Here is a 110993-nt window from a genome sequence, read left to right as displayed (position 1 = left end):
GGGCAGGCGGGCGGGCTTTCGGTCGCCGCCACGGCGCCGAAGACGGCAAGCATCAGCAGCGCGGCGGCCTGGATCAAGGTAATGGTTTTCATCTGCTCTCCTTTGCATCCGATCTTGGCGCCGGATGGGTCGGAGATAAGGGGGAAAGGCCTGAATTGAACCTCACGGGGTCGTCATAGGCTGGAAATCGCGCAGCGATCCGGAGAGATGCCCGGAAAATCGGCAAGCCATGTCCTGAAAACGGCTCCGGCCCCGCGCGGGATCCACCGCGCGGGGCCGGGTTCACCGCGTCAGGCGGCGTATCAGGCGGCCTTGGCCAGGTTGCGCAGCACGTAGTGCAGCACGCCACCATGTTCGATGTATTCGATCTCGATCGCGGTATCGATCCGGCATTTGAGCGTGATCGTCTTTTCGGTGCCGTCGGCATAGGTGATCGTGCAAGGCACTTCCTGCAGCGGCTGGATCGTGTCGAGCCCGTGGATCGCCACGGTTTCGTCGCCGGTCAGGCCCAGGGTCTTGCGGGTATCGCCGCCGGTGAATTCGAACGGGATCACGCCCATGCCCACGAGGTTCGAGCGGTGGATGCGTTCGAAGCTTTCGGCGATCACCGCCTTGACGCCGAGCAGCGCGGTGCCCTTGGCCGCCCAGTCGCGGGACGATCCGGCGCCGTATTGTTCGCCGCCGAAGATCACCAGCGGCGTGCCCTGTTCCTGGTAGGCCATCGCGGCGTCGTAGATCGAGGTCTGCTGGCCGTCCGGACCCTTGGTGTAGCCGCCTTCGACGCCGTCCAGCATCTCGTTCTTGATGCGGATATTGGCGAAGGTGCCGCGCATCATGACTTCGTGGTTGCCGCGGCGCGAGCCGTAGGAATTGAATTCGCGCGGGGCGACCTGGCGTTCGGTCAGGTATTTGCCGGCCGGCGTGGTTTCCTTGAACGACCCGGCGGGCGAGATGTGGTCGGTGGTGATCATGTCGCCGAGCAGCGCCAGCACGCGCGCGCCGTCGATATTGGTGATCTTGCCGGGTTCGGCGCCCATGCCCTGGAAATAGGGCGGGTTCTGCACATAGGTCGAGGTGGCCGGCCAGTCATAGGTTTCCTGCTGGGGAACCTCGACGCCCTGCCATTTTTCGTCGCCCTTGAAGACGTCGGCGTATTTCGACTGGAACGCCTCGCGGGTGACGGTCTTTTCGACCAGTTCGGCCACTTCCTGCGCGGTCGGCCAGATGTCCTTGAGATAGACGTCCTTGCCGTCCGGGGTCTGGGCGATGGGATCGCGGGTGATGTCGATGTTCATGTCGCCGGCCAGCGCATAGGCCACAACCAGCGGCGGGCTGGCCAGGTAGTTGGCGCGCACATCGGGGCTGATGCGGCCCTCGAAGTTGCGGTTGCCCGACAGCACCGAGGTGGCGATCAGGTCGTTGTCGTTGATCGCCTTGCTGATTTCGGGCTGCAGCGGACCGGAATTGCCGATGCAGGTAGTGCAGCCGTAGCCCACGAGGTTGAAGCCGATCTTGTCGAGATCGTCCTGCAGGCCGGCGGCCTCCAGATATGCCGACACGACCTGCGAACCCGGCGCCAGCGAGGTCTTGACCCAGGGTTTGCGGGTCAGGCCGAGCGCCGCGGCCTTGCGTGCCACCAGCCCTGCGCCGATCATCACGTAGGGGTTCGAGGTGTTGGTGCAGGACGTGATCGAGGCGATCACCACCGAGCCGTCGCGCAGGGTGTAGTCCTGGCCTTCGACCGCGGCGGATTTCCGGGGGTCGGGGGCTTCGGTGGGCGCGGGGCCCTCGGCGGCCATGTCTTCGGCGGCGGCGCTGCTGTCGGTGCCGCGGTATTCGTTGACAACGTCCAGGAAGGCCGATGCGGCGCGGTCCAGCGGCGTGTAATCCTGCGGACGCTTGGGCCCCGAGATGGCGGGCACGATGGTGCCCATGTCCAGTTCGAGCGTGTCGGTATAGACCGGATCGTAATCCGGTCCACGCCAGAAGCCGTTTTCCTTGGCATAGGCCTCGACCAGCGCGATTCGGTCCTCGTCGCGCCCGGTATTGCGCAGGTAGCGCAAGGTTTCGTCGTCGATCGGGAAGAACCCGCAGGTGGCGCCGTATTCGGGGGCCATGTTGGCGATGGTCGCGCGGTCGGCCAGCGGCAGGTTGTCGAGGCCGGGCCCGTAGAATTCGACGAACTTGCCGACGACGCCCTTGGCCCGCAGCATTTCCACCACTTTCAGCACGAGATCGGTGCCGGTCGTTCCTTCGACCATCGCGCCGGTCAGCTTGAAGCCGACCACCTCGGGGATCAGCATCGAGATCGGCTGTCCCAGCATGGCGGCCTCGGCCTCGATCCCGCCGACGCCCCAGCCCAGCACCGCGGCGCCGTTGACCATGGTGGTGTGGCTGTCGGTGCCCACCAGCGTATCCGGGTAGGCGACCGTGTCGCCGTTCTGGTCGGTATCGGTCCAGACGGTCTGCGCCAGGTATTCCAGGTTCACCTGGTGGCAGATGCCGGTGCCCGGCGGCACGACGCGGAAATTGTTGAACGCGGTCTGCCCCCATTTGAGGAAGGTGTAGCGTTCCATGTTGCGTTCGTATTCGCGGTCGACATTGACCTGGAAGGCGCGCGGATTGCCGAATTCATCGATCATGACCGAATGGTCGATGACCAGGTCGACCGGGTTCAGCGGGTTGATCTTTTGCGGGTCACCACCCAGGGCCTTGATGCCGTCGCGCATGGCGGCCAGATCGACCACCGCGGGCACGCCGGTGAAGTCCTGCATCAGCACGCGCGCCGGGCGATAGGCGATCTCGCGCGGGTTCTGGCCGCCTTTGGCGCCCCATTCGGCGAAGGCCTTGATGTCATCCACCGTGACGGTCTTGCCATCCTCGAAGCGCAGCATGTTTTCCAGAACCACCTTCAGCGCGGCGGGCAGACGCGAGAAATCGCCCAGACCCGCGGCCTGTGCCGCCGGGATGGAGTAGTAGGCAAACGATGCGCCGCCTGCCGAAAGCGTCTTGCGGGTCTTCGCGCTGTCCTGACCGACCGTGATGGGCATGAAGCGTCTCCTTTCGAGGGGTGAAATAGGGGCTCTTTACCGCGCGTTCTGCCGCAAGGGCGGAGTTCGATCAAGGGGGGTGCGGCGATTTTGTATACCACGGAATACCAAAATCGTCAGCCCGTCTGTCACACACTCTCGCAAAACCTTGATTGGCGAATTCCTGCCGGCTCTTTTAGGTGTAAGCTTCGGCAACCGAAGAGCTTGGAACATGCGTCAGATCGGACAGTGGATATTCGCGTTTTGCGTCGCGGCGGCGGGCCTCGCGCCGGTTGCGGCGAAGGCCCAGGCGAATCCGGTGGTCGTCGAACTGTTTACCTCGCAGGGGTGTTCGTCCTGTCCGCCCGCCGACGAAATCCTTGGGTCGCTGGCCGACCGCGACGATGTCATTCCGCTGGCCCTGCACGTGGATTACTGGGACTATATCGGCTGGAAGGACAGCTTTGCCCAACCCGGGTTCACCAAGCGCCAGAAAGGCTATGCTCAGACCGGCGGGCGGCGGTCGATCTACACGCCGCAAATGGTGATCAACGGGCAGGAAGACGTGGTTGGATCGCACCCGATGAAGGTGGCCGACCTGATCCAGAAACACCGCGAATCGCCGAAGAAGGCCGCGGTCACGCTGGAACGGCGCGGCAACAGCCTGGTGATCCGCGCCAAGGCCAATGGCCAGATCGCGCCCTGCGACATTCATCTTGTGCGCTACAAGCCCAGCGAAAGCGTCAAGATCCGCCGCGGCGAAAACGCCGGCCAGACGCTGGCCTATTCGCATATCGTCAAGGACTGGTCCGTCGTGGGCCGCTGGGATGGCGCGTTGGATTTCGAGACGACCGTGCAGATCAACGGCAGCGACCCGGTCGTCGTGCTGGTGCAGACGCCGCGTTACGGCCCCATCATCGCCGCGGCGCGCTTGCGCTGACGTTTGGCCTGTCGCTTGGGTTTCCAGCGGCGATGCACCCACATCCATTGCGTCGGATCGGCCTTGATCCGGGCCTCGAGCCGGCGGGTCGCCTCGGTCATCATGGCAAGCGGGTCGCCATGCGGTATCGGCGCCTCGAACACCGCATCGAAACCGAAGCGGTCGGCGTGCCGGATGCCGAAGAACGGGATCATCACCGCATCGGTGCGCAGCGCGATATCGGCCGCCGAGGTGAGCGTCGGCGCCGGTTTGCCGAGGAAATCGATCGGCGTGCCCGCGCTGTCGTAAAGGTCGAACAACAGCACCGCCTTGCCGCCCGACTGCAGGTGCTTGATCAGCTGCATCGTGCCGCGGCGGCCCTGTTCGAAGACCGGCGGCGACAGATCATGCATGTTCTGCACATAGTGATCGTGGAAGAACGGGTTGGACATCGGGCGGATCAGGCCGCCGATCGTCTCGCCGCGCGATACCAGCGCGCAGCGCGCGCCTTCGGGTGTGCCGTAGTGGCCGGTCACGAACAACACCGGTCTGCCCTGGGCGCGCGCCTGTTCCAGCGCGGCAAGGCCTTCGCCCGACAGCGTCATGCCGCGCGCGCGGTGCAGGAATTCCGGCACGTCGTAATTCTCGATAAAGGCGCGGGCCAGGTTGTCGACCGCGCCATCGGCGATGCGCTGCCGTTCCGCCGGATCGAGATCGGGCCAGACGTGATCGAGATTGGCAAGCGCCCGCTTGTGCCAGCCGATCAGCGGCGAAACCAGGCGTCGCACGATCCAGCTGACCAACCGCAGCCGCGTGCGGGCGGGCAGGCGCAGGGCAAGCCAGATCAGGGCGCGGATCGCCCAGTCGGCCAACCGGTCCTGCCAGCCGCCATGCGCCCGTTCGGGCTGTTTCGTCTTGGCCAAGGGATGCCCCCGCGACGGTTTTCCCTGTCATAGGGCGCGGCCCGGATGCCCGCAAGGCGCGAGCGTCAGCCGTCTTCGTCGGGTTCGGCGAACTCGATCTCGCCCGCGGTCACCAGATCGCGGATCGCCGCCACCACCTGGCCCATGGCCTTTTCCGCCGCTTTCGTCTTGACCTCGCCCAGGGCCTCGGCCTCTTCCCTCAGGGCGCCCGACAGGCGCTTGGACATGTTCGACAGCAGAAAGTCGGCGGTGCGCGCGTCGGCCTCGGACGTGGCACCGGCCAGGGCGGTCGCCAGCACCTCTTGCGGGACGTCGCGGGTGATCTTGGGCACGTCGATCGCCCTGAGCCGGTCGGGGATGTTGGCGAAGGTAAAGATCGCCTTGCGCACGGCTTCGGCGAAACCGGCATCGTCCTCTTCCAGCTGCGACAGAAGGGTTTCGCGGTCGGCGGTGCTGGCGTAGTTCAGGATCGCCCCCAGCCGTTCGTCGGGGCGCGCCTTGAAGGCCTGGGGCGGTTCGGCGTCCAGCTGCGCGGCGATCGACAAGCCGATCCGGTCCACGGCTTCCGGCGTGACGCCGGTCGTCATCGAGATCGCGTATCCGATCCGGCGCGCCTTTTCCCCCGGCAGCCGCGACAAGACCTGGGCGGCCTTGGCGACGTCGATCTTGGACAGCATGACCGCGGCGACCTCGATGCTTTCCGACTGCACCAGCCGTTCCAGTCTTTCGGGATCCAGCTGGTTGATGCGTTGCCAGGGATCGCCGGTCTGGCGCACGCCGGCCTCCTTGCGCAGGCGCATCGCGGTGCGGCTGCTGATCTTGCCGTCCAGCGCGTTCAGGGCGCCCGCCATGTCGCCGGGAAAGCTGAGCCCGAGCCGTTCCAGTTCGTCGGCGAATTCGCCGACCACGCTGTTCAGCGTGTCGCGGTCGATATAGCGCATCGCCCCCAGCAGGGCCGTCAGTTCGGCCTGCAGGTCATCGGGCAAGACCGACAGCGGGATATCCGCCCCCTCGGTCAGCAGGAATTGCACGATGATCGCCGCCTTGGCCTTGCGGCCGAGCCCGCGCGGTGCGGCGGCGCGGGCCGGGCCGGGCAGGGCGGCGAGCGCATTGGTCTGAGACATCCGAACGCTCCGTCAAGCTTTGCTCAACCGGTAGCGTGCCGAGGTTTCGGGGCGGTTAAGGCGCGAGCCTAATAGCTGTTGCCTCGGCCGGTTTCGATGGCCATTCGCAACGACTGCTCGGCCCATGTTCCCTGACCGCCGCGCATCCGGATTTCCATCAGTTCGGATCGTGCCTGCACGATCTCGCCCGCTTCGACATGGCCCTGACCCTTGTAGGACCGCGCAAGGATGTTGTCGGGATTGGCGACGAGTGCGGCGGCGTACCAGCCCATCGCGGCGCCGATATCGCCGCCCTTGCGCGCGGTGAAGCCGCGGTAGGTCAGCACGCCGTCGGCGCCTTGGTCGTTCATCGCGTCGAGCACGGCGCGCGCCGCGCCCAGATCGCCGGCATAGGCGTATTGGCGGACGGCATCCAGCCGTTCGCCGTCGTCCAGCCGGCTGTCGACGGCGTCCACGCAGGTCCGTGTCGCGGCATCCATCACCTGGCCGTCCTTGCATTCGGGGGCCCTGGGCGGGGTCGAGATGTCGCCGCCCGCGGCAAAGGCTGCGGCCGGCAGACACAGGAAAAGGGCAGTCAAGGTCGTGATCGGGCGAAACATCGGGCTCTCCGTCATGCAGGGTCGGGCGACAGGTAGCGCAAAAGAAAAAGGCGGCCACCCGGCCGCCTTTCGCGTAGCAGGTGCGGGGGTATCAGCCCGAAAGCACCTTGCAGCTGTTAGTTTCCGAATCGTAGACCATGCCGTCGGCGCATGTCATCGTCTGGGTGGCGTGTTCGCTGCCCGAACAATAGGCCAGCGCCACGGCCGGAGAAAGCGACAGAACGGCCGCTGCGAGAAGGGTCTTGATCTTCATGAACATCTCCCTTTTTGGACAGGCGAAGGGTAGCACGCTTTGACGCTAGGTCAAAAGCGATTGAACGCCCCGGTGCGGATTCGGAATTGCGGTCGGCCGGCCAACAGCGTTTCAGACGCGAGTCAACGATGGGCACAGCCGTGACAGAGATGTTATTCCGTATCACGACCGAAACGGTCGATCCCGAAACCGATCGCCCGGCCGCCGACAGGCTGATCGCCGGCACGCCCGTGTTCACGACATGGAACGTCGAGGAACGCGACGGCCTTTACTGCGGAACCTGGCGGTCCACGCCGGGCAAGTGGACGATCCGGTACGACGAATGGGAATACTGCCGCATTCTCGACGGGTATTCCATCATCACCGAAGACGGCGGTGAAGCGCTGCATGTCCGGGCCGGCGATGGCTTTGTCCTTCGGCCCGGCTTTGTCGGCACCTGGGAGGTCGTGGAGACGACGACCAAGGAATACGTCATCCGCCTGTGAGGATGTGCGCGGGGCATCCCGCGCACCGCCGGTCATTGCGCGCCGAACACCCGGGCAAAGATCGTGTCGACATGCTTGGTGTGGTAGCCGAGATCGAATTTTTCGTTGATTTCGGCTTCGCTCAACGCGGCGCGCACGTCCTTGTCGGCCAGCAATTCCTCGCGGAAATCGCGGCCTTCTTCCCAGACCTTCATCGCGTTGCGCTGCACCAGGCGGTAGGCGTCCTCGCGGCTGACGCCGGCCTGGGTCAGGGCCAGCAGAACCCGCTGTGACATGACCAGCCCGCGGAACTTGTTCATGTTGGCCAGCATGTTGTCAGGATAGATCACCAGTTTCTCGATCACGCCGGCCAGGCGGTGCAGCGCGAAATCCAGCGTCACCGTCGCATCCGGCCCGATGCCGCGTTCCACCGAGCTGTGCGAGATGTCGCGTTCGTGCCAAAGCGCGACGTTCTCCATCGCCGGAACGACCGTCATGCGCACCAGCCGCGCCAGTCCGGTCAGGTTCTCGGTCAGCACCGGGTTGCGCTTGTGCGGCATCGCGCTGGACCCTTTCTGCCCGGCCGAGAAGAACTCCTCGGCCTCCAGCACTTCGGTGCGCTGCATGTGGCGGATTTCCACGGCGATATTCTCGATGCTGCTGGCGATCACGCCCAGCGTGGCGAAGAACATCGCGTGGCGGTCGCGCGGGATGACCTGGGTGCTGATCGGCTCGGGGCGCAGGCCCATCTTGGCGCAGACATGCTCTTCGACCGCGGGGTCGATATTGGCAAAGGTGCCCACGGCGCCGGAGATCGCGCCTGTCGCCACCTCCCACCGGGCCTTTTCCAGCCGGTTCTTGTTGCGGTCCATCTCGGCATAGAAGCGGGCAAAGGTCAGCCCCATCGTCGTGGGTTCGGCATGGATGCCGTGGCTGCGGCCGATGCGGACCGTGTCCTTGTGTTCGTAGGCGCGGGTCTTCAGCGCGGCCAGCACCCGATCCATGCCCGCCAGCAGCAGATCGGCGGCGCGCACCAGCTGCACGTTCAGCGTGGTGTCCAGCACATCGGAACTGGTCATGCCCTGGTGGACGAAACGCGCCTCGTCATTGCCGATGATCTCGGCGAGATGGGTCAGAAAGGCGATGACATCGTGCTTGGTCACCGCCTCGATCTCGTCGATGCGGGCGACATCGAATTCGACATCGCGGGCCTTCCAGACCGCGTCGGCATTGGCCTGCGGGATCACCCCCAGCCGGGCCTGCGCGTCGCAGGCATGCGCCTCGATCTCGTACCAGATGCGGAATTTCGTTTCCGGCGACCAGATGGCGACCATGTCGGGGCGGGAATAGCGGGGGATCATGCGGGTGACACCTGTATTTGCAAACGCGGTTGGTCGCGGCGGTCATAGACCGGCTTGTCCGGGCTCACAAGGCCGCCACCGCCGTGACACGGCGGCGCATCGGCATCCGCGGGGCGGTGTCGTGCGAAACAATCGAAGCATACCACGAGAATTGTTCCCATCTTTCCTTGGCCATGCCGCATTCGTGCCGCATTCGCCCCGCAGGCTTGCGGCCAACCGAGACAGGCAAGCCGGAGACGAAAATGGCAGAGGCAGCAGTCAACGCAGGCAGCGCGGAGGCAGGCACCATCGTTGCCCGCGATCACGCGAAATGGGAAAAGAAGGGCCAGCCCAACAAGGCCGAGCTTCTGGTCTATGCGGCGCGGAAATCGGGGCGCAACCCGATCGGCCTGGGCATCGAGATGTCCAAGGCGCGGCGCGGCCGCGCCAAGATCCAGTTCGACGAATACGTGAAGTTCGGCCTTTACGACAAGGCCCGCTTCACCGACGACGAGCGGGCGCAATTCGTCGGCGCCGCCGTGCAGAACCAGGTCATCCACAAGACCAACGACCTGTGGTGGTTCGCCCTGACCGAGGACAAGTGGCTGAGCCACCTGCACCTGACCCGCGACGGCCTGCCGGTGCCCGACACCGTCGCCATCGTGGATACCGGCGCCCGACGCTATGCCGACGGCACCGTGCTGCGCAGCGCCGACGACCTGCGCGGCTTTCTCAAGACCGCGGGATTTCCGCTGTTCGGCAAGCACAATCGCGGCCTGATGAGCGTCGGCGTTTTCATCATCGAGAATGCCGATGACGACATGGTCTATCTGCGCGAACAGGGCGGCATGACCTATCACAAGTTCCTCGAACACATCATCGGCTCGGACGCCTTCCTGCTGCAGCGGCTGGTGCGCAATTGCGGGTTCATCCGCCAGTTCACCGAAGCCGCCGCGACGATCCGCATGGTCAACTTCCTCAAGGAGGACGGGCTTTGGGTCAGCCATGCCGTGCTCAAGCTGCCTTCGGGCGGCAACCTGGCCGACAATTTCTGGCGCCCGGGCAACCTGCTGTGCAACATCGATCCCGAAACCGGCAAGGTCCTGCGCCTGGTGGGCACGGACGGGCCGGGCCTGAAGGAACTGGAAGCCCATCCGTCGGTCGATGCCGCGCTGCTGGGCGAGACGCTGCCCCACTGGGACCGCCTGCTGGAGGTCAACGCGCAGGTCGCGTCGTTGCACACCCCGCTGAAATACCAAAGCACCGACATCTGCATCACCGATGACGGCCCCGTCATCGTCGAGGTGAATGCCGGGTCATCCTTCAGCCTGCCGCAATATGCCAGTGGGCAGGGTTTTCTGACCCCCGAAATCCGCAAGATCTTTCGCGATTGGGGCGCGGACATGATCTGGGCCTGAACCGACAGGAACGAACCGCAGGGCAGGCGGCGGCGCAGCGATGCGCCGCCGTTTCCGTCTTGCGTCCGCGTTGCCAGGGCGCGCCGCAGCGGATAGACCGGGTGGCTGATGGTGGGGATCGGGCAATGGAGCTGAGCGACTTTCTGGGGACATGGACGCTGAGCCGCGATCTGGACCATGCCGATGGCACCCGGGCGCGGTTCGACGGTCGCGCGGTCTGGACCGCGCAGGAAGACGGCGCGCTCTATGTCGAAACCGGCACCCTGACCCTTGCCATGGGCGGGGCCTTTGCCGCCGAGCGTCGCTATCTCTGGGACGCCGATCTGGGCGTCTGGTTCGACGACGGTCGGTTCTTTCACACGGTGCCGCGCGGCGGCGGGACGGCCCGACACTGGTGCGACCCCGACCAGTACGACGTTGCCTATGATTTCGCCACCTGGCCCGACTGGACAGCGGTCTGGACCGTGAAAGGTCCGCGCAAGGACTACCGCAGTACCACGCGATACCGCCGCACCCCGGACCCCCGAAGCGGATAAGGCGCGGAAAACGCGCGCTTTTTCCGCGCGGTATACCATCGCATCCGCGTAACCGCATGAAAATAAACGCTTTCTTTACATTGCTGCAAATGCAGCTATGGTCGGCGCGACCTTGAGGAACCGCCATGCCGCCGATTCAGGACCACCCGCTGCGCTACAAGCTTGCCAACGAGCTGCACGCCCGGCCGTTTCCATCTCTGACCGCTCCGTGCCGGGCGGTCTATCTTGCCGTCAAGCAGCCGCGCGGCGCGGCGGCGCGCGACCGGACGCAGGACCTGGCGCACCTGACCGCGCTGCTGGACCGGTACGGCGCCAACCACCCGCAGCCGGGCGCAACGCATTTTTCCTGCCGGATCGGTCAGAACACGCTGAAATGGGAACAGCATACCGAGTTCGTGACCTACACCGTTTTCCTGAGCGGATTGGGCGATCGTGCCTTCGATCCGTCGGATTTCGACGTCTTCCCCGAGGATTGGCTGGCCGAGGCGCCGGGCGTGCGGATGACTTCGGCGCTGATCCGCGTGTTGGAGCGCTCGGCCGACGCCGAGATCGCCCGCGCCATCGCGGATTGGTTCGTGCCCGAAAGCGTCGCGGTCAGCTCGGTTCTGGACAGCGACGCGGTGGTCGCGGGCGATTTCCGCATCGACCCGGCCGGGCATCTGCGCTTTGGCGTCTTCACCGCGCCGGGCATCGGCGAGCGTCGGGTCGGACGGATCGTTCAGCGGCTTTGCGAGATCGAGACCTACAAGACCATGTCGATGCTGGGCTTCACCCGGGTCCGCGAGATCGCCGCCCGGATGGGCGAGATCGACACCGAACTGACCGAATTGATGGAGGCGATGACGCAGGGGCGCGGTTCGCCGGACGAAACGCTGAACGCGCTCTTGTCGGTCTCGGCGGAACTGGAGGCGCTGTCGGCGCAGACCGCGTTCCGGTTCGGCGCGACCTTCGCCTACGAGGCCATCGTCGGTCAACGCATCGAGGTTCTGCGCGAAGCGCGCTTTCAGGGCCGTCAGACCTTTGCCGAGTTCATGATGCGGCGATACGATCCGGCCATGCGCACCGTGAAAAGCGCGCAGGGCCGGATGGACAGCATGGCCGCGCGGGCGGTGCGGGCGGGCGACTTGCTGCGCACCCGGGTCGAGGTCGAACGGTCGGCCCAGAACCAGAAGCTGCTGGCCAGCATGGATAAACGGGCCGACATGCAGCTGCGCCTGCAGAAGACGGTCGAGGGGCTTTCGGTCGTGGCGATCAGCTATTACGCGGTGTCGCTGGCAGGCTACCTGCTTTACCCGGTCGCCGAGGCGGTGGGTGTCAGCCGCGGCTGGCTGCTGGCGGCCGTGACGCTGCCGGTCGTTCTGCTGGTCTGGGGCATGATCCGGCGCATTCGGACGGCAGTCGAGAAGGGCGGGCCGGATCTGTGATCTGAGGTGATCCTGATGTGCGCCTGCGGCGCGCTCTTTCTGTGCGGGGAGCAGGCCCCCCGCACCCCCCGGCGAGGCGCTGCCTCGCGCTCCGGGATACTTCCGAACCAGAGAAGCCGTTATTCCGCCGGGTGGGCAACCAGATGGCTGTTGCGGCGCAAGGCCGCGTTGGTTCCCAAGGCACCGGCGGCGATGGCGGCCAGCGCCAACAGCGCGGCGACCGACAGGGTCGGGATACCGGCGAGGCCCGCGCCGACGGTGCAGCCGCCCGCCAGCACGCCGCCCACGCCCATAAGGACGGCACCGGTGGCATAGCGGCCGGTCTGGGCCGGGGTCTCGAAGCTCTGCCAGGCCAGACGGCGGGCCGTGGCCGCGGACAGGAAGCTGCCCAGGAGCACGCCGCCGACGAGGCCGGTACCGAACCCGGCCGGGATCGAGGTCGAGGCGATGGTCCAGAACAGCGTGTCGGCCCAGGGGCTGGTAAAGCTGAGGCTTTCCATGGCGACCGGGTCGAAATCGTCGTAGAGCACGAAGCCCGTGCCGACCCATCCCAGCGGCACCAATGCACCAATCAGGGCGGCCAGGACGAGGGTCGTCGGGCGGTTGCCGGAACGAAAGGCAAAGGCCAGTGCCGCGGTGACCAGAAGCGCCGACCAGACCAGCGCACCGCCGGGCAGGGCGGCAAGGCTGACGGTGTCACCCGGCGGCAGCGTGACGCCACCCAGCGTGGTGCGGATGGGCGCCAGAACGCCCTTGAGCGTGGCATGGGCGGCGATGGCGAACAGCACCAGCACGGTCAGGGCGCGCAGGTTGCCGGTGGCGCCCAACACCGTCAGTCGCGACACGCAACCGCGGGTCAACACCATTCCCGCGCCGAACAGCAGGCCGCCGATGACAATCGCCGCAAGCGGCAGATCCGCGGCAAGGAACCGATGGTCGCCGAAAGCGATCAGCCCGGCCGATACCGCGGCCTGGGTGCCCAGCAACGCGACCGCGAGCGCGGTCAGCCAGACACCCATCGCCTGGCGGCGATCTTCGCCCACCAGGCCGCGGCGGAAACAGAATTTCGTGCGTTCCGCCAGAACGCCGAACGCCACGCCCAGCAGCGCGCCCAGGATGACCACGGCCTGTGGGGCGGTCAGGGTTTCAAAGCCAAGATCTTCGAACATGTCAGCCTCCGCAATCGGAACGATGTTCCAGATGGCGCGGAAAACATGTCCGGGCAAGGCTTGTTAGATGTCGCAGACCTCGCGCGTCTGGAACATTATTCCGGTTTCCCGGCCGATATCGGGCCGGGGGTTCCGCAACCGGCGTGCCGCCGATGCGCTGTTCCGGTCTGGACCGGGCGAGGCGGGTTGGTGTCCTTTTTTCTCAGCGGCCGCGGATTCGCGGGTCGAGCGCATCGCGCAGGCCGTCGCCGAGGAAGTTCACGCTGAGCACGGTCAGCGAGATGGCGATACCCGGCAGCAGCACGCGTTCGGGGTATTCCTCCATGCGGACAACGGCGTCGGCCAGCATCTTGCCCCATGTCGGAAAGTCCGAGGGGAAGCCGACACCGAGGAAGGACAGCGCTGATTCCGTGATGATCGCCGTGGCGAGACCGAGCGCGGCAGAGACCAGGATTGGCGACAGAACGTTGGGCAACAGGTGCCGACCGATGATGCCCATCGGCGTCGTCCCGATCGAACGCGCCGCCAGCACGAATTCGCGTTCCTTGATCGCCAGGATGTCGCCGCGCACGATACGTGCCGTGGGCATCCACGAGGTGATGGCGATGACCGTGACGATCAGGATGAACATGCCGCCTTCGGGGCCGAAATTCGACCGCAGCGGTTGTCGGAACAACGTCACCGCCACCAGCAGGAGCGGCAGGATCGGCAGCGACAGGAACAGGTCGGTGAGGCGCATCAACGGGCCGTCGAGCCGTTTGAAATAGCCCGCCGCGACGCCGATCAGCGTGCCGATCACCAGGCTGAGGATCATCGCCGCCCAGCCCACCGCCATCGAGGCGCGCCCGCCCGACAGAAGCTGGGCGAGGTTGTCGCGGCCCAGCTGGTCGGACCCCAGCGGCTTGGCCCAGGAGACCTTGGCCGTGCTGTCCCAGATCGCGGTGTAGATCGGCCGCATGTCCTTGTTGCGGATGTCCAGCTTTTGCGGATCGACCGTCCAGATATAGGGGCCGATCAGCACCGCGAGCGTGATGAGGATCAGGAAGAAGGCGCCGAACATCGCGCCCTTGTGCTTGGTGAACTGGTCCCAGACATCCTTCCACTGCGAGCGGGGCGGCTTGGACGGTTCCTTGTCCTTCAGCGCCTCGATGGCGGAGATCGGCGTCGTGTCAGTCATAGCGGATCCTCGGGTCGAGCAGGCCGTAGAGGATGTCTGCGATCAGGTTGAACAGCACGATGAGGAAGGCGAAGATGAAGGTCAGCGTCATCACCATCGGCAGGTCATTGGCGAACAGCGCGGTGATCAGCAACTGGCCGATGCCGTTCACCTTGAACACGTTCTCGGTGATGATGGCGCCGCCGAAGATGGACGGCAGGCCGAGCGCGATCACGGTGACCACCGGGATCATCGAATTGCGCAGCACGTGGATCAGCACGACCGACGCTTCGCTGAGCCCCTTTGCGCGGGCGGTGCGGACGTAATCCTGGTTGAGGTTGTCCAGCATCGACGCGCGCATGTAGCGCGACAGCTGGGCGGTGATCTGCAGCGCCAGAACCATCACCGGCATGATCATCTGTTGCAACTGAACCTTGAAGCTGGCCCAGTCGTTGACCACGTGCGTGGTGTCGTAGATCGAGGGGAACCACCCCAGCTGGACGGAAAAGATCACGATCAGCAGCGGGCCGGTGAAGAAGGGCGGGATCGAGAAGCCGATCATCGTGACGAAGGTGCCCGCCTGGTCGAAGACCGAATACTGCCTGTAGGCCGAGTAGATGCCGATCGGCAGCGCGATCAGCACCGCGACGATATAGGCGATGCCGACAACCCACAGCGTCTGCGGGATGCGCTGGATCACGATGTCCATCACCGGCGACCGGGTTTGCCAGGACAGGACGCGCAGTTCGCCCTGATAGAGCTGGGTATCCGGAAGCCAGCCGAACAGCGCGCTTTCGCGGGTCAGCCAGTCGATAAAGACCTTGGGCTCGGTCCAGCAGACCTGCACCAGCCATTTCCAGTATTGCACCAGTGGCGGTTCACCCAGACCAAGCGCCTGGCGCATCTTTTCCTTGACGTCCGGGGGAACGGTCAGCGGCACCTGTGCCATCGGGTCGCCCGGGGCCAGTTGCAGCAGCATGAACACGACGAAGCTGATGAACAGCAGCGTCGGGATCGACAGGATCAGCCTTCGGACAGCGAATTGCAGCATTCAGGTGCCTCGGTTCCGGCTCGGGGTGTCGGGCGGGGCGCACCCCGCCCGACATGGGGTCGTGGCGAAGGGCGGGGGGGCACCCCGCCGCTAGCCTCAGTTCGACTTGACGCGGTGCCAGTCGGCGACGTTCCACAGCTCGCTGTCCCAGACGTTCAGGACAACACCGCCCAGGCTGCTTGCATGAGCCGAGATGCGGCCGCGATGCACCAGCGGGATCAGTGCGCCCTGGTCGGTCGCCATCGCGCTCAGTTCGCGGCCGATGCGCTGGCGTTCGGCCATGTCGGCTGTATTGGACAGCTCGGCATGCAGCGCGTCGTATTCCGGCATGCAGAAGCGGCTGATGTTTTCACCCTGCCACTGGCTTTCCGGCTTGGGTGCCTTGTCGCAGAGCATGTTGCCCAGATAGGCCTGCGGATCGGTGCCGTTGAAGGTGTTGGCATACATCTGCACGTCGGCATAGAACTTCTGGAAGGTGTCGGGCGAACCCGGATCCCCGCCAAAGAAGACCGACGCATCGACGTTGCGCAGTTCGACTTCAAAGCCGATCTGCTCCCACCAATCCTTGATCAGCGCCTGGAAGTCCTGGCGCACGGCGTTGGTCGAGGTCTGGTAAAGCACCGACAGCCTCACGCCGTCCTTTTCGCGCACGCCGTCACCGTCGCTGTCGACATAGCCGGCGGCTTCGAGCATGGCCTTGGCGCCTTCGATGTCCTGCGTCTCGCAGCCTTCGAAGGTCGAGGCGAAGGCCTCGGGTGCCGGCACCCAGGAACAGCCGACCTTGCCGGCATCGCCATAGCCCACCTCGACCAGCAGCGGCCGGTCGATGGCCATCGACATCGCCTTGTAGACCGCCGGGTCGCGCAGGAACGGATGCGGATGCATCGCGGTCGAGCGTTCGCCTTCGGGCAGGTCGGGCGAGGGGTTGGTGTTGTTCAGGTGAATGCGCTCGAGCAGCGGGCCGAAGCCGGCCACCGGAACACCCTTGCCGCCTGCCTGCATCTTGGCGATCACGTCGGGCGCCAGCTGCAGGTTCCAGGCATAGTCGAATTCGCCGGTTTCCATCACCGCGGTGCCCGCAGACGCCGCATCGCCGCCGCCCTTGAAGGTGACTTTGGCGAAGGCCGGCTTGGCCGGGTCGCGGTAGTTGGGGTTGGCCGACATGGTGATCACGTCGTTCGGCTTGAATTCGTCGACCACGAAGGGGCCGGTGCCGATCGGGCCGAAGTTCTGTTCGGTGCAGGACGGTGCCGCGGCGCCCAGGCAGTTGGCGAATTGCGCGGCCTGCAGGATCGGGCTTTCACCGCCGACGAACGGACCATAGGGGTTCGGGGTCGGGCTGGCGAAAGTCACGACGACGGTCAGGTCGTCCGGCGTGTCGACGCTGGTGACGCCTTCGAACTTGGTCACCTGCGCGCAACCGCCTTCGGGGTGGGTGCAGTACTCATAGGTGAACTTGACATCGGCCGAGGTGAAAGGCGTGCCGTCCGACCACACCAGGCCCGGGGTGATCTTCCAGGTGATCGTGGTCAGGTCCTCGGACACTCCGCCATTGGCCACGGTCGGGATCTCGTCCACCAGCCATGGAACCAGCTCGCCCTTTTCGTTGTAGCGCGCCAGCGGTTCGATGATCATCGACGACGATTCGACGTCCTTGGTCCCGCCCGACAGGAACGGGTTCAGGATCGACGGCGCTTGCCAATAGATGATCTTGACCTCGCCATCCGCGCCGCGTTCGGCGAAGGCGGCGGGGGCCAGTGCCACGGCGGCGGCAGCCCCGAGCATCAGGGATTTGAGTTTCATTATCCTCTCCTTGTTGGACATCTGCATTGCGCAGATCGTGGGTTTGGCGGGTTTGGCTGCCGGATCGGTTCGAGCCGATGAAACGTAACGGTCAAGGTGCCGAAACGGCCAGCGAGCATCCCCACTCTGCACCCATCGAAACAGAACCCGCGGAAATTGCAAGCATTGCCTTGGCGTTAGGCCGCGTGGGGTTTGACAGGACGGAATTCCTGCTAACAAGATCACCAGGACACGCTTGGGAGCTTCACATGCTGGACACCGCCGCCACCCCCATCGCCCGGTTCGAGAAGCTCCGCGTCGAGTTCCAGACCAAGGACGGCGTGGTGACCGGGGTCGAGGACGTCAGTTTCGAGGTCGGACCCGGGGAAACCGTTTGCATCGTTGGCGAATCCGGCTCGGGCAAGTCGGTTTCGTCGCTGTCGCTGATGCGGCTGGTCGAATATGGCGGCGGCGAGATCGCCAATGGCCGGTTGCTGTTCGACCGCAAGGATGGCGACGAACTGGATCTGGCGAAAGCCGGTCCCGACCTGATGCGCACGATTCGCGGCAACGAGATCGGGATGATCTTCCAGGAGCCGATGACCGCGCTGAACCCGGTCTTCACGGTGGGCCGGCAATTGACCGAAGGCCTGCGCGTGCACCGCGGGATGTCGCAGCGCCAGGCCGAGGCGCGGGCGCTGGAATTGATGAACCAGGTGCGCATCCCTGAACCGGAACGCCGGCTCAAGCAATATCCGCACGAACTGTCCGGCGGCATGCGCCAGCGGGTGGTGATCGCGATGGCGCTGGCCTGCAAGCCGCGGCTGCTGATCGCAGACGAACCCACCACGGCGCTGGACGTCACGATCCAGGCGGAAATCCTGGCGCTGATGGACCGGCTCAAGCGCGAGACCGGCACCGCGGTGATGTTCATCACGCATGACATGGCGGTCGTGGCGCAGATGGCAGACCGCGTGGTGGTCATGTTCCGCGGCAACAAGGTCGAAGAAGGGCCGGTCGAGCAGATCTTCGAGAACCCGCAGCACCCCTATACCAAGGCGCTGCTGGCCGCCGTGCCCAAGCTGGGCGAGATGACAGGCAAGGACCTGCCCGAACCGATGCGCCTTCTGGGGCACGAACAGGACGAGATCAAACCGATCCCCGGCACCGACACGCCGCTGCTGAAGGTGGAAAACCTGATCACCCGCTTCCCGGTGCGCGGCGGCTTTTTCCGGCGCCACATCGCCAACGTGCACGCGACCGAGGACGTGTCCTTCACGATCAACAAGGGCCAGACGCTGAGCCTGGTGGGCGAGTCGGGCTGCGGCAAGTCCACCGCGGGCCGGTCGATCCTGCGCCTGGTCGAGCCGCTTTCGGGCAAGATCGACCTGGACGGCACAGACATCATGGCTCTTTCGCAGTCGGAATTGCGCGAAGCCCGGCGCGACATGCAGATGATCTTTCAGGACCCCTTCGCCAGCCTGAACCCGCAGATGCAATTGTGCGACCAGGTGGCCGAACCGATCCACAACTTCAAGACGGCGACCGGCAGTGCCGTGATGGACAAGGTCGCCAACCTGTTCGACCGGGTGGAGTTGCCGCGCAGCTTCATGCGCAGGTTCCCGCACGAACTGTCGGGCGGCCAGCGCCAGCGGATCGCCATCGCCCGCGCCCTGGCGCTGAACCCCAAGCTGATCGTCGCCGACGAAGCGGTGTCGGCGCTGGACGTGTCGGTGCAGGCGCAGGTTCTGAACCTGATGATGGAATTGCAGGCCGATCTGGGGCTGTCCTACCTGTTCATCAGCCATGACATGGCCGTGGTCGAACGGGTCAGCCACAACGTGGGCGTGATGTATCTGGGCCGCATCGTGGAATTGGGGCCGCGCCGATCGGTGTTCGAGAACCCCCAGCATCCCTATACCAAGGCGCTTATGTCGGCCGTGCCGGTGGCCGATCCGCGCCAGCGCAAGTCCGAGAAGGACCTGAATTTCAAGCCGATCCCGTCGCCGATCCATCCCGCCGGCTACGAGCCGGGTCGCTCGGAATATGCCGAGATCGAGCCGGGCCATTTCGTGCTGACTTCCGACAGCGGCTATTGATCCCGTGACCCCGGCGGCAGGGCCTTTGCCGCCGCGCGGCGCGGTGCTGGTGCTGGGCGGCGCGCGGTCGGGCAAGTCGGGATTCGCCGAACGGCTGGCCGGGCAGGGCGACCGGATGCTGATCGCCACGGCGCAGGCGGGCGACGATGAAATGGCCGCCCGCATCGCCCGCCACCGGGCCGACCGCGCAGCGGGCTGGGCGGTGATCGAGGAACCGTTGGCGCTGGAAGACTCGATCGCCGCACAGGCCGCGCCGGGGCGCGTCGTCGTGGCCGATTGCCTGACGCTCTGGTTGTCAAACCTGATGATGGCGGATGCCGATGTTTCCAGCCGTGCCAATGCGTTATGCGCCGCTATTCAGGCGGCACGCGGCCCGGTGATCCTGGTGTCGAACGAGGTCGGCCTGTCCATCGTGCCCGACAATCCGATGGCGCGCGCCTTTCGCGATAATGCCGGGCGGCTGAACCAAGCCGTCGCAACGGTGGCGGCGCAAGTCTATTTCATTGCGGCAGGCCTGCCCCTGGTTCTCAAGACCGAAGCTGGACAGAGCGCGTGATCCGGGTGCAGCCACGCCGTCCGGCAAGGCGCCGGGTGTTTTTCGGCCTGGCGCTGGTCTTGCTTGTGTTGGGCTGCCAGCACGTCCGGCTGAGCGGCGGCGCGTTGCCCGAACGGCCGGCGGATGCGCTGCGTGTGGTCAGCTTCAACGTGCATTACATCGTGCTCGGCCAGGATGAAGGTCGCTGGTCCGAAGGTGACTGGCATCGGCGCAAGCACGCGATGGACGCGGCCTTCAAGGCGCTCGATGCCGATATCGTCGCCTTTCAGGAAATGGAGAGCTTTCGCCGGGGCTCGGACGGTTCGATCAATCTGGCGCGTGACTGGCTGCAGAAGCGCAACCCTGACTATGCCGTGGCGGCGTCTGGCGACTGGCGGGTCTTTCCGTCCACCCAACCGGTGTTTTACCGCCCCGACCGGCTGACGGTGCAGGATCAGGGGTGGTTTTTCTTCTCCGACACGCCCGACGCGATCTATTCGCGCACCTACGACGGCTCGTATCCGGCATTCGCGTCGTGGGTGTCGTTTGCGGGCGATCGGGGACCGTTTCTGCTGGTGAACCTGCACACCGACGCCTTCAGCCGCGACAACCGGCGGCGATCGCTGGCGCTGGTGGCCGAGCGGGCGGTCGCGCTGAACGCCGACGGCCACCCGATGATCGTGCTGGGAGATTTCAACGTGCTGTCCGGCTCACCGCTGCTGGACCCTCTGCGCGCCTTGGGTTTCGACTTTCCCCGCATGGGTCGGACCACCTACCATTTCGACCGTGGCCTGCACCTGTTCGGTGCCATCGATCACGTCGCGGCGGCGGGCCTGCGCGACGATGGCGCGCGTCATGTGCTGCAAAGCCGGTTTGACGGGGTCTGGCCATCGGACCATCATCCCGTCGTGGCCGATTTCCGCTTTGACCCACAGGACCCTTCATGACCGACCGCCTGTCCCCCCGCGCTATCCTGGACCGCCTCGTCGGATTTCCCACCGTCAGCCGCGACACCAACCTGCCGCTGATCGACTGGGTGCAGGACTACCTGTCTGCGCATGGCGTCGAGGTGCACCGCCACGTCAAGCCGGACGATCCCCGCAAGGCCGCCCTTTATGCCCATGTCGGGCCCAGGGTGGATGGCGGCGTGGTGCTGTCGGGCCATACCGACGTGGTGCCCGTGGATGGTCAGGGCTGGACCGTGCCGCCCTTCGAGGTGACCGAAAGGGACGGGCGGCTTTACGGGCGCGGCACGACCGACATGAAGGGGTTCGACGCGCTGGCGATCTGGGCGGCGGTCGAGGCGCAGCAGCGCGGTATTGCCCGCCCGCTGCAACTGGCGCTGAGCTATGACGAGGAAATCGGCTGCGCCGGCGCCCCGCCACTGATCGCCGCCATGGCGGACCTGCCGCGCGCAACCGATGTGATCGTCGGCGAGCCGACCGGCATGCGCGTCGTCACCGGGCACAAGGGCGGCGTGACCTGGTGGGTGCATGTGCATGGCTTTGAAATCCATTCCTCGATGCTGCACAGGGGCGTCAGCGCGATCATGTGGGGCGCCAAGCTGATCGATTGGGCCAATCGGCTGAACGACCAGGCCGCTGCCGCGAAACCGGCCGCGATGGCCGCCCTGTTCGATCCGCCCTATACCAACGCCCATATCGGCCAGATCCGCGGTGGCACCGCGCACAACATCAGCGCCAAGGATTGCGAGTTCGGCTTCGGGTTCCGCGTCGTGCCGGGCGAAACGCTGGACCACTGGCGCGCCCGGTTCGCGGCGCAGGTGGACGGGTTGACCGCGCAGATGCGCGCGGTCCGGCCCGAAGCCTGGATCGAGATCAGCGAAAGCTTTGCCCTGCCGCCCTTCGCACCGACCGAGGCCAACAGCGCCGAGGCCCTGGCCCGCCGCCTGACCGGCGACAATTCCGACAATTTCGTCAGCTACGGCACCGAGGCCAGCCATTTCCAGAGCGCCGGCTATCACGCCGTGGTCTGCGGGCCGGGCGATATCGCCGTTGCCCATCAGCCCGACGAATTCATCACCGTGGCGCAGTTCGAGGCCGGACAGCGTTTCATGGAAAACCTGCTGGACGGTCTGCGGTGACATTCCCGTTCCAGGATTCCGGACCGGTGGCATTCGCCGGACCGTTGCCGGACCGGGCCGACCTTGTCATCATCGGTGGCGGGGTGATCGGCGTGGCCACCGCGCTTTACGCGGCACGGCGCGGGCTTGGCGTGGTGTTGTGCGAAAAGGGCCGGGTCGCGGCCGAACAATCCAGCCGCAACTGGGGCTGGATCCGGGTTCAGGGCCGGGATCTCGACGAGGTGCCCATCGCGCTCGAGGCGCAGCGGCTGTGGCACGACCTGAACGTTGAATGCCGGGGAAGACTGGGGCTACGGGCGGTGGGTGTCAGCTATCTGGCGCGGACCGAGGCGCAATTGGCGCGGTTTTCCGGCTGGCTGGACGCCGCGCGGCCGCTGGGCGTGTCGTCGCGCCTGCTGGACCGCGCCGAAACCCGAACGCTGATGGGCGAGCCGGCCATGCCCTGGATCGGGGCGCTGCACACGCCCACCGATCTCAAGGCCGAGCCGTGGGTGGCGGTGCCGGAACTGGCGCGGCTTGCGCGCGAAGCCGGGGCGACGCTGATCGAACGCTGCGCGGTGCGCAGCCTGGATCGCGCGGCGGGCCGGGTGGCCGGGGTGACGACCGAGGCGGGCCGCATCGCCTGCGACCAGGTCGTTCTTGCGGGCGGCGCCTGGTCGGCGCTGTTCCTGCGCCGCCACGGCATCGACCTGCCGCAATTGTCGGTGCGCGCGACCGCGATGGCCACCGGCCCCTTGCCGCAGATCGTGCCCGGTGCAGGGGTCGATGACCGGCTGGCATTCCGGCCGCGCGACGACGGCGGCTACACGCTGGCGCCGGCGGCCTATTCCGAGCTGTTCCTGGGGCCGGATGCGATGCGCCATGCGCGCCGCTATTTGCCGCTGGCGATGACCGGCGCTTTCGACGTGCATCTGCGCTTGCGCTCGCCGCGCGGTTTTCCCGACGCGTTCACGACCCCCCGGTTCTGGACTGGCGATGAAATCAGCCCGTTCGAGCGGATGCGCATCCTGAACCCCGCGCCCGCCGCCGAAAAGGTCGAGGAGATCCGCCGCCGCTTTGCCCAGGCCTGGCCATCGCTGGGCCGGGTCGATCTGCGGGCCGCCTGGGCCGGCATGATCGATGTGCTGCCCGATGTCGTCCCGGCGGTCGACCGGGTGGCCAAGCTGCCCGGCCTGATCGTCGCCACCGGCATGTGCGGCCACGGCTTCGGCATCGGTCCGGCCTTCGGACGCATCCTGGCCGACATGGCGGCGGGGCAGGCGCCGGATCACGATCTGACGCGTTTTGCCCTGGCGCGCTTTGCAGCGGGAACCAAACTGCGCCCCGGTCCGAACCTGTAATCGGCTCCTCGTGTCTTGACGAACAGGCAGAGGGGGTCCACTTCGGGTGCAGTGCTTGAACACCAAAAGGAGCCGTCCGATGCCCGTCAAGAACCGCCTGGCCGAACTGCATGCCGACATCACCGCCTGGCGCCGCGACATCCACGAACACCCGGAACTGCAATTCGACACCCATCGCACCAGCGCGCTGGTCGCCGAAAAGCTGCGCGCCTTCGGCTGCGACGAGGTGGTCGAAGGGATCGGCCGCACCGGCGTTGTGGGCGTCATCAAGGGCAGACAGACCGGCTCGGGCAAGGTGGTGGGTCTGCGCGCCGACATGGACGCACTGCCGATCGAGGAAGCGACCGGGGTGCCCTATGCCTCCAAGACCGCCGGTGCCATGCATGCCTGCGGCCATGACGGCCACACCGCGATGCTGCTGGGGGCGGCGCAATACCTGGCCGAGACGCGCAATTTCGACGGCACCGCGGTCGTGATCTTCCAACCCGCCGAAGAAGGCGGCGGCGGTGGCCGCGAGATGGTCGATGACGGCATGATGGAGCGTTTCGGCATCCAGGAAGTCTATGGGATGCACAACTGGCCGGGTCGGCCGGTGGGCAGCTTTGCGATCCGGCCCGGCGCCTTCTTTGCCTCGGCCGACCTGCTGGACATCGTGATCGAGGGCAGGGGTGGCCACGCCGCCAAGCCGCATGAAACCGTTGACCCCACCGTCTGCGCCGCCCAGATCGTCACCGCGCTGCAGACCATCGCCAGCCGCAACGCCGACCCGGTCAGCCAGATCGTGGTGTCGATCACCTCGTTCGAGACCTCGTCGACCGCCTTCAACGTGATCCCGCAGCGGGTGCAGCTGCGCGGAACCGTGCGCACGCTCAGCCCCGAAAACCGCGACCTCGCCGAGGACCGGATCAACGCGATCTGCTCGGGCATCGCCGCCGCCTTCGGCGCGACGGCCAAGGTCGACTACAAGCGCAACTATCCGGTCATGGTGAACCATGACGCGCAGACCGAATTCGCGGCCGAAGCGGCCCGCGCCGTGTCGGGCGATTGCGAAGAGGCGCCGCTGGTCATGGGTGGCGAGGATTTCGCCTTCATGCTGGAATCCCGGCCCGGCGCGTATATCCTCGTGGGCAACGGCGATACCGCGCATGTTCATCACCCAGCCTACAATTTCAACGATGACGCGATCCCCGCGGGATGTTCGTGGTGGGCCGAGGTGGTCGAACGGCGCATGCCCGCCACCTGATCCCGGCCGCCCCGGTTCATCGACCGGGGCTTGCCGTGCTCAGCGTCCGCGTTTCTTGTCGGCCATGATGGTTTTCACCATCTTGCCGAACGCCTTGCCGCGCGCCCGGCTTTCGGCGACCGTGGCGCTGTTGTGCGCATCCTCGCGCCTGAGCTTTTCCCACCGCGCCAGCCTGTCGGGATCGAGCGCGCCTTCGGCGACCGCCGCCTGAACCGCGCATCCCGGCTCGGGCCCATGCGCGCAATCGTTGAACCGGCACTGCGCGGCCAGATCCTCGATATCCTCGAAGACCGCCGCGATGCCGTCCTGCGCGTCGGCCATCTGCAATTCCCGCATTCCCGGCGTGTCCACCAGCCAGCCGCGGGCCAGCGTCGGCACCAATGCCCGGAAGGTCGTGGTGTGACGGCCCTTTGCATCGTCCGCGCGGATCGCTTGCGTCGCCTCGGTCTCGCCCGTCAGGGCGTTGCGCAGGGTGGTCTTGCCCACGCCCGAAGAGCCGACCAGCGCCAGCGTCTTGCCGTTCTTGCACCACGCTTCCAGCCGGCGTGCGTCATCTGCGTCCTTGGCGTTCAGCGCGATCACGCTGGCCAGCGGCGACAGTTTCCGCGCCTTGGCGGCATAGTCGGACGGATCGGTCTGGTCGGCCTTGGTCAGCACGATCAGCGGCAATGCGCCCGAGGCGGCGATCAGCGCCAGGTAGCGTTCAAGCCGGGCGATGTTGAAATCGGCGTTGCAACTTGTGACCACGGCGATGGTGTCGACATTGGCGGCGATGCGCTGGCGGTGGGCGTCATGTCCGGCGGCCTTGCGCGCCAGGTCGGTCTGCGGGTCAAGCCGGTGCAGCGCATGGGTGCCATCGTGCAGCACCCAGTCGCCGACGGCGTAGTCTCCGGTGCTGTCGGTCGGAACCAGCGTCAGCGGACCATCGGTGCCGAGCGCCATCAGCCGGTCGCGCTGAACCTGCGTCAGGCGGGCCGGCGTCAGGGCGTCATCCGTCACTTGCCGGGCAAAGAAATCCGACCAGCCCAGGTCGGACAGCGAGAAGTCAGTCATCGTGGGTTTCCCGTTCGAACGTCAAAGGGCCGGCGGCGCGATGGCGCGGCCGGGCAGGGGACGCGGGCAGACACCTCAGCGGTGCGCGGCCCGGAGGGACGAGACAATCTCCATCAATCCTCCGTCGAATGGCTGACCCAGCCTAGGCCCGCGGGCCGGACCGCGCAAGGTGCCCGATCGCCACCCTTGCGGGCGCGGGCGCAGAGGGCTAAGCGGACGCCATGACCAGGTCTGCGAATATCATGTGCATCAAATGGGGCGCGCTGTTCGGCCCCGAATACGTCAACCGGCTGTATTCCGGCGTGCGGCGGCACATGGCGCGGCCGGTGCGGTTCTTCTGCATGACCGAACATGCCGACGGGCTGCACCCGGATATCGAGGTGCTGGACCTGCCGGTCGAAACGTTCGCCGAACCGATGGCCGCTGCGCTGGCGGTCGCCAACCGCCAGGGCGCCATGCGCAAGGTTTCGCTGTTCCGTCCGGGCCTGGTGCCGGATCTCGACGGCCCGGTCCTGGGCTTCGATCTGGACGTCGTGATCACCGGCGCGCTGGACGACATCCACGATCTGGCCCCCGGCACCATCGCCATGCGGCACGATTGGACCGAGAAACGCAAGGGCCGACCCACCGGGCATGGATCGGTCTTCCGCTTTGATCCGGCCCTGCACGGGTTCCTTTACGACGACCTGGCGGCGAACCCGTATGCCGAGGTGGAAAAGGCCCGCGGATCGGAGCAGCGCTATACGTCGCACAAGGCGATGGACAACGGCGTTTTCAAATATATTCCAGATGACTGGGTGGTTTCATTCAAGTATGACTGTAACCCGTTTCCAGGAAACTACCTGCACCCGCCACGCTTGCCCGAACAGGCGCGGGTGGTCTGCTTTCATGGCCGGCCCAAGATGACCGACGCGCTGGAAGGTTATTCCGGGTCGGTGATCCGCTACTCGAAACCCTGCGGCTGGTTGCGCGAACACTGGATCGACCGCGCGCGGGCGGATCTGGGCGGCGACTGGGCCTGAGCCGGTTTGGCCCTGGCGCGCAAGAGCCGGTCGGCGCAGTTCCCGTAACCCGCACACGGCAGACGCCGGCGCTTTTCCGGCAGGTTGCCGCGTTGCACCGCTCTTGCCCCTGCGGCGGCTGTCGCGGTAAGAGCGGGTCAAAGACAGGACGAGGAAAGGGCAGGACATGACGCGACGCGTTGTTGTGACGGGGCTGGGGCTGGTCACGCCTTTGGCAAGCGGGGTTGAAGCGACCTGGAGCCGTCTTCTGGCAGGAGAATCCGGCGCCGGGCCGATCACCAAGTTCGACGCCTCGGAGCTGGCAACCACCTATGCCTGCGAAGTGCCCTACGGTGACGGGACAGACGGCACCTTCAACCCCGACGACTACATGGACAAGAAAGAGCAGCGCAAGGTCGACGAATTCATCCGCTTTGGCATCGCCGCCGCGCATCAGGCAGTGATGGATTCCGGCTGGACGCCCGAGGACGAGGAAAGCCGGCTGCGCACCGGCGTGATGATCGGTTCCGGGATCGGCGGGCTGGATGCCATCGCGCAGACCGCTTATCTGATCCGTGACAAGGGGCCACGGCGGGTATCGCCTTTCTTCATCCCCGGCGCGCTGATCAACCTGATCTCGGGCAACGTGTCGATCCGCTACGGCTTCAAGGGGCCGAACCACGCGGTGGTGACCGCCTGTTCCACTGGCGCCCATGCCATCGGCGATGCCACCCGGCTGATCAAGTACGGCGATGCCGACGTGATGGTCGCCGGCGGCGCGGAAACCGCGATCTGCGAGATCGGCATCGCCGGGTTCAACGCCTGCAAGGCGCTGTCGACCAAGCGCGCCGACGATCCAAAGGCCGCCAGCCGCCCCTATGACGCCGACCGCGATGGCTTTGTCATGGGCGAAGGCGCGGGGGTCGTGGTGCTCGAGGAATACGAGCACGCCAAGGCGCGGGGCGCCAAGATCTATGCCGAGGTTTGCGGCTATGGCCTGTCGGGCGATGCCTATCACATCACCGCACCCTCCGAGGATGGCGAGGGTGGTGAACGCTCGATGCGGGCGGCGATCCGGGATGCGGGGATCACACCGGCCGATATCGACTACATCAACGCCCATGGCACATCGACCATGGCCGACACGATCGAACTGGGCGCCGTCGAGCGTCTGCTGGGCGATGCCGCGTCCAAGGCCACGATGTCATCGACCAAGTCCGCCACCGGCCACCTGCTGGGAGCCGCTGGCGCGATCGAGGCGATCTTTTCGATCCTGGCGATCCGCGACCAGGTGGCGCCGCCGACGATCAACCTGGACAACCCCGCAGTGGAAACGCCGATCGACCTGGCCCCGAAGGTCAAACGCGAACGCGCCATCCGCTATGCGCTGTCCAATTCCTTCGGGTTTGGCGGCACCAACGCGTCCGTGCTGTTCGGCAAGGTGGAGTAGGCGCCGATGTGGCGGAACATCGCGTCGAACGCGCTCAGCTTCCTGGTCGTGCTGGTCTTTCTCGGGGCGGGTGTCCTGATCTGGGGGCAGAACCAGTACACCGTCGAAGGCCCGCTGACCCAGCCGATCTGCCTGCAGGTCGAGCGCGGCGCGACGATGAAGCGCGTGTCGCGCAACCTGGCCGACAGCGGCGCGATTTCCAGTGGTGTCCTGTTCCGGCTGGGTGCCGATTACGCCGACAAGAGCCAGAGCCTGAAGGCCGGCAGCTACCTGGTGCCCGAAGGCGCTTCGATGGCCGAGATCGTCGATATCGTGACCCGCGGCGGGGCCTCGACCTGCGGGACCGAGGTGGTTTATCGCATCGGCGTGACGAACGCGACGGTCCAGGTGCGCGAACTTGACCCGGTTTCGGGCCGCTACGAGGAACGCGCCGAATTCGACCCGGCCGCCGAGGAGGAACCCGAGGAATACAAGGCCGTCCGTCAAGAGGCCGACACCCGCTACCGCATCGCGCTGGCCGAGGGCGTGACCAGCTGGCAGGTGGTGCAGGAACTGGGCCAGATCGGCGTGCTGGAAGGTTCTGTCGAGGTGCCGCCCGAGGGCAGCCTGGCGCCGGACAGCTACGAAATCCGGCCCGGCGACGCGATGGCCGATGTGATCGCGCGGATGCAGGACGCCCAGCAGGTGATCCTTGCGCGCGCCTGGGAAAACCGCGCCGCCGATCTGCCGCTGAATTCGCCCGAAGAGGCGCTGACGCTTGCCTCGATCATCGAAAAGGAAACCGGCAATGCCGAAGAGCGTTTCCTGGTCGCCAGCGTTTTCGTCAACCGCCTGAACCGCGGCATGCGGCTGCAGACCGATCCGACGGTGATCTACGGCATCACAAACGGCGAGGGCGTGCTGGGTCGTGGCCTGCGGCAGTCGGAATTGCGCCGCGAGACGCCCTACAACACCTATGTGATCGACGGTCTGCCGCCGACCCCCATCGCCAATCCCGGTCGCGCCAGCATCGAGGCGGCACTGAACCCCGCCGACACCGATTACGTGTTCTTCGTCGCCAAGACGCTGGACCCGGCCGATGGCCACAACTTTGCCGAGACGCTGGACGAGCATAACGCCAACGTCGCCGCCTATCGGGCGCTTGAGCGGGCGAACCAGTAGAACCAGTAGGGTGACCCCGTCCCGGGCTTTTCGTCGGACATCGTGTTCCGGCGAGCCGGCCGCGTTTCTGTTTCAGGCGTGAACCGCGTGGTCCTATGCGCTGAAGCGTGACAAGGCATCGACCAGCGTCGTGTAGTGTCCGCGCCCGGAGGCCGGGCGCAACGTGGCATCGGGCAGGGCCTGTGCCAGAGCCTCGGCCATGGCGAAGGGGGCCCAGCGGTCCGCTGTGCCATGGACCAGCGTGACCGGGGCGGCAACGCGTGGCAAGTGGCCGGCCCACGGCCGGACATAGGCGGCGAGTTCCCTCAGATAGGCATCGCGGTTGTCGCCGAGCCCCTCGGCTAGGCTGCGTTTCAGCACGGCCATCTGTGCGGGGTCGCGGAACAAGGATCGGTCTGCCGGGTCGGCGCCATTTATCAGCAGCCGTGCGAACAGGCCGGGAGACATCCGCGCCAGGACGGATTGCACCCGGGTCAGCGCCGCAAGTCGGTCATGCGAGCGGGCAGCACGGAACACGGCGGCGCCGGCCATATGGGGCAGGAAGTCGCCCAGTTCCAAGGGCGCGGCAGCCGAGATCAGCGTGACCCGCTTCACCTTGTCGGGCGCCAGCGCCGCCAGTCGAAGCGCGCAAGCCGCACCCAGCGAGAAGCCGACAAGGTGCACGGGCCCGTCCGGTAGGCGCAGGGCCAGTTGCGCAAAACTGGGTGCGCTGCGGTCGAACACCTGCATCTGCACGCATCCGAGCATCAACTCCGCCGCCGATCCGGGCAGTCCGTGCAGATAAAGCGGCGTCACGGCAACCCGAGTTCGCGCTGCTTCTTCCTGCTCAAGTTGCCGGCGACGATCCGGTACGACGTCTCGATCCGGTCGCGCAATTCGTCCTCGGGCACCGCGTCATCGTCGATCAGCACCCACGAGCGGTGGAAATAGGGTGCACGGGCAGCGCGGCCCATGTCGATCAGCAGGGCGGCGTCTTCGATCGAGGGGGTCTTGACCGACACGCCCTTTTGCACCGCGCCGATGCAGACAAACATCTTGCCGCCCACCTTCCACGCGTCATGCCCGCCGCCCCAGGGGTCGGAGCATTCGGCGCCAGGCAGGGCGGCGCAGATCGCATTCACGGTATCGCGGCTCATGCCGTCAGGATGCCTGCGACGGCGGGTGGCGGCAAGGGGCCGTGCCGGTGCGCCGCTTGTGGCCCGGGCTATGCGGGTGCTTTTCTTTCCTGTTGACCTCAGGTGAACTTGAGGAATTAGCCTGCTCCGGAATCAACCCGGAAAAGGAACGCCTCATGCCCGCCAGACTGGAACATGTGAACATCGCCGTGCCGGACCCTGACGCGACGGCTTCTATCCTGCAAACCCTGTTCGGCTGGCATATCCGTTGGTCGGGCGCGTCGATGCAGGGCTATTCGGTGCATGTCGGCACCGATGACGATTACGTCGCGCTTTATGCGCCCGGCCACGACATGGCACCGCCGGCAAAACGCTATCGCCATTGGGGCGGGCTGAACCATATCGGCGTGGTCGTCGACGATCTGGATGCCGCCGAGGCGCGGGTCAAAAAGGCCGGGTTCAAACCCGCCAGCCACGCCGATTACGAACCGGGCAAGCGGTTCTATTTCGATGGCCCCGACGGGGTGGAATACGAGGTGGTCAGCTATTCCTGACCGACCGGTGCGGCGCTTGGCCCTGTTCAGGCGCCGCGATCCGTGGTATTTGACGCGCATGAAGACGACCGCGATCACCTGTATCTGCATTATCACCTGACACGGTCGGGACCTCCCGGCCATTTGGCGGGACGGTCTTCTATTTCCTTCGAGAGATGAAGTTGCTAAGCCCGCCGCGACCCCGCGAAAGGCAAGGGCTTATGGACATCTTTCTCACCAATACCCGGACCCGCAAGAAAGAGCGTTTCGTCCCGCTCGATCCGTCCAACGTGCGGATGTATGTCTGCGGTCCGACGGTGTATGACCGCGCGCATCTGGGCAATGCCCGTCCCGTGCTGGTCTTCGACGTGCTCTACCGGCTCTTGCGCCATGTCTATGGGCCCGATCACGTGACTTACGTGCGCAATTTCACCGATGTGGACGACCGCATCAACGAAACCGCGCTGAAACGGCGTCAGGCGGGGGCGGAAGGGTCGCTGGAGGCGCTGATCGCGCAGCGTTCGGACGAGACTATCGGCTGGTATCACGCCGACATGGACGCGCTTGGCGCGCTGCGGCCCACGCACGAGCCGCGCGCCACGGCCTATATCGGCGAAATGGTGGCGATGATCGCCGACCTGATCGACCGCGGTCACGCCTACGAGGCCGAGGGCCACGTGCTGTTCGCGGTCGAAAGCTATGCCGAATATGGCAGGCTGTCGGGCCGGTCGGTCGATGACATGATCGCCGGCGCACGGGTCGAGGTCGCGCCTTTCAAGCGCAACCCGATGGATTTCGTGTTGTGGAAGCCGTCCGATGACGACCTGCCCGGATGGGACAGCCCCTGGGGCCGCGGGCGGCCGGGCTGGCACATCGAATGCTCGGCCATGGCGCATGAGTTGCTGGGCGATGCCTTCGACATCCACGGCGGCGGTAACGACCTGATGTTTCCGCACCACGAGAACGAGATCGCCCAGTCGAAATGCGCCGGCCACGGCTTTGCCCAGGTCTGGATGCACAACGAGATGCTGCAGGTCGAGGGCAAGAAGATGTCCAAGTCCCTGGGCAACTTCTTTACCGTCCGCGATCTGCTGGACCGGGGCGTGCCGGGCGAGGTGATCCGCTTTGTCATGCTGAGCACGCATTACCGCAAGCCGATGGATTGGACCGAGAAGAAGCGTGGCGAGGCTGAGGCCGAACTGCGACGTTGGCGTCGCTTCGTTAAAGTCGCCGAAGGCGATCCTTCGTCTAGCCCCGCCGCGCCTGTTGTTGACGCGCTTTGCGACGATTTGAATACCGCAGGTGCAATTACCGCTTTGAGAGAGTTGTTCAAGTCCTCCGACCCATACACGTTCAAACAGTCAGCCAACCTACTGGGGTTGCTATCTGACAACCTGGGCGGTTGGTTCGACGGAAAGGCATCAGCTTCGGCTGAAGAATTGATTGAGTACGCGCTTGCCATGCGTTCGGAGGCCAAAGCAGCGAAGGATTTCGAAAGAGCAGACGCTTTCAGGAGTTTGTTGGTCAGAGCCGGGGTGGTCGTGAAAGACACACCAACTGGACCAGAATGGGAATTGGGCCCGAATTTCGACCAAAAGCTATTGGAGGATTCGTTGTGATAGGTCTCCGGTCCCTTGTTGCTGCCCGGTGGCACACCGGGCCGCGCCCAACCCTCCCCCGGGGAGGGCGCACATGTTGGCCGACCGAACCGAACCAATGTGTTGCATGTGACGATCCCTCACAGACCTCTGAAGTGGTGCCCTCCCAGGGTCGGGCGCGGCCCTTATCGCTCGGGGGGTATCTCGCATGACCCGCGAACGCCTTTCCCTTTACGACACCACCCTGCGCGACGGGCAGCAGACCCATGGCGTGCAGTTCTCGACCCCGGAAAAGCTGCGCATCGCCAAGGCGCTGGATGATCTCGGCATCGACTATATCGAAGGCGGCTGGCCCGGCGCCAATCCAACCGACAGCGCCTTTTTCACCGAAGTGCCCGGAACCCGCGCCACCATGACCGCCTTTGGCATGACCAAGCGGGCCGGGCGCAGCGCCGAGAACGACGACGTTCTGGCCGCGGTTCTGGACGCCGACACGCCGGCCGTCTGCCTGGTCGGCAAGACGCATGATTTCCACGTCGCCACCGCGCTTGGCATCACGCTGGACGAAAACCTCGAGGCGATCGGCGCGTCGATGGCGCATGTCGCCGCGAAGGGCCGCGAGGCGCTGTTCGACGCCGAACACTTCTTCGACGGCTACAAGGCCAATCCCAATTACGCCGTGACCTGCCTGAAAACCGCGCTCGAGGCCGGCGCGCGATGGGTCGTGCTGTGCGACACCAATGGCGGCACCCTGCCGGGCGAGATCGGGCGCATTGTGGCCGAGGTGATCGCGGCGGGCATCCCGGGCGACCACGTGGGCATCCACACCCACAACGACACCGAAACCGCCGTGGCCGGATCGCTGGCCGCAGTGTTGGCGGGCGCGCGGCAGATCCAGGGCACGCTGAACGGGTTGGGCGAACGCTGCGGCAACGCATCGCTGACCTCGCTGATCCCGACGCTGCTGCTCAAGGAACCTTTCGCCAGCCGGTTCGAGACCGGCATCGCGCGCGATGCGCTGGAGGGCCTGACCCGCACCGCCCGGATGCTGGACGACATCCTGAACCGCGTGCCGCTGAAACAGCAGCCCTATGTCGGATCGTCGGCCTTTGCCCACAAGGCCGGGCTGCATGCCAGCGCGATCCTCAAGGACCCCGCAACCTACGAACATATCGACCCCGCCGCCGTCGGCAACCGCCGCATCATTCCGATGTCGAACCAGGCCGGCTTGTCGAACCTGCGCAAGCGCCTGGCCGAGGCGGGGCTGGAGGTCGAGGACAAGAACCCCGCGCTGCCGCGCATCCTGGAACGGATCAAGACGCGCGAGGCCGAGGGCTACAGCTACGACACCGCGCAGGCCAGTTTCGAGCTGCTGGCGCGCGAGGAACTGGGCCTGTTGCCGGATTTCTTCGAGGTCAAGCGCTACCGCGTCACTGTCGAGCGTCGCAAGAACAAGCGCGACCGGATGGTTTCGCTGTCCGAGGCGGTCGTGGTCATCAAGATGGACGGCGAAAAACGCATGTCGGTCAGCGATTCGATGGACGAGGACGGCAGCGACCGCGGCCCGGTCAACGCGCTGGCCAAGGCGCTGGCCAAGGATCTGGGCCGCTATCAGGAACAGATCGACGATATGCGCCTGGTGGATTTCAAGGTGCGCATCACCCAGGGCGGGACCGAGGCGGTGACCCGCGTCATCATCGACAGCGAGGACGGCAAGGGCCGGCTGTGGTCCACCGTGGGCGTCAGTGCCAACATCGTGGACGCGTCGTTCGAGGCGCTGCTGGACGCGGTGCGCTGGAAGCTGATCCGCGACGGGCAGGGCGCATGACCCCGCGCGAGGCCTTTCTGACCGTGCATGCCGGGATACCGCGGCAGGGGCCCGGCACCCCCGAAGACGTGCTCTGGGCGCTGGAACGGCTGGGTATTTCCGGCGAGGTTTCGGTCTGCGATGCCGGGTGCGGACCGGGGGCGGATTGCCTGACACTGGCCACCGCCTTGCCCGAGGCACGGATCGAAGGTGTCGAAGCCTTGCCGCATCTGGCCGAGGAAGCCCGCGCGCGCTTGTCACACCTGCCGCATGTGCGAATCCGGCAAAAGGACATGGAAGCCTTGTCCGGGCCCTATGACCTGATCTGGTGCGCCGGCGCGCTTTACTTCCTTGGCGTGACCGAAGGCTTGCGGCGCTGGTGCGATGCGCTGGCGCCAGGCGGCGCGGTGGCGTTTTCCGAACCCGTGCTGCTGCCCGGCGAGGTGCCGCAGATCGTACGCGATTTCTGGGCGGAATACCCTGCCATCACCGATCTGGACGGAATCGTCGCGCGGATAGAGGCGGCAGGCTATGCGGTGGTCGACCATCGGTTGATCGTGGGTGCGGGCTGGGAGGCGTATTACACGCCGATGAAGGCGCACATCGCTGCGTTGCGTGCGCAAGACCCCGGTCCCGACCTGATCGCTGCTCTGGACGCCGCGGCGCATGAGATCGCGCAATGGGAAGCCGCGCCGGATCATATTGCTTACGCGCTGATGTTGGTGCGTCCGGCATGAGTCTGGACGACGACACCATCGCCTGCGCGCGGATCGTCGAAAAGGGCGACCCCGACCGCTTCGCGGCGGCGATGGCCGCGCCGGTCGCGGCGCGTGCGGTGCTGTTTCCGATCTATGCTTTCAACGTCGAGGTGGCGCGCGCTCCCTGGGTGACGGAAGAGTCACTGATCGCCGAGATGCGCCTGCAATGGTGGGCCGACGCGCTGGACGAGATCATCACGGGCGGCCCCGTGCGCCGCCACGAGGTGGTGACGCCTTTGGCCCGGGTGGTCGATGCGGCCACGGCCGGGGTGCTGAAACAGAATATCGACGCGCGCCGCCGCGACGCAAGGCGCGAACCGATCGCGTCCTTGTCCGACCTGCGCGCCTATCTGGACGACACCGGCGGGGTGTTGATGTGGGCCGCGACACGCGCTCTGGACGGCAGCGCCGAAGGCACGGAGGGCGAACCGCGCGCCCGCGAAATCGGTGGTGCGCTGGCGCTGGCCAATTACCTTCTGGCGGTGCCAGCCTTTCTGAAACGCGGGATCAACCCGCTGCCGGAAATGACCGAGGACGCCTTTGCCGCGCTGCTGAAATCCGCGCTGGTCGATGTGGCGCGGGCGGGCAGCGCCGGCTCGTCCCGCGCGCTTCGCATCGCGGCTCTTTCGGCGTGGCGGGCGCCACGGATCTTGCGCCGCGCATTGCGCGATCCGGCGGCGGTGCCCGAGGGGCGGTTGAACGAATCCGAAATCCTGCGCCGCGCGTCGCTGTTATGGGCAGCCGCGCGCGTCTGAACGCTCAGGCATGCGCGTCGCGCGGCCGCAGCATCAACCAGATCAGCGCGCCACCGGCCAGCACCAGAAACGGCGCCATGGCAAGGTTGACCGCGGTCCAGCCCTGTTCCGCTGTCCCGCCCGAGCAGTTCATCAGCCCGCCGGACGCCAGCGAGGCAAACGTCACGCCGCCGAAGACCAGCAAATCGTTCAACCCCTGCATCCGGCCGCGTTCATGCGGTTCGTGCGCCGCGGCCAGCATCGTCGTGGCGCCGATGAAGCCGAAATTCCAGCCCAGCCCAAGCAGGATCAACGCGATGAAGAAATGCTCGAGCTCCACTCCCGAAAGCGCCACCGCGCCGGCGCCGGCCAGGATCAACAGGCCGGCCGCGACGATCCTTTCGACGCCGAAACGTGCGATCAGGTGCCCGGTAAAGAAGCTGGGCGCGAACATCGCCAGGACATGTGCGGTGACGACGTCGGCTGCGTCACCGGTGTCGAAGCCGCAGCCCACGACCGCAAGGGGCGTAGAGGTCATCACCAGGTTCATCAGCGCATAGGCCACCATGGCGCAGATCACCGCCACGGCGATGCGCGGGGTGGTCAGCAACTCCCACCGCGTGCGCCCGCGCGGCGCGTCGACCGACGGCACCGGCGGCTTGGGGATGTCGAGAAACAGGAACAACAGCGCGCCAGCCAGGTTGACGGCGATCACCGCCGCATAGGTGCCGATGAAGGGGATCACGTAGGCATCCGCCGTCAGCTTGACCAGCTGCGGGCCGATGATCGCCGAGGCCAGCCCGCCGGCCATGACGTAGGAAATCGCCTTGGGCCGGTATTCGTCCGACGCGGTATCGGCCGCGGCAAAGCGATAGAAACCCTGTGCCGACATGTAGATCCCGGTTAGGAACGACCCCGCGAGAAACACCGGAAACGAGGCAAGATACAGCCCGTAGGCACCGACCAGACCGCCCAGGGCACCGCCCATCGCACCCACGAAAAAACCCGCTTTTCGGCCAAAGCGTTGCATGAACCAGCTCAGCGGCGTGGCCGACAACATCGAGCCCAGCACGATCAGCGAAATCGGCAGGGTGGCGAAACAGATATTAGACGCCAGCGATTGCCCGGCCAACCCGCCGATGGTGAAGATCATCGGCATCTGCGCGCCCAGGATCGCCTGCGCGGCGACCAGAACGGCGACATTGCGCTTGGCGCGGATATCGGAGGTATCGGTCATGGAACCGTGGCTAATCGGCGGCACGGCGCACGGCAAGAGCGATACCGATTTTGGCCAGTGACGTTTTGTTGCAGGCGGGATAGCAACGGGGCATGAGTATCGGCCGGATCATCGAAACCGACGCCTGCGTGGCGGAAGGCGCCGCCTGGCTTGCCGCCCAGGACGCGCGTTTCGCCGCCGCCTTGCGCGACACCGGCCCTTTGCCGCTGCGCCGGCGCCCGGACGGCTTCGCACAACTGCTCAGCGCGATCGTCAGCCAGCAGGTCAGCGTCGCCTCGGCCCGCGCGATCTGGGCGAAACTGCAAGCGGCCGGCATGACCGCACCGGCAGCGATCCTCGCGGCCAGCGACGACGATTTGCGCGGGCTCGGCCTCAGCCGTCAGAAGGCGGCTTACGCCCGCGCCCTGACCGAGGCGGGCATCGACTATGCCGCGCTGCGCCACACGCCGACCGAGGACGTGATCGCGACGCTGGTCGCAATCAAGGGCATCGGCATCTGGACCGCCGAGATCTACGCCATGTTCAGCCTGGGCCGTGCGGATGTCTTCGCCCCCGGCGACCTGGCCTTGCAGGAAGGCGCACGGATGCTGTTCGAATTGCCTGATCGCCCGAAAGAACGCGCCCTGCGCGACATGGCCCGCGCCTGGAGCCCATGGAGATCGGTTGCAGCCCGCACGCTCTGGGCATACTACCATATCGTCAAACAACGAGAGGGCATCGCATGACGCGGGTTCTGACAGCGCGCAGAAAAGAACCGGTATCGGGCGAGAAACGCTCGTGCGTGGTTTTCCTGCATGGCTACGGCGCAAACGGCAAGGACTTGATGGGCCTGGCCGATCCGCTGGGCGAACACATGCCGGACACGTTGTTCGTCGCTCCCGATGCGCCGGAAGCCTGCGCCGGCGTCCCCAACGGCTTTCAGTGGTTTCCCATTCCCTGGATCGACGGCTCGTCCGAGGAAGAGGCGATGGCCGGCATGGCGCGCGCCGTGGACGACCTGAACGCCTTTCTCGATGCCTTGATGGTCGATCAGGACCTGCTGCCGGAACAGGTGGTGTTGTTCGGTTTTTCCCAGGGTTCGATGATGAGCCTGCATGTCGCGCCCCGGCGCGAGGATGCCGTCGCGGGCATCGTCGCGTTTTCCGGCCGCCTGGTGTCTCCGGAAACGCTCAAGGACGAGGTCAGGGTCCGCCCGCCGGTCCTGCTGGTGCACGGCGATCAGGACGACGTCGTGCCGCCGCAATCGCTGCCGGCGGCCGCCGAGGCACTGCAGGAAGCCGGCTGGAAAGAAGTCTACGCCCACGTGATGAAGGGCACCGGCCACGGCATCGACACGGAAGGTTTGTCCGTATCGCTGGCGTTCATGCGGGAAAAGTGCGGGTTCTGAGGTCGTCTAGGCCTCGCCGGTGAAATCCACGTGGATGTGGTTTCCGTCCGGGTCCCAGATGTTGATCTGGACGATTTCGGTTCCCGGCACCGCGCTGCGGCGATACTTGATCCCGCGTTGGTCCAGCATGGCCTGGAAATCCGAAAGCCCGGTCGCCGTAAGCGCGAAATGTTCCAGTTTCAGGTCGACCTCGGATCCGGTCGCCTCGGAGTGCACTTCGACGAGGTGAACGAGCGCCTGCTCTCCGGCGTAGAGCCAGGCGCCGGGAAAGCCGAAATCCGGGCGCGCTCCGGGCGTGAGGCCCAGAACGGCACCGTACCAGTCCACCATCGCCCGCAACTGGTTGGTGCGAAGGTTCACGTGGTCTATGCGGGAAACGCTCATGCCGCTTTCCACTTGATCGAACACCCGATGGACGGCGTCTGGTCGGCTGGGCCACGCCCGGTTTCGGCCACCTGCTTCATCGCTTCGAACAGTTCGCGAGGAAGGTCGTCCGCGCCCGTGCGCATCCCCGACGCATCAAGCCGTCCGCGATATTGCAGGCCCAGATTGGCGTTGTAGCCAAAGAAATCCGGCGTGCAGGCCGCGCCATAGGCCCGTGCGACGTTCTGTTCGGCATCATGCAGATACGGAAAGGGCAGGGCGTGTTCGCGGGCCATTTCGACCATCTTGTCGAACCCGTCGGCCGGGTAGGCTTTGGCGTCGTTGGAACAGATCGCCGCGACCCCGATTCCAAGTGCCTGCAGATCGTGGGCATCGCGGATGATCTTGTCGAGCACCGCCAACACATACGGGCAATGGTTGCAGATGAACATGACCAACGTGCCGTTGGGCCCCGCGAAATCGACGAGCCGGTAGGTTTTCCCGTCTGTGCCGGGCAATGCGAAATCCGGTGCGGGCAGGTCGAATTCGCAGACCGGGGGTGTGACGGCGGCCATTGGGCGACTCCTGTCTCTGGTTCGGATTTCATCTTACCGCAGCGCAATCCGTCGGCCAGCGTGTTTCTGGTTCGCCATGCCTGTCACTTGGGCGTTACAGACCTGACTTACCCCTGCGTCAAACACTGCATCTAGCGGGGCTTGTCACCGGCAGAACGCGAGATATAGTGTTTCCAAGCTGGGGCGGGATGTCCCGCTCTGGTGCCGCAGGTTACGGGCAGACAGGGCGGGAGACGAGTCTTAGATGGACGGTGATTTCAGAACCGAGTTTGTGCGTGCACCCGGCGCGCTAAAACAGCATCCCGCGCTGGTGCTCAATGCCGATTACCGGCCGTTATCCTATTATCCGCTCAGCCTCTGGTGCTGGCAGGATGCCGTAAAGGCGGCGTTTCTCGACCGGGTCGACATCATTGCCGAATATGACGAAGTGGTTCGCAGCCCGACGATGTCGCTGAGGATTCCCAGCGTCGTGGTGCTGAAAGACTATGTCAAACCCCAGAAACGTGTGGCCTTCACCCGCTTCAATCTTTTTCTGAGGGACGAATTCCGGTGCCAGTATTGCGGGTCCAAGGGTGATCTGACCTTTGACCATGTTGTGCCGCGCGCCAGCGGCGGCATCACCAGTTGGGAAAACGTGGTCGCGGCCTGCGCCCCCTGCAATCTGAAGAAGGGGTCAAAATCCTTGCGGCAGGCGGGGTTGAGCCTGCGCAAGCCGCCGCGCCAGCCTTCGGCGCCCGAGCTCATGAACATGGGCCGCAAGTTTCCGCCCAACCACCTGCACGAAAGCTGGATGGACTTCCTCTACTGGGATGCAGAGCTCGAGGCCTGACCCGCGGCAGGTCCGGTTCAACCGGGCAGCAGCAATTTCAGCATCAGCGGGATCGTCGCGACCGCCGCAAGGGTCTGCGCGGTGACCAGCCCGGCCATCAATGTCGCGTCGCCGCCCAACTGGCGCGTCAGAACATAGGCGGTGGGCGCTGTCGGGATGGCCGCGAAGATCACCAGCACCAGGGCCTCGACACCGTCCAGACCGAAAGCCATGCCGATGCCGGCCGCCAGAACGGGCATCGCTATCAGCCGCACGGCTCCGATCCCCGCCAGGTCAGCCGATGCGCGACGCAGCGCTGCCGGTTGCAGCGCCGCACCGACGCAGAGCAGACCCAGCGTCAAGCTTGCCCGACCCAGCAGGTCGAGAACCGTACCGATGCCCCACGGCAGCCCGGTTCCGGCAAGGGCCAGCGCAATCCCCGCAAGACAGGCGAGGATCAGCGGATTGCGCAGGATCGCCCGTGCCATCCGCGCACCGCGGTTGCCGATACCCGCCTCGGTCAGCGCGAGGATCGACAGGATGTTGACCAGCGGCACCGCAACGGCCAGCAGCACCGCCGCCCGCGCCAACCCGGCCTGCCCGGCCAGGCTGGTCGTCACCGCCAGTCCGAGATAGGTGTTGAACCGAACCACGCCCTGCACGATGGGTCCGAACCGCGCGGCGGGCATGGGCCGGACAATGCGAACAAGAACCAGCGCGGACGCAGCCAGCAGGATCACCGTCACCGCCGCCCCACCCATGCGCAACAGCGCCGGATCGGTGACCGGCGCTTGCGCCAGGCTGGACACCAGCAGCGCCGGGAAAAGAACGAAATAGTTGATCCGCTCGGCTTCGGGCCAAAAACCGGGGGCCGGAAAGCCCAGGCGCGCCATCGCGTAGCCGAAACAGATCAGCGCGAAAAGCGGCCAGATCGTCAGCACCAGCACGCGAGATCACCTGTCTTGAGGAAAAAGGGGGCGCATGGAAACACCGCCGGCAACGAAAACGGGCGCGCCGTTTTCCGGCCGCGCCCGTCCGAATTCCTGTATCCCGATATCAGCCGTTGGTTTCGGCGGGTTTGGCAGCCGCCGGAGCGGGGGCGGCCTGCTGCTGGCCGGGCACGGGTTTGTTGCGGCCGCCGCTCAGCGGGTCGTCCTGACGCTGTACCGAGCCTTCGAAATGCGCGCCGGATTCGATGGCGATGGTCTTGTGGATGATGTCACCCTCGACCCGCGCGGTGGCCGTCAGGCGCACCTTGAGGCCCCGCACGCGACCAACGATGCGGCCGTTGACCACGACGTCGTCGGCGATCACCTCGCCCTTGATCGTGGCCGACTCGCCGACCGTCAGCAGGTGGGCGCGGATATCGCCCTCGACGGTGCCTTCGACCTGGATGTCGCCGGTGGTCTTGATGTTGCCGGTGATGTGCAGGTCCTGCGACAGGATCGATGCCGGCGGCTTGGCCTTCGGCGCCGTCGGTTTGAAATCGGACGCGCTCGGGCGCGGCATCTCGGGGGCTGCGGGTTTCGCGGTGTCCTCGGCCTTGGGTCCGGGCTCGTTGATCTTGCTCTTAGAAAACATCGTTAGCAGCCTTGATATAGATCATGGGGTTCACGGGCTTGCCGCCCACGCGCACTTCGTAGTGCAGATGCGTGCCGGTCGACCGTCCGGTATTCCCCATAGCACCGATGCGCCCCCCGCGCGAGACCCTTTGTCCGACCTTCACGTTGATTTTGGACAGATGCGCATAGCGTGTCTCGATGCCGAATTCGTGCTGGATCTTGACCAGGCGGCCATAGCCCGAAGACCAGCCGGCGAAGGTCACGACGCCATCGGCGGTCGAATAGATCGGCGTGCCGTGCGGCGCGGCGAAATCGGTGCCGGCATGCAGGCGGCCCCAGCGATAGCCGAAACCCGACGTGAAGCGGAACGGATCCTTGAGCGGATTGGCGAAAGGCGCCTTCTGCGCGGCGATCCGGTACAGGTTCAGCCGGTCCATCTGGTTCAGGATGCGGTTGGCGCGCAGCGCGTCCTCGGACGGCTCTTCGCCGCGGGTGCTGAGGCTCAGCGGGGTCAGCGGGCCGCCCTGGCCGGAATAGCCCTTGCGGACCTGGCGCAGGATGTTGTCGGGGTCCATGCCGGCGGCTTCGAACATCTTGTCCAACGGCTTGACCGACACGGTCATCGCCTCTTCCAACTGGCGGAAGATCTGGTCGTTCTTGTCTTCCATCGCGCGGATTTCGGCGGCCATCTCGTCGGCGCGGATCAGCGCGTCGCGTGCATCGGCGATCACCTGGTCGCGTTCCGCCGCAGTCTGCGCCAACGCGGCGGAAAGCAGGTCCAGCGTGCTGTCCGCCTCGCCGCCGCCGGCCGAGGCCAGCGCGGTGCCGCCTTCGGCGATCTGGCTTTCCAGCGCGGAAAGACGGTCGCCGATGGCCTGGCGTTCCTTCATCGTGTCGCGCAACGTGGCCTGGATGATGTCTATCCCGGTCTCCATCTCGCGGCGACGGGTTTCGGAATCCAGCAATTCGGATTGCATGACCGAGATCTGCCGCAGGGCCGAATTGAAACGCTCCTGCGCGGCCAGCGCCTCGGCGGCGCGCGCGTCGCGCTCGCGGGACAACTCGTTCAGCCGTTGCTGGTAGGTGATCTGGTCGCGCTTGGCTTGCTCGCGGAAATTCCCGGCGCCGATGCTGTCCATCAGCAGGATGGCGGTGGCCATGATGGTCCAGGCAAGAACCAGAGCCGATCCCGCACAAGCCAGCGCCTGGGTCTCGGATCGCAGTCGGATGAAGCGCGTATCGGTATCGGATCTGAGGAAAAGTCGCCGTTCCGGAAACCAGCGCTCCATGAGCGCATGTATCTTGATCGCGAGACGCGTTCTCACCTGACCGTCCTCTTTCTTTCCCGTCCCAAGGCTGGCGCTCGGTTCCCCCTCCGGCGCCTTGCAGACCGGCCTACCCAGACATTCACGTTTTCGCAACAGTTTTCCGGCCTGATTCGAAACGGGTGGCGATCTGCCGCGCAAATGGCAAAAATCCGCCGATGCCAACGACTTCGTCAGGCCGGTCGATCGGCCAATGGCCAATAGAAATCCGGCGGCAAGCCGGCTTCGGCGCGTTTTTCCTCGTTGAAAGGCGGCTTGAGCGGGCCATGGAAATACCGCCGGACAAGATCGTGGAACACCGCCTTGGGATCCAGATCGTGACGCCCGCACAGGAAATGAAACCATTTCGATCCATAGGCGACATGGCCGACCTCTTCGGCATAGATCGTCTCCAGAGCATCGACCGCAGCGGTCGCGCCGGCCTTGCGGAATATCTCGATCATGCCCGGCGTGACGTCCAGCCCGCGCGCCTCGAGCACCATCGGAACGACGGCCAGCCGCCCCATGAAATCCCGTGCCGTGTCTTCGGCGGCGCGCCACATCCCGGCATGCGCGGGCAGAGCACCGTACTGGCTGCCCATTTCCTCAAGGCAGTCGCACATCAGGTTGAAATGCTTGGATTCCTCGTCCGCCGCCTTGACCCAGTCATCGTAGAATCCGGGCGGCATCGGCACGTCGGCAAAGCGCGCGATGATGTCCCAGTGCAGGTCCACGGCGTTCAGCTCGATATGCGCCACGGCGTGCAGCAGCGCGATCCGTCCCTGCGGGCTGCCGGGCTTGCGTTTGGGCACCTCGCGCGGGTCCAGCAGCGCCGGCCTGTCGGGGCGCGAGGGGCGCAATGGCGGGGCCGCGCGGCCGATCTCGGGCAGGGCGCCACCGGTCCGCGCCTGGGCCCATTCCGCCGCATGACGTCGCGACCTGGCGGTCTTTTCGCGACCATCCGCGGTGGTCAGGACGTCGACCGCCATCTCGCTAAGGCTCAGCATGCCGCTCACCGCCCCTGTCTTCTTCTCTTTTCCAAATACTGCCGGGGGTATGGGGGCAGCGCCCCCATGGCGCAACCCCGCGGCCTGCCCCCGGTGCGCTCAGAGCCCGCGCGCCGCCTCCAGCACCTCCTCGGCATGGCCGGGCACCTTGACCTTGCGCCATTCCCGCGCGATCCGGCCATCGGCGTCGATCAGGAAGGTCGACCGCTCGATCCCCATGAACTTCTTGCCGTACATGGACTTTTCCGCCCAGACGCCGAATTTCTCGCAGACGTCGCTGTTCTCGTCGGACAACAGCGGAACGGTCAGCGACTTCTTGGCCATGAATTTCTCGTGGCTGGCGATGCTGTCCTTCGAAATGCCGAAGACCTTGGTGCCGGCCTTTTCGAAATCGCCTTGCAGCGCGGTGAAGGCCTCGTTCTCCTTGGTGCAGCCCGATGTGTCGTCACGGGGATAGAAGAACAGAACGACCTTGTGGCCGCGCAAGGCGGACAGTGTGACGTCGCCATCGGTCGAGGGCAGGGTGAAATCGGGGGCCATGTCGGACATCGGTGTCTCCTTTGCGGCGGTGGTCGGGTGGGCTAGACTAAGCCCGGACAAGATGCACCGAACAATAAGTCCCGAGGCGCAGGCTTCCAGTGAGCAAAACGGAACCGGATCGCAAAACGCCACGCAGGCCGCGCCCCGCGCGCCGGCGCAAGGGCGGTGTGCTCGCTCTTTTCGCGATGTCCTTGGTGATCGCGGTTGGCGTCGTCGCGGTTTTCGCGGTCACCGAACGGCCGCTGCGCGCGCCCGAATGGCTTCGCGACCGGATCGAGGCCCGACTGGATGCCGCCGTGCCGAACCTTGCCGTGGATTTCGGACAAGTCGCCGTCCGGTTTCAACGCAAGGGTCTGGTGCGCATCGTGCTGACGGACGTGGTGATCCGTAACAGCGGCGGCACCACCGTCGCCGAGTTGTCAGACCTCGAGGCCGCGCTGGCGCCGGTCGCGTTGCTGCGCGGCCAGCCCGTGCTGCGCGAGGCCACGGTGTCCGGAGCTTTCGTCACGCTGGTCCGCAGCCGCGACGGCACGCTGGGCCTCGCACTGGGCGATGCCTTCGCAGGAAGCACGAGAGCGCCCGATCTTCCCTCGCTGATCGCGCAGGTCGACCGGCTGTTCACCGATGACCGCCTCGCGCAGCTTGACCTGATCGAAGCGGACGGACTGACCGTGCGATACGAGGACGCCCGTGCCCGGCGCGGCTGGACCGCCGACGGCGGACGGCTGCGCCTGGTCAGCAGCGGTGGCAGCCTGCGTTTGTCGGGCGACGCGGCGCTGCTTGGCGGGGGCGATGCGGTGGCGACGATCTCGGTCAATGCCGACAGCCCGATCGGAAGCACGGCGGTGTCTTTCGGTATCGTCCTGACCGACCTGCCTTCGGACGACATCGCGACCCAAAGCCCGGCACTGGCCTGGCTCGAGGCGTTGCAGGCGCCGATTTCCGGCGCGCTGCGATCCCGGATGCACGAGGACGGCACGCTGGGCCGCCTGGACGCGACCTTGCAGATCGGCGCCGGGGTGTTGCAGCCCAATGCCCGGACGCGCGCGATCCCCTTCGACGGGGCCCGGACCTATTTCACCTACACGCCCTCCACCGGGACGCTGCGCTTCAACGAGATTTCGGTGCGTTCCGAACTGGGCGAGGCCCTGGCCGAAGGCAAGGCGGTGCTGCGCGGCACCGACCGCGGCTGGCTCGAAACGCTGGAGGGCCAGTTCACGGTGTCGCAAGTCCGGCTGGCCGAAGGACCGCTATACGATCGTCCGGTGACCCTGTCGGGGGCCGACATGGCGTTTCAGCTGGCGCTCGATCCTTTCCGGTTCACGCTGGGCGAATTGCGGGTAACCGACCCCGAACTGCCGATCCGTGCCCGCGGCCGCCTGACCGCGGAACGCGAAGGCTGGAACCTCGCGCTGATGGCGCGTGCGCCGCGGGCGACGCCGGGCAAGGTTCTGGATTTCTGGCCGGGCTGGTTTCGCAGCGGGACCCGTGACTGGGTATCGCGCCACGTCATCGCCGGCGATATCACGAACACCACGTTCCTGTTGCGCGCCGCACCTGGCGAACGGCCCTGGACCTATTTCGATTTCGATTTCGACGCGGCCGAAGTGATCTACAACATGCGGCTGGCGCCAGTCACCGGCGGGGCCGGACGGTTCACGATGGAAGGGCCAAGACTGGCCGTGACGCTGGATCGCGGGCAGGTCCGCGTCGGCGGTGCGGAGCCGGTCGAGGTCGGCGGTTCGACCTTCGTGATCGAGGACGTCCGCCCGAAACCCGCGACCGGAACGCTGATGCTGGCGGCGCGCGGGCCGGTGACGTCCGGTTTGGCCTTCATCGACCAGGAACCGTTGTCGCTGCTGACCAAGGCCGGGCGCGATGCCGGGCTCGCGACCGGGTATGCCGAGGTAACGGGCCGTCTCAGCCTGCCGCTGCGCAGGGGCGTCAAGTTTCCCGACATGGACCTGGTCCTGCAGGGCGATCTGCGCGATGTCGCGTCCGATCGGCTGGTCGAGGGGCGGCGCCTGACCGCCCCGGCATTGACCCTGGATCTGGATGGCGAGGCGATTAGGATCGGCGGCGATGTCGAACTCGGCGGTGTTCCTGCCAGCGGTTCCTGGCGCCTGCCGTTCGACGGCACCGGCGGACAAGTCACCGCCGATGTGCGGCTCACTGCGGAAACGCTGGCCGCCTTCGGCGTGACGCTGCCCTCCGGCATGCTGGCGGGGCGGGGAACCGGGGCGTTGGTCGTCGACCTGCCGCGGGGCGGACCGCCTGCGTTTTCCTTGCAAAGCGACCTGGCGGGACTGGCGCTGGCGATCCCGCAACTGGGCTGGCGTCTGCCCGAAGGCGCGCGTGGGGCGTTCCGGATTTCCGGCCGCCTTGGCAAACCCGTTGCCATCGACGGGCTGACGCTGAGTGGTGGCGGGCTGGACGCGGCCGCCGATATCGCGCTGTCCGATGCCGGAGCGTTCCGGTCGCTGTCGCTGTCGCGATTGCGCATCTCGGATTGGCTGGATGTCGCGGGGTCTCTGACAGCGCGCGGCCCGGGCCAGGCCCCGGCGGTCAGCGTCACCGGTGGCCGGGCGGATCTGCGCGGCGCCACGTTCGGCAGCGGTGGCACCGGCACCCCGGCGGGCGGCGGCGCGCCGGTGCAGATCGCGCTGGACAGCCTGCAGGTCACCGATACGATCCGGCTCGACCGCTTCCGCGGCGCGTTTCGGACCGCACCCGGCCTGCAGGGCGACTTCACCGCCATGCTGGGTGGCCGCGCCCCGATCGAAGGCCAGGTCGTTCCGCAACGGGGCGCCAGCGCCTTTCGCATCAAGGGCGAGGATGCGGGAGACATCCTCAAGGCCGCGGGGCTGCTCAAGACCGTGTCGAACGGCACGTTCGCGCTGACCCTGCTGCCGGTGCGTGGCGCCACCGGCAGTTATGACGGCGCGCTGGAGATCCGCGGAGCGCGGCTGCGCAACGCGCCGGCGATCGGTGCGCTGCTGGACGCGATCAGCATCGTCGGGTTGCTGGACCAGTTGAACGGACCGGGTATCTTCTTTTCCGAGGTCGAGGCCGAGTTCCGTCTCACCCCGCGACAGGTGATCCTGACCCGCTCCAGCGCGGTCGGCCCGTCGATGGGCATCTCGCTGGACGGTTTTTACGACATTGCCAACGGCACCATGGACATGCAGGGCGTGGTGTCTCCGGTTTATGTCCTGAACGCAATCGGCCGTCTGATCGCACGCAAGGGCGAGGGGCTGATCGGCTTCAATTTCAACCTGCGCGGGCCGGTGCAGAACCCCCAGGTCCTGGTCAATCCGCTTTCGGTCTTCACCCCCGGCATGTTCCGTGACATCTTCCGCCGCCCGCCCCCCGAGGTGTCGCAATAGGCCGCGCATGAAGCTTTCCGAGTTCGATTTCGACCTGCCCGAGCGGTTGATCGCCACGCGGCCCGCCAGCCCGCGCTCGTCGGCGCGGCTTCTGGTGGCCGAGGGCGACGCGATCACCGATGCGCATGTTTTCGACCTGCCGGATTGGCTGCGTCCCGGCGACCGGCTGGTGCTGAACGATACCAAGGTCATCCCGGCGCGGCTGACCGGCACGCGGACGCGCCGCGGCACGGCGGGCGAAAGCGCCGCGCGGATCGAAGCCACCCTGCTGGAGCCACGGGCCGACGGAACCTGGACGGCGCTTGTCAAGCCGCTCAAGAAAGTGCGCGACGGCGAGGTGATCCGCTTTTCGGACGAACTCGAGGCGGTCGTGGAGGCGCGCGCGGACGGGCAGGGCCATCTGCGCTTCAACCTCTCGGGCGAGGATTTCGATGCCGCGCTGAATGCTGCGGGTGCCATGCCGCTGCCGCCATACATCGCCGCCAGGCGTCCGGCCGACGCCCGCGACAAGACCGATTACCAGACCATATGGGCGCGCCGACAGGGCGCGGTGGCGGCGCCCACCGCCTCGCTGCATTTCGACGAGGCGTTGATGGCCGCCTTGTCCGCCCGCGGCGTCGCGTTCACCCACGTCACCTTGCATGTCGGCGCCGGCACCTTCCTGCCGGTCAAGGTCGAAGACGTGACCACCCACAGGATGCACGGCGAATGGGGCGAGGTCACCGAACAGGCGGCGGCCGAGATCGCGGCGACGAAAAAGGCCGGCGGGCGGATCGTTCCCGTCGGCACCACCGCCCTGCGGCTGATCGAAACCGCCGCGCGGTCGGGCACGATCGAACCGTTCCGCGGTGTCACCGACATCTTCATCTATCCCGGTTTCGCGTTTCGGGTGACCGACGCCCTGATGACCAATTTCCACCTGCCGAAATCCACCTTGATGATGCTGGTCTCCGCACTGATGGGAACCGAACGCATCCGGCGGATCTATGCCCATGCTGTGGATCGCGAATACCGGTTCTTCAGCTATGGCGACGCGTCTTTGCTGATTCCGCCGACGCAAGCGACATTTCGGGCTTGAAGTCGCGGACGCGACAGGCCACGTCGCGGCGGACATGGCAGCCGCGTGGTCGGCTTGTGTATCACCGGTCAATCAAAGGCGGTATGTCGGTATGCTGAACGTTCTGAGACAGTCATGGGCCCTGCTTCTGGGCATGGGGCTTTTGATGGTCGGGAACGGCTTGCAGGGCTCGCTCTTGGGGGTTCGCGGCCCCGCTGCGGGGTTTTCCGCGCTCGAGATGTCGATGGTCATGTCGGCATATTTCGTGGGTTTCCTGTTCGCTTCCCGCATGGTGCCCGAGATGCTGCGCCGGGTCGGGCATGTCCGGGTCTTCGCCGCGCTCGGATCTTTCGTTTCGGCGGTCCTGATCCTGTTTCCCGCCTTCCAGGACCCGATCGCCTGGACCTTCGGCCGGATGGTGATCGGGTTCAGCTTTTGCGGCCTCTACGTGACCGCCGAAAGCTGGCTGAACAACTCGGCCACGAACGAGACCCGCGGCAAGGCCCTGTCGCTTTACATGATCGTGCAGATGGTCGGGATCATCGCGGCGCAGGCGCTGCTGGTGATCCCCGACCCGTCCGGGTTCCTGCTGTTCGTCATCCCGTCGGTGCTGGTCTCCATCGCATTCGCGCCGATCCTTCTGTCGGTTTCGCCCACGCCGGCCTTCGCCTCGACAAAACCGATGGACCTGCGGGCGCTCTACCGCACGTCGCCGCTGGGCTGCGTGGGGCTTTTCCTGCTTGGCGGCGTGTTCGCGGCACAGTTCGGCATGTCGGCTGTCTATGGCTCGGCGGCCGGGTTGTCGCTGCAACAGATCTCGATCTTCGTGGCATCGTTCTATGTCGGCGCGCTGGTTCTGCAATATCCGCTGGGATGGTTGTCCGACCGGATGGATCGGCGCCGCTTGGTCACCGGCTGCGCGGCCCTGGGCGGCAGTGCGGCGCTTCTGGCCGCGCTGACCGGCGGGCCCTTCAACCTTCTGCTGGCGGCGGCCTTTGTCATCGGCGGTTGTTCGAACCCGCTGTATTCACTGCTGATCGCCTATACCAACGACTTTCTCGATCACGAGGACATGGCCAGCGCATCGGCCGGACTGTTGTTCATCAACGGGGTTGGCGCGATCGCCGGCCCGCTGATCATCGGCTGGGCAATGCAGACGGTCGGGCCGCAGGGCTACTTTCTGCTGATCGCCGCGCTCTTGCTCGCGATGACCGGCTACGCGCTCTACCGCATGACGCAGCGGCGTGCGCCGGCCTCGCAGGACACCGGTGCCTTTGCCGCCCTGACACCGGCCGCCACCGCCGTCGCGGTCGAGGCGGTGCAGGAATATGCGCATGACAAGGCGGAACAGGAACGCGAGGAATGATCGGCGCACTCGCGTCTGGTGGTGAGCGTTGCCCTTGCAACGCGTTGGAAACTGTCAGAAATCGTGACTTGGGAAATGCCGGCCCGCCGGTCTAGGGTGAAAACGGGGAATGGTAACGGTGACGGAGGGCAACACGATGGTTGCACCGGAGGATATCCTCGGCTTCTGGCTGGACGAGATCGGCCCGGATGGCTGGTACAAACAGGATGACGCGCTTGATGGCGACATCCGCAAGCGCTTCGAGGCCACCTGGAACGCGGCGATGGAAGGCCGGTTCGCGCTGTGGCTCACCTATCCCAGCGGCGTGCTGGCCTATATCGTCCTTCTCGACCAGTTCCCGCGAAACATGTTCCGGGGACAGGGCAAGGCGTTCTCGTCCGATCGCTTTGCATTGGCAGCGGCCAAGCAGGCGATCCACCGAGGCTGGGATCTCAAGATCGACGCACCGGCGCGTCAATTCTTCTACATGCCTCTGATGCATTCGGAAAACCTGTGCGACCAGGATCGCTGCGTGCGCCTGATGAAGGAACGCTTGGCCGGGTCCAGCAACCTGTTGCATGCCCGCGCCCATCGCGAGGTGATCCGCGATTTCGGCCGTTTTCCGACCCGCAACGAGGCCTTGAACCGGCACTTCACCGAAGCCGAGGCACGCTATATCGCCGAAGGCGGCTACGGCGCGATGCTCCGCCGCCTGCAGGACGAGGCTGCCTGAGTCAGCGCTCCAGCTCGGCGATCAGGGCCTTCATCTCGGCGATCTCGCGACGTTGCGCCTCGATGATCTCACGCGCCAGTTCGGCGACCCGGGGATCGTCGATCCGGGCGCGCTCCGACGTGAGAATCGCGATGGAATGGTGCGGGATCATTGCCTTCATCCACGCCACGTCGTCGACGCCCGACTGGCTGCGCACCATGTATAGCGCCGCGCCGAACACTGTCATGGATGCCGCCAGAACTGCCAGTTTGCCCTTGGTTCCGGGATACATCGTCCACATGAAACCCAGCATCACCACGGCCATCGCTGCACCCATATACAGCGCCATCCAGGCGCGAGTCTGGCTGAAGAACACGTGATCGACGGCATAGCTGTTGAGATACATCAGACAGAACATCAGCACGGTCGAACAAACGATCATGGCGGCGAACCGGGTGTGGCTCTGCATGGGCTCTCCTTTGCGCGGTTGTCTCCCGACAACGTCCGGCCCGCTCTTCCGGTTCCGGCAGAACGATTGATGCCACCTGCGCGATCGCTTAGCGTCATCGCCAGACAGGGAGGTGTTCATGGCTGCGGGGGAATACGACGTCATCGTGATCGGCGCCGGACCGGGCGGCTATGTCGCCGCGATCCGGGCGGCACAGCTGGGTCTCAAGGTCTGCGTCATCGAACGCGAGCACATGGGCGGCATCTGCCTGAACTGGGGCTGCATCCCGACCAAGGCGATGCTGCGCTCTTCCGAGATATTTCACCTGATGCACCGGGCCGGCGAGTTCGGCCTGTCCGCCGAAAAGATCGGCTTTGACCTTGATGCGGTCGTCAAACGCTCGCGCGGGGTGGCCAAACAGCTGAATTCCGGCGTCGGACACCTGCTGAAGAAAAACAAGGTGACCGTGATCATGGGCGAGGCGACGATTCCCGCGAAGCGTCAGGTCTCGGTCAAGACCGACAAGGGCACCGAAACCCTGAGCGCGCCCGACATCGTGCTGGCCACGGGGGCCCGGGCGCGGGAACTGCCGGGGCTGGAAGCGGATGGTGACCTGGTCTGGACCTACAAGCACGCGTTGGTGCCGCCGCGGATGCCGAAAAAACTGCTGGTCATCGGATCGGGCGCGATCGGGATCGAATTCGCCAGCTTTTTCAATACCCTGGGCGCACAGACAACCGTTGTCGAGGTCATGGACCACATCCTGCCTGTCGAGGATGCCGAGATCAGCGCCTTTGCGAGGAAGCAATTCGAGAAACAGGGCATGACGATCCTCGAAAAGGCGATGGTCAAGCGGCTGGAGCGCGGCAAGGGCACGGTCACCGCCCATATCGAAACGGGCGGGAAAAGCGAAAAGCACATGTTCGACACGGTGATTTCCGCCGTCGGCATCGTCGGAAACACCGAAGGGCTTGGTCTCGAGGCGCTTGGCGTGAAGGTCGAAAAGACCCACATCGTGACCGACCCGTATTGCCGCACCGGGATCGAAGGGCTCTACGCGATCGGCGACGTCGCGGGGGCGCCGTGGCTGGCACACAAGGCCAGCCACGAGGGCGTTATGGTCGCCGAGCTGATCGCCGGCGGGCATCCGCACGCGGTCGATCCCGACAGCATCGCCGGCTGCACCTATTGCCATCCCCAGATCGCCAGCGTCGGCATGACCGAGGCCGAGGCGAAGGCGCGGGGCCTTGACGTCAAGGTCGGGCGCTTTCCCTTCATCGGCAACGGCAAGGCCATCGCCCTCGGAGAACCCGAAGGTCTGGTCAAGACTGTCTTCGATGCGAAAACCGGCGCCTTGCTGGGGGCGCATATGGTGGGTGCCGAAGTGACGGAATTGATCCAGGGCTATGTCGTCGGACGCCAGCTCGAGACCACGGAACAGGACCTGATGAATGCCGTTTTTCCACACCCCACGCTGAGCGAGATGATGCACGAATCCGTGCTGGACGCCTGGGGTCGGGCAATCCATTTCTGAGCGGGCGGGTCAAATTTCTTTTGAGAAATTTGCAAATTCCGCACGCGGAATTTGTCTAGACGCGCTAGTCTGGGGGCATGAGCGACAACCGGACGGTGATGACGAACGCGTCGGTCCCGGCGTTTCTTGCAGCTGTTGCACCCGAACGGCGGCGTGACGATGCGCTGGCACTGGACGCGCTGTTCCGGCGCGTCACCGGCTGGCAACCGCGCATGTGGGGCCCGTCCATGGTGGGTTACGGCACGTATCGTTATCGCTATGACAGTGGCCGCGAAGGCGATTTCCTGGCCACCGGTTTTGCGCCGCGCAAGGCCAGTATGGTCGTCTATATCATGCCCGGGTATTCGGATTTCAGCGCGATCCTCGACCGGCTGGGGCCGCACAGACTGGGCAAGTCCTGCCTGTATCTGACCGCGTTGTCGCGGATCGACATGACGGTCCTGGGCAGGTTGATACGCGCCGGTCTGGACGATCTCGACCGGCGTTGGCCGGTGCGGCCAACCTGACGGCTGGGGTCAGAGGTTTTCGTTGTCCGAGCCCGGGGCAATCGGCTTGGGGGCCTCCTTGCCGGCTTTCTTGGCCTCGAGCGCCTCGCGGACATGATCGTTCAGAAACTTGCGTGCGCGGCGTTCGGCCAGCCGGATGCGGACGGCCGCGCGAAAGATCTCCTCGGACGAAGGAGAGGACGCGCCGAGGACGTTGGCCACATGTTCCGCCAGGTCTTCCTGATCCAGCGCGTCCATCGCCTTGATGACGTCCTGGGCAAGCTTGTCGGCAAGATCGTCGACAACGGACATGGTCGTTCCCTAGCGGCTGTTCTCGGTCAGACGGCGTTTGACATAGGTCGTGACGGTTCCGATCATCGTCTCCATATGCGGCTCTTCGAAGAAATGTCCGGCTCCCTCGATTTCCTCGTGCGTGATCGTGATGCCTTTCTGTTCGTGCAGCTTGTTCACCAGAGACCGGGTGTCGGCAGGCGGCGCCACCCGGTCGCCGGTGCCGTTGATGATCAGACCCGAGGACGGGCAGGGAGCGAGAAAGCTGAAGTCGTACATGTTCGCGGGAGGCGAGACCGAAACGAAGCCGGTGATCTCGGGACGCCGCATCAGAAGCTGCATGCCGATCCACGCACCGAAGCTGAACCCGGCCACCCAGCAATGCTTTGAATTCTGGTTCATCGACTGCAGGTAGTCGAGCGCCGAGGCGGCATCGCTCAACTCGCCCACGCCCTGGTCGTATTCGCCCTGGCTGCGGCCGACGCCGCGGAAATTGAACCGCAGCACGGTAAAGCCCATGTTGTAGAAGGCGTAGTGCAGGTTGTAGACGACCTTGTTGTTCATCGTCCCGCCGAACTGCGGATGCGGGTGCAGCACGATTGCGATTGGCGCGTCACGGTCCTTCTGCGGGTGGTATCGGCCTTCCAGGCGGCCTTCGGGTCCGGGAAAGATGACCTCGGGCATTGACGGGTCCCTTGTTGGGTGCGGCGCAATTCTTGACGAATTCGCTCAGCCACCTTAGAATTGTTCTAAAGCCCGGTCGGCCGGGTCTGACAGCAGATAGGCAATCCGCGGGGCAAGGTCAATTGCCCCGGGAGTGTCGTGTTGCAAGGGGGCGGCAGTGAAACTCAGCACCAAGGGACGCTATGCGATGGTGGCTTTGGCGGATATCGCCTTGCAGCCTGCCGAAAGCCTGGTCAGCCTGTCCGATATCGCCCGCAGGCAGGACATCTCGCTGCCCTATCTGGAACAGCTTTTCGTCAAGTTGCGCCGTGCGGGCCTGGTGGATTCGGTGCGCGGGCCCGGGGGCGGTTACCGGCTGGCGAAACCGGCGGATGCCATTCGGGTCGTCGACGTGCTGGGCGCGGTGGACGAAACGGTCGATGCCATGCATACCGGTGCGGGTGCGTCCGGCGGCGCATCCGGCAGCAAGGCGCAATCGCTGACCAACCGGCTGTGGATGAGCCTGTCGGCGAATGTCTATGTCTTTCTGCACCAGACGCGCCTTTCGGATATCGTCGAAAACACACTGGCGCCTTGTCCTGCGGTGCCGGCGCTCTTTTCGGTGGTGGACGATGAACGCTGACCCGATGCCGCGCATCGCATCCCGCCCGATCCTGTCGGGCAAGATGAAGCGGGCGAAACCGTGAGCGGGCGGATCTATCTGGACTGGAACGCGACCGCGCCGTTGCGCGCCGAGGCCCGCAACGCGATGATCGCGGCATTCGATGTGGTGGGAAACCCGTCGTCCGTTCATGCCGAGGGACGCGCTGCCAAGGCTTTGGTCGAAAAGGCGCGTGGGCAGGTGGCAGAGGCCTTCGGGGCGAATGGCGCAGATGTGGTGTTCGTTTCCGGCGCGACCGAGGCTGCGGCGCTGGCCTGCGCCGGGCGCGGTCTTGTCGGGGCAGATATCGAACATGATGCCGTTGCGGCCTGGATCGATGCGAATCTTCCCGTGGACCGCAACGGGGCCGTCACGGTCCGCGACCCCGGCGTAACGGCGTTGCAGGCGGCCAATTCCGAAACCGGCGTGGTGCAGGACTTGCCCCAGGGTCTGGCGGTGGTCGACGCGACACAGGCCTTCGGCAAGATCCCCGTGGCCTTCAACTGGATCGGTTGCCGGATTGCGCTCATCTCGGCGCACAAGATCGGCGGGCCCAAGGGCATCGGCGCGCTGGTGATGCGGCGCGGCACCGATCTGGCGGCACAAATTCGCGGAGGCGGGCAGGAAATGGGCCGGCGCAGCGGCACCGAGAACGTCGTCGGCATCGCCGGATTCGGCGCCGCGGCCGAGGCGGCAGCCCGCGACCTTGCCGCTGGTGCCTGGGACCGGGTTGCGGAACTTAGAAATATTCTAGAAAACACTCTTGAGACCGGCGCCCCATCGACTATTTTTGTCGGGAAAGGCGCAGTTCGATTGCCGAACACATCCTGCTTCGCCGCGCCTGGCTGGAAAGGCGAAACACAGGTGATGCAGATGGACCTGGCGGGATTTGCCGTTTCGGCGGGCTCGGCTTGTTCCAGCGGCAAGGTTCGGGCCAGCCGCGTGCTGCGCGCGATGGGATATGACGAGGCCACCGCCTCGAGCGCGATCCGGGTCAGCCTGGGGCCGCAGAACACCGAAGCCGAAATCTCGCGGTTCTGCGAGACCTGGCTGAAGAAACACGAGAAGTTCCGCGCCCGCGCGGCGTGAAACGGGGAGAGCGAAATGAGTGCACCATACGAGGTCAAGGAAGGCGTCGAGCAGGAAACGGTCGATGCCGTCCGCGCCGTCAGCACCTACAAGCATGGCTGGAACACCGATATCGAGATGGAATACGCCCCCAAGGGGCTGACGCCGGATATCGTCAAACTCATCAGCGAAAAGAACGAGGAACCCCAGTGGATGACCGACTGGCGGTTGGCGGCCTATGACCGCTGGCTGCAGATGAAGGAACCGGACTGGGCGATGGTCGACTACCCCGAGATCGACTTCCAGGACCAGTATTACTATGCCCGCCCGAAAAGCATGGCTGAAAAGCCGAAATCGCTGGACGATGTCGACCCCAAGCTGCTGGAGACCTACAAGAAGCTCGGCATCCCGCTGAAGGAGCAGATGATCCTGGCCGGCGTCGAAGGCGCGGGCGAAGCGGCGGTCGAGGGCCGGGTGGGCGGTGGCACCGAGACCCGAAAGGTGGCGGTGGACGCGGTCTTCGACAGCGTCAGCGTCGGAACGACCTTTCAGGCCGAACTGAAGAAGGCCGGCGTGATCTTCTGCTCGATTTCCGAAGCGATCCGGGAACATCCCGACCTGGTCAAGAAATACCTCGGATCGGTCGTGCCGGTCTCGGACAACTTCTATGCCACGCTCAACAGCGCGGTCTTCTCGGACGGTTCGTTCGTCTACGTGCCGCCCGGCGTGCGCTGTCCGATGGAGCTGTCGACCTATTTCCGCATCAACGCCGAGAATACCGGCCAGTTCGAACGCACGCTGATCATCGCCGACAAGGGCAGCTACGTGAGCTATCTCGAAGGCTGCACCGCGCCGCAGCGTGACACCGCGCAGCTGCACGCCGCCGTTGTCGAGATCGTGATCGAGGAAGACGCCGAGGTGAAATATTCCACCGTGCAGAACTGGTATCCCGGCGACGAGAACGGCAAGGGCGGGATCTACAATTTCGTCACCAAGCGCGCCGATTGCCGCGGCGCGCGGGCCAAGGTGATGTGGACGCAGGTGGAAACCGGATCGTCGGTGACGTGGAAATACCCGTCCTGCATCCTGCGCGGCGACGACAGCCAGGGCGAGTTCTATTCGATCGCCATCACCAACAACATGCAGCAGGCCGATACCGGCACCAAGATGGTGCACCTGGGCAAGAACACCAAATCGCGCATCGTGTCCAAGGGCATCAGTGCGGGCCGCGCACAGAACACCTATCGCGGCCTCGTATCGATGCATCCCAAGGCCAAGAACAGCCGCAACTACACGCAATGCGACAGCCTGCTGATCGGCGACAAATGCGGGGCCCACACGGTTCCCTATATCGAGGTCAAGAACAACTCGTCGCGCTGCGAGCACGAGGCGACGACGTCCAAGGTGGACGACGATCAGCTGTTCTACTGCCGCCAGCGCGGCATGGACGAAGAAGAGGCGGTGGCACTGGTCGTCAACGGCTTCTGCCGCGAGGTGCTGCAGGCGCTGCCGATGGAGTTCGCGATGGAAGCGCAACAGCTGGTCGCGATCTCGCTCGAGGGCAGCGTGGGCTGAGGCCATGGTCGGCAACGCGACAGAAGAAGGCCTGCTGACACAGCTGCGCTATCCCGGGCATGCCGATCCGGCCCGCTTTGCCGGGCTGGGTGGATCGGCTGTAGCCGTGGTTGTCACGCTGCTGTCGTGGCAGGCACATGGTGCTGTCGCATTGGCCCAGGGCGCCATCGCCGGGTTTGCCATCGGCGTGGTGCTGTACCGCATCCTGGCGCGTTGTGCTCTGGAACGCGAAGCGGCCGCGATGCAGGCCCGTCGCGATGAAGAAGAGGCCGAGGCACGCAAGCAGATCGCCGCGGCGAAGAAAGGCTGAAACGATGCGCAGCGTGATGTCTATGCTGCCCTATGCGCTGCCGATCCTCGGCGGGTTGCTGGGTGTCGTTTATGTCAACATGAACCGGTCCGATTTCATCAACCCGTTCTTCGCCATCGCGATCGGGGTGATCGTCGGTCGGCTTGTCGCCTGGGCGATCCAGGGGATCGCGGGAAGGTCGCGCTGATGCTGGCGCAGCTGCTGCACGAAACAGCGGGTGTCGGCCTTGGCGTTTTTGCCGGTGCGCTGCTGGGCTTCGGCATCCGCGCGCGGTCGGGCAAGACCGAGGGACTGGTGCGCGGTTCGGTCTTTTTCACCGCCGTGCTGGCCGGGATGGTGGCCTGGGTGGCGATGGCGGCGATCCGGGGAATGATCGGATGATCGGCTGGACGATCCTGCTGACCGCGGCGTTGACCGGGCTCTTCTGCGCGGTCTTTGCGGTGGTCATCGACGCGGTGACAGACGCGCTGTCGATGGCAACGGTGATCGGGCTGGCCTTCCTGTCTGGCTTCTGCGGCAGCCTGTTTGCGCAGCTTGTGCTGAGGAGGACGTGATGACACCGGTGGTGACCCTGGCCGGTTCTCCGGCCTTTCCCGTGCAGGGCGGCGACGGCAGCAGGTGTCCGGTTCGGGTCTCGATCGGGCCGAGGTTCGAGCCGTTGCGGCCTGCGCTGGTCGCAGGGTGTTGCCATTGGCAAAACGAAACGTGAGCTTTGACGCGTAACGCATTGGAGAAACTATGATCCTGACGACAACCAATTCGGTCGAAGGCAAGCGCATCACCGCCTATCGCGGCATCGTGGTGGGCGAGGCGATCATGGGTGCCAACGTGTTCCGAGATTTGTTCGCGGGTATCACGGACATCATCGGCGGACGCTCCGGTGCCTACGAATCCAAGTTGCAGGATGCCCGCGACACGGCCTTGCGCGAATTGGAACAGCGGGCCAACGCGGTGGGTGCAAACGCGGTCGTGGGGATCGACCTCGACTACGAGGTGGTGGGCGATTCGATGCTGATGGTGTCCGCCTCGGGCACGGCGGTGACGGTCGAGTGAGCGGAACCGCAACCATATCCCGGCCCGAGCTGACCATGCCCGAGCCCGAGGCCGCCGTTCTGCGCGCGGCCTACGCGCGCGCGGACGTGATCCTCGAATACGGGTCGGGCGGGTCGACCGTGATGGCGGCCGAAATGCCCGACAAGACGGTGTTTTCGGTCGAATCGGACAGGGACTGGGCGCAAATGATGCGCGGCTGGTTCGCCGACAATCCGCCTGCTGCCGGGACGGAGATCGACATCGTCTGGTCAGACATCGGCCCGACCAAGGATTGGGGTCATCCGGAGACCGACGCGGAATGGCGACGCTACGCGCGGTATCCGCTCGAAATCTGGGATCTGCGCGAATTCCGCCAGCCCGATGTCGTTCTGGTCGACGGCCGGTTCCGGCAGGGCTGCGCGCTGGCGACCGCGTTCCGCACGCGCAAGCCGGTCGATCTGTTCTTCGACGACTATACCAACCGCGATCATTACCACGTGGTCGAGGATTACCTCGGCCCGCCCGAGATCACCGGGCGCATGGCGCAGTTCCGCGTCGCGCCCCAGCCCATTCCGCCCGAGCGTCTTCTTCAGGTGGTCAAACTCATGTCGCGGCCCTGATCCGCACCAGGAAAGAACGAGGAAATCATGCTGGAAATCAAGAACCTGCACGTCAAGCTTGAAGAAGAGGACAAGCAGATCCTGAAAGGCGTCGACCTCGCCGTCGAGGCCGGATCGGTCCATGCGATCATGGGGCCGAACGGGTCGGGCAAGTCGACCTTGTCCTATGTCCTGTCCGGCCGTGACGGCTATGAGGTGACCGAAGGCGAAGCGACGCTGGAGGGCGAAGACATCCTGGACATGGAGCCCGAGGAGCGCGCCGCCGCCGGCCTTTTCCTGGCCTTCCAGTACCCGGTGGAAATCCCCGGTGTCGGCAACATGACCTTTCTGCGCACCGCCGTGAACGCGCAGCGCAAGGCCCGCGGCGAGGATGAAATGTCTTCGACCGAGTTCCTCAAGGTCATCCGCGAAAAGGCCAAGGCGCTGAACATCGACGCCGACATGCTCAAGCGCCCGGTCAATGTGGGCTTTTCCGGCGGCGAGAAGAAGCGCAACGAGATCCTTCAGATGGCGATGCTGGAACCCAAGATGTGCATCCTCGACGAAACCGACTCGGGTCTGGACGTGGACGCGATGAAGCTGGTGGCCGATGGCGTGAACGCGCTGCGCGATGCCGGGCGGTCCTTTCTGGTCATCACCCACTATCAGCGGCTTCTGGACCACATCAAACCGGACGTGGTGCATATCATGGCCGATGGCCGTATCATCAAGACGGGCGGACCTGAACTGGCGCTCGAGGTCGAAACCCAGGGCTATGCCCATCTTCTGGGGGAGGACGCGTGATGGCGCAGAGCCAGCTCAAGCAGACCGCAACCCAGGAGCGGATCGCCGCGCTGGCGCTTCCGAAGGGCGGTTGGTCCGATCCGGCGCGCCGCGACGCGCTGGCCCGGCTGCGCGCCATGGGCCTGCCCGACCGGCGGGACGAATACTGGAAATACACCAACCCCAAATCGCTGGTGCAGCCCGAGGCGCCGCGCGCAGCCTTGTTCGATCCGCAGGAAAAACCGGTCTACGACGGGATGGACCGGCTGAAGATCGTGTTCGTGGACGGGGTGTTCGACCCTGACGCCTCGGACGATCTGGCGCTGGAGGGCGTGCGGATCGACCGGCTGGCCGATGCGCCCGACCTACACTGGGCGCGCGACATCTATGGTGTGCTGGAAACCCGCGGGCAGGACCCGGTGCAGCGGCCGCTGGCGGCGCTGAACACGGCCTTTGCGACCGATGGTGTGCTGATCCATGTCACACGCTCTCCGTCCAAGCCGATCAACCTGATTTACCACCATAAATCAGACAGTTCCGATGCCATCCTCCATCACGTGGTCAAGCTGGACGCCGGGGTCGAACTGACCATCCTGGAAAACGGCCCGGCAGCGGCCCGCTTCAACAAGTGCCTCGAGGCCGAGATCGCGGATGGCGCCAAGCTGCATCATGTCCGAACCCAGGGGCGCGATCACGAACGCCGTGCCGCTTCGGCGATGTTCGCGCGGCTGGGTACCGAGTCTGTCTTCAAGTCGTTCACGCTGACCGTGAACGGAGTTCTGACCCGCAACGAAGTGGTCATCGAACTGACCGGCGACGACGCGGTGGCGCATGTGGCCGGTGCTTGCCTGGGCGATGGTGATTTCCACCACGATGACACGGTTTTCGTCACGCATGACGCGGTGAATTGTGAAAGCCGCCAGGTGTTCAAGAAGGTTCTGCGCAACGGCGCCGTGGGCGTGTTCCAGGGCAAGATCCTGGTCAAGGAAGGCGCGCAGAAGACCGACGGCTACCAGATCAGCCAATCGCTGCTCCTGGACGAAGACAGCCAGTTTCTGGCCAAGCCCGAACTGGAAATCTACGCCGATGACGTCGCCTGCTCGCACGGATCGACCTCTGGTGCGATCGACGAGGACAGCCTGTTCTACCTGCGCGCCCGGGGCATCCCGCGCGGCGTTGCCGAAGACCTCATGGTGATCGCCTTCATTGCCGAAGCGGTGCAGGAAATCGAGGACGAGGCGCTGCAGCATGAAATCGTCGGCCGGGTCGAGGCCTGGCTGTCGCGGCACCGCCACGCCTGATGCCCGTCGCGCGCGACATAGCGGCCAGCTATCTTGGGCCGGGCGCGGTGGTGGGGGCCAAGCTTGCACGCGGCCCGCGCGAGGACCGGTCGCTGGCGTTCCTGATGGGTGCCTGCGCGCTGATCTTCGTCGCGCAATGGCCGCGGTTGGCGCGCGAAGCGCATCTTGCCGACAGCGATCTGAACGCGGCGTTGGGCGGGGCCTTGATGGGCTGGATTTTCGTGGCGCCGCTGTTCTTCTACGCGCTTGCCGCGGCCAGCCAGATCGTGCTGCACCTGCTGGGGCGGCGCATCGACGGCGCCGCGGCGCGCCTGGCGCTGTTCTGGGCGCTGCTGGCCTCGGCGCCGATGGCGTTGCTGAACGGGCTGGCGGCCGGGTTCATCGGCCCCGGCCCGGCGCTGAACCTGACCGGCCTGGTCTGGCTGGGCGTTTTCGTCTGGTTCTGGCTGGCCGGATTGCGCGCCGCGCGTATAAGGGAGCAGGCCGCATGACGTTGTCCGAGTTCCGCCCCCTCGTCCTGCTCAGCGTGACCGATCCGAAAGAAACCGCGCGCCGGATCGTCACCTTGAACCTGCCGCCCAACGCGCTTGTGACGGCTTTCCTGCTGGTGCTGGTTCTGAACACCCTGGTATTCCAGCTGGGTCAGATCGTGGCCCCCACGCCGGTGCCGCGGGAACTGGCCATGGTTGTCGGCAATCCCGGCGCCTTCATCGCCCTGCTGGGCGCGTCGATGGCCGCGATGGCGTTGGCGCTCACCTGGACCGGCCAGATGATGGGCGGGGCCGGGCGGTTGAGCGACCTTGCGGCGCTGATCGTCTGGTTGCAGGCCTTGCGGGTGCTGGCGCAGGCCGGTCTTCTGGTGATCATCCCGGTTTCCGCGGTTCTGGGCGGCGTGGCACTGATGGCCATCTCCGCGCTCGGTATCTGGATCGCCATCAATTTCGTCGACGCCGCCCACGCGTTCAACAACCTGTTCAAATCCGCTTTCGTGCTGATCTTCGGCGCCCTCGGCATGGCCATCGCGGTCACGATCGTTCTGGCGCTGCTCGGGATCGCACCCAATGGAATGCCTGCCAATGTATGACGTCCACGCCATCCGCCGCGACTTTCCAATCCTCTCGCGCGAGGTGAACGGCAAGCCGCTGGTCTATCTCGACAACGGCGCCTCGGCGCAAAAACCCCAGGTCGTCATCGACGCGGTCACGCGCGCCTATTCCGAGGAATACTCCAACGTCCACCGTGGCCTGCACTTCCTGTCCAACCTCGCTACCGAGAAATACGAGGCCGTGCGCGGCACCATCGCGCGGTTCCTCGGCGCTCCGGACGAAGAAGAGATCGTCTTCACCTCGGGCACGACCGAAGCGATCAACCTGGTCGCCTATGGCTGGGCGATGCCGCGCATGCAGGAAGGCGACGAGATCGTCCTGTCGGTGATGGAGCATCACGCCAATATCGTGCCCTGGCATTTCCTGCGCGAACGCCAGGGGGTGAAACTGGTCTGGGTCGACGTGGACGAGACCGGCGCGCTGGACCCCGAAAAGATCCTCGCGGCAGTTACCCCGCGCACCAAGCTTGTCGCCGTGACGCATATGTCGAACGTCCTGGGCACTGTGGTCGACGTCAAGGCCATCTGCGAGGGTGCCCGCGCCCAGGGCGTGCCGGTGCTGGTCGACGGCAGCCAGGCCGCGGTGCACATGCCGGTGAACGTCGCCGATCTGGGCTGCGATTTCTATGCCATCACCGGCCACAAGCTTTATGGTCCGTCCGGATCGGGTGCGATCTTCATTCGCCGCGAACGCATGGACGAGATGCGACCCTTCATGGGCGGCGGCGACATGATCCGCGAGGTCCACAAGGACGAGATCACCTGGAACGATCCGCCGATGAAGTTCGAGGCCGGAACGCCGGGTATCGTCCAGACCATCGGCCTGGGCGTGGCGCTGGATTACATGATGGGGCTGGGGATGGAAAACATCGCCGCCCACGAGGCATCGCTGCGCGACTACGCGCGGACCAGACTGGACGGACTCAACTGGCTGCAGGTGCAGGGCACGGCACGAAACAAGGGCGCGATCTTTTCCTTCACGCTGGACGGGGCGGCCCATGCCCATGACATCTCGACCATTCTCGACAAGAAGGGCGTCGCGGTGCGCGCCGGGCATCATTGCGCGGGGCCTTTGATGGATCATCTCGGTCTGTCGGCGACCTGCCGCGCCTCCTTCGGGCTCTACAACACGACCGACGAGGTCGATGTGCTGGTCGAAGCGCTGGAACTGGCGCATGAACTGTTCGCCTGATCGCAGGTGCGGCACGGGTCAGTCCACCGCGCCGACCAGCCGGTCGATCGGTGCGTAGTCGTCGGTCAGGACGATCCCCTGCGCGGCAAGCCGATCAACGAATGCGTCTCCGAGAGCGGCGAATTCCGTAAGCTCCGGCGCGGGGACCGTAAAGCGCGGCACCTGCGTCTGTGCCGTGCCGGCCACGATCACCATGACCACCCGCGCACCAGGTTCGGGACGGCGCGCTTCGGTCCAGACCTCGACGACCGGGAACACCGTGCGCAGCGTGGCCACCAGGCTGCCCACGGCCTTTAGCCGGTCGGTATAGTCGATCACGTTCATCAGATAGCTGCCGCCAGGCGTCAGCCGAAGCCGCACCAGGTCGAAGAATTCCCGCGTCACCAGGTGCTGCGGTACGGCGGTGTCGGTAAAGGCGTCGCCGACGATCACGTCGTAGCGTTCGTCGCCACGGGCCAGCGCCATGCGCGCATCCTGGTGCAGGATGTCGGCCTTTGCCGGGTCGAACCAGAACGCCGATGCTGCCAGTGCCGTCACCGCCGGATCAATCTCGGCCACCGTGATCCGCGTCAGCCCGCGATCGGCGAAAGCCCTGGGCAGGGCGTAGTTGCCGCCGCCTATGAAAAAGCTCGAAAAGTCGGCAACAGGGGCGCGCCGCTGCGACAGCCCGTCCAGCATCGCGGCATGTTGGGTGAAATGCACCTGCGGCAGGTCGCGTGCCGAGATGCCGTGAACAAGATGGTCCAGGACCATCGCGCGCACCGGACGTTCAGGATCGGCCGAGACGTCCGAAACGGTCAGGCAGAAATAGCGGCTTTCGACGGTGCAGGGCCCCGGGGCGGTGACACTCTGTATGGCCAGCGCTGCGATGGCGATGGTCGCGGCTCCCGGCCATGTCGGTTGCGCGCGCGCCAGCCACAGGCACAGCAAGGCGCCCGCGCCATAGACCGCCGTCACCACTGCCAGCGTCAGCGCGCTGCCCAGCCACGCGATGAAGACGAACCCCGCCAGCAAGGTGCCCGCGATCGCGCCCACCGCGCCCGAGGCGAACATCGCGCCCAGGGCCCGGCCCGGCCGGGTGCCGCTGTCCAGCGCGACCTTGGTCAGAACCGGGGCGGGTATGCCGGCAAAGAAGGATGGCAGGAAGAACGCCGCCAGTGTCAGCCCGGTGATGCCCCAGACCGGATGCGGCGCGCCGTCCAGCACCGGTCCGGATGCAAGCCGAAGCGCCTGTCCGGCCAGTGCCGTGGTCAGCGCCGCCCCGAACAGGGCCCATCCGGTCGCGCGCAACGCCCGCGCCGACGGCCGTTCGGCCAGGATGCCTCCGGCCCAATGGCCGACGGAAAACCCCGCCAGAACGACCGCGATCACCGCCGTCCAGGTATAAAGCGACATGCCCACATAGGGCGCCAGCATGCGACCCGCCACGATTTCGACCACCAGCGATGCCGCCGAAACGACAGCTTGCAGCGCAACGAACAACCAGAGAGGCGAGAGGCGTGTCACGACGTTTTCCCGTTGCGAACCAATCGCGACATGTTGCGACCGGCGCCCCTGATGGCAAGAGGATTTGCGATTGCGGCGCCGGTCGGATTGGCCTATGACCCGCGTCAGGCACCCGTAGCTCAGCTGGATAGAGCGCTGCCCTCCGAAGGCAGAGGCCAGAGGTTCGAATCCTCTCGGGTGCGCCATTTTCCCGAACATGCGATCAGTTCCGGCATTGCTAGCCGGGTTCGTTCCCGGCGATCGCGCCGCTGATCAGTTGATAGGAGAGCAGATCACGGATTTCGGCTGGATCGCGGATCAGGCGGCGCAGGCGGTTGCGCAGCGTTGCGATGCGACGGGCCTCGGCTGCTTCGATCCGGGATGCGGTTTCGGTTTCGGCGAATTCGAACCTCAGTGTCGCGCCGGCGGGAGCCTGGGCCACGCGTGGCAGGTCGGCGGCCAGAACGGTGCCGATGCGGGGATACCCGCCGGTGGTCTGGCATTCCGTCATCAACACGAAGGGCGTGCCGTCACCGGTGATCTGCACGTCGCCCGGCACGACCACCTCGGACAGGACCGACAGCCCCGCCTGGCTGGCATAGGGTGCGTCCGACGGGATCAGGCGGACGCCCATCCGGTTGCCGCGGGTGTCTCGGCGGAATGGATCGGACAGAAACCGCGCCAGTTCGTCGCTTGAGAAAAGTCGGGTCTGCGGTCCGGCCAGCAGTCGCACCCGCCCGCCCTCGAACCGCGGATCGGGGTCGAGGCACAAGCCGACCCGGTCGGGTTTCGGATCGACGCCCACGGAAAGGATCTGGCCGGCGGCAACCGGCGTGCCCAGCCCGGCGGCGAGATGCGCTGCGCGCGAACCCAATCGGATCGGCGTGTCGAACCCGCCGCCGACATGCAGGTAGCCGTAGCAGCCTGCGGTGACGCCACCGATCTCCAGCCGTGCGCCTTGGGGCAGGGCGTGGCTGGCGTTCCAGGCGATGCGCGTGCCGTCGATGCTGGCTGACATCGGTGCGCCGCTGAGAGCGATGCGCAGGTCCTGCATGGCCTCGAAAACGCCTCCGAAACCGGCCATTTCCAGCGCCGCCAGGTCCGTGTCCTGTCCCAGCAACGCCGCGCCTTCGGACAGGGCCAGCCGGTCGGCGGCGCCGCCGCGCGACAGGCCGAACCCGAGATAGCCGGGCCGGCCCATATCCTGAACCGTGACACCCGGCCCGGCGCGCAGTACCCGCAGCGCGCTCATGGCAGCGGCTCGAACGCGGCGCCGCCATCGGGGCCCTGGTCGCACAGGCCGTCCAGCATGTCTGCGGGGACGGGGACGAATTCCACCTCGTCGCCCGCGCGCAGAACGAAGGGCGTGTCGCTGTCGGGGCGAAAGGCGCGAAAGGCGGTCTGGCCGACATGCCGCCATCCCGTCGGGGTCGAGACCGAGAACAGCACCAGTTGCCGGATCGCCACGGTCAGCGCGCCGACGGGAATGCGCTCGGTCAGCCGGCTTTGCCGCGGGATGTCCCAGGCGGGCGGCAATTCGCCCAGATAGGGCTGGCCCGGGGCAAAGCCGATGGTCTGCACCCGCACGCGGGTCTCAGCGATCGACCGGATCGCAGCATCCGGGGTCAGCCCGGCCGCCTCGGCCGCTTCGGCCAGTTGCGGGGCCAGATCGGTGCCGAAGACGGTGGGGATGCGGATCAGCCGCCGGCCCGGCGGCAGATCGGCGCCGTACCAGTCGCGTTGCGCCAACAGGGCCTCGACCGCTGCGCGCATGTCGGCCAGGCCGGTGGCGGACGGATCGTAGCGCAGGTAGACCGAGGCGAGAGAGGTCGAGCTTTCGGCCACGCCGGGCAGGGCGGTGTCGGCCGCCGCGCGAAAGGCCAGCGCGGCACGGTTGGCCGCTTCGCTCAGCCGGTCGCCGAAACCCACTAGCAGCCCGTCGCTGCCCAAGGGATCGAGCCGGGGAAAGCCCGCGCCGCCGGGCCGGGTCGTATCGCGCGGTGCAGCCATCGCGGTTATTGCAGCGCGTCGGGCAGGAACAACGCGATTTGTGGAAAGGCGATCAACGCCACAACCATCAGCAGCATCATCAGCAGATAGGGGATCGTGCCGATCATCACCTCGGACATCCGCCCCGACCGTCGCGCGCCTTGCACCACATACAGGTTGAGACCCACCGGAGGCGTGATCAGCGCCATCTCGATCAGCACGATCATCAGGATGCCGAACCAGATCGGGTCGAACCCCTGCGCCACGACCAGCGGCACGATGATCGGGATCGTGATGACCATCAGCGACAGCGTCTCGATGAAGAAACCCAGCACGATGTAGATCAGCACCACCACCATCATGAAGGCCAGCGGCGACAGGCCGAGCCCTTCGAGGAAGGCCTGCAGCTCACGCCCGATGCCGGCCGAGGCCAGGGTGAAATTCAGGAACGATGCGCCGATCACCACCAGCATGATCATCGAGGTGATCTTGACCGTGCCCAGGATCGCCTCGCGCAGCATGGCCAGGGTCACGCCGCTGAACATCGCGGCGATGGCGATGGCGCCCGCGACGCCCACGGCGGCGGCTTCGGTGGGCGTGGCCCAGCCCTGGTAGATCGTGCCGATGATGATGGTGAACAAAAGGATGATCGGGATCAGTTCCAGCAATGCGCGCAGCATCTCGGACAGCGGAAAGACCCGGCGCTGGCCGCCCAGTTCGGGCCGAAGCGCGCACAGGATGGCCGTGATCGCGATGAAGGCCAGCGCCAGCGCGATGCCGGGCACCAGCCCCGCCAGGAACAGCCGCGGGATCGAGGTCTGGGTCAGAAAGCCGTAGACGATCAGGTTGATCGAGGGCGGGATCATGATCCCCAGCGTGCCGCCCGCCGCGATGGCGCCGGAAAACAGCTTGGGATCGTAGCCCAGTTTCTCGGCCTGCGGCATGGCTACCGTGGCTACGGTCGCGGCGGTGGCCACCGACGACCCGGACGTGGCCGAAAACATCGTCGCGGTGGCCACGTTGGCATGGACCAGCCCGCCCGGCAGCCAGCTGACCCAGCGGTCCAGCGCGGCATAGGTGCGGGTGGCGATGCCGCTGCGCACCAGGATCTCGCCCAGCAGGACGAAGAACGGAATGGCGATCAGAGTGGCGTTGTTCGAGGTCGACCAGACCAGGTTGCCCAAGCCCTTTGTCAGTGGAAACGGGCTGAAGAAGGCGTCGATACCGAAACCCAGCAGGAAAAGCACGATGCCGACAGGGATCGACAGGCACAGCAGGCCCAGCAGCCCGGCGGTGATGTATCCGATCATTTCAGGGCATCCAGTTCGCCAAAGGTTCCGATCGTCGCTTCCGAAGCCTTGAAATCGCCGCGCAGGACCAGGATCACGGCGGCCACGAAAGTCAGCCAGGCCATCACCGCGAACCACGCCCAGCCCGCAAGCCAGGGCGCCTGGACCAGCGCCAGCGGGGTTTCCAGCGGCGTGTTCGCGCGCGAGGAATTGGCCAGCGACCGTGACAGCACCGGCCAGCCGCGAATGGCGATCAGCGTCACCGTGCCCGCCAGCGCCAGCATCGCGGCCAGGTCGAACAGCGCGCGCCCGGGGGCGGGCGCGCGGCTGCGCAGCAGGTCGATGCGGACATGACCCAGTTCGAGCAGCGTATAGCCCATGCCCCAGGCCGTCGCGATGGCCATGACATAGCCGCTGATCTCGTCGGTGCCGCCCAGCGAGGATCCCAACTGGCGCAAGACGATATCCGCCAGCACGAAGGCCACGCAGCCCATCAGCAGAACGCCGACCAGCAGGGCCACGACGCGGTTGACGCGCCGAAGGGTGGAAAGCAAGTCTTGCGCCATTGGGGGGTCCTCCTGCGGCCGTTTGTCAGCCGCCGATCATCACGCCGACGGTCTTGCCGACGCTGTCGTTCCAGCGCTGCGCCCAGTCGCCGCCGGCACGTTCGGCCCAGTCGGGCAGAACCTTGCCCACCAGCACTTCGCGCGCCTTGGCGAAATCGGCGTCGGAGACCGAAACCAGCGTCATCGACCGCGCGTCACCCGAGGCGCAGGCGCCGTTGCCGGTCAGGCAGGCGATGTCGTTGTCCAGCGCGCCCTGGGCAGCGGCCCAGGCGGGGCCTTCGAAATCGGTGGCGATGCTTTCCTCGATCAGCGCCTTGGTGGCGTCGTCCAGGCTGTTCCACTTGTCCAGGTTGATCGCGGTCACGACGCTGTCCCAGCCGCCCAGCGGGATCGGCAGCAGATGCGTCGACACCTCCCACCAGCCGGCGGAATAGCCCGACCCGGCGCCGGTGATGGCGCAATCCACCACGCCCTTCTGCAGCGCGCCCGGCACTTCGGAAAAGCTGACGTTCACGCCCTCGGCGCCGAGCGCCTCGAGGAACAGCGTGGTCATCCGGCCCGAACCGCGCACCTTCTTGCCGGCCAGGTCGTCCAACCCGTTGATCTCGGCATTGCAGAAAACGACCTGCGGCGGATAAGGCGCGATGGCCAGTACATGGCTATTGAATCGCGCGTTGTAGATATCCTCGACCATCGGGCGGGCGGCGTCGACCATCGCGCGCGCCTCGTCGGCGGTCAGCGCCAGCAGCGGCACGTCCAGCCCTTCCAGTTCGGGCGCATCCGCCACGGCATAGTCCGCCACGGTCATCGCCACGTCATAGACGCCGTCGCCCAACAAGCGGAACACATCGCCCACGCCGAGGTTCATCTGGTTGTGCGTGGTTAGCGCGACGTTCAGGTTGCCGCCGGACGCGGCGGGCAGCTTTTCCGACCAAAACGGCGCTTCGAATTCCATGTGCAGCGGCAGGCCCGACCAGCTGCCGACGACCGACAGGTCCTCGGCAAGGACGGGCCCGGCCAGCATCGTGGTCGCGGCAAGCATCGCAATCGTGGTTCTCATCGTGTCTCTCCTTGTTGGTTCGGTATCTCAGGGTGTCTTTTCGGGGGGTAGAACGGGCACCTCGGCATCCTCGGGGATGTCGGTGATCAGCATGTGGCCCGGCTTGTGCGTGATGCAGAGCGGTGCGCCCGCGGCCTCGAGCGCCACCTGCGGGGTCACGCCGCAGGCCCAGAAGACCGGGACATGGCCGGGCAGGACCGGCGCCGGATCGCCCCAGTCGGGGCGGGTCACTTCCGCGATGCCGATGGCAGCGGGATCGCCGGCATGGACCGGTGCGCCATGGGCCAGAGGAAAGCGGCGCGAGATGTCGGTGACCGCGGCAACGCTGTCGCGCGCGACGGACCGCATCGACACCACCATCTTGCCGCGGAACGGGCCTGCGGGGACGGTGTCGATGCTGGACCGGAACATCGGCACGGTGCTGTCGTTCTCGATATGCCAGACCGGGATGTCGGCCTCGATCAGCGCGCGTTCGAAGGTGAACGAACAGCCAAGGGCGAAAGCCACCAGGTCATCGCGCCACAAGGCGGAAATGTCGGTCACGGTTTCGGCCAGGCGACCGTCGCGATAGATGTTGTAGGCGGGCACATCGGTGCGGATGTCGATGTCGCGTCCCAGCGTGCGCATCATCGGATCGCCGGTATCGGACACGCCCACCAACGGGCAGGGCTTGGGGTTGCGCTGGCAATAGCGCATGAAATCCAGCGCGAAATCCTGCGGCAGGATGGCCAGGTTGGTCTGCAGAAAACCCAGGCCCAGCCCGGCCGTGTGCGAACGGTAATCCCCGCTGCGGATCGCGGTGCGCACGTCGCGCACCGTCCCGGTTCGGAGTGTCTGATGATCCTTGGCCAATCGGCATCCCCCTGTTGCCAACAGGCATGACACCGCGCCTTGATAAAATCCAATTCAAATATTTACGCGCTATGCATAAGCGAAATCTATGTCAGGCGTAATCCCGCGCCACCTCGCGGGCCATGCGGGCGGCGGTTTCGATCATCGGGCTGTGCGGATCGGCCAGGTAGGACGCGGTGAAATGCAACGGCGGCGGCACCCAGCCGGGGTCGAATTCGCGGATCGTGCCTTTGGCAACGAAATCGCGGCCCAGGGCGCGCGGCAGGGCAGCGACACCCAGATCGGCCTCGACCAGCCGGAAACAGGCCGACAGCGATGAGGACGGGAAAAGCGTGACGCCCGGGCCGATGTGATCCTGCAACAACTTCTTCAATTCGCGGTAGGGACGGGTCTGGCGGGCATAGGTCAGGACCGGGCGCTGCAAATGGCCGGCCGGATCGGACCGCGCCGGCGCCTTGGCCGACACGTACCACGCCAGGTCGAAACCCGGAAGATCGACATTGTCGACCGAAAACTCCGACACCGGGCCCAGCAACACGGCCAGGTCCAGTGCGCGGTCCAGCAGGGCCGCGCGCAGGTTGATCGAGATATCGACATGCAGTTCGATCTCGAGCCGCGGATACAATCCGTGCAGGCGGTAGATGAGGTCGGGCAGCCAGCATTGCGCGATGGTCTCGGACACGCCCAGCCGCAACCGCCCCTCGACGCCTTCGGGCGCGGTGATGTCGCGCTGGACAAGGCCGGTCAGCCGTTCGAACTGTTCGGCATAGCCCAACAGCATCTCGCCCCGCTTGGTCAGTCGCAGGCCGCCCCCGTGCCGGTCGAACAGCGCCGCGCCGATGCTGGCCTCGAGATTGCGGATGCGCGCGGTCACCGCGGGCTGGGTCAGGTGCAGCGCCTCGGCGGCCTTGGTGACGCCGCCCAGGCGGACGACGTGCAGAAAGGCGTTCAGCTGGTCGAGGTTGATCTGGCTCATGCGGTCACTCTGGCAGGCCGGACCGGCGGCGAACAGGGTGATCGGCGCGCGTCAGACCTTGGCCGCATCGCGCTTGCGCCGTTCTTCCAGCACATGCGCGGCCAGACCCTGGGTATAGCGGCACAGATCGGCCAGCCCGGCCTCGGCGGCGGTGCCGTCCCCGGCCTCGACCGCATCGGCGATGGCGACGTGGCGGGCGATGATCTCGGCCCGCGACCGGGCGGTGAAGGTGATCATGTTCATCAGCGGCTGCATCGCCTCGACCGCGCCGGCCAGGTGGTAGGACAGAACCGGGTTCTGCGCCCCGTCCACCAATGCCCGGTGAAAGGTCACGTCCGAGGCGCAGAACGCCTCGTCGCTCAGCCCTTGCTGACCCTGGCGGTGGATTTCGGCGCGCATGGTGGCCAGGTGATCTGCGCTGCGCCGCGCCGCCGACAGCGGCGCGCAGGCCCGTTCCAGCGCAAAGCGCGCTTCGCAGGCGGTGTCGAAATCGACCTCGTTCATCGACAGAAGCAGCGTCGCGGTGGTGATCTGCTGGCCATGCGCGGCCTCGAAGGTGATCCGGTTGACGAACGCCCCGCCGAAGGCACCACGCTGCGTGCGGATCAGCGATTGCGCCGCCAGCCGTTTCAGCGCCTCGCGCACGGTGGTGCGGCTGACGGCGAATTGCTCGGCCAGTTCGGCCTCGGATGGCAGGCGTTCGTCGACGATCAGCTTGCCCGACACGATGGCGTCGCGGATCGCCTCGGCGATCTGGGCTGACAGGTCAGACGTGGCTTTTGGGTCAATTTTCATTTGTCAGACATTTAATTGTCTGACAATTATCCCGTCAAGTCGAGTCGGGGAGGGCAGCGATGAATCCGGTCCTGAGAAGCGCAGCATGGCTGGCCTTCTTCGGTGCGATTCTGGCGGCCTGGGCCTGGCTTTACCTGATGGCGACGGGCATGGGCCTGGACTGGATCGGCCGGCCTGACGCCATGGCTGAGGCGATGCGCGGCATGGACCCGCGGATGCCGATGGACATGCCGATGGCACGGTTCGGGCCGCTGTTCTGGATGTGGGCCGCGATGATGGCGGCGATGATGCTGCCCACGATGGTGCCGACCTTGCGCGCCTACGAAGACCTGATGCACAGCGCCAATGGCAGCATCGCGGGCTGGCTTGGGCTGGTTGCCGGATATTTCGCCGTCTGGGTCGGGTTTGCCGCGCTGATCGCGGGTGTGCAACTGGCGCTTCTGTTCGGCGGTGTGATCGACATGCTGGGGATCGGCATCACGCGCGCCTTTCAAGCTGGGCTGCTGATCGTCGTCGGCGCGTTCCAGTTCACCCGTGCCAAGGAGGTTTGCCACGGCGTCTGCCACGCGCCCATGACCTATTTCCTGGGCCATTGGCGCCCGGGCGGCATGGGCGGATTGCGCATGGGACTGAACCTTGGCGCCTATTGCGTCGGCTGCTGCTGGGGTTTCATGGCGCTCGGTTTCGTCGGCGGGGTGATGAGCCTGTTGTGGATGGGTCTCGCCACGGCGTTCATGGTTCTTGAGAAATTGCCGCAGATCGGCCACCGGGTGATGAAACCCGCCGGTGTCGCGCTGATCGCGGGCGGTCTGGCCGTCCTGGCCTGGCCGATGATGACCGGAGGATAAGACATGGCACCCACCAAACGCCCCGACGCCGACAGGTTGCCGATCAGCCAGCGGATCGATCAACGGATGCAGAACCCAAAGCGGCGGCAGATGAACCCGACCGACTGGGCGATCAAGGGCGAGCTGTTCCTCAACTGCTCGTGCACCGTCTTCTGTCCCTGCGTTGTCAGCCTGGGCAAGCACGAGCCGACCGAAGGCGATTGCAAGGCCTGGATGGCCATCGCCATCGACGAGGGGCATTACGAGGGCGAAAGCCTGGCGGGGCTGAATGTCGGCCTGATGGTCTATATTCCCGGCCGCATGGCCGAAGGCGGCTGGCAGGTCGCGGCCTATGTCGACGAACGCGCCAGCGGCAAGGCCTACAATGGCATCCTGCGCATCTTCTCGGGCCAGGCCGGCGGCACTACGGGGCTGTTCACCATGCTCGTCAGCGACATCATCTCGGCCGAACGCGAAAAGGTCGAGATCGTGCGCGAGGGCACCAAGCGCGGTCTTTACGTGGGCCGCAAGATCCAGGGCGAGATCGAGATGATCGAAGGCGCAAGCCCCGACCATCCGGTGATGATCTCGAACTCCAAGTACTGGATGGGCCCCGACATCATCGCCGCGCGCGGCACCAAGTCGAAGGTGCGCGATTTCGGCCATGTCTGGGATTTCGGCGGCAAGTCGGCCGAAATCTGCCCGATCGACTGGTCCGGCAGCGCGGGCGGCAAATGATCTCGCCCGACTACGCGCGCATGATGGCGCGCTACAACGCCTGGCAGAACCAGTGGATGTTCGCCGCCGCCAACGGGCTGAGCGAGGAGGAGCGGCGCGCCGACCGCGGCGCCTTCTTTGGCTCGATCCATGCCACGCTGGCGCATCTTTTCTGGGGCGACACGCTTTGGGTCGCGCGGTTCGACGGCGGGCCGGGGCCCGATCCGTTGCCCGATGTCGCGTTGTCGCAACTCGACTGGGCCACGCTCTACGACTGGCCCACGATGATGGCCGAGCGGCCGAAACTCGATGCGCGTCTCGCGTCCTGGGCGTGGTCCACCGAACAGGGCGATTTCGAGGGCGATCTCAGCTGGTATTCCAAGGCGCTGCAACGCGACATGACCAAGCCCCGCGCGGTCTGCGTGATGCAGCTGTTCAACCACCAGACCCATCATCGCGGGCAGGTCCACGCGATGCTGACCGCGTTCGGGGTCAGGACCCACGACACCGACATTCCCTTCATGCCAGACGAGGTTCCGGAATGGCATTGATTTCCCCGTCCCGGCGCCTGCGCAGGACCCCTTTTTCCGACGGCGTCGAAGCCGCCGGCGTCAAGGGATACACGGTCTACAACCACATGCTGCTGCCCACGGTCTTTCATTCGGTCGAGGAAGATTACCGGCACCTGAAAGAGGCGGTGCAGGTCTGGGACGTGGCCTGCGAACGCCAGGTCGAACTGCGCGGGCCCGACGCCGCGCGCCTGATGCAGATGCTGACGCCGCGCGACCTGCGCGGGATGCTGCCCGGGCAGTGTTTCTACGTGCCCATCGTCGACGAGACCGGCGGCATGCTGAACGACCCCGTTGCCGTCAAGCTGGCCGAGGACCGTTGGTGGATCTCGATCGCCGACAGCGATCTGCTGCTTTGGGTCAAGGGCATCGCCTATGGCTATCGCCTCGATGTGCTGATCGACGAACCGGATGTGTCTCCGCTGGCGGTGCAGGGGCCGAAGTCGGACGATCTGATGGCGCGGGTCTTTGGCGATGCGGTGCGCGACATCCGGTTCTTCCGCTTCGGCTGGTTCGAGTTCCAGGGCCGCAGCCATGTCGTCGCGCGGTCGGGCTATTCCAAGCAGGGTGGGTTCGAGATCTATGTCGACGGCACCGATGCCGGGATGCCGCTGTGGAACGCGCTGATGGAAGCCGGGCGCGACCTGGACGTGCGCGCCGGCTGTCCCAACCTGATCGAAAGGATCGAGGGCGGGCTGCTGAGCTACGGCAACGACATGGACCGCACCAACACGCCGCATGAATGCGGGTTGGGCCGGTTCTGCAACACCGCCACCGCCATCGGCTGCGTCGGCCGTGACGCGCTGCTGCGGGTGGCGACAGACGGCCCGGTGCGCCAGATCCGCGCCATCGAGATCGAGGGCCCCGTGCCGGGTTGCGACCGGTTCTGGCCGTTGATGGACGGCGACAAGCGGGTGGGCCGCGTGACCAGCGCCGCCAACAGCCCGGATTTCGGCACCGGTGTGGCGATCGGCATGGTACGGATGACGCATTGGGATGCCGGCACCGAGTTGCGGGTGGACACGCCGGACGGCCCGCGCGCGGCCCGCGTGCGCGAGGCGTTCTGGATCTGACGCGGATGGCGCGGGCGGATGCGAGGGGCCAGCCCCTCGCGCTCCCCGGAGTTTACCCGGCAAGATGAAGACAGGGAGAAAGACGATGAGCTTCAAGGCATTGGTGGTCCGCAAGGACGAGGACAGCGGCAAGACATCCGCCGCGGTGGAAACGCTCGAGATGGGCGATCTGCCCCAGGCCGAGGTGACGGTCGCCGTCGAGTATTCCACCGTCAACTACAAGGACGGGCTGTGCATCGGGCCGGGGGGCGGGCTGGTGCGCAAGTATCCGCATGTGCCGGGCATCGATTTCGCCGGCACGGTCGAGACATCCGACGACGCCCGCTACAAGCCCGGCGACAAGGTCGTGCTGACCGGCTGGCGCGTCGGCGAGGCGCATTGGGGCGGCTATTCGCAGAAGGCGCGGGTCAAGGCCGACTGGCTGGTGCCGCTGCCCGAGGGGTTGGATACCCGGCAGGCCATGGCGGTGGGCACGGCCGGCTTTACCGCGATGCTGGCGGTGATGGCGCTGGAGGATCACGGCCTGAAGCCGGGTCACGGTCCGGTCCTGGTGACGGGTGCCGCGGGCGGCGTGGGATCGGTCGCCACGGCGATCCTGGCCAAGCTGGGCCACGAGGTCGCGGCGGTGACCGGCCGGCCCGAGACCGAGGCCTATCTGAGGGATCTCGGCGCCACGCAGATCGTGCCGCGCGAAGAGATCAACGAGACCGTCAAGCGGCCTCTGGAATCCGAGACCTGGACGGGCTGCGTCGATGCCGTCGGCGGAGCGATGCTGGCCCGCGTGCTGGGGCAGATGAAATACGGCGCCTCGGTGGCCGCGGTCGGCCTGGCTGGCGGGGCGGGTCTGCCCGCGACCGTCGTGCCGTTTCTTTTGCGCGGGGTGAACCTGCTGGGCATCGACAGCGTCATGCAGCCCTACGACAACCGCCTGCGCGCCTGGGAGCGGATCGCCCGCGACCTGCCGATGACCAAGCTCGAAGCGATGGTGCACCCCGCCACGCTGGCCGATCTGCCGGGCCTCGGTGCCGACATCCTCAAGGGTCAGGTCAAGGGCCGCGTGGTGGTCGACGTCAACGCCTGAACCGGCGCCGCATCTGCGACCGGCGTCCCCGCCGGTCGCGGCAAACGCCGCCCGGTGCCCAGGAGCCGGGCACAGGCCGCTGCGCCCTGCCGCATGCCGGCATCGAGTCGGCGCGCGCGATACGCGCCTGCATGCTCCACGCATGTCGCTTTTGGCCCCCGGACCGGCGGGCACACCGTGGACGTGTTTCAATTTCGGCGTTCCTGTTCTAGGGTAAACGATGGAACCAAGCCCCGGGCGACACCGTTGCCATCGGGGACATCCGCAAGAATTGCCGGAGGGAGGGACCGAATGTTCAGGAAAATAATGGTACCGGTGGACCTGGCGCATCGCGAGCGATTGCAGCGGGCGCTGGATTGCGCCGTGGATCTTGCGGCGCATTACGGGGCCGAACTGGTTTATGTCGGCGTGACATCGGGCACACCGTCATCGGTGGCGCACACGCCGGCCGAATACGGCAGGAAACTGTCGGCCTTCGCGGCCGAACAGACGTCGGGCAGGGGGCTGAGCGCTTCGGCCCACCCGGTCGTCGCCCACGACCCCACCACCGAGGTGGACGATGCACTGATGAAGGCGGTGGACGACACCGGCGCCGACCTCGTGGTGATGCAAAGCCATATCCCCGGGTTGTTGGACTATGTCTGGCCGTCCAACGGTGGAAAGATCGCCGAACACGCGCGCTGTTCGGTCTTCGTGGTGCGCGGCTGAGCCCGGCTCTCGGGAAACCGCGCGAAACCGCTACAAAAAACAGGGAGGCCGAAATGGCCGATGAAACGACAAACCAGGGAATCCCCGCGCCCGAAGGCTCGGCGGACATCATCGAAACCGACTACGAGATCGGTCAGGACAATATCGAGACCAGGATCGGTCCGTTCGGGCTCGACATCCACAACCCGGTGTTCCTGATCTCGGGTTTGTCGGTTGTGGCCTTCGTCGCATACGCCTTGGCCGCACCGGCGCAGGCCGAGGCGTTCTTTGGCTGGTTGCGCCCGACGCTGACCAGCACCTTCGACTGGTTCTTTCTGATGGCGGCCAATATCTTCGTCATCTTCTGCCTCATTCTGATCGTGACGCCGGTCGGCTCGGTCCGTCTGGGCGGGGCGGACGCGACGCCCGATTACGGCTATCCGGGTTGGTTCGCGATGCTGTTCGCCGCGGGCATGGGCATCGGGCTGATGTTCTTCGGCGTTCTGGAACCGGCCTATTACTTCGGCACGCCCTGGGGCGACGAGCCGTTGGGCACGGTGCGCCCCTTCACCGAGGATGGCCAACTGATTGCGGCGAATGTCGAAGAAGCACGGCGCATGGCCCTGGCAGCCACGTCGTATCATTGGGCGCTGCACCCCTGGGCGATCTATGCGGTCGTCGCGCTGGCGCTGGCCCTGTTCAGCTACAACAAGGGGCTGCCGCTGTCGATCCGTTCGGCCTTCTACCCGATCCTGGGCGAACGGGTCTGGGGCTGGTGGGGCCACATCATCGACACGCTGGCGGTGTTCGCCACGCTGTTCGGGCTGGCCACGTCTCTGGGCGTCGGTGCGCAGCAGGCCAATGCAGGGCTCGACTACGTCTATGGCATTCCCAGCAGCATCACGGTTCAGGTGATCCTGATCATCGGCATCACCGCGGTGGCGCTGATCTCGGTGCTGCGCGGGCTTGACGGCGGGGTCAAGGTGCTGTCCGAGATCAACATGGTGATCGCGGCGGCGTTGCTGTTCTTCGTGCTGTTCGCCGCCGGGGCAGGCACCATCCTGAGCGAGTTCGTCGCCGGCCTGGGCGCCTACGCGCGCGAGGTCATCCCGCTGTCCAACCCGTTCGGCCGCGAGGATACCGGCTATATGCAGGGCTGGACGGCGTTCTACTGGGCCTGGTGGATTTCGTGGTCGCCCTTTGTCGGGATGTTCATTGCCCGCGTCAGCCGTGGCCGCACGGTGCGCGAATTCGTCATCTGCGTGCTGATCATCCCGTCGCTTGTCTGCGTCCTGTGGATGGCGGTCTTTGGTGGCACGGCGATCAATGACATGATCGCCAATCCCGAGACCAGCGCGGTCAAGGCCAACGTGATCGACGCCTACCGGCCCGAATTGTCGTTGTTCGCCATGCTGGAAAGCCTGCCGCTGACAGCGATCACGTCGACGGTCGGGATCGTTCTGGTGATCGTGTTCTTCGTCACGTCGTCGGACAGCGGTTCGCTGGTGATCGACACGATCACGGCGGGCGGCAAGATCGACGCCCCGGTGCCGCAGCGGGTGTTCTGGTGCACCTTCGAGGGGCTGGTGGCGATCGCGCTGTTGATCGGCGGCGGTCTGACCTCGCTGCAGGCGATGGTGATTTCGACCGGCCTGCCTTTCACGGTGGTTCTGCTGTTGATGTGCTACGCGATCTGGAAGGGTCTGATGAGCGAACGCCGCGCCTGATCCGCGGGTGACGGCCATGCATCGTGGCGCCGTCCGGGCATTGCAGCTCGGGCGGCTTTCCGCTTTCTTGGCGCCGGGGAAAACCGGGCGGAGACCGAGACCATGCTGGACATCGAATTCGTGCGCGCGCAGTTCCCGGCCTTTGCCGAGCCGTCGCTGCAGGGGCAGGCGTTCTTTGAAAACGCCGGCGGGTCCTATGCCTGCGCGCCCGTCATCGACCGGCTGACGCGGTTCTACCGGGAACGCAAGGTACAACCCTATGGGCCGTACCAGGCAAGCCGCCTGGGCGGCGAGGAGATGGACGAGGCGCGGCGGCGGATGGCCGCCCTGCTGGGCGTGGCGACCGACGAACTCGGCTTCGGTCCCTCGACGACGCAGAACACCTATGTGTTGGCCCAGGCATTCCGCCGGATGATGCAGCCGGGCGAGGCGATCGTCGTCACCAACCAGGATCACGAGGCCAATTCCGGCCCCTGGCGGCGCCTGGCCGAGGACGGGATCGAGATCCGCGAATGGCGCATGGACCCCGAGACCGGCCATCTCGACCCCGCGGCGCTGGAACGCCTGCTGGACGACAAGGTCCGGCTGGTCTGTTTCCCGCATTGCTCGAACGTGGTGGGCGAGATCAACCCGGTGACCGAAATCACCGCGCTGGCCCATGCCGCGGGCGCCTTTGTCTGCGTCGACGGGGTCAGCTATGCGCCGCACGGCTTTCCCGATATCGGCGCGCTTGGTCCCGATATCTACCTTTTTTCCAGCTACAAGACCTATGGCCCGCACCAGGGGATCATGGTGACCCGCCGCGCGCTGGCTGAAACGCTGCCGAACCAGGGGCATTATTTCAACGGCGGCACGCTCTACAAACGCTTCACCCCGGCCGGGCCGGACCATGCGCAGATCGCCGCCTGTGCCGGCATGGCCGATTATGTCGACACCTTGGCAGCCCATCACGGGGTCGCGGCCGGTGGCGTGCACGGTCTGATGCGCGCGCATGAAACCCGGCTGCTGCAACCCTTGCTCGACTGGCTGGCCGCGCGCAACGACCTGCGCCTGCTGGGCCCACGCCGGGCCGAGGCGCGTGCACCCACCGTCGCGGTCGCGCTGGCGCGGCGGGGCGAGGATGTCGCCGCAGACCTGGCACCGCATGGCATCATGGCGGGCGGCGGCGATTTCTACGCCGTGCGCGCCTTGCAGGGCATGGGGGTGGATGCCGATCACGGCGTGCTGCGGCTGTCCTTCGTGCATTACACCTCGGAGGCCGAGATCGGCCGGCTGATCGAAACGCTGGAGCGGGTGCTCTGATGGCACAGGCGGGGCATGCGTATTTTTCAAAGAGAAGAAGCCCCTTGTCTGCAGCGGATCGGCCCTAGCTTGAGGTCGAAGACGTAAGGGGCTGATATGGGCGAGACTTCTCCGATCCTGGTCTGGATGCGCCGCGACCTGCGGCTGAGCGACCATCCGGCGCTGCACAAGGCGGCCGCAAGCGGCAGGCCGGTCATCCCGGTTTTCATCCGCGACGGGCTGGTCGATGGGCTGGGCGCCGCGCCGAAATGGCGGTTGGGGCTTGGCCTGGAGCATTTCGCCCAACGCCTCGCCGACAAGGGTTCGCGACTGATCCTGCGCTCGGGTGACGCGCGCGCCGTGTTGCTGGAGCTGATCGAACAGACCGGGGCCGGGGCGGTCTGCTGGATGCGCGCCTATGACCCCGACAGCGTCGAACGCGACAAGGCGGTCAAGGCGGCGCTCAGGGAACGCGACATCGACGCCGAAAGCCTTGCCGGTCACGTGCTGTTCGAGCCCTGGACGGTCGAAACCAGGACCGGTGGCTTCTACAAGGTCTACACCCCGTTCTGGAAGGCCGTGAAGGGGCGCGACGTGGCCGCACCCTTGCCCGCGCCGTCCGAGTTTCGCGCGCCCGGCACGTGGCCCGACAGCGAGGCGCTGGAGGACTGGGCCCTGGGCGCGGCGATGCGGCGCGGCGCGTCGGTTGTGCGACCCCATGTGCGGCTGGGCGAAGACGCGGCACAGGCGCGGCTGGGGGCCTTCATGGCGCACAAGGTCGCCGAATACGATGACACCCGCGACCTGCCTTCGGTGGACGGCACGTCCTGCCTGTCGGAAAACCTGGCCTTGGGCGAGATCAGCGCCGCGCAATGCTGGCACGCTGGCATCCGCGCCCGCGAGGAAGGCAAGGCCGGGGCCGAGACCTTTCTCAAGGAACTGGTCTGGCGCGACTTCGCCTATCACCTGATGTGGCACACGCCCCGCATCCTGACCGAGAACTGGCGCGAGGAATGGGCCGGCTTTCCCTGGAACACCGACGAACGCCGCGCCGAGGTCAAGGCGTGGAAACAGGGCCGCACCGGTATCCGCTTTGTCGATGCCGGCATGCGCGAGATGTACGTCACCGGCCGGATGCACAACCGCGCGCGGATGATCGTCGCCAGTTACCTGACCAAGCATCTGCTGTGCCATTGGCAGATCGGGCTGAAATGGTTCGAGGACTGCCTGATCGACTGGGACCCGGCCAGCAACGCCATGGGCTGGCAATGGTCGGCCGGGTCGGGGCCGGACGCCACACCCTATTTCCGGGTCTTCAACCCGGTGACGCAGCGCGACAAGTTCGACCCGAAACGGGCCTATGTGGATCGCTGGATCGCCGAGGGCCGGCGCAATCCCGGCAAAGACGCGCTGAGCTATTTCGACGCCATCCCGCAACACTGGCACATGGCGCCCGGCGATCCCTATCCGGATCCGATCGTTCCCGTCGACGAAGGCCGCAAGCGCGCGCTGGATGCCTACGAAAACCGGGGCTTCTGATCGCGAAGGCGAAAAACCACAAACACTCAAAACGTTAACCTTCGCGCTTGCCGTAAAAGCCTTTGGGCCTATAGCGTGTCAAGAACGCGTGACAGAGGAAGTGACATGATCCTGACCGGTACCGAGGGCCAGAAAGACCTGCCCCGCTATTTCACGCGGGTCTTCGACGCGGTCACGCAGCTCAACACGGGGCGGCTGGACTTCGTGCTGCCCGATGGCCGGCATTTTCGCGCCGAGGGTCGCAACCCCGGCCCGGTGGCGGAAATCGCGATCCACAATCGCGACGTCTTTGCCCGCCTGATCCGCGAAGGCGACCTGGGTTTTTGCGACGCCTATCTGGACGGCTGGTGGTCGACGCCCGATCTCATGGCCTTCATGGACCTGGTGCATGCCGACAACGACGAACTCTATGACGGCTTTCCTGGCATGAGCCTGGTGCGGGCCTACGAACGGATGCGGTTCTGGCTGCAATCGAATTCGCGGCGGCAGGCGAAAAAGAACATCAGCTACCATTACGACCTGGGCAACGAATTCTACGGGCTGTGGCTGGACGAAACGATGACCTATTCCTCGGCCCTGTTCGAAACCGGGCAGGAAAGCACCGAGGCCGCGCAGATCGCCAAATACGCGTCGATGGTCGACCAGATGGGCGTCAAGCCGGGCGATCACGTGCTGGAGATCGGTTGCGGCTGGGGCGGGTTCGCGGAATATGCCGCCAAGGAACGCGGATTGCGCGTCACCGGTCTGACGATCAGCCGCGAACAGTTGAACTACGCCCGGGAACGCATTGAAAAGGCGGGACTGTCCGACCAGGTCGAGTTCAAGTTGCAGGATTATCGCGATGAACGCGGCAGCTATGACGGCATCGCGTCGATCGAGATGTTCGAAGCCGTGGGCGAGAAATACTGGCCGGTCTATTTCGACACCGTGCGGCAAAGGCTGAAACCCGGCGCCAACGCGACCTTGCAGATCATCACCGTTCAGCACGAACGCTGGGACATCTACAAGCGCGGGGTCGATTTCATCCAGAAATATATCTTTCCGGGCGGCATGTTGCCCAGCCCGGTGGTGTTGCGCAACGAGATCGAAAAGGCCGGCCTGCGCACGTTGCGGTCCATCGAGTTCGGTGAAAGCTACAGCCAGACGCTGCGGCGCTGGCATGACACGTTCAACGAGAAATGGGACCAGGTGGCGCAACTTGGGTTCGACAACCGGTTCCGCCGGATGTGGAATTTCTACCTCACGTCTTGCGCCGCGACCTTTCACAGCGGTAATTGTGACGTGACGCAGATCACGATCACGAGAGCGACCTGACCCATGCCCACGGCTGCCAAGTTCATCGCCGCGCTGACATTTGGCATCCTTGGACTGATTTCGGCACAGATCGTGAAAACCCTGATGCCGCCCAGCACGGATTTCGGCATGTTCGTCCCGGTGACGACGGGCGTCGCGGCATTGTGCGGCTGGGTCATCGTCGGCCCGCGCGCGGGACGCGGCATGTCTGCGGCGATTTCGAACGGATTCACCGGCACGGTTGCCATGGTCTTGTGGAACCTGTTCATCCAGTCCGCCAACGAGATGACCGCACGGTCATTCAAGCGGTTCTACGATACCGCCTTCGAGGCCATCGCCGCGATCTTCGAGATCGCGGTGGAATACGGCTCCAAGATGCTGGATCCAAGGCTGCTCATGGTGCTGTTCCTGGGCGGCATCGCCGCCGGCATCATCACCGAATTCGCCGCCCGACGCTGGAGGTGATCCTGCCCGATCTGTTCGTCTACGGCACGTTGCGGCATCTTCCGCTGCTGGAAACCGTGCTGGGCAGGGGGCTGGGACGCGACGCGACATGCCCCGCCACCCTGCGCGGCTACGCGGTATCGCGCGCCAAGGACCAGCCGTTCCCGATGATCGCGACCAGCGCCGGCGGCTGTGCGACAGGGGTGGTGTTGCGCGGCCCGACCGAAACGGACCTGAACCGGCTGGACTATTTCGAGGGCGGGTTCGGGTATGACCGTGTGCCCGTCGACGTCGAGACAGCCGAAGGCCCGCGCCGGGCGACGGTCTATGTGCCCCGGCCCGGGTTGTGGCAGGCTTATGGCCCCTGGGACCTCGACGGTTGGGTGCGTGACTGGGGGCAGGTGGCGCAGGACGCAGCGGACGAGATCATGCGCCACTACGGGCGCACGCCCTCCGACAGGATGCAGGCGTTGCGGCCCTTTCTGTACGCGCGCGCCTGGGCGCGCAGCCTGGCCGAAACACCTGCGCCGCAGACGCTGCGCAGCGCCATGACCGCGGCCGATGTCGAAGTCCTGCGTGATCGGGCGGGTTTCGACGGTTTCTTCCGCATCCGCGCCTTCGACCTGCGCCACCGCCGGTTCGACGGAACGACGACGGATCCGGTCAGCCGCGAAGGCTTCGTCGCCTTCGATGCCGCCCTGGTGATACCCTACGACCCCGCAACCGACCGGCTGCTGCTGATCGAACAGTTGCGCTATGGCCCGCTGCTGCGCGGCGATCCGGCGCCCTGGGTGCTGGAACCCATCGCCGGGCTGGTCGACGCGGGCGAGAACCCGGCCGATTGCGCCCGCCGCGAGGCGGTGGAAGAGGCCGGGATCACACTGACCGCGCTCGAGCCGATGACCCGCGTCTATGCCTCGCCGGGATATTCCAGCGAGTTCTTTCACTGCTTCCTGGGGCTGTGCGACCTGTCGGACCACAGCGGTGGGCTGGGCGGTCTCGATAGCGAAAACGAAGACATCCGCAGCCATGTCATCGCCTTCGACCGCGCCATGGCTCTGATCGACAGCGGCGAGATCAATGCCGGTCCGCTGGCGATGATGCTGCTGTGGCTGGCCCGCCACCGCGACCGGCTGCGGGCATCGGCTTGAGTTCACCTGCGCCGCGCCCTACACCGGAGTGGCAAGACAGGAGACAGCCCATGCGCATCGCCAAAGACCTCGCTGACGCGATCGGGAACACGCCGCTGATCCGGCTCAAGAAGGCGTCCGAGATCACCGGATGCGAGATCCTGGGCAAGGCCGAGTTCATGAATCCCGGCCAGTCGGTCAAGGACCGTGCGGCGCTCTACATCATCCGTGACGCGGTGGCGCGTGGCGAACTCAAGCCCGGCGGCACCATCGTCGAGGGCACGGCGGGCAATACCGGCATCGGGCTGGCGCTGGTGGGCGCGTCGATGGGCTTCAAGACCGTGATCGTCATGCCCGAGACGCAAAGCCAGGAAAAGAAGGACATGCTGCGGCTGGCCGGCGCCGAACTGGTGCTGGTGCCCGCGGCTCCCTACAAGAACCCCAACAACTACGTGCGCTATTCCGGCCGGCTGGCCGCCGAACTGGCCAAGACCGAACCGGGCGGCGCGATCTGGGCCAACCAGTTCGACAACGTCGCCAACCGCCAGGCGCATGTGGAAACGACCGGCCCCGAGATCTGGGAACAGACCGGCGGCAAGGTCGACGGCTTCATCTGCGCCGTGGGGTCCGGCGGCACGCTGGCCGGCGTGGCCGAAGCCTTGCAGTCCAAGGGCGTGCGGATCGGTCTGGCCGACCCGATGGGCGCGGCGCTCTACAGCTTCTACACCACCGGCGCTTTCGCCTCCGAAGGCACGTCGATCACCGAAGGCATCGGACAGGGGCGGGTGACCGCCAACCTCGAGGGCTTCACCCCCGATTTCTGCTGCCAGGTGCCTGACGACGAAGCGCTGCCCATCGTATTCGACCTGCTGTCCGGAGAGGGGCTGTGCCTGGGCGGGTCGTCCGGCATCAACGTCGCGGGTGCGATCCGCATGGCGCAAGAGATGGGGCCGGGCCACACCATCGTGACGATCCTGTGCGACTACGGCACGCGCTATCAGTCCAAGCTGTTCAATCCCGACTTCCTCGCGGAAAAGGGTCTGCCGCTGCCGTCCTGGCTGACCCGGGCGCCCGCCAGCATCCCCGGCGTGTTCGAAGACTCATGATCCACGCGCTGCTTCGCTGCCTTTCCATCACGGCGTTGGCCTTGGGCCTGGCGCTGTCGCCGCTATCGGCCCAGTCGACCGACGCGATCGATTACGATAGCTGGATCGAACTGGCGGTCCGCGCCGAGGCGGTCACCGATGCCGGCGAGGCGTCCAGTGCCGCGTTGGAAGACCTGCGGCTGGACATCGCGGGTTGGCGCGATGTCTTCTTGCGCGCGCAGGGCGACAACGCCACCCGGATCGCGTCGCTGCAATCGCAGATCGACGCGCTTGGCCCGGTGCCCGAAAGCGGCGAGGAACCCGCAGAGATCGCGACGCGCCGGGCGGAACTGACTGCACAACTGGCGCGACTGCAGCAACCGGTCCGCCGCGCCGAAGAGGCGTATACCCGGGCCGACGCCATCATCCGAGAGATCGACACGATCATCCGCAACCGCCAGGCCGACGAATTGCTGCAACTGGGCCCGTCACCGCTGAATCCGGCGTTCTGGCCGCGTGCCCTTGGCGAGCTTTCGGCGACCGCCAACCGCTTTGGCGACGAGGTGCGCCGCAACTGGTCGTCCGACGCGATGCGCGCCGAGATGCGCGCGAACATGCCGCTGATCCTGGTCCTCGTGGCGATCGCCGGTGTTCTGGTCACGCGCGGCCAGCGATGGGTGATCGCAGGGGTCGACTGGCTGCGCGCGCATACCAGCCGGGGCACCGGCGTCTGGTCGCTGATGCTGTCGCTGGGCCAGATCGCGCTGCCGTTGCTGGGCATCTACGCATTGATCTCGGCGATCTTCGCCACCGGCATGGTCGGACAGCGCTGGACGCTGATGCTGGAACAGGTGCCGATCTGGGCGACGATCCTGCTGGGCATCCGCTGGCTGGCGCACCAGGTCTTCCACCCCAATGACGATGTGGCCATCCTTGCATTCCGGACCAAGGAGCGCCGCAAGGCACGCCGCCTGGCCAATACGATGTCGGTGCTGATCGTCGTGAAAAGCGCCATCGACGTGCTGGTCGACGTCGAAAGCTACGATCCCGAAACGACGGCGGTGCTGTATTTCCCTGTCCTGCTTCTGGCCGGCTACACGCTGTTCCGGCTTGGCCGTCTGCGCAGCGAACCGGCGCAACAGGATGCCGGCACCGGTGGTTCCGAAAGCGTTCCCTACCGGTTGCGGCTTGTCCGGTTGTTGGGACGCGCGGCGATGGTCGTCGGCGTGGTGGGGCCGGTGCTGGCGGCGATCGGCTATGTCCGCGTCGGCGAAGCACTGGTCTATCCCGCCATCGCGACCCTGGCCCTGGCCGGCGCGGTGCTGGTTCTGCAACGTCTGGTCAACGACCTCTACCACCTGTTCACCGGCCGCGATGCGCGCGAAAGCGACAGCCTGTGGCCGGTTCTGGGCGGCTTCGCGGTCGCGCTGGCCGCAGCGCCGGTCCTGGCGCTGATCTGGGGCGCCCGGGTCGCCGACCTGACCGAACTCTGGGCCCGGTTCCGCGAAGGCTTCGTGTTCGGCGAAACGCGGATTTCGCCCACCGACTTCCTGGTCGTGATCGTGGTTTTCGTCCTGGGCTTCATGCTGACCCGGCTGCTGCAGGGCGGTCTGCGCAGCTCGGTCCTGCCGCGCACCAAGATCGACCAGGGCGGTCAGAACGCCATCGTGTCCGGGGTCGGCTATATCGGCATCTTCGTCGCGGCGATCCTTGCGATCACCGCGGGCGGGCTTGACCTGTCGTCGCTGGCGATCGTGGCCGGGGCCCTGTCGGTCGGTATCGGCTTTGGCTTGCAGAACATCGTGTCGAATTTCGTTTCCGGCATCATCCTGCTGATCGAACGCCCGATTTCGCAGGGCGACTGGATCGAGGCCGGCGGCTATCAGGGCATCGTCAAGGATATCTCGGTTCGCTCGACACGGATCGAGACCTTCGACCGGTTCGACGTGATCGTGCCCAATGCCGACCTGGTGTCCGGCACCGTCACCAATTTCACCCGCGGCAACGTGCTGGGGCGGATCATCGTTCCGGTGGGGGTGGCCTATGGCACCGACACCCGCAAGGTCGAGAAGATCCTGCTGGGCATCGCCCGCGACCATCCGATGGTGCTGATGAACCCCGCGCCGTCGGTCTATTTCTCGGGGTTCGGGGCGGATTCGCTCGATTTCGAGATCCGCGCGGTGCTGACCGACATCAACCAGGGCATCAATGTGCGCACCGAAATGCGCCATCGGATCGTCGAGCTTTTCGCCGAAGAGGGGATCGAGATTCCCTTCGCGCAGCGCGATGTCTGGCTGCGCAACCCCGAAGCGCTGCGCGGCCCGACCAGCGAGACCCAAGCGCCGCCGGCCGAACCCGAGGAGAAGGACAGAACATGACCGAACTGTTCCGGCAGGACGCCTATCTGCGGGACGCGCCCGCCGAGGTGGTCCGCCTGACCGACGAAGGCGGAATCGTCGTCGACCAGGTGCTGTTCTACCCCAAGGGCGGCGGTCAGCCGGGCGATAGCGGCTGGATCGACTTCGGCGGCCGCAGCCTGTCCATCGCGACGGCCGTCAGGGATGCCGACGGCGCCGCGGTTCTGGTTCCGGCCGAACCATCGGCCCTGCCGCCACCTGGAACCGCGCTGGTCCAGCGGCTGGACTGGGAACGGCGGCACAAGCACATGCGCGTGCACACTGCGCTGCACCTTCTGTCGGTCGTGATCCCGCTGCCGGTGACCGGCGGGCAGATCGGGGCAGGGACCGGCCGGCTGGATTTCGCCATGCCCGAGCCGCCCGCCGACCGCGACGCGCTGGAACGCGCGCTGAACGACCTGGTCGACCGTGACCTCGCGGTCACCGAAGACTGGATCACCGAGGCCGAGCTGGACGCCAATCCCGACCTGGTCAAGACACTGTCGGTGCAGCCGCCCCGCGGTGCCGGCCATATCCGGCTGGTGCGGATCGGGCTGGGCGGGGGTCAGGTCGACCTGCAGCCCTGCGGCGGCACCCATGTGGCGCGCACTTCGGAAATCGGGCGCATCCGGCTGGGCAAGATCGAGAACAAGGGCAAGCAGAACCGCCGCGTCAACATCGTGCTCGACTGAGCCCGCCCGATCCGGCGGCGCGCGTTCCGCGCTCAGGATGCCATCAGCCGCCAACCTGGCCTTCCCCCTTCCGGGGGAAGCAAGCCCGTGGCGGGCCGACCCCGTTCGGCAATGCACGGACGATTGGGCACGATGGCCGGCTGCCGGGCGCGCCAGAAGAAAGCTCAGCGTTTCTTGAGCGGGACGCCGTAAAGCTCGAGCTTGTGACCCTTGAGGCGGTAGCCGAGCTTTTCGGCGATCCGTTCCTGCAGCGCCTCGATCTCGGGATCGACGAATTCGATCACTTCACCGGAATTGAGATCGATCAGGTGATCGTGGTGGTCGCGGTCGGCGTCTTCGTATCGCGCCCGTCCGTCGCCGAAATCCAGCCGGTCCAGGATGCCGGCCTCTTCGAACAGTTTCACCGTCCGGTAGACCGTGGCGATCGAAATCGCCGAATCGAGCGCCGAGGCACGGGTGTAGAGTTCTTCGACATCCGGGTGGTCGGTCGAGTCCTCGAGCACCTGCGCGATGATCCGGCGCTGGCCGGTCATCCGCAGGCCCTTGGCCTCGCAGCGTTCGGTGATCGTGTCGGTCATCTCGCGGCCCTCTTGGTCCGGACCTTTTGCCAAAAGCCCGGACCGGGGCCAAGGGGTCAGTTGTAGAGCGGCTGCATCCCCATCTGCATGTGCAGCGCGTTGACCGTGGTCTCGTCGAGGCCCATCGCCTTGGCCAGCGCGTCGAGATACTGCGCTTCGGCGGCGGTATCGACGCGGATCGTCATCAGCGAGGCGGCATAGACCTGCATCCGCTGTGCCTGGGGCGTGTCGGCGGCCAGACCGTCCACATCGATCGGCGCGGCCAGCTGCGCGTTGACGAATGCGATGTCGTCGGCATCGGCATCCTCGCCCACGGTTTCGAGGATCTTAGCCTTTTCCGCCGCGTCGATGCCGCCATCTGCCTTGGCGGCCTGGATCATCGCCCTCAGCATCAGCGCCGCGGTCTGTTCGGCTTCGGGCGCGGTGTCGCGGGTGTTCATCGCGTCCAGCATCGCACCGGCGCCCTTGCCCTGTGCCGCTGCCGCGCCGCCCATCATCGCCAGCAAGCCCGCAAGCCCCGCACCGGCGCCGGACCCGGCACCGGACAGCAGCCCGCCCGAGGCGCCTTCGGATTTGGAACCGCCGCCCATGATCGACGACAGGTCGAACCCGCCCTGCTGCATCTTCTCCATCATGCCGGCCAGCGGATTGGTGCCGCCGGCGCCGCCCATCAGCGCGCCAAGCCCGCCTTCCTGCATCTTCTTCATCATGTCGGCCATCGGGTTGTCGGCGGCGGCGGGCGCTTCGCCGGTCATCATCCGACCCATCTGCGCCTGCTGCGCCGACATCGGGTTCTCTCCCTTGATCTGTGCCCCGCCGCCCAGAAGGCCGCCCAGTCCCTGACCTCCGGCCAGCTTGTCGACGCCGCGCGCGGCGGCATATCCGATGGCGACCTTGGCCAGCGTGCCCATGAGACCCATGACGATACTCCTCTGTTCCTGTCGGGTGGGGGCAGAGTGCCAGAACCGGGCGTCTCTGCAAAGCGGGGCTTTGCTGCGGGGTTTCCCCCTTGCGGTCAGGTCCCGCAGAAGGTGGCCTGCACGGCTTCGGTCGGCAGCGGCGGGCGGCGAAGATCGTCCGACGCAGGGTCGGGGTCGAAGGGATGGGCGAGCACGGCGTTCAGGCGGTGGAAGGGCGCATCGTCGCCCTGGACCGCGGCGGCGATCATCTGTTCGATCCGGTGGTTGCGCGGGATGATCGCGGGATTGACCGAGCGCATCAATGCGTCCGGATCGGTTTGGCCTTCGATCCGGGCGCGCCATCCGCGCTCCCATCCGTCGAACGCGGTGGGATCAGTGAACTGGTCGCGCGCGCCGCCATCGGTCAAAGCCCTGAAAGTGTTCGTGAAATCGGCTTGGTTGGCCTGCATCAGGCCCAGCAGATCGGCGATCAGGCGGGCATCGTCGGCCCGCGGATCGGCGATGCCGATCTTGGCGGCAAAGCGCTTCAACCAGGCAGCGCGCACCAGTTCAGGCATTCCCTCGACCGCTGTCTGATAAGCCGGCAACGCGGCTTCGGGATCGGGTTCCAGCATCAACAGCGCGTTGGCCAGTTGCGCCATGTTCCAGACGATGATGTCGGCCTGCGCCGCGTAGCCATAGCGCCCGAACCGGTCGATCGAACTGAACACGGTTTCCGGGTCGTAGGCATCCATGAAGGCGCAGGGGCCATAGTCGATGGTCTCGCCCGACAGCGTGCAATTGTCGGTGTTCATCACCCCGTGGATAAAGCCGAGGCTGAGCCACTGCGCCACGAGGTCGGCCTGCTTTTCCATAACGCGGCCAAGCAGTTCCAGGGCGGTGTTGACGTCGGGGTAGTGGCGCTCGACGATGTGGTCGAACAGCGTGCGCAGCGCGTCGGCCTGGCCGCGGGCGGCGAAGACCTGAAAGGTGCCGACGCGGATGTGGCTTTGCGCGACGCGGGTCAGCACCGCGCCGGGCAGCGGTGCCTCGCGGATCACCTCCTGTCCGGTGCGCACGGCAGCGAGCGCGCGGGTCGTGGGTACGCCAAGTGCTTGCATTGCCTCGGAAATCACGTATTCGCGGAGTACCGGTCCAAGCCAGGCGCGGCCGTCGCCCATGCGGGAATAGGGGGTCGGGCCCGACCCCTTGAGCTGGATGTCGCGGCGGATGCCATCACGGCCCACCACCTCGCCCAGCAGGATGGCGCGGCCATCGCCCAGCTGCGGGTTGAACTGGCCGAACTGGTGGCCGGCATAAAGCTGGGCCAGAGGTTCCGCTCCGTCCGGCAAGGTATTGCCCGAAAACACTTTTGCGAGCGTTTCGTCATCACCGCCGGCGACGCCCAGAAGATCGGCCAGGTCGCGGTTGAAGGCGATCAGGCTGGGTGCCCTGACCGGGGTCGGGGCGAGACGCGTGAAAAAGCCGTCGGGCAGACGCGCGTAGGAGTTGTCGAAGGGGATCGCGAGGGTCATGGTCTGCATATAGGCGTGCTGCGGCCGGCGAGCAAACCGTCCTGTTCTGTCCGGTTTCGGGACGGATTGCTGACGTCAGAGCACACGCGACATCAGGCAATAGCCATCACGTTCCGAAAAACGCGCCTTGCGATACATGTGCCGGATCGGTTCGTTGGCGGTGTCGACCTCGAGATGGAGTGCCTTGACGCCGCTGCCCCTGAGCGCCTGGCACATCCCGTTGAGCGCCTCGCCGCCCATGCCCCGGCGGCGCACGGCGGGCCGGATGTAAAGCTCGTCGACGATGCCGTCGAGCCCGCCATATTCCAGAGACCAGCCGAACGTGATGCAGATGTAGCCGACCGGTGCGCGGCGCGGCCCGATCAGCCAGATCGCGCCGTGGGGCGAGCCCTCGAGCAGCGGCATGACGGCGGCGTTCTGGTGTTCGCCATCGGTGTCAAAGCCCATCTCGGCATGGAAGGCCGCAACGAGGGGCAGCAGTTTCTCGGCATCTTCGGGGATGGCAAGGTGCAGCGATTTCATAGTCTTGCCAGTCTTTGCTGAAGCAGGGAAAAGAACCCGTCGGCGTCTATGTCGCCCATGAACGTGGCATTCGCCGGCCGTTTGGTGACGCGCCACCAGTCGGCCACGGTCATGCCGCGGGTCAGTTCCGAACCGGTTTCGATCTCGACATTGATGTGTCGGCCGGTGAACAGATCGGGACGGAGCAGGTAGGCGGTGACGCACGGGTCGTGCAGCGGCGCGCCTTCCGAGCCGTATTTCTCCTTGTCGAAGCGTTCGAAGAAATCGCTCATCAGCGCCACGGCGATGCCGACCGGCGAACCGATGGCGCGAAAGGCGTCGTTGCGCGGCTTGGTCACCAGCGCCTTGTGAGTCACGTCAAGCGGCATGACGGTCAGCGGAGCGCCGGATCCGAACACGATTTCAGCCGCTTCGGGATCGACATAGATGTTGAACTCGGCGGCGGGCGTGATGTTGCCCACCTCGAAATACGCGCCGCCCATGAGCACGATCTCGGCGATGCGGGGGGCGATGTCGGGCGCGCGGGTAAGCGCGGTGGCGATGTTGGTCAGCGGGCCCAGCGGACAGAGCGTCACGCTGCCGGCGGGTTCGCGGCGCAGCGTGTCGATCAGGAAATCGACGGCATGGGCGTCTTGCAGCGGCATCACCGGTTCGGGCAGGTCGGGCCCGTCGAGCCCGGTGCGGCCATGCACGTGTTCGGCGGTGACCAGCTTGCGCTTCAGCGGTGCGTCGCAACCGGCGAAGACGGGCAGGTCGGTGCGGCAGGCCAGTTCGCAGACGATGCGCGCGTTGCGGGCGGTCAGGGGCAGCGGCACGTTGCCGGCGACGGCGGTGATGCCCAGCACTTCGATCTCGTCCGGCGAGGCCAGCGCCAGCAGGATCGCCACGGCATCGTCCTGTCCCGGATCGGTGTCGATGATGATCTTGCGGGGGGGCATTCGGTTGCTCCGGCTGGGCTGCTGGTCACAGGTCGCACGGGTGGCCGTTCAGCGCAAGGCGCCATGCGGCCGGCGGCACCTTGTCGCCGGAGACAAATTTCTCGACAGAAATTTGCAAATTCCACCTGTGGAATTTGATGCCCGCGCTCAGGCCGAGCAGCTGGCGCCGCCCAGAACGCAGAACTTGGCGCAATGGGGATGGTTGAGCGCGACCGCGCCCTCGGCCTCGGCCAGGGTGGTGCCCAGTTCGAATTGCCGGTCGTAGGGCAGCAGGGTGCAGGCCACCACCGACGGTGTCGCCGCGCCCTTGCGTTTCACCACCATGCGCGATGACGCGCACATCACGTCGGCGGGCGACTTGTTCAGGATGCCCCAGCAGGCGGTGGTGATTTCGGGCACGTCGGCGGTTTCGTCCATTTCGGGAAACAGCACGGTTTCGCCGGGATCGTGGGCATCGATGGCAAAGCCTTCGGCGGCATAGAGCGCGGCGTATCCGGCGCGGGCCTGTGCTTCGGTCTCGCCCCAGGTGGTGCGACCGGCGACGGCCATGCGGATGCCTGCATCGCGCAACCACCGCATGCCGGCGAGCGTTTTTTCGAACGTGCCGGCGCCGCGTTCGAGATCGTGAAATTCGGCGCCGTGATGATCGACCGAGATCCGCAGGGTCAGCCGGTTTCCGAAATCGGCCTGCAGCGCCTGCAGCCCGGCGCGCACCGATCTGCGCATCATCGGGCGCATGGCGTTGGTCAGGATTAGAACGCGATAGCCGCGGGCGAGGCTGGCGCGGGCCATGGCGATCGTGTCGGGGTTCATGAACGGCTCGCCGCCAGTGAAGCCGATCTCGGACACACCCCAGTTCCGGGCTTCGAGCTGATCGAGGTAATCCTCGACCTCGGCCGCGGTCAGGTAGACCAGCCGGTCGTTCGAGGGCGAGCTTTCGATGTAGCAATGCGCGCAGGTGATGTTGCAAAGCGTACCGGTGTTGAACCACAGGGTCTGCGGGTCGGTCAGGCGCACATGCGCGCGCATCTCGCCCTTGGCGGTGACGTGCGGATCCTCGAACTTGCCCGGTTTGGCCGGTGCGATGTCTTTCATGTTTTGCGCGCTCCTGTTTCGACTCAATGGCTTAGAGGCTTGTCCAGGCTCTGGCCAGACCGCGATTTTCGGCTGACACCATTGTGAAGCGACATGAAGGTGTTAGACTCGGCGCAAAACCTGCGCTAGGAGGGTCGCGTTAGCGCTAACGCCGGCTTAGACCGCAAGCAAAGGAAGTTCCGAATGGAAGCCCGATCCATGCCCGAGATGGTGTCGCGAGTCATCCCTGTCGACCCGTTCGACCTGGTGATCTTCGGTGGCACCGGAGACCTGGCCCGCCGCAAGATCCTGCCCGGATTGTTCCGGCGTTATTGTTCGGGCCAGATGCCCGAGACGGCGCAGATCGTCGGCGCCGCGCGGTCCGACATGGACGATGCCGGCTATCGCGAGATGGTCGCCGAGGCGATCCGCGAATTCGGCGGTGGCCGGGCCTGCGAGGACGGCACGCTGGACGCCTTTCTGGCGCGGGTCGGTTATGTCGCGGTGGATGCCAAGGGCGAGGGCGGCTGGGCCGATCTGAAAGGACGGTTGCGGGATGACGCGGTGCGGGCCTTCTATTTCTCGGTCGCGCCCAGCCTGTTCGGCGATATCGCGGAACGGCTGCAATCCTTCGGCCTGGCCACGCCGGCAAGCCGGATCGTGGTCGAGAAACCCTTTGGCAACGATCTGGCCACGGCGCAGGCGCTGAACGCCACGCTGGCGCGGCATTTCGACGAACACCAGATCTACCGGATCGACCATTACCTGGGCAAGGAAACGGTGCAGAACCTGATGGCGGTCCGCTTCGGCAACATGCTGTTCGAACCGTTGTGGAACGCGCAATATGTCGACCACATCCAGATCACCGTGGCCGAAACCGTGGGCGTCGGCGGGCGCGGCAGCTATTACGACAAGTCGGGCGCGATGCGGGACATGGTGCAGAACCACCTGATGCAGCTGTTGTGCCTGATCGCGATGGAACCACCGGCGCGATTCGAACCGGACGCGGTGCGCGACGAAAAGCTCAAGGTGATCCGCGCGCTCGATCCGGTCGACCCGCATCACATCGTGCGCGGCCAGTACGAGGCCAGCGCGGGCGACGGCGGCTATCGCGAGCATGCCGAGAACCCGCGTTCGACCACCGAAAGCTTTGTCGCGCTCAAGTGCCACGTGTCGAACTGGCGGTGGGCGGGCACGCCGTTCTACCTGCGCACCGGCAAGCGGCTGCGGGCGCGGACATCGGAAATCGTGGTGGTGTTCAAGGACGCGCCGCATTCGATCTTCGGCGCCGAATCCGGGCGGCACCGCAACGTGCTGGCGATCCGGCTGCAGCCCAACGAGGGCATGACGCTGGACGTGACCATCAAGGAACCCGGGCCGGGGGGCATGCGCCTGGTGGACGTGCCGCTGGACATGACCTTTGCCAAGGCGCTTGGCCCCGAAGCGGCGGATGTGCCCGATGCCTATGAACGGCTGATCATGGACGTGATCCGCGGCAACCAGACGCTGTTCATGCGCGGCGACGAGGTCGAGGCCGCCTGGGCCTGGACCGATCCGATCATCGCCGGCTGGCAGAAACGCGGCGAGGTGCCGAAACCCTATGAAAGCGGGTCGTCCGGGCCCGAAGACGCGCTGATGCTGATGCATCGCGACGGGCGCAAATGGCGGGATATCCGGGCATGAGCTATACCTTTCTGGAATACCCCGACCGCGACATGCTGGCCATCGACCTGGCCAATCAGCTGGCCGGCGACCTGCGCGAGGCGCTCGCCCACGAAGACCGTGCGGTGCTGGCGGTCCCCGGCGGCACCTCGCCTGGGCCGGTCTTCGACGATCTTTGCGCCGCCGACCTGGACTGGAGCCGGGTCGACGTGCTGCTGACCGACGAACGCTGGGTGGCCCCGGATCACGAACGCTCCAACACGCGGCTGTTGCGGGAACGGCTGCTGGTCGATCGTGCCGCGGCGGCGCAGCTGTTGCCGCTTTGGGCAGAAGGCCAGGATTGCGACGCGGCTGCCGAGACCCTGGCGGCGCGGATCGAGACCGAACTGCCGATCGCCGTGCTGTTGCTGGGCATGGGCGCGGACATGCACACCGCGTCGCTGTTTCCGGGCGCCGACCGGCTGGCCGAGGGGTTGTCGGCCCGTGCGCCGATCCTGCTGCCGATGCGGGCACCGGGCGCGCCCGAGCCGCGGTTGACGCTGACGGCGCCGGTGCTGGACGGCGCGCTGCGCAAGCACGTGCTGATCTTCGGCGAGGAAAAGCGGCAGGCGCTGGAAGCGGCGCGCGGCAAGGCGCCGGAAGATGCGCCGATCAACGCGGTGCTGGACGGCGCCAAGATACATTGGGCGAAGTAGGATCATGCTGGACATTCTGAAAGACCATGCGGCGCGGATCGGCGACCGCCGGATCGAGACGCTGTTCGACGATTCCGGGCGGGCAGGGGCATTCAGCCTGGATGCCTGCGGGATGCTGTTCGACTATTCCAAGACGCAAGTGGACACGGCCCTGCGCGACGCGCTGATCGGCATCGCCGAGGCAGCCGGCGTCGCGCAACGGCGCGATGCGATGTTCGGCGGTCGAAAGATCAACGAAACCGAAGGCCGGGCGGTGCTGCACACCGCGCTGCGCAATCTCGATGGCGGCCCCGTCCTGGTGGACGGCCAGGACGTCATGCCCGGCGTGCTGGAGACCCTGGCCCGGATGGAAACCGTCGCGCGGGATATCCGCGCCGGCGACATCGCGGATGTGGTCAATATCGGCATCGGCGGGTCCGACCTGGGCCCCGCCATGGCGGTGCGGGCGCTGTCGCCCTATCACGACGGGCCGCGCTGCCATTTCGTGTCGAACGTGGACGGCGCCGATATCGCCGACACGCTGCGGCTTTGCGATCCGGCGCGGACGCTGTTCATCGTCGCCTCCAAGACCTTCACCACGATCGAGACGATGACCAATGCCCGCACCGCGCGGGCCTGGCTGTCCGATCACGGCGTGTCGACCGATGGTCGCTTCGTGGCGCTGTCATCCAACACCGAAGCCGCGGCCGAATGGGGCATTCCCGGCGACCGCGTGCTGGGTTTCGAGGATTGGGTCGGCGGGCGCTATTCGGTCTGGGGGCCGATCGGGCTGTCTGTGATGATCGCCATCGGACCCGAGGCGTTCCGCGCCTTCCTGCGCGGTGCGCAGGCGATGGACACGCATTTCCGCGCGGCGGCGCTGCCCGAGAACATGCCGGTCCTGCTGGCGCTGGTGGGCCTGTGGCACAACCAGGGGCAAGGCCATGCCACGCGCGCGGTGCTGCCCTATGACAACCGCCTGGCGCGGCTGCCCGCCTATCTCCAGCAGCTCGAGATGGAAAGCAACGGCAAGGGCGTGGCGATGGACGGCAGCACGCTGGCCTGCCAGTCCGGCCCGGTGGTCTGGGGCGAGCCGGGCACCAACGGCCAGCATGCCTTCTACCAGCTGATCCACCAGGGCACGCGGGTGATCCCGTGCGAATTCCTGGTCGCCGCCCGGGGCCACGAGCCGGATCTTAAGCACCACCACGACCTGCTGGTCGCCAATTGCCTGGCGCAATCCGAAGCGCTGATGCGCGGCCGCAGCCTGAATGAGGCGCGCGCCAGGGTGGCGGACAAGTTCACCGGCGCGGAACTGGACCGCCAGGCCCGCCACCGGGTTTTCCCCGGCAACCGCCCTTCGACCACGCTGATCTACCCCCGGCTCGACCCCGAGACGCTGGGCAAGATCATCGCGCTCTACGAACACCGGGTCTTCGTCGAAGGGGTGATCCTGGACATCAACTCCTACGACCAGTGGGGCGTGGAACTGGGCAAGGAACTGGCCACGGCGCTTGGCCCGGTGGTCAGCGGCGAGGCGGGCACGCAGGGCAAGGACGGCTCGACCGCGCAACTGGTGTCGTACAAGCTGCGCCATGGCGGCTGACCCGGTCCTTCTCTGGTTCGCAAATATCCCGGGGTGAATTGGCCGCAGGCCAAGAGGGGCTGGCCCCTCATCCCCCGGATATCGCCGGCGCGGCCTTGTCGACGGCGCGCATGCGGTGCAACACGGCGTCGGGGATCGGCATCCGGCCCGACCCGTCGGGGCTCAGCAGCACGATCACGCTGGCCATGGTGGCGCTCAGCCGCCCCTCGACCCACAATTCCTGCCACATGGTGAAGCTGCTGGTGCGAAAGCGGCGCGTTGCGGCGGTGCAGACAAAGGCCTGGTCCATCCGCACCTCGGCCAGGTAGTCGATCTCGCCGCGGCGGATGACGATGCGCGGCTCGCTTGCGTGGTCGCGATAGGTCGAGATCCCCCAATCCTGGAAATAGCGCACCCGCAGGCTTTCGAACCAGCGCATGTAGATGGCGTTGTTGACATGGCCCAGCAGGTCAAGCTCGCCGAACCGGACCCGGTCGGCCATGGCCAGCGGCTGCGGGTCGGCGACGCCGAAGGCGCGCTGCTGATCGGGGCTCAGGGGCGTGTGATAGGGCAGGTCGGTCATGTCGGGATGTCGAACTCCGGCGGGGCGAGGGTGAAGCCGTCGAACTGAAACGCGGGCGAGACGGTGCAGCCCGCCAGCGTCCAGGCGCCGGTGCTGCGCGCGGCCTGCCAGTGCACCGCGGGCACGACGATCTGCGGCATCTGCCCGGCCCCCAGGTCAGGGCCCAGAACGTGATCGGTGCGCGGCCCGGTATCGGATGCCGACACCGACAGGACCAGCGGGTCACCGGCGTAGAAATGCCAGATCTCGGCGGCGTCGACCCGGTGCCAATGGCTGCGCTCGCCCGCGGCCAGCAGGAAATAGATGCAGCTGCCCGAGGGGCGGCCCGCGCCCTCGGCGATCCAGGTCTGGCGGTAGTGGCCCCCCTCGGGATGCGGGGCGAGCCTTAACCTTTCGATGATCTCTGCCGCGGTCATGAACGCTGCTCGCAAGCCCGGTTAACCAATGCCGCGCAGAGTGCCGTCACTTGTCACATCGAGCAAGAGGCACAAGACAATGAGCAACCAAGACAAATCGGTGCGTCGAATGGCCGAGGAGATCGTCGCCCGCGAAGGCGGCTATGTGAACGATCCCGACGATCCCGGCGGCGCCACCAACCACGGCGTCACAATCCACACCATGCGGCGGTTGGGGCTGGACCTGACCGGCGATGGCCGGGTGAGCGAGGCGGATGTGCGGCGGTTGAGCCGCGCGCAGGCGGTCGACATCTATCTGCACCATTATTTCGAGCGGCCCGGTATCGCCGCGTTGCCTGCGGTGCTGCATGCCAGCGTCTTCGACATGTATGTCAATGCGGGCGCCAACGCGGTGAAGGTGCTGCAGCGCCTGTTGCGGCAGATGGGCGAGCCGGTGGCGGTGGACGGCGCGATCGGGCCGCAGACCATCGGCGCGGCGCAGCGCGCATTCGCCAAGGCGCCCGACCACATCGCCGACGCCTACGGCATCGCGCGGCGCAACTACTATTTCGCCATCGCCGACAGCCGCCCGGCCAGCCGCAAATACGCGCGCACCCGCGCCGGCGGAAAGGGCGGCTGGATCAGGCGTGCCGAGGAATTCATCGCGCCGCGCTATCATCTGACGGACGCGCAGTTCCGCGCGCGGGTGGCGTCATGGGGCTGATGGAGCGGTTGTTTTCGATGGTCTTCGGGTCCGGCCGCAACGTGATCGCGGAAACGGCCGAGGTGTTCCGAGTCAATGCCGAGGCCGAGGATGCGCGCGCCCATGACCTGCAGGGTGCGGCGCTGAACCAGTTCGGCCAGGAATTCCGGCTGGTCCGGCGGGGCTGGTTCGACCGGCTGATGGACGCGCTGAACCGGGTGCCGCGCCCGGCGATGGCGCTTGGCACGCTGGGGCTTTTCGTGGCCGCGATGGTCGACCCGGTCTGGTTCGCCGCGCGTATGGCCGGCATCGCGCTGGTGCCCGAACCGTTGTGGTGGTTGCTGGCGGCGATCGTCAGCTTCTATTTCGGCGCGCGCCACCAGGCCAAGGGACAGGATTTCCAGCGCGAATTGGCCGCGACCATGGCCGCCGTGCCGCAGGTGGTGCGCACCGTCCGCGATGTCGAGGCGCTGCGCGAAACCGGCGACGCCACCGCACCGGTCGAAACCGGCGACAATCCGGCACTGGCCGACTGGCGCGCGAGGCGCGGCTGAAAGCCGCAACATTGTGATCGTGGGGTTGGCCGAAATCAATTGGCCAACCCGTTTTCCCGGTTATATTCGAGCGCATGATTACAGAGCTCGGACATTTCGCCCTCATCCTGTCGTTCTTCGTCGCCTGCGTGCAGGCGGTCGTGCCGCTGGTCGGCGCGCACAAACGCTGGCCCGGCTGGATGGCGGTGGCCGAACCCGCGGCGACAACGCAATTCCTGCTGGTCGCGTTCTCCTTCGCGGCGCTGACCTATGCGTTCGTCACGTCGGACTTTTCGTTGCAGCTGGTCGTGATGAACAGCCATTCGCTGAAGCCGTTCCTGTACAAGATCAGCGGCGTCTGGGGGAACCATGAAGGATCGCTGCTTCTTTGGGTGCTGATCCTCGCTTTGTTCGGCGCGATGGCGGCGTGGTTCGGCGGCAACCTGCCGCCCAGCCTGCGGGCACGGGTGATCGCGGTGCAGGGCATGGTGGGCGTGGCTTTTCTGGCGTTCATGCTGTTCACGTCGAACCCGTTCCTGCGCGTCGCGGTTCCGCCTTTCGACGGGCAGGACCTGAACCCGTTGTTGCAGGATGTCGGCCTGGCGCTGCATCCTCCGTTTCTGTACCTGGGCTATGTGGGTCTGAGCATCTGCTTCAGCTTTGCCGTCGCCGCGCTGATCGAAGGGCGGGTCGACGCCGCCTGGGGCCGCTGGGTGCGGCCGTGGACGTTGGCTGCCTGGGTGTTCCTGACCATCGGGATCGCGCTTGGGTCCTGGTGGGCCTATTACGAACTGGGCTGGGGCGGTTTCTGGTTCTGGGACCCGGTTGAAAACGCATCCTTCATGCCCTGGCTGCTGGCGGCCGCCCTGCTGCATTCGGCCATCGTGGTGGAAAAGCGCGAGGCGTTGAAAAGCTGGACGATCCTGCTGGCGATCCTGGCCTTCGGGTTCTCGCTGATCGGCACGTTCATCGTGCGATCGGGCCTGCTGACATCGGTTCATGCCTTTGCCACCGATCCCGAGCGCGGCATCTTCATCCTGGCGATCCTGGTGTTTTTCACCGGCGGTGCGCTGACGCTGTTCGCGGCGCGCGCCTCGGAGATGGAGGCCAAGGGTGTGTTCGGCGTGGTCAGCCGGGAATCGGCGCTGGTGGCCAACAACATCCTGCTGGCGGTCAGCTGTTTCGTCGTGTTCTTCGGCACGATGTGGCCGCTGGTGGCCGAGATGTTCTTTGACCGCAAGCTGAGCGTCGGGGCGCCGTTCTTCAACATGGCTTTCACGCCGTTCATGGTGCTGCTGGGCCTGCTGTTGCCCATCGGATCGACGCTGAGCTGGAAGCGCGCCAAGCTGGGCAAGACCGCCTATGCGATGCGATGGGCCTTCGTGCTTGCGGTGTTGCTGATGGGGCTGGTCTGGACCATGCAGACCGGGCGCAGCCTGCTTGGGCCGGTTGGCGTGTTCCTTGGCACATGGCTGGTGGCCGGGGCGGCGACCGAACTGGTCAGCCGGCTGGGACAGGACCGCGACTGGTCGCGCCTGTTGCGTCTGCCGCGCGCCGATTGGGGCAAGGCCGTCGCGCATTCGGGCCTGGGGGTCACGATGGTGGGCATCGCCGGGCTGATGGCCTGGCAGGTCGAGGATATCCGCGTCGCGCAGATCGGCGAACCCTTTGACGTGGCGGGATTCGAGATCACCCTGGCCGAAGTGCGCGATGTCCAGGGGCCGAACTATCTGTCCACGATGGCGACGATGGAGGTGCGGCGTGGCGGCGATCTGATCACCACGCTTTACCCGGAAAAGCGCAACTACCCGGTGGCCCGCATGCCCACGACCGAGGCGGCGATCGATTACCGCTTCCTGCGTGATGTCTATCTGGTCATCGGCGACAAACAGGCCGATGGCGGTTGGGTGGTGCGCACCTATATCAAGCCGCTGGCGAACTGGATCTGGGCCGGATCGATCCTGATGGCGCTTGGTGGCTGCATCAGCCTGTCCGACCGGCGCTTTCGCGTCGCGGCGGGGGCTCGCAAGGCACCTGCTGCCGGAGTGCCGGCAGAATGACCCGCCGCGCATCCGGCTTGGCATCGATCGCATTGGCCGCCTTGATGGCGCTGCCGGCTCTGGCCGTGCAGCCCGACGAGGTGCTTGACGACCCGGTCCTGGAAGAACGGGCGCGCGAGCTGTCCAAGGGCCTGCGCTGCCTGGTCTGCCAGAACGAAAGCATCGACGAATCGAATGCCTCGCTGGCGCGCGATCTGCGCCTTCTGGTGCGTGAACGCCTGGTGGCGGGCGACAGCGACGACGAGGCGATCACATTCATCGTCGACCGTTATGGCGAATTCGTCCTGCTGCAACCCACGGTGACCGGCTGGAACAAGCTGCTTTGGGCTGCCGGGCCCTTGCTGTTCCTGATCGCGCTTGGGTCGGGCGCGATCTATATCAAGCGCCGGGCATCAGCGTCGCCCGAGACCGAGGCAAGCCTCAGCGCCACCGAGCGGGCCCGGCTTCGGGAATTGCTGGACGAATGACGCCGCCCGCCGGACCGGTGTAACGCCGCGTCGTGGTTTGCCAAACCGTTCGGTTCAGTGTTTGATGCGCGCAACCGCGACAGGGAGCGCTGCATGCAATACGACACAATCCTTTTCGACATCACCGACGATATCGCCACGGTCACGCTGAACCGTCCCGACGTGATGAATGCGCTGAACACCCAGATGCGGGCCGAGATCACCGATGCTGTGCAGACGGGCGGTCGCGAGGCGCGCGTGGTGGTGCTGACCGGCGCGGGCAGGGCGTTCTGTTCGGGCCAGGACCTGGGCGATCGCGCGAATGCCGCGAACCTGGATTTGGAACGCACGCTGCGCGATGAATACGTGCCGATGCTGCGGGCGATCTTCGATTGCCCGGTGCCGACGATCAGCGCCGTCAACGGCGCGGCGGCCGGGGCAGGGGCGAACCTGGCGCTGTCGGCCGACGTGGTCATCGCCACCGAATCGGCCTTCTTCCTGCAGGCCTTCACCCGGATCGGCCTGATCCCCGATGCCGGCGGCACCTGGTTCCTGCCGCGCCAGATGGGGCTGGCCAAGGCGATGGGGGCGGCGTTGTTCGCCGACAAGATCAGCGCCAAGCAGGCCGATGACTGGGGCATGATCTGGGAATCGGTGCCCGATGCGGGGTTCGACGCACATTGGAAGGCGCGCGCAGCGCATCTGGCCAAGGGGCCGTCGGCAGCCTATGCGCGGGTAAAACAGGCGTTGCGCGGGTCGTTCGAGAACGACATCGAGGCTCAGCTGGCGCTTGAGGCCAAGCTGCAGGGCCAATGCGGCAAGACGCGGGACTTCAAGGAAGGCGTGGTGGCCTTCCTTGAAAAGCGCCCGGCGCATTACGAGGGCCGCTAGACCGCAGCCGATCGGTCCAGCAGCACCACGGCGCTGGCGTCGATATCGAAGAAATCCACGTCCGTCAGCGTGGCGAACCGGATGCCGTTGGCAAGAATGCCCACCGCGCCGTCATCGTCTTCGGTCAGGGTGATAAGCGGTTCGGGGCCGGTATAGGAATAGACCAGCACGTCACTGGCGGGGTCGAATTCGGTGATGGTCACCGCCTGGTCGCCAATCCAGTCGCCGGCGATCAGCGTGTCGACACCGGACCCGGTGAGAACGGTGTCGTTTTCACCCAGGATCGCCACGTCGTCGCCCGCGCCCAGGCGCAATTCGTCGCCCGGATCGCCGGGGTTGGGCTCGAGGACAAGGTTCAGCGCCTCTTCGACCGCATCATCGGGAATCGGGCCGGATGTCGTGCTCAGCAGCGCGATCACCGCATCGACATCGCCGGTGCCTCCGGAAATCACCAGATCGTCGCCGTCGCTGCCGATCAGCGTGTCGGCGCCCGCGAAATCGACGATCAGGTCGTCACCCGGTCCGCCGCGGGACAGGTCGTCGCCGAGACCGCCGTAAAGCAGGTCGGGGCCGTCGCCGCCGTTCAGCGTATCGTCGCCGCCGCGTCCGGCCAGAAGATCGTCGCCACCCAGCCCGTCGATCCGGTCGTCGCCCGCGCCACCTTCGAGGAATTCGCGGTCTTCGGTGCCTTCGATCCTTGCGCCGCGGATGTTCTCATCACCGTCGCTGCCGCCATCATCGTCATCATCGGACCCGATGCTCATCAGCAGCAACGGCACCGCCAGCGCGAACAGCAAACCCAAAGCAATCATACCTTGTCCCCCAACAAGAACGGCCTGCCGAAACCGTATCGGCATGGGCCATGTCACCAATCAGCACGCGCCGGTTTCACGGCAAAATCAAATCAATTCGAGCCCCGGCAAGTCCGGCAGATCGTCGCGCGGCCGCGGGGCGAACCTCGCCGGCCGCGCGGGCCCCCCGGGTCAAACGATCGCGTCGGCCAGCGGGTCGGGTTCCTGCTGGTCGGTTTCGGTTTGCGTATAGGCGTCATCGGTGTCGTTCGGACCCGTCCAGTCGTCATAGGCGACGGCATACTGGTCGCAATAGGCATCCGTCTGCGCAGGCGGGATGAAACACAGATCGTCCACGGCACCGGACCCGGCCAGCACCACGTCCATCACAGCCACGCCCTCGACCCCGATCGCCACTTCGGCCGTGCCGTTGTTGCCGGTGATCGGAATGTCGATCGACGAGATCAGTTCGCCCTCGGCATCGTAGAGGTCGATCATCCCGCCCGGCTCTTCGATGTCCAGCACGGTCAGGCTGGTCACCACGGACGGCGCGTCGAAGTTGAAGGTGATCGTGCCGCCATGGGCCTCGTCATCGGGGTCGTCGCTGTCATTGTCCTCGGACACGATGATCGCATTGCCCTGGTCCGGGAAATGCAGATCCCAATCGCCGCCGGTCGGGTTGGCGGTGTCGAAGATCATCGCATCGTTTTCGCTGTTGGCGTCATCGCCGTTGCGCTGCGCGCTGACGGTGAAGAAATCGAACTGGCCATCGACGACATCGCCCGCCGATGCGGTTTCGAAATCCTCGCAAACCTCCTGGCCGCCCTCGACCACGACGGTTTCGATCTCGCGCACCTCGACATTGTCGATGCGGATCTTTTCGTTGCAGGCCGATATGTCCGAAACGAAACGGAACTGCACGCTTTCGGTGGCGTCGTCCAGAATGCCGCCGGCATATTCCAGTCCGGACATCGAACCGGTGATTGCCTGGCCGGTTTCCGACCCGACCAGGGCGTTGCCGGCGTCGTTGACGCGGAATTCGTCCAGAACCACCCAGTCGCCGCCGTCGATCTGCACCTCGACGCGCAGGCTGTCGGCATAGCGCCCGTCGGCTTCGAATTCGTGGATGTTGATGCCGCGGGCGTCGAAGGCGAATTCCACCGGCCCATCCACCGCCAGTTCCGCGAAGGTGATCGCGCCGTCGTCGCCGCCGTCGGTTTCCAACTGGCCATGGCGCACGTCCCAATGCGTGCTGCCCTCGACCGCATCGCTTTGGCTGGCATAGGACAGCCCGTCGAAATCCTCGGACTGAATGACGACCGGCACCTGCGTCGTGAGCGGACCGGAAGACAGGCTCGTGGTCGTGACCTGGATGTTGTCGACTTCGAGGATCTCGTTGGCCGCCGAGATATCGGCGACCAGCCGGAAGCTGGCGGTGCCGTCGATGCCGTCGAGCACTCCGCCGGAATAGGTCAGGGTGGTGGCGTCCCCGCCGCCGAAGCTCTGCCCGGTTTCCGATCCGGTGAAGGTGTCGGTATGCGGGTCGACCACGAAGGTATCCAGCACGATCCACGACCCGTCATCCAGCTGCACCTCGACCGAAAAGCTGTCGGCATAGCTGCCTGACGCCTCGAAATTCTGGGGATTGATCGCACGGATGTCGAAGCTGAGCGCCGCCGCACCCGCAACAGTCACCGGGTCCAGCCGCAGCGCACCGTCGCCCGCGCCGCTGGCCCGCGCCGCGCCGCCCTGGGCGAACCAGCCATCGGCCGAAGCGATGCCGGTTTCGGTTTCGATATCAGCGCCGTCCGATATGCCGAAATCCACGTCGATCACCGTTTCGGTGACCTCGATCGCGGCGGTTTCGCCGCCGATCAGCGCCAGCCCCTGACCGTTGTCGGAATTGACCACCGCGACCAGCTTGGACATTTCGACGTCATCCAGCGTCAGCGGCTGAAGACTGTCGAGGTAAAGGGTGAAGCCGGTTTCGTTGACCTGGCCCGCGTTCGATCCGGGGTTTTCGCCGAACTGCACCTCGACGTCGAACTGTTCCTGGGTCTGCGCACCGTTGTCGAGCTGGTTGAGGATACCCGGTTCGGCCCGGAAGTCGATCACGTCGCCGATCGGATCGTCGACCTTCGGGAAAATGGTGATGGTCGGCGTCACGCTGTCGTCGGTCAGGTTGAAGAAAAAACCGTCGATATCCGTCGTCGGGTCTTGGCTGAAAAGCTGGAAGACGAGGTTGCCTTCGTCTTCGGTAATGACAAGGCGGACGACCGGGTCGCATCCGAGCAAAATGGTTTTTTGGGTTCCGGACATGACGCCCTCCTGAAATACGCGAAACATCCCCCCGAGATGCGGGTTCGGAATACCTTAATGTCGCCGCATTTCTGACGGATTTGACGGAAACAGACTGTTTCCAGGCGTTTTCACAGCCTACGGACGGCCATTGAATTGGCGTGTGAAGACAAAGGCCCGAAGCGCGGAGCATTGTCGCCTGCCAGGCGACGGGATCTGCGGCAGGAAAATGGCACAGGGCTTGGCACCGAAACGAAAAAACCCGGCGCCGGGGCGCCGGGTTCCGCAAGGTTTCGCGGCGATGCGTTCAGCGCTTTTCGATGTCCACGTAGTCGCGCTGCGTTTCGCCCAGGTAAAGCTGACGGGGGCGGCCGATCTTGTGTTGCGGATCGCTCAGCTGTTCCTTCCACTGGCTGATCCAGCCGACAGTGCGCGACAGCGCGAAGATCGGCGTGAACATCGAGGTCGGAAAGCCCATCGCCTCGAGGATGATGCCCGAATAGAAATCGACGTTCGGGAAAAGCTTCTTTTCCGCGAAATAGGGGTCGGCCAGGGCTGCCGCTTCCAGTTCCTTGGCGACAGCGAGGATCGGGTTGTTCTCGACCCCCATCAGGTCCAGCACCTCGTCGGCGGATTGTTTCATCACCGTCGCGCGCGGATCGAAATTCTTGTAGACGCGGTGGCCGAAGCCCATCAGGCGGAACGGATCGTTCTTGTCCTTGGCGCGGGCGATGTATTCGGGAATGCGGTCGGGCGTGCCGATTTCCTTGAGCATCTCGAGGCAGGCCTGGTTGGCGCCACCATGCGCCGGGCCCCAGAGGCAGGCGATACCGGCGGCGATGCAGGCAAAGGGATTGGCGCCCGAGGACGAGGCCAGCCGCACCGTCGAGGTCGAGGCGTTCTGTTCGTGATCGGCATGCAGGGTGAAGATGCGGTCCATCGCGCGCGCCAGGATCGGGTCGACCACGTATTCCTCGGCCGGGACCGCGAAACACATGTGCAGGAAGTTCGCCGCGTAATCCAGATCGTTGCGCGGATAGACGAAGGGCTGGCCGATGGAATACTTGTAGGCCATCGCCGCGATCGTCGGCATCTTGGCGATCAGCCGGTGGCTGGCGATCTCGCGCTGCAGCGGGTCGGAGATGTCGGTGCTGTCGTGGTAAAAGGCCGACATGGCGCCGACCACACCCACCATCGTCGCCATCGGATGCGCATCCCGGCGGAAGCCGCGGAAGAAGTTGTGCATCTGCTCGTGGATCATGGTGTGGCGGGTGATCGTGCTTTCGAAGCTCTCAAGCTCGGCGGCGGTCGGCAGGCTGCCGTACAGCAGCAGGTAGCAGACTTCGAGGTAGTGCGACTTGCCGGCGAGCTGATCGATCGGATAGCCGCGATGCAGCAGGATGCCCTCGTCGCCGTCGATATAGGTGATCGTGCTGTCGCAGCTGGCGGTCGAGGTATAGCCGGGATCGTAGGTGAACACGCCGGCCTGGCCATAGAGCTTGCGGATGTCGATCACGTCCGGCCCGGCGGTCGGGGAATGGACCGGCAGATCGAAACTTTTTCCGTCGATGGTCAGAGTGGCGGTTTTCGTCGGCTCGGCCATGCTGTTCTTCCCTTCCACAAAGCGGTCTGGCGGGCGCCATTGCCCATCAGACGAAAAGCATCTGGCCGTGCGGTTCAGGCGCCTCGGAGGCGGTCAGGCATCCGGTCCCGCGGCTGCGGCCTCTGTCAGGCGCGCGAGCGTTTCATCCCGCCCGAGCACCAGCATCATGTCATAGACGCTCGGGGTCACGGACCGGCCTGCCAAGGCCGCGCGGAGCGGCCCCGCCAGCTTGCCGAATTTCGTGCTCTGGGCTTCGGCAAATCGGGTCATGACGTCTTCGAGATCGTCGCGGTTCCAGCTAGCATTTTGCAGCTGCGGCGTCAACGCAGCCAGTATACCACGGGATACCGTATCCAGCGCGGATGCCGCCCTCTCATCCATCTCCACCGGGCGTTTTGTCAGGACAAAGTGTGCCTTTTCAATAAGTTCCGGGAAGGTGCGTGCCCGCTCCTTGAGGCAATACATCGCACGTCCCAATCCGTCTTGCTGGGTGGGCGTCAGTGGCGGAAGACCTGCCGCGTCGAGATAGGCCATCAATTCATGCAGCAGCGCAGCATCGTCGGCGGTGGCGATGTGCTGACCGCAGAGGTTTTCAAGTTTCTTGAAATCGAACCGCGCCGGCGACTTGCCGATTCCCTCCAGCCCGAACCACTCGATCGCCTGCGCGTCGGTGAAGAATTCGTCGTCGCCATGGCTCCAGCCCAGACGGGCGAGGTAGTTGCGCATCCCGGCTGCCGGATAGCCCATCTTCTGGTATTCGTCGACGCCCAGCGAACCGTGCCGCTTGGACAGCTTCTTGCCATCGGGGCCGTGGATCAGCGGGATATGGGCGTAGACCGGCAGGTCCCAACCCATTGCCGTGTAGATGCCCATCTGACGCGCCGCGTTGTTGAGATGGTCATCGCCGCGGATCACGTGGGTCACACCCATGTCGTGATCGTCCACCACCACCGCCAGCATGTAGACCGGCGTGCCGTCCGAACGCAGCAGAACCATGTCATCCAGCTGGTCGTTGCGGATGGTGACGTCGCCCTGAACCGCGTCGCGGATCACGGTCGCGCCCGTCTCGGGCGTGCGCAGGCGGATCGCATAGGGTGCGTCGGGATGGCTGGCGGGATCGGCATCGCGCCAGGGGCTGCGGAACAGGGTCGAACGGCCCTCGGCGCGGGCGGCCTCGCGGAAGGCTTCGATCTCGTCCTGGGTCGCGAAACACTTGTAGGCGCGGCCGGCCTCCAGCATCTGGCGGGCCACCTGGGCATGGCGCTGGTGCCGGTCGAACTGGCTGACCACCTCGCCGTCGTGGTCCAGTCCCAACCAGTCCAGCCCCTTGAGGATCGCTTCGGTCGCCTGCGGGGTCGACCGGGCGCGGTCGGTGTCTTCGATGCGCAGCAGGAACGTGCCGCCATGGTGCCGCGCGAACAACCAGTTGAACAACGCCGTGCGCGCGCCGCCGATATGCAGATAGCCGGTGGGCGACGGGGCGAAACGGGTGACGACGGGTGTGTCGGCGGGTCCGGGCATGCGCGTTAACCTTGTGATAACCAAGTCGGAGCTAGCGTTGAGCGTTCCTTAAACAGGCCACCGGGCGGGGGCAAGCATGGGCACCGCGCTACGGGCACTTG

Annotated in this window: 112 protein-coding genes and 1 tRNA gene (2 of these 113 only partly in view); 67 read left to right on the top strand and 46 right to left on the bottom strand. The window is 65.8% G+C overall.

The features are described 5' to 3' along the window. Positions 1-92, bottom strand: partial view of a hypothetical protein gene (locus tag KUH32_RS15970; RefSeq protein WP_217779589.1) — the 5' portion only. It extends 70 nt beyond the left edge of the window; 92 of the gene's 162 nt are visible here — the first part of the coding sequence; its start codon is at positions 90-92; its stop codon lies off the left edge, out of view. A gap of 210 nt (positions 93-302) precedes the next feature. Continuing rightward, the gene (gene acnA / locus KUH32_RS15965; RefSeq protein WP_217779588.1) at positions 303-3050 is read right to left on the bottom strand and encodes an aconitate hydratase AcnA; all 2748 of its coding nucleotides are present in this window, start codon (positions 3048-3050) and stop codon (positions 303-305) included. Positions 3051-3261: 211 nt separating this feature from the next. Here acnA and KUH32_RS15960 point away from each other — a divergent pair, with 211 nt between their 5' ends. Further along, positions 3262-3969 (top strand): DUF1223 domain-containing protein, encoded by a 708-nt coding sequence (locus tag KUH32_RS15960; RefSeq protein WP_217779587.1) that lies wholly within the window; start codon positions 3262-3264, stop codon positions 3967-3969. On the opposite strand, the gene KUH32_RS15955 is transcribed toward KUH32_RS15960, so the two are convergent. The 4 genes from KUH32_RS15955 to KUH32_RS15940 form a co-directional block, all read right to left on the bottom strand. After that, entirely contained in the window at positions 3933-4871 is a 939-nt protein-coding gene (locus tag KUH32_RS15955) for a lysophospholipid acyltransferase family protein (protein WP_217779586.1), read from the bottom strand. The two genes, KUH32_RS15960 and KUH32_RS15955, sit on opposite strands and share 37 nt — an antisense overlap. Positions 4872-4936: 65 nt before the next feature. Continuing rightward, positions 4937-5995 carry a flagellar motor switch protein FliG gene (locus KUH32_RS15950; protein WP_217779585.1) on the bottom strand — a complete coding sequence of 353 codons (1059 nt, stop codon included), beginning with the start codon at positions 5993-5995 and terminating at the stop codon, positions 4937-4939. Between the two features lie 68 nt (positions 5996-6063). Continuing rightward, positions 6064-6594 (bottom strand): hypothetical protein, encoded by a 531-nt coding sequence (locus KUH32_RS15945; protein WP_217779584.1) that lies wholly within the window; start codon positions 6592-6594, stop codon positions 6064-6066. 91 nt (positions 6595-6685) lie between these two features. Further along, a complete protein-coding gene (locus tag KUH32_RS15940) occupies positions 6686-6847 on the bottom strand; it encodes an adenylosuccinate lyase (RefSeq protein WP_217779583.1) in 162 nt (53 codons plus the stop codon). A 149-nt stretch (positions 6848-6996) separates the two neighbouring features. Here KUH32_RS15940 and KUH32_RS15935 point away from each other — a divergent pair, with 149 nt between their 5' ends. Further along, a complete protein-coding gene (locus tag KUH32_RS15935) occupies positions 6997-7332 on the top strand; it encodes a cupin domain-containing protein (RefSeq protein ID WP_254899255.1) in 336 nt (111 codons plus the stop codon). A gap of 32 nt (positions 7333-7364) precedes the next feature. Here the strand turns inward: KUH32_RS15935 and purB are convergent, their stop codons facing one another. After that, positions 7365-8672, bottom strand: a complete 1308-nt coding sequence (gene purB / locus KUH32_RS15930; RefSeq protein ID WP_217779581.1) for an adenylosuccinate lyase — start codon at positions 8670-8672, stop codon at positions 7365-7367. Between the two features lie 242 nt (positions 8673-8914). Here purB and KUH32_RS15925 point away from each other — a divergent pair, with 242 nt between their 5' ends. The 3 genes from KUH32_RS15925 to KUH32_RS15915 all read left to right on the top strand — a co-directional run bounded on the left by KUH32_RS15925 (position 8915) and on the right by KUH32_RS15915 (position 12029). After that, positions 8915-10069 carry a sugar-transfer associated ATP-grasp domain-containing protein gene (locus KUH32_RS15925; protein ID WP_217779580.1) on the top strand — a complete coding sequence of 385 codons (1155 nt, stop codon included), beginning with the start codon at positions 8915-8917 and terminating at the stop codon, positions 10067-10069. Positions 10070-10194: 125 nt separating this feature from the next. Continuing rightward, positions 10195-10605 carry a DUF6314 family protein gene (locus KUH32_RS15920; RefSeq protein ID WP_217779579.1) on the top strand — a complete coding sequence of 137 codons (411 nt, stop codon included), beginning with the start codon at positions 10195-10197 and terminating at the stop codon, positions 10603-10605. 125 nt (positions 10606-10730) lie between these two features. Beyond that, complete coding sequence (locus tag KUH32_RS15915) at positions 10731-12029, top strand: DUF3422 family protein (protein WP_217779578.1); 1299 nt, start codon at positions 10731-10733, stop codon at positions 12027-12029. 119 nt (positions 12030-12148) lie between these two features. Here the strand turns inward: KUH32_RS15915 and KUH32_RS15910 are convergent, their stop codons facing one another. The 4 genes from KUH32_RS15910 to KUH32_RS15895 all read right to left on the bottom strand — a co-directional run bounded on the left by KUH32_RS15910 (position 12149) and on the right by KUH32_RS15895 (position 17208). Next, positions 12149-13198: a YeeE/YedE family protein gene (locus KUH32_RS15910; protein ID WP_217779577.1), complete on the bottom strand. Its 1050-nt coding sequence runs from the start codon at positions 13196-13198 to the stop codon at positions 12149-12151. Between the two features lie 202 nt (positions 13199-13400). After that, the gene (locus KUH32_RS15905) at positions 13401-14375 is read right to left on the bottom strand and encodes an ABC transporter permease (RefSeq protein ID WP_217779576.1); all 975 of its coding nucleotides are present in this window, start codon (positions 14373-14375) and stop codon (positions 13401-13403) included. Further along, positions 14368-15405 (bottom strand): ABC transporter permease, encoded by a 1038-nt coding sequence (locus KUH32_RS15900; RefSeq protein ID WP_217779575.1) that lies wholly within the window; start codon positions 15403-15405, stop codon positions 14368-14370. Before KUH32_RS15900 ends, KUH32_RS15905 begins: the two co-directional genes overlap by 8 nt. 96 nt (positions 15406-15501) lie before the next feature. Beyond that, positions 15502-17208 carry a peptide ABC transporter substrate-binding protein gene (locus KUH32_RS15895; protein WP_217779574.1) on the bottom strand — a complete coding sequence of 569 codons (1707 nt, stop codon included), beginning with the start codon at positions 17206-17208 and terminating at the stop codon, positions 15502-15504. Between the two features lie 248 nt (positions 17209-17456). Between KUH32_RS15895 and KUH32_RS15890 the strand changes: the two genes are divergently transcribed. The 6 genes from KUH32_RS15890 to KUH32_RS15865 all read left to right on the top strand — a co-directional run bounded on the left by KUH32_RS15890 (position 17457) and on the right by KUH32_RS15865 (position 24508). Then, entirely contained in the window at positions 17457-19286 is a 1830-nt protein-coding gene (locus KUH32_RS15890) for an ABC transporter ATP-binding protein (protein WP_217779573.1), read from the top strand. Positions 19287-19290: 4 nt separating this feature from the next. Next, complete coding sequence (gene cobU / locus KUH32_RS15885) at positions 19291-19842, top strand: bifunctional adenosylcobinamide kinase/adenosylcobinamide-phosphate guanylyltransferase (RefSeq protein WP_348541132.1); 552 nt, start codon at positions 19291-19293, stop codon at positions 19840-19842. After that, the gene (locus tag KUH32_RS15880; protein ID WP_348541131.1) at positions 19839-20768 is read left to right on the top strand and encodes an endonuclease/exonuclease/phosphatase family protein; all 930 of its coding nucleotides are present in this window, start codon (positions 19839-19841) and stop codon (positions 20766-20768) included. The genes cobU and KUH32_RS15880 overlap by 4 nt, the downstream gene beginning before the upstream one ends. Continuing rightward, positions 20765-21925, top strand: a complete 1161-nt coding sequence (gene argE, locus KUH32_RS15875) for an acetylornithine deacetylase (RefSeq protein ID WP_217779572.1) — start codon at positions 20765-20767, stop codon at positions 21923-21925. The genes KUH32_RS15880 and argE overlap by 4 nt, the downstream gene beginning before the upstream one ends. After that, positions 21922-23265, top strand: coding sequence for an NAD(P)/FAD-dependent oxidoreductase (locus KUH32_RS15870; protein WP_217779571.1), 1344 nt, complete (start codon positions 21922-21924; stop codon positions 23263-23265). The genes argE and KUH32_RS15870 overlap by 4 nt, the downstream gene beginning before the upstream one ends. Positions 23266-23344: 79 nt before the next feature. After that, the gene (locus tag KUH32_RS15865; RefSeq protein ID WP_217779570.1) at positions 23345-24508 is read left to right on the top strand and encodes a M20 aminoacylase family protein; all 1164 of its coding nucleotides are present in this window, start codon (positions 23345-23347) and stop codon (positions 24506-24508) included. Between the two features lie 39 nt (positions 24509-24547). Here KUH32_RS15865 and rsgA read toward each other — a convergent pair whose 3' ends face one another. After that, positions 24548-25561 (bottom strand): ribosome small subunit-dependent GTPase A, encoded by a 1014-nt coding sequence (rsgA, locus tag KUH32_RS15860; protein ID WP_217779569.1) that lies wholly within the window; start codon positions 25559-25561, stop codon positions 24548-24550. A gap of 221 nt (positions 25562-25782) precedes the next feature. Between rsgA and KUH32_RS15855 the strand changes: the two genes are divergently transcribed. The 3 genes from KUH32_RS15855 to mltG all read left to right on the top strand — a co-directional run bounded on the left by KUH32_RS15855 (position 25783) and on the right by mltG (position 29173). Continuing rightward, entirely contained in the window at positions 25783-26583 is an 801-nt protein-coding gene (locus tag KUH32_RS15855) for a glycosyl transferase (protein WP_217779568.1), read from the top strand. Between the two features lie 166 nt (positions 26584-26749). Continuing rightward, complete coding sequence (gene fabF / locus KUH32_RS15850; protein WP_217779567.1) at positions 26750-28012, top strand: beta-ketoacyl-ACP synthase II; 1263 nt, start codon at positions 26750-26752, stop codon at positions 28010-28012. Positions 28013-28018: 6 nt separating this feature from the next. Further along, positions 28019-29173 carry an endolytic transglycosylase MltG gene (gene mltG, locus KUH32_RS15845; RefSeq protein ID WP_217779566.1) on the top strand — a complete coding sequence of 385 codons (1155 nt, stop codon included), beginning with the start codon at positions 28019-28021 and terminating at the stop codon, positions 29171-29173. Between the two features lie 93 nt (positions 29174-29266). Here the strand turns inward: mltG and KUH32_RS15840 are convergent, their stop codons facing one another. Both KUH32_RS15840 and KUH32_RS15835 read right to left on the bottom strand, forming a co-directional pair. Continuing rightward, positions 29267-29968, bottom strand: coding sequence for an alpha/beta fold hydrolase (locus tag KUH32_RS15840; RefSeq protein ID WP_217779565.1), 702 nt, complete (start codon positions 29966-29968; stop codon positions 29267-29269). After that, positions 29965-30309 (bottom strand): MmcQ/YjbR family DNA-binding protein, encoded by a 345-nt coding sequence (locus KUH32_RS15835; RefSeq protein ID WP_217779564.1) that lies wholly within the window; start codon positions 30307-30309, stop codon positions 29965-29967. Before KUH32_RS15835 ends, KUH32_RS15840 begins: the two co-directional genes overlap by 4 nt. Positions 30310-30464: 155 nt before the next feature. Here KUH32_RS15835 and KUH32_RS15830 point away from each other — a divergent pair, with 155 nt between their 5' ends. The 5 genes from KUH32_RS15830 to KUH32_RS15810 all read left to right on the top strand — a co-directional run bounded on the left by KUH32_RS15830 (position 30465) and on the right by KUH32_RS15810 (position 35739). Beyond that, positions 30465-30842 (top strand): VOC family protein, encoded by a 378-nt coding sequence (locus KUH32_RS15830; RefSeq protein WP_217779563.1) that lies wholly within the window; start codon positions 30465-30467, stop codon positions 30840-30842. Between the two features lie 200 nt (positions 30843-31042). Further along, positions 31043-32440: a cysteine--tRNA ligase gene (gene cysS, locus KUH32_RS15825; protein WP_217779562.1), complete on the top strand. Its 1398-nt coding sequence runs from the start codon at positions 31043-31045 to the stop codon at positions 32438-32440. Positions 32441-32627: 187 nt separating this feature from the next. Further along, a complete protein-coding gene (gene cimA / locus KUH32_RS15820) occupies positions 32628-34247 on the top strand; it encodes a citramalate synthase (RefSeq protein WP_217779561.1) in 1620 nt (539 codons plus the stop codon). Next, complete coding sequence (locus KUH32_RS15815) at positions 34244-34963, top strand: class I SAM-dependent methyltransferase (protein ID WP_217779560.1); 720 nt, start codon at positions 34244-34246, stop codon at positions 34961-34963. The genes cimA and KUH32_RS15815 overlap by 4 nt, the downstream gene beginning before the upstream one ends. Continuing rightward, on the top strand, positions 34960-35739 hold the full coding sequence (locus tag KUH32_RS15810; RefSeq protein ID WP_217779559.1) for a squalene/phytoene synthase family protein: 780 nt from the start codon (positions 34960-34962) through the stop codon (positions 35737-35739). Before KUH32_RS15815 ends, KUH32_RS15810 begins: the two co-directional genes overlap by 4 nt. Positions 35740-35743: 4 nt before the next feature. On the opposite strand, the gene KUH32_RS15805 is transcribed toward KUH32_RS15810, so the two are convergent. Then, positions 35744-36955, bottom strand: coding sequence for an MFS transporter (locus KUH32_RS15805; protein WP_217779558.1), 1212 nt, complete (start codon positions 36953-36955; stop codon positions 35744-35746). Positions 36956-37047: 92 nt separating this feature from the next. Here KUH32_RS15805 and KUH32_RS15800 point away from each other — a divergent pair, with 92 nt between their 5' ends. Both KUH32_RS15800 and KUH32_RS15795 read left to right on the top strand, forming a co-directional pair. After that, the gene (locus KUH32_RS15800) at positions 37048-37680 is read left to right on the top strand and encodes a DNA-3-methyladenine glycosylase family protein (RefSeq protein WP_217779557.1); all 633 of its coding nucleotides are present in this window, start codon (positions 37048-37050) and stop codon (positions 37678-37680) included. Next, the gene (locus KUH32_RS15795) at positions 37677-38342 is read left to right on the top strand and encodes an alpha/beta hydrolase (RefSeq protein ID WP_217779556.1); all 666 of its coding nucleotides are present in this window, start codon (positions 37677-37679) and stop codon (positions 38340-38342) included. Before KUH32_RS15800 ends, KUH32_RS15795 begins: the two co-directional genes overlap by 4 nt. Positions 38343-38348: 6 nt before the next feature. Here KUH32_RS15795 and KUH32_RS15790 read toward each other — a convergent pair whose 3' ends face one another. Together KUH32_RS15790 and KUH32_RS15785 are read right to left on the bottom strand one after the other, a co-directional pair. Then, entirely contained in the window at positions 38349-38726 is a 378-nt protein-coding gene (locus KUH32_RS15790) for a VOC family protein (RefSeq protein ID WP_217779555.1), read from the bottom strand. Then, entirely contained in the window at positions 38723-39280 is a 558-nt protein-coding gene (locus KUH32_RS15785) for a thioredoxin family protein (RefSeq protein ID WP_217779554.1), read from the bottom strand. The genes KUH32_RS15790 and KUH32_RS15785 overlap by 4 nt, the downstream gene beginning before the upstream one ends. Before the next feature lie 244 nt (positions 39281-39524). Here KUH32_RS15785 and KUH32_RS15780 point away from each other — a divergent pair, with 244 nt between their 5' ends. Beyond that, entirely contained in the window at positions 39525-40109 is a 585-nt protein-coding gene (locus KUH32_RS15780; protein ID WP_217779553.1) for an HNH endonuclease, read from the top strand. Positions 40110-40126: 17 nt separating this feature from the next. Here KUH32_RS15780 and KUH32_RS15775 read toward each other — a convergent pair whose 3' ends face one another. The 5 genes from KUH32_RS15775 to KUH32_RS15755 form a co-directional block, all read right to left on the bottom strand. Beyond that, positions 40127-41035, bottom strand: coding sequence for an AEC family transporter (locus tag KUH32_RS15775; RefSeq protein WP_217779552.1), 909 nt, complete (start codon positions 41033-41035; stop codon positions 40127-40129). 109 nt (positions 41036-41144) lie between these two features. Beyond that, a complete protein-coding gene (locus tag KUH32_RS15770) occupies positions 41145-41669 on the bottom strand; it encodes a bactofilin family protein (RefSeq protein ID WP_217779551.1) in 525 nt (174 codons plus the stop codon). Beyond that, positions 41659-42975 carry a DUF5930 domain-containing protein gene (locus KUH32_RS15765; RefSeq protein ID WP_217779550.1) on the bottom strand — a complete coding sequence of 439 codons (1317 nt, stop codon included), beginning with the start codon at positions 42973-42975 and terminating at the stop codon, positions 41659-41661. Before KUH32_RS15765 ends, KUH32_RS15770 begins: the two co-directional genes overlap by 11 nt. Positions 42976-43148: 173 nt before the next feature. Beyond that, positions 43149-43961, bottom strand: coding sequence for a ferritin-like domain-containing protein (locus KUH32_RS15760; RefSeq protein ID WP_217779549.1), 813 nt, complete (start codon positions 43959-43961; stop codon positions 43149-43151). Positions 43962-44060: 99 nt separating this feature from the next. Continuing rightward, the gene (locus KUH32_RS15755) at positions 44061-44510 is read right to left on the bottom strand and encodes a peroxiredoxin (RefSeq protein ID WP_217779548.1); all 450 of its coding nucleotides are present in this window, start codon (positions 44508-44510) and stop codon (positions 44061-44063) included. A gap of 158 nt (positions 44511-44668) precedes the next feature. Here KUH32_RS15755 and KUH32_RS15750 point away from each other — a divergent pair, with 158 nt between their 5' ends. From KUH32_RS15750 to KUH32_RS15735, 4 genes are all read left to right on the top strand, one after another. Beyond that, on the top strand, positions 44669-47887 hold the full coding sequence (locus tag KUH32_RS15750) for an AsmA-like C-terminal region-containing protein (protein WP_348541129.1): 3219 nt from the start codon (positions 44669-44671) through the stop codon (positions 47885-47887). Positions 47888-47894: 7 nt separating this feature from the next. After that, the gene (gene queA / locus KUH32_RS15745) at positions 47895-48965 is read left to right on the top strand and encodes a tRNA preQ1(34) S-adenosylmethionine ribosyltransferase-isomerase QueA (RefSeq protein WP_217779547.1); all 1071 of its coding nucleotides are present in this window, start codon (positions 47895-47897) and stop codon (positions 48963-48965) included. A gap of 91 nt (positions 48966-49056) precedes the next feature. Then, positions 49057-50310 (top strand): MFS transporter, encoded by a 1254-nt coding sequence (locus KUH32_RS15740; protein WP_217779546.1) that lies wholly within the window; start codon positions 49057-49059, stop codon positions 50308-50310. A 136-nt stretch (positions 50311-50446) separates the two neighbouring features. After that, on the top strand, positions 50447-51022 hold the full coding sequence (locus KUH32_RS15735; protein ID WP_217779849.1) for a DUF924 family protein: 576 nt from the start codon (positions 50447-50449) through the stop codon (positions 51020-51022). Between the two features lies 1 nt (position 51023). On the opposite strand, the gene KUH32_RS15730 is transcribed toward KUH32_RS15735, so the two are convergent. After that, positions 51024-51470, bottom strand: coding sequence for a DUF305 domain-containing protein (locus tag KUH32_RS15730; RefSeq protein WP_254899184.1), 447 nt, complete (start codon positions 51468-51470; stop codon positions 51024-51026). Positions 51471-51588: 118 nt separating this feature from the next. Between KUH32_RS15730 and lpdA the strand changes: the two genes are divergently transcribed. Together lpdA and KUH32_RS15720 are read left to right on the top strand one after the other, a co-directional pair. Then, complete coding sequence (lpdA, locus tag KUH32_RS15725) at positions 51589-52983, top strand: dihydrolipoyl dehydrogenase (RefSeq protein ID WP_217779545.1); 1395 nt, start codon at positions 51589-51591, stop codon at positions 52981-52983. A gap of 77 nt (positions 52984-53060) precedes the next feature. Next, on the top strand, positions 53061-53489 hold the full coding sequence (locus KUH32_RS15720) for a DUF1801 domain-containing protein (protein ID WP_217779544.1): 429 nt from the start codon (positions 53061-53063) through the stop codon (positions 53487-53489). A 9-nt stretch (positions 53490-53498) separates the two neighbouring features. On the opposite strand, the gene KUH32_RS15715 is transcribed toward KUH32_RS15720, so the two are convergent. Both KUH32_RS15715 and KUH32_RS15710 read right to left on the bottom strand, forming a co-directional pair. Then, positions 53499-53780, bottom strand: coding sequence for a hypothetical protein (locus tag KUH32_RS15715; RefSeq protein ID WP_217779543.1), 282 nt, complete (start codon positions 53778-53780; stop codon positions 53499-53501). A gap of 9 nt (positions 53781-53789) precedes the next feature. Further along, the gene (locus KUH32_RS15710) at positions 53790-54443 is read right to left on the bottom strand and encodes an alpha/beta hydrolase (protein ID WP_217779542.1); all 654 of its coding nucleotides are present in this window, start codon (positions 54441-54443) and stop codon (positions 53790-53792) included. A 157-nt stretch (positions 54444-54600) separates the two neighbouring features. Between KUH32_RS15710 and iscR the strand changes: the two genes are divergently transcribed. The 14 genes from iscR to KUH32_RS15640 all read left to right on the top strand — a co-directional run bounded on the left by iscR (position 54601) and on the right by KUH32_RS15640 (position 64048). After that, positions 54601-55065, top strand: coding sequence for a Fe-S cluster assembly transcriptional regulator IscR (gene iscR / locus KUH32_RS15705; RefSeq protein WP_217779541.1), 465 nt, complete (start codon positions 54601-54603; stop codon positions 55063-55065). Between the two features lie 60 nt (positions 55066-55125). After that, the gene (locus KUH32_RS15700) at positions 55126-56172 is read left to right on the top strand and encodes a cysteine desulfurase family protein (RefSeq protein ID WP_217779540.1); all 1047 of its coding nucleotides are present in this window, start codon (positions 55126-55128) and stop codon (positions 56170-56172) included. Between the two features lie 15 nt (positions 56173-56187). Beyond that, a complete protein-coding gene (gene sufB / locus KUH32_RS15695; protein ID WP_217779539.1) occupies positions 56188-57726 on the top strand; it encodes a Fe-S cluster assembly protein SufB in 1539 nt (512 codons plus the stop codon). A gap of 4 nt (positions 57727-57730) precedes the next feature. After that, on the top strand, positions 57731-58036 hold the full coding sequence (locus KUH32_RS15690) for a hypothetical protein (protein WP_217779538.1): 306 nt from the start codon (positions 57731-57733) through the stop codon (positions 58034-58036). 4 nt (positions 58037-58040) lie between these two features. Next, complete coding sequence (locus KUH32_RS15685; RefSeq protein WP_217779537.1) at positions 58041-58223, top strand: hypothetical protein; 183 nt, start codon at positions 58041-58043, stop codon at positions 58221-58223. After that, positions 58223-58417, top strand: a complete 195-nt coding sequence (locus KUH32_RS15680; protein ID WP_217779536.1) for a hypothetical protein — start codon at positions 58223-58225, stop codon at positions 58415-58417. The genes KUH32_RS15685 and KUH32_RS15680 overlap by 1 nt, the downstream gene beginning before the upstream one ends. Then, a complete protein-coding gene (locus KUH32_RS15675; protein WP_217779535.1) occupies positions 58414-58590 on the top strand; it encodes a hypothetical protein in 177 nt (58 codons plus the stop codon). Before KUH32_RS15680 ends, KUH32_RS15675 begins: the two co-directional genes overlap by 4 nt. A 184-nt stretch (positions 58591-58774) precedes the next feature. Further along, positions 58775-59089 (top strand): heavy metal-binding domain-containing protein, encoded by a 315-nt coding sequence (locus KUH32_RS15670; protein ID WP_217779534.1) that lies wholly within the window; start codon positions 58775-58777, stop codon positions 59087-59089. Continuing rightward, positions 59086-59688 (top strand): hypothetical protein, encoded by a 603-nt coding sequence (locus KUH32_RS15665; protein ID WP_348541128.1) that lies wholly within the window; start codon positions 59086-59088, stop codon positions 59686-59688. The genes KUH32_RS15670 and KUH32_RS15665 overlap by 4 nt, the downstream gene beginning before the upstream one ends. A gap of 27 nt (positions 59689-59715) precedes the next feature. Continuing rightward, positions 59716-60471 (top strand): Fe-S cluster assembly ATPase SufC, encoded by a 756-nt coding sequence (gene sufC / locus KUH32_RS15660; RefSeq protein WP_217779533.1) that lies wholly within the window; start codon positions 59716-59718, stop codon positions 60469-60471. Continuing rightward, complete coding sequence (locus tag KUH32_RS15655; RefSeq protein WP_217779532.1) at positions 60471-61751, top strand: SufB/SufD family protein; 1281 nt, start codon at positions 60471-60473, stop codon at positions 61749-61751. The genes sufC and KUH32_RS15655 overlap by 1 nt, the downstream gene beginning before the upstream one ends. After that, the gene (locus KUH32_RS15650; RefSeq protein ID WP_217779531.1) at positions 61751-62242 is read left to right on the top strand and encodes a YIP1 family protein; all 492 of its coding nucleotides are present in this window, start codon (positions 61751-61753) and stop codon (positions 62240-62242) included. The genes KUH32_RS15655 and KUH32_RS15650 overlap by 1 nt, the downstream gene beginning before the upstream one ends. Further along, complete coding sequence (locus tag KUH32_RS15645; protein ID WP_217779530.1) at positions 62239-62835, top strand: YIP1 family protein; 597 nt, start codon at positions 62239-62241, stop codon at positions 62833-62835. The genes KUH32_RS15650 and KUH32_RS15645 overlap by 4 nt, the downstream gene beginning before the upstream one ends. Continuing rightward, positions 62828-64048 carry a cysteine desulfurase gene (locus tag KUH32_RS15640; protein ID WP_217779529.1) on the top strand — a complete coding sequence of 407 codons (1221 nt, stop codon included), beginning with the start codon at positions 62828-62830 and terminating at the stop codon, positions 64046-64048. The genes KUH32_RS15645 and KUH32_RS15640 overlap by 8 nt, the downstream gene beginning before the upstream one ends. 18 nt (positions 64049-64066) lie before the next feature. On the opposite strand, the gene KUH32_RS15635 is transcribed toward KUH32_RS15640, so the two are convergent. Further along, positions 64067-65554, bottom strand: coding sequence for a fused MFS/spermidine synthase (locus KUH32_RS15635; protein ID WP_217779528.1), 1488 nt, complete (start codon positions 65552-65554; stop codon positions 64067-64069). A 108-nt stretch (positions 65555-65662) separates the two neighbouring features. Between KUH32_RS15635 and KUH32_RS15630 the strand changes: the two genes are divergently transcribed. Then, positions 65663-65739 (top strand) — tRNA-Arg (locus tag KUH32_RS15630). 32 nt (positions 65740-65771) lie between these two features. Here KUH32_RS15630 and KUH32_RS15625 read toward each other — a convergent pair. The 8 genes from KUH32_RS15625 to KUH32_RS15590 form a co-directional block, all read right to left on the bottom strand. Then, a complete protein-coding gene (locus KUH32_RS15625; RefSeq protein ID WP_217779527.1) occupies positions 65772-66785 on the bottom strand; it encodes a 5-oxoprolinase subunit C family protein in 1014 nt (337 codons plus the stop codon). Then, positions 66782-67543, bottom strand: a complete 762-nt coding sequence (locus KUH32_RS15620) for a 5-oxoprolinase subunit B family protein (protein WP_217779526.1) — start codon at positions 67541-67543, stop codon at positions 66782-66784. Before KUH32_RS15620 ends, KUH32_RS15625 begins: the two co-directional genes overlap by 4 nt. Before the next feature lie 5 nt (positions 67544-67548). Then, positions 67549-68832 (bottom strand): TRAP transporter large permease, encoded by a 1284-nt coding sequence (locus KUH32_RS15615; RefSeq protein ID WP_217779525.1) that lies wholly within the window; start codon positions 68830-68832, stop codon positions 67549-67551. Then, a complete protein-coding gene (locus tag KUH32_RS15610) occupies positions 68829-69377 on the bottom strand; it encodes a TRAP transporter small permease subunit (protein WP_217779524.1) in 549 nt (182 codons plus the stop codon). The genes KUH32_RS15615 and KUH32_RS15610 overlap by 4 nt, the downstream gene beginning before the upstream one ends. Before the next feature lie 25 nt (positions 69378-69402). After that, the gene (locus KUH32_RS15605; RefSeq protein ID WP_217779523.1) at positions 69403-70437 is read right to left on the bottom strand and encodes a TRAP transporter substrate-binding protein; all 1035 of its coding nucleotides are present in this window, start codon (positions 70435-70437) and stop codon (positions 69403-69405) included. 27 nt (positions 70438-70464) lie between these two features. Beyond that, a complete protein-coding gene (locus tag KUH32_RS15600) occupies positions 70465-71289 on the bottom strand; it encodes a putative hydro-lyase (protein ID WP_217779522.1) in 825 nt (274 codons plus the stop codon). A gap of 91 nt (positions 71290-71380) precedes the next feature. Beyond that, entirely contained in the window at positions 71381-72265 is an 885-nt protein-coding gene (locus tag KUH32_RS15595) for a LysR family transcriptional regulator (protein ID WP_217779521.1), read from the bottom strand. Positions 72266-72316: 51 nt separating this feature from the next. Further along, positions 72317-73060, bottom strand: coding sequence for a FadR/GntR family transcriptional regulator (locus KUH32_RS15590; protein ID WP_217779520.1), 744 nt, complete (start codon positions 73058-73060; stop codon positions 72317-72319). Positions 73061-73119: 59 nt separating this feature from the next. Between KUH32_RS15590 and KUH32_RS15585 the strand changes: the two genes are divergently transcribed. The 15 genes from KUH32_RS15585 to KUH32_RS15515 all read left to right on the top strand — a co-directional run bounded on the left by KUH32_RS15585 (position 73120) and on the right by KUH32_RS15515 (position 89601). Then, entirely contained in the window at positions 73120-73908 is a 789-nt protein-coding gene (locus tag KUH32_RS15585) for a DUF2182 domain-containing protein (RefSeq protein WP_217779519.1), read from the top strand. A gap of 3 nt (positions 73909-73911) precedes the next feature. Next, the gene (locus KUH32_RS15580) at positions 73912-74625 is read left to right on the top strand and encodes a DUF1326 domain-containing protein (RefSeq protein WP_217779518.1); all 714 of its coding nucleotides are present in this window, start codon (positions 73912-73914) and stop codon (positions 74623-74625) included. Beyond that, the gene (locus KUH32_RS15575; RefSeq protein WP_217779517.1) at positions 74622-75155 is read left to right on the top strand and encodes a DinB family protein; all 534 of its coding nucleotides are present in this window, start codon (positions 74622-74624) and stop codon (positions 75153-75155) included. Before KUH32_RS15580 ends, KUH32_RS15575 begins: the two co-directional genes overlap by 4 nt. Next, positions 75146-76246, top strand: a complete 1101-nt coding sequence (locus KUH32_RS15570; protein WP_217779516.1) for a dimethylsulfoniopropionate demethylase — start codon at positions 75146-75148, stop codon at positions 76244-76246. Before KUH32_RS15575 ends, KUH32_RS15570 begins: the two co-directional genes overlap by 10 nt. A gap of 85 nt (positions 76247-76331) precedes the next feature. After that, positions 76332-77327 carry an acryloyl-CoA reductase gene (gene acuI, locus KUH32_RS15565; RefSeq protein ID WP_217779515.1) on the top strand — a complete coding sequence of 332 codons (996 nt, stop codon included), beginning with the start codon at positions 76332-76334 and terminating at the stop codon, positions 77325-77327. 291 nt (positions 77328-77618) lie between these two features. Next, on the top strand, positions 77619-78035 hold the full coding sequence (locus tag KUH32_RS15560; protein WP_217779514.1) for a universal stress protein: 417 nt from the start codon (positions 77619-77621) through the stop codon (positions 78033-78035). Between the two features lie 53 nt (positions 78036-78088). Beyond that, positions 78089-79741 carry a BCCT family transporter gene (locus KUH32_RS15555; RefSeq protein ID WP_217779513.1) on the top strand — a complete coding sequence of 551 codons (1653 nt, stop codon included), beginning with the start codon at positions 78089-78091 and terminating at the stop codon, positions 79739-79741. 102 nt (positions 79742-79843) lie between these two features. Beyond that, complete coding sequence (locus KUH32_RS15550) at positions 79844-81043, top strand: aminotransferase class V-fold PLP-dependent enzyme (RefSeq protein ID WP_217779512.1); 1200 nt, start codon at positions 79844-79846, stop codon at positions 81041-81043. A gap of 96 nt (positions 81044-81139) precedes the next feature. Beyond that, positions 81140-82561, top strand: coding sequence for a cryptochrome/photolyase family protein (locus KUH32_RS15545; protein WP_217779511.1), 1422 nt, complete (start codon positions 81140-81142; stop codon positions 82559-82561). Positions 82562-82666: 105 nt separating this feature from the next. Then, entirely contained in the window at positions 82667-83875 is a 1209-nt protein-coding gene (locus KUH32_RS15540) for an SAM-dependent methyltransferase (protein WP_217779510.1), read from the top strand. 3 nt (positions 83876-83878) lie between these two features. Then, on the top strand, positions 83879-84319 hold the full coding sequence (locus KUH32_RS15535; protein WP_217779509.1) for a TrgA family protein: 441 nt from the start codon (positions 83879-83881) through the stop codon (positions 84317-84319). Next, positions 84316-85449 carry a gamma-glutamylcyclotransferase gene (locus KUH32_RS15530; RefSeq protein ID WP_348541127.1) on the top strand — a complete coding sequence of 378 codons (1134 nt, stop codon included), beginning with the start codon at positions 84316-84318 and terminating at the stop codon, positions 85447-85449. The genes KUH32_RS15535 and KUH32_RS15530 overlap by 4 nt, the downstream gene beginning before the upstream one ends. A gap of 50 nt (positions 85450-85499) precedes the next feature. Next, the gene (locus tag KUH32_RS15525; RefSeq protein WP_217779508.1) at positions 85500-86534 is read left to right on the top strand and encodes a cysteine synthase A; all 1035 of its coding nucleotides are present in this window, start codon (positions 85500-85502) and stop codon (positions 86532-86534) included. Further along, positions 86531-88891 carry a DUF3772 domain-containing protein gene (locus tag KUH32_RS15520; protein WP_217779507.1) on the top strand — a complete coding sequence of 787 codons (2361 nt, stop codon included), beginning with the start codon at positions 86531-86533 and terminating at the stop codon, positions 88889-88891. The genes KUH32_RS15525 and KUH32_RS15520 overlap by 4 nt, the downstream gene beginning before the upstream one ends. After that, positions 88888-89601 (top strand): alanyl-tRNA editing protein, encoded by a 714-nt coding sequence (locus KUH32_RS15515; RefSeq protein WP_217779506.1) that lies wholly within the window; start codon positions 88888-88890, stop codon positions 89599-89601. Before KUH32_RS15520 ends, KUH32_RS15515 begins: the two co-directional genes overlap by 4 nt. Before the next feature lie 164 nt (positions 89602-89765). On the opposite strand, the gene KUH32_RS15510 is transcribed toward KUH32_RS15515, so the two are convergent. The 6 genes from KUH32_RS15510 to KUH32_RS15485 form a co-directional block, all read right to left on the bottom strand. Continuing rightward, a complete protein-coding gene (locus KUH32_RS15510; protein WP_217779505.1) occupies positions 89766-90179 on the bottom strand; it encodes a Fur family transcriptional regulator in 414 nt (137 codons plus the stop codon). Between the two features lie 56 nt (positions 90180-90235). Further along, positions 90236-91099 (bottom strand): DUF533 domain-containing protein, encoded by an 864-nt coding sequence (locus KUH32_RS15505; protein WP_217779504.1) that lies wholly within the window; start codon positions 91097-91099, stop codon positions 90236-90238. A gap of 95 nt (positions 91100-91194) precedes the next feature. Continuing rightward, complete coding sequence (locus KUH32_RS15500; RefSeq protein WP_217779845.1) at positions 91195-92613, bottom strand: protein adenylyltransferase SelO; 1419 nt, start codon at positions 92611-92613, stop codon at positions 91195-91197. A gap of 75 nt (positions 92614-92688) precedes the next feature. Then, positions 92689-93135: a GNAT family N-acetyltransferase gene (locus tag KUH32_RS15495; protein WP_217779503.1), complete on the bottom strand. Its 447-nt coding sequence runs from the start codon at positions 93133-93135 to the stop codon at positions 92689-92691. Beyond that, positions 93132-94073: a nucleoside hydrolase gene (locus KUH32_RS15490; protein ID WP_217779502.1), complete on the bottom strand. Its 942-nt coding sequence runs from the start codon at positions 94071-94073 to the stop codon at positions 93132-93134. Before KUH32_RS15490 ends, KUH32_RS15495 begins: the two co-directional genes overlap by 4 nt. Positions 94074-94220: 147 nt before the next feature. Beyond that, the gene (locus tag KUH32_RS15485) at positions 94221-95168 is read right to left on the bottom strand and encodes a radical SAM protein (protein ID WP_217779501.1); all 948 of its coding nucleotides are present in this window, start codon (positions 95166-95168) and stop codon (positions 94221-94223) included. Positions 95169-95375: 207 nt separating this feature from the next. Here KUH32_RS15485 and zwf point away from each other — a divergent pair, with 207 nt between their 5' ends. Genes zwf through pgi form a run of 3 tightly spaced genes read left to right on the top strand, consistent with a single transcriptional unit; the run spans position 95376 to position 99089 of the window. Further along, positions 95376-96830, top strand: a complete 1455-nt coding sequence (gene zwf, locus KUH32_RS15480) for a glucose-6-phosphate dehydrogenase (RefSeq protein ID WP_217779844.1) — start codon at positions 95376-95378, stop codon at positions 96828-96830. Next, the gene (pgl, locus tag KUH32_RS15475) at positions 96827-97504 is read left to right on the top strand and encodes a 6-phosphogluconolactonase (protein ID WP_217779500.1); all 678 of its coding nucleotides are present in this window, start codon (positions 96827-96829) and stop codon (positions 97502-97504) included. Before zwf ends, pgl begins: the two co-directional genes overlap by 4 nt. A gap of 4 nt (positions 97505-97508) precedes the next feature. Further along, the gene (gene pgi / locus KUH32_RS15470) at positions 97509-99089 is read left to right on the top strand and encodes a glucose-6-phosphate isomerase (protein WP_217779499.1); all 1581 of its coding nucleotides are present in this window, start codon (positions 97509-97511) and stop codon (positions 99087-99089) included. A 67-nt stretch (positions 99090-99156) separates the two neighbouring features. Here the strand turns inward: pgi and KUH32_RS15465 are convergent, their stop codons facing one another. Next, positions 99157-99651 carry an acyl-CoA thioesterase gene (locus KUH32_RS15465; protein WP_217779498.1) on the bottom strand — a complete coding sequence of 165 codons (495 nt, stop codon included), beginning with the start codon at positions 99649-99651 and terminating at the stop codon, positions 99157-99159. Continuing rightward, positions 99648-100067: a cupin domain-containing protein gene (locus tag KUH32_RS15460; protein ID WP_217779497.1), complete on the bottom strand. Its 420-nt coding sequence runs from the start codon at positions 100065-100067 to the stop codon at positions 99648-99650. Before KUH32_RS15460 ends, KUH32_RS15465 begins: the two co-directional genes overlap by 4 nt. Before the next feature lie 79 nt (positions 100068-100146). On the opposite strand from KUH32_RS15460, the gene KUH32_RS15455 reads away from it, so the two are divergent. The 5 genes from KUH32_RS15455 (at position 100147) to KUH32_RS15435 (ending at position 104679) form a co-directional block, all read left to right on the top strand. Further along, on the top strand, positions 100147-100770 hold the full coding sequence (locus KUH32_RS15455) for a holin-associated N-acetylmuramidase (RefSeq protein WP_254899183.1): 624 nt from the start codon (positions 100147-100149) through the stop codon (positions 100768-100770). After that, a complete protein-coding gene (locus KUH32_RS15450; protein WP_217779496.1) occupies positions 100761-101303 on the top strand; it encodes a holin family protein in 543 nt (180 codons plus the stop codon). Before KUH32_RS15455 ends, KUH32_RS15450 begins: the two co-directional genes overlap by 10 nt. 74 nt (positions 101304-101377) lie before the next feature. Next, positions 101378-103342, top strand: coding sequence for a heme lyase CcmF/NrfE family subunit (locus tag KUH32_RS15445; protein ID WP_217779495.1), 1965 nt, complete (start codon positions 101378-101380; stop codon positions 103340-103342). Further along, a complete protein-coding gene (locus KUH32_RS15440) occupies positions 103339-103809 on the top strand; it encodes a cytochrome c-type biogenesis protein (RefSeq protein ID WP_217779494.1) in 471 nt (156 codons plus the stop codon). Before KUH32_RS15445 ends, KUH32_RS15440 begins: the two co-directional genes overlap by 4 nt. A gap of 93 nt (positions 103810-103902) precedes the next feature. Continuing rightward, on the top strand, positions 103903-104679 hold the full coding sequence (locus KUH32_RS15435; protein WP_217779493.1) for an enoyl-CoA hydratase-related protein: 777 nt from the start codon (positions 103903-103905) through the stop codon (positions 104677-104679). Here the strand turns inward: KUH32_RS15435 and KUH32_RS15430 are convergent. The 4 genes from KUH32_RS15430 to gltX form a co-directional block, all read right to left on the bottom strand. Next, positions 104676-105491 (bottom strand): calcium-binding protein, encoded by an 816-nt coding sequence (locus tag KUH32_RS15430; protein ID WP_217779492.1) that lies wholly within the window; start codon positions 105489-105491, stop codon positions 104676-104678. The genes KUH32_RS15435 and KUH32_RS15430 overlap by 4 nt on opposite strands. A 171-nt stretch (positions 105492-105662) precedes the next feature. After that, positions 105663-107789, bottom strand: coding sequence for a hypothetical protein (locus tag KUH32_RS15425; protein WP_217779491.1), 2127 nt, complete (start codon positions 107787-107789; stop codon positions 105663-105665). A gap of 286 nt (positions 107790-108075) precedes the next feature. Then, positions 108076-109371: a citrate synthase gene (gene gltA / locus KUH32_RS15420; protein ID WP_217779490.1), complete on the bottom strand. Its 1296-nt coding sequence runs from the start codon at positions 109369-109371 to the stop codon at positions 108076-108078. 93 nt (positions 109372-109464) lie between these two features. Continuing rightward, complete coding sequence (gene gltX / locus KUH32_RS15415; protein ID WP_217779489.1) at positions 109465-110892, bottom strand: glutamate--tRNA ligase; 1428 nt, start codon at positions 110890-110892, stop codon at positions 109465-109467. Positions 110893-110968: 76 nt separating this feature from the next. Here gltX and KUH32_RS15410 point away from each other — a divergent pair, with 76 nt between their 5' ends. After that, positions 110969-110993 carry the beginning of a ComEC/Rec2 family competence protein gene (locus KUH32_RS15410; protein WP_217779488.1) on the top strand. Its footprint extends 2045 nt past the window's final position, so 25 of the gene's 2070 nt are visible here — the first part of the coding sequence; it begins with the start codon at positions 110969-110971; the stop codon falls past the right edge of the window.

The organism is Thalassococcus arenae (assembly GCF_019104745.1).
Classification (GTDB): Bacteria; Pseudomonadota; Alphaproteobacteria; order Rhodobacterales; family Rhodobacteraceae; genus Thalassococcus_B; species Thalassococcus_B arenae.
Note: the sequence above shows the minus strand (reverse complement) of the source record. Positions and strands in the feature narration are given on the sequence as shown.

What these genes read in the sequence shown, in the direction of transcription:
- pgl (WP_217779500.1), top strand. Translation starts at nt 96,827, where the DNA reads ATGAGCTATACCTTTCTGGAATACCCCGACCGCGACATGCTGGCCATC.
- KUH32_RS15865 (WP_217779570.1), top strand. Translation starts at nt 23,345, where the DNA reads ATGCCCGTCAAGAACCGCCTGGCCGAACTGCATGCCGACATCACCGCC.
- KUH32_RS15510 (WP_217779505.1), bottom strand. Translation starts at nt 90,179, where the DNA reads ATGACCGACACGATCACCGAACGCTGCGAGGCCAAGGGCCTGCGGATG.
- KUH32_RS15680 (WP_217779536.1), top strand. Translation starts at nt 58,223, where the DNA reads ATGCTGGCGCAGCTGCTGCACGAAACAGCGGGTGTCGGCCTTGGCGTT.
- KUH32_RS15550 (WP_217779512.1), top strand. Translation starts at nt 79,844, where the DNA reads ATGCTGGACATCGAATTCGTGCGCGCGCAGTTCCCGGCCTTTGCCGAG.
- KUH32_RS15650 (WP_217779531.1), top strand. Translation starts at nt 61,751, where the DNA reads ATGCCCGTCGCGCGCGACATAGCGGCCAGCTATCTTGGGCCGGGCGCG.
- KUH32_RS15915 (WP_217779578.1), top strand. Translation starts at nt 10,731, where the DNA reads ATGCCGCCGATTCAGGACCACCCGCTGCGCTACAAGCTTGCCAACGAG.
- KUH32_RS15620 (WP_217779526.1), bottom strand. Translation starts at nt 67,543, where the DNA reads ATGGCTGCACCGCGCGATACGACCCGGCCCGGCGGCGCGGGCTTTCCC.
- KUH32_RS15795 (WP_217779556.1), top strand. Translation starts at nt 37,677, where the DNA reads ATGACGCGGGTTCTGACAGCGCGCAGAAAAGAACCGGTATCGGGCGAG.
- KUH32_RS15515 (WP_217779506.1), top strand. Translation starts at nt 88,888, where the DNA reads ATGACCGAACTGTTCCGGCAGGACGCCTATCTGCGGGACGCGCCCGCC.
- KUH32_RS15925 (WP_217779580.1), top strand. Translation starts at nt 8,915, where the DNA reads ATGGCAGAGGCAGCAGTCAACGCAGGCAGCGCGGAGGCAGGCACCATC.
- KUH32_RS15735 (WP_217779849.1), top strand. Translation starts at nt 50,447, where the DNA reads ATGGTTGCACCGGAGGATATCCTCGGCTTCTGGCTGGACGAGATCGGC.
- KUH32_RS15950 (WP_217779585.1), bottom strand. Translation starts at nt 5,995, where the DNA reads ATGTCTCAGACCAATGCGCTCGCCGCCCTGCCCGGCCCGGCCCGCGCC.
- purB (WP_217779581.1), bottom strand. Translation starts at nt 8,672, where the DNA reads ATGATCCCCCGCTATTCCCGCCCCGACATGGTCGCCATCTGGTCGCCG.
- rsgA (WP_217779569.1), bottom strand. Translation starts at nt 25,561, where the DNA reads ATGACTGACTTCTCGCTGTCCGACCTGGGCTGGTCGGATTTCTTTGCC.
- KUH32_RS15430 (WP_217779492.1), bottom strand. Translation starts at nt 105,491, where the DNA reads ATGATTGCTTTGGGTTTGCTGTTCGCGCTGGCGGTGCCGTTGCTGCTG.
- KUH32_RS15810 (WP_217779559.1), top strand. Translation starts at nt 34,960, where the DNA reads ATGAGTCTGGACGACGACACCATCGCCTGCGCGCGGATCGTCGAAAAG.
- KUH32_RS15500 (WP_217779845.1), bottom strand. Translation starts at nt 92,613, where the DNA reads ATGACCCTCGCGATCCCCTTCGACAACTCCTACGCGCGTCTGCCCGAC.
- KUH32_RS15760 (WP_217779549.1), bottom strand. Translation starts at nt 43,961, where the DNA reads ATGCTGAGCCTTAGCGAGATGGCGGTCGACGTCCTGACCACCGCGGAT.
- KUH32_RS15455 (WP_254899183.1), top strand. Translation starts at nt 100,147, where the DNA reads ATGAGCAACCAAGACAAATCGGTGCGTCGAATGGCCGAGGAGATCGTC.
- KUH32_RS15830 (WP_217779563.1), top strand. Translation starts at nt 30,465, where the DNA reads ATGCCCGCCAGACTGGAACATGTGAACATCGCCGTGCCGGACCCTGAC.
- KUH32_RS15645 (WP_217779530.1), top strand. Translation starts at nt 62,239, where the DNA reads ATGACGTTGTCCGAGTTCCGCCCCCTCGTCCTGCTCAGCGTGACCGAT.
- KUH32_RS15505 (WP_217779504.1), bottom strand. Translation starts at nt 91,099, where the DNA reads ATGGGTCTCATGGGCACGCTGGCCAAGGTCGCCATCGGATATGCCGCC.
- zwf (WP_217779844.1), top strand. Translation starts at nt 95,376, where the DNA reads ATGGTGTCGCGAGTCATCCCTGTCGACCCGTTCGACCTGGTGATCTTC.
- KUH32_RS15575 (WP_217779517.1), top strand. Translation starts at nt 74,622, where the DNA reads ATGATCTCGCCCGACTACGCGCGCATGATGGCGCGCTACAACGCCTGG.
- KUH32_RS15495 (WP_217779503.1), bottom strand. Translation starts at nt 93,135, where the DNA reads ATGAAATCGCTGCACCTTGCCATCCCCGAAGATGCCGAGAAACTGCTG.
- KUH32_RS15640 (WP_217779529.1), top strand. Translation starts at nt 62,828, where the DNA reads ATGTATGACGTCCACGCCATCCGCCGCGACTTTCCAATCCTCTCGCGC.
- KUH32_RS15545 (WP_217779511.1), top strand. Translation starts at nt 81,140, where the DNA reads ATGGGCGAGACTTCTCCGATCCTGGTCTGGATGCGCCGCGACCTGCGG.
- sufC (WP_217779533.1), top strand. Translation starts at nt 59,716, where the DNA reads ATGCTGGAAATCAAGAACCTGCACGTCAAGCTTGAAGAAGAGGACAAG.
- KUH32_RS15585 (WP_217779519.1), top strand. Translation starts at nt 73,120, where the DNA reads ATGAATCCGGTCCTGAGAAGCGCAGCATGGCTGGCCTTCTTCGGTGCG.
- KUH32_RS15770 (WP_217779551.1), bottom strand. Translation starts at nt 41,669, where the DNA reads ATGTTTTCTAAGAGCAAGATCAACGAGCCCGGACCCAAGGCCGAGGAC.
- queA (WP_217779547.1), top strand. Translation starts at nt 47,895, where the DNA reads ATGAAGCTTTCCGAGTTCGATTTCGACCTGCCCGAGCGGTTGATCGCC.
- KUH32_RS15815 (WP_217779560.1), top strand. Translation starts at nt 34,244, where the DNA reads ATGACCCCGCGCGAGGCCTTTCTGACCGTGCATGCCGGGATACCGCGG.
- KUH32_RS15730 (WP_254899184.1), bottom strand. Translation starts at nt 51,470, where the DNA reads ATGCAGAGCCACACCCGGTTCGCCGCCATGATCGTTTGTTCGACCGTG.
- KUH32_RS15800 (WP_217779557.1), top strand. Translation starts at nt 37,048, where the DNA reads ATGAGTATCGGCCGGATCATCGAAACCGACGCCTGCGTGGCGGAAGGC.
- KUH32_RS15785 (WP_217779554.1), bottom strand. Translation starts at nt 39,280, where the DNA reads ATGGCCGCCGTCACACCCCCGGTCTGCGAATTCGACCTGCCCGCACCG.
- KUH32_RS15560 (WP_217779514.1), top strand. Translation starts at nt 77,619, where the DNA reads ATGTTCAGGAAAATAATGGTACCGGTGGACCTGGCGCATCGCGAGCGA.
- KUH32_RS15535 (WP_217779509.1), top strand. Translation starts at nt 83,879, where the DNA reads ATGCCCACGGCTGCCAAGTTCATCGCCGCGCTGACATTTGGCATCCTT.
- fabF (WP_217779567.1), top strand. Translation starts at nt 26,750, where the DNA reads ATGACGCGACGCGTTGTTGTGACGGGGCTGGGGCTGGTCACGCCTTTG.
- KUH32_RS15920 (WP_217779579.1), top strand. Translation starts at nt 10,195, where the DNA reads ATGGAGCTGAGCGACTTTCTGGGGACATGGACGCTGAGCCGCGATCTG.
- acnA (WP_217779588.1), bottom strand. Translation starts at nt 3,050, where the DNA reads ATGCCCATCACGGTCGGTCAGGACAGCGCGAAGACCCGCAAGACGCTT.
- KUH32_RS15490 (WP_217779502.1), bottom strand. Translation starts at nt 94,073, where the DNA reads ATGCCCCCCCGCAAGATCATCATCGACACCGATCCGGGACAGGACGAT.
- KUH32_RS15805 (WP_217779558.1), bottom strand. Translation starts at nt 36,955, where the DNA reads ATGACCGATACCTCCGATATCCGCGCCAAGCGCAATGTCGCCGTTCTG.
- KUH32_RS15605 (WP_217779523.1), bottom strand. Translation starts at nt 70,437, where the DNA reads ATGAGAACCACGATTGCGATGCTTGCCGCGACCACGATGCTGGCCGGG.
- KUH32_RS15555 (WP_217779513.1), top strand. Translation starts at nt 78,089, where the DNA reads ATGGCCGATGAAACGACAAACCAGGGAATCCCCGCGCCCGAAGGCTCG.
- KUH32_RS15610 (WP_217779524.1), bottom strand. Translation starts at nt 69,377, where the DNA reads ATGGCGCAAGACTTGCTTTCCACCCTTCGGCGCGTCAACCGCGTCGTG.
- KUH32_RS15435 (WP_217779493.1), top strand. Translation starts at nt 103,903, where the DNA reads ATGCAATACGACACAATCCTTTTCGACATCACCGACGATATCGCCACG.
- mltG (WP_217779566.1), top strand. Translation starts at nt 28,019, where the DNA reads ATGTGGCGGAACATCGCGTCGAACGCGCTCAGCTTCCTGGTCGTGCTG.
- KUH32_RS15780 (WP_217779553.1), top strand. Translation starts at nt 39,525, where the DNA reads ATGGACGGTGATTTCAGAACCGAGTTTGTGCGTGCACCCGGCGCGCTA.
- KUH32_RS15900 (WP_217779575.1), bottom strand. Translation starts at nt 15,405, where the DNA reads ATGCTGCAATTCGCTGTCCGAAGGCTGATCCTGTCGATCCCGACGCTG.
- pgi (WP_217779499.1), top strand. Translation starts at nt 97,509, where the DNA reads ATGCTGGACATTCTGAAAGACCATGCGGCGCGGATCGGCGACCGCCGG.
- KUH32_RS15690 (WP_217779538.1), top strand. Translation starts at nt 57,731, where the DNA reads ATGGTCGGCAACGCGACAGAAGAAGGCCTGCTGACACAGCTGCGCTAT.
- cimA (WP_217779561.1), top strand. Translation starts at nt 32,628, where the DNA reads ATGACCCGCGAACGCCTTTCCCTTTACGACACCACCCTGCGCGACGGG.
- gltA (WP_217779490.1), bottom strand. Translation starts at nt 109,371, where the DNA reads ATGGCCGAGCCGACGAAAACCGCCACTCTGACCATCGACGGAAAAAGT.
- KUH32_RS15960 (WP_217779587.1), top strand. Translation starts at nt 3,262, where the DNA reads ATGCGTCAGATCGGACAGTGGATATTCGCGTTTTGCGTCGCGGCGGCG.
- sufB (WP_217779539.1), top strand. Translation starts at nt 56,188, where the DNA reads ATGAGTGCACCATACGAGGTCAAGGAAGGCGTCGAGCAGGAAACGGTC.
- KUH32_RS15710 (WP_217779542.1), bottom strand. Translation starts at nt 54,443, where the DNA reads ATGCCCGAGGTCATCTTTCCCGGACCCGAAGGCCGCCTGGAAGGCCGA.
- KUH32_RS15905 (WP_217779576.1), bottom strand. Translation starts at nt 14,375, where the DNA reads ATGACTGACACGACGCCGATCTCCGCCATCGAGGCGCTGAAGGACAAG.
- KUH32_RS15425 (WP_217779491.1), bottom strand. Translation starts at nt 107,789, where the DNA reads ATGTCCGGAACCCAAAAAACCATTTTGCTCGGATGCGACCCGGTCGTC.
- KUH32_RS15520 (WP_217779507.1), top strand. Translation starts at nt 86,531, where the DNA reads ATGATCCACGCGCTGCTTCGCTGCCTTTCCATCACGGCGTTGGCCTTG.
- KUH32_RS15440 (WP_217779494.1), top strand. Translation starts at nt 103,339, where the DNA reads ATGACCCGCCGCGCATCCGGCTTGGCATCGATCGCATTGGCCGCCTTG.
- KUH32_RS15945 (WP_217779584.1), bottom strand. Translation starts at nt 6,594, where the DNA reads ATGTTTCGCCCGATCACGACCTTGACTGCCCTTTTCCTGTGTCTGCCG.
- KUH32_RS15525 (WP_217779508.1), top strand. Translation starts at nt 85,500, where the DNA reads ATGCGCATCGCCAAAGACCTCGCTGACGCGATCGGGAACACGCCGCTG.
- KUH32_RS15450 (WP_217779496.1), top strand. Translation starts at nt 100,761, where the DNA reads ATGGGGCTGATGGAGCGGTTGTTTTCGATGGTCTTCGGGTCCGGCCGC.
- KUH32_RS15460 (WP_217779497.1), bottom strand. Translation starts at nt 100,067, where the DNA reads ATGACCGCGGCAGAGATCATCGAAAGGTTAAGGCTCGCCCCGCATCCC.
- KUH32_RS15465 (WP_217779498.1), bottom strand. Translation starts at nt 99,651, where the DNA reads ATGACCGACCTGCCCTATCACACGCCCCTGAGCCCCGATCAGCAGCGC.
- gltX (WP_217779489.1), bottom strand. Translation starts at nt 110,892, where the DNA reads ATGCCCGGACCCGCCGACACACCCGTCGTCACCCGTTTCGCCCCGTCG.
- KUH32_RS15655 (WP_217779532.1), top strand. Translation starts at nt 60,471, where the DNA reads ATGGCGCAGAGCCAGCTCAAGCAGACCGCAACCCAGGAGCGGATCGCC.
- KUH32_RS15540 (WP_217779510.1), top strand. Translation starts at nt 82,667, where the DNA reads ATGATCCTGACCGGTACCGAGGGCCAGAAAGACCTGCCCCGCTATTTC.
- KUH32_RS15720 (WP_217779544.1), top strand. Translation starts at nt 53,061, where the DNA reads ATGAGCGACAACCGGACGGTGATGACGAACGCGTCGGTCCCGGCGTTT.
- KUH32_RS15740 (WP_217779546.1), top strand. Translation starts at nt 49,057, where the DNA reads ATGCTGAACGTTCTGAGACAGTCATGGGCCCTGCTTCTGGGCATGGGG.
- KUH32_RS15595 (WP_217779521.1), bottom strand. Translation starts at nt 72,265, where the DNA reads ATGAGCCAGATCAACCTCGACCAGCTGAACGCCTTTCTGCACGTCGTC.
- KUH32_RS15940 (WP_217779583.1), bottom strand. Translation starts at nt 6,847, where the DNA reads ATGAAGATCAAGACCCTTCTCGCAGCGGCCGTTCTGTCGCTTTCTCCG.
- KUH32_RS15580 (WP_217779518.1), top strand. Translation starts at nt 73,912, where the DNA reads ATGGCACCCACCAAACGCCCCGACGCCGACAGGTTGCCGATCAGCCAG.
- KUH32_RS15890 (WP_217779573.1), top strand. Translation starts at nt 17,457, where the DNA reads ATGCTGGACACCGCCGCCACCCCCATCGCCCGGTTCGAGAAGCTCCGC.
- KUH32_RS15855 (WP_217779568.1), top strand. Translation starts at nt 25,783, where the DNA reads ATGACCAGGTCTGCGAATATCATGTGCATCAAATGGGGCGCGCTGTTC.
- KUH32_RS15685 (WP_217779537.1), top strand. Translation starts at nt 58,041, where the DNA reads ATGCGCAGCGTGATGTCTATGCTGCCCTATGCGCTGCCGATCCTCGGC.
- KUH32_RS15485 (WP_217779501.1), bottom strand. Translation starts at nt 95,168, where the DNA reads ATGAAAGACATCGCACCGGCCAAACCGGGCAAGTTCGAGGATCCGCAC.
- KUH32_RS15910 (WP_217779577.1), bottom strand. Translation starts at nt 13,198, where the DNA reads ATGTTCGAAGATCTTGGCTTTGAAACCCTGACCGCCCCACAGGCCGTG.
- KUH32_RS15895 (WP_217779574.1), bottom strand. Translation starts at nt 17,208, where the DNA reads ATGAAACTCAAATCCCTGATGCTCGGGGCTGCCGCCGCCGTGGCACTG.
- KUH32_RS15570 (WP_217779516.1), top strand. Translation starts at nt 75,146, where the DNA reads ATGGCATTGATTTCCCCGTCCCGGCGCCTGCGCAGGACCCCTTTTTCC.
- KUH32_RS15670 (WP_217779534.1), top strand. Translation starts at nt 58,775, where the DNA reads ATGATCCTGACGACAACCAATTCGGTCGAAGGCAAGCGCATCACCGCC.
- KUH32_RS15675 (WP_217779535.1), top strand. Translation starts at nt 58,414, where the DNA reads ATGATCGGCTGGACGATCCTGCTGACCGCGGCGTTGACCGGGCTCTTC.
- KUH32_RS15935 (WP_254899255.1), top strand. Translation starts at nt 6,997, where the DNA reads ATGTTATTCCGTATCACGACCGAAACGGTCGATCCCGAAACCGATCGC.
- KUH32_RS15625 (WP_217779527.1), bottom strand. Translation starts at nt 66,785, where the DNA reads ATGAGCGCGCTGCGGGTACTGCGCGCCGGGCCGGGTGTCACGGTTCAG.
- KUH32_RS15790 (WP_217779555.1), bottom strand. Translation starts at nt 38,726, where the DNA reads ATGAGCGTTTCCCGCATAGACCACGTGAACCTTCGCACCAACCAGTTG.
- KUH32_RS15615 (WP_217779525.1), bottom strand. Translation starts at nt 68,832, where the DNA reads ATGATCGGATACATCACCGCCGGGCTGCTGGGCCTGCTGTGCCTGTCG.
- cysS (WP_217779562.1), top strand. Translation starts at nt 31,043, where the DNA reads ATGGACATCTTTCTCACCAATACCCGGACCCGCAAGAAAGAGCGTTTC.
- KUH32_RS15445 (WP_217779495.1), top strand. Translation starts at nt 101,378, where the DNA reads ATGATTACAGAGCTCGGACATTTCGCCCTCATCCTGTCGTTCTTCGTC.
- KUH32_RS15590 (WP_217779520.1), bottom strand. Translation starts at nt 73,060, where the DNA reads ATGAAAATTGACCCAAAAGCCACGTCTGACCTGTCAGCCCAGATCGCC.
- lpdA (WP_217779545.1), top strand. Translation starts at nt 51,589, where the DNA reads ATGGCTGCGGGGGAATACGACGTCATCGTGATCGGCGCCGGACCGGGC.
- KUH32_RS15715 (WP_217779543.1), bottom strand. Translation starts at nt 53,780, where the DNA reads ATGTCCGTTGTCGACGATCTTGCCGACAAGCTTGCCCAGGACGTCATC.
- acuI (WP_217779515.1), top strand. Translation starts at nt 76,332, where the DNA reads ATGAGCTTCAAGGCATTGGTGGTCCGCAAGGACGAGGACAGCGGCAAG.
- argE (WP_217779572.1), top strand. Translation starts at nt 20,765, where the DNA reads ATGACCGACCGCCTGTCCCCCCGCGCTATCCTGGACCGCCTCGTCGGA.
- KUH32_RS15835 (WP_217779564.1), bottom strand. Translation starts at nt 30,309, where the DNA reads ATGAGCCGCGATACCGTGAATGCGATCTGCGCCGCCCTGCCTGGCGCC.
- KUH32_RS15755 (WP_217779548.1), bottom strand. Translation starts at nt 44,510, where the DNA reads ATGTCCGACATGGCCCCCGATTTCACCCTGCCCTCGACCGATGGCGAC.